We start from the raw sequence: 113,236 nt of genomic DNA, 5'->3' as shown, positions 1-113,236 counted from the left end.
GTTTCATCGCCTCTTCCGAGGCATACAGACAGCAGGCCGCCGCATCCTGCCGGGTCACGGTGCCCCGGTCGCAGGCGCGCGCCACCTCGTAGACATAGGCGCGGGCCGAGTTCATCGCGGTGTACATGTCGGCGATCTTTCCCTGCATGAGCTGGAAGTTCCCGATGCTCTGACCGAACTGCTTTCTCTCGACCATATAGGGCATGATCTCGTCGAGACAGGCCGCCATGATGCCAAGGCCGATTCCCGCCAGCACCACCCGCTCGTAGTCCAGCCCCGACATCAGGACGCGCACGCCCTTGCCCTCTTCGCCGAGGATGTTCTCGAAGGGCACCTCGACATTCTCGAAGATCAGTTCGGCGGTGTTGGACCCGCGCATCCCCAGCTTGTCGAAGTGCGGCGAGGTCGAGAAACCCGCCATCTCCTTCTCGATCAGGAAGGCGGTGATGCCCTTGGCCCCCGCTTCCGGGTCGGTCTTGGCATAGACCACCAGCGTGTCGGCGTCGGGGCCGTTGGTGATCCAGTACTTGTTGCCGTTCAGCACGTAGCGGTCGTTGCGCTTCTCGGCCCGCAGCTTCATCGAGACGACGTCGGACCCCGCCCCCGGTTCGGACATGGCCAGCGCGCCCACATGCGCGCCCGAGATCAGACGCGGCAGGTATTTCGCGCGCTGTGCGTCGTTGCCGTTCAGACGGATCTGGTTGACGCAGAGGTTGGAATGCGCGCCGTAGGACAGCGAGACAGAGGCCGAGGCCCGCGCCACCTCTTCCACCGCGACTGTATGGGCGAGATAGCCAAGCCCCGCGCCGCCGTATTCCTCGGGGACCGTGACGCCCAGCAGGCCCAGCGCCCCCATCTCCTGCCACAGCTCGGGCGGAAAGACGTTGTCGCGGTCGATGTCGGCGGCCATCGGCTTCACCCGCTCCTGCGCCCATTTGTGGACCATCTCGCGAAGCGCGTTCACGTCTTCGCCAAGGTCGAACTCCATGCTGGCCAGAAACATCGCGCCCTCCCCGCGCTTATTGAACACTTGTTCATTTATGCACGCCGCGCGGCTTTCGTCAATCGCCGCAAGCGTGGGGCGATGGTGCATCCGCGCAACAGGTCGGCGCAAGCCCGCAGTACGCCCGGCGGAAAACCTTACTTTTCCTGTCGGATTTGGCGACACTGCCGCATCCCTCGACGACTGCGCCCCACCCATACGGCAGGCCCCGCAGGCATCCCTCATGCCAGACAGGACCAACCGACATGCGCAAACTCGCCCTTCTGCTGGGCTCGACCATGATCGCCGGAAGCGCCGCCGCACAGGATGGAATGAGCCTCGGCACGCTCTTGCTTGAAACCGTCTTCCGCGATTCCCGCCCGATGACAGAGGCCCCGGTGGCCGCGACCGCGCTGGATGCCGAAGACCTCGCCCGCGTGCAGGCCACCGATTTCGAATCGCTGATCGGCGACATTCCCGGCGTGAACATCTTCGGCGGCCCGCGCGGCATGTCGCAGACGCCCTCGATCCGGGGTTTCGACGACGACCAGATCGTGCTGCGGCTGGACGGCGGGCGGCTGAACTTCGGACAGGCGCACCGCGGGCGCTTCTTCATCGACCCCGAGCTAGTGCAGCGGGTCGAGGTGATCCGCGGCGGCGGCTCTACCCTTTACGGCTCGGGCGCCCTTGGCGGTGTCATCTCGATCGAAACCCGCGACGCGGGCGACCTGCTGAAGGAGGGCCAGACGGTCGGCGGGCGCACCGCGCTCAGCTATTCGTCGAACGGCGAGACCATCGGGCGCAGCCTTGCCGCCTATGGCGACTGGGGCGCCGTCGACGCCATGTTCTTCCTTGCCGACCGCCGGATGGGCGACGACCTGACGGACGGCGGTGGCAATGCCATCGGGCGCTCTGCCGTCGACCTGCAGAACGGGCTGGTGAAGCTGGGCTTCGAGCCGAACGCCGACCAGCGCTTCGAACTGAGCTATTCGAAATACACCGACGACGGCCTTCTGCCGCCCAATGCCTCAAGTGCCTCTGATCCGCTGACGGATGTCAACCGCGCGGTCGACCACGACGCCCTGCGCCTGAGCTGGGACTTCAACCCCGGCAATTCCGAACTGCTGGACCTCTCGGTCCTGCTGTATTCGAACAGGCTGGAGATCACCGAAGAGCAGGTCAGCGGCGGGCGTCTGGACACCACCAAATACACCACCACCGGCGTCGAGGTGGTGAACCGCTCGCAGGTCGAGCTGGGTGTGCCGGTCGAACTGGTCTACGGCTTCGAGGCCTTCCGCGACGAGCAGGAGGGCGACCGCGACGGCGCCCTGCGCTCGACCTACCCCAATGCCAGCGCGGAAACGCTGGGTGTCTTCGCCGAGGCGACGCTGGGGCTGAGCGACCGGATGGACCTGATCCTTGGCCTGCGCCACGACCGCTACCACCGCGACCCGGACGACAGCGCGCTCGACACGGTGGACCGCAGCTTCACCTCGCCGCGCATCGGGTTCAGCTATCGCCCGACCGAGAACTGGCAGGTCTTCGGCAATGTCTCGCGGTCCTTCCGCGCGCCCTCGCTGTCCGAGATCTACAACGACGGCGTGCACTTCGCCTTCACCACGCCCTTCGGGCCGGGCACCACCGGCTCTTTCGTGAACCGCTTCGTGCCGAACCCCGACCTGAAGCCCGAAACCTCGACGCAGGTCGAACTGGGCACGCGCTACGCCGGCACGGATGTCTTCCGCGCGGGCGACCGGCTGGGCTTCAGCGCCAACATCTACAATGCCAGCGTGAAGGATTACGTCGATCAGGTGGTGGGCGATTTCAGCACCGTGTCGCCGGTCTTCGTACCGCCGGGCACGCTGCTGTTCACCGACTACACGACCACGACGAACACCGACGCCCGGCTCTGGGGGCTTGAGGCCGAACTGGACTACGACGCGCAGGACTGGTTCGTGAAGGCCGGGCTGACCGTCAACCGGGGCGAGCGTGACGGCGGCGGCAACCTCGGGTCCATCCCGCAGGACCGGCTGACGGCGACCGTGGGCCTGCGGCCCCGGGCAGACTGGGAGATGGGCGTGAAGGGCACCTTCGCCGCCGAACAGACCCGCCTGCCCGAGGGCGCCACCGGCGGCGACGCCTGGCAGACGGCGGATCTGTTCGCCACTTGGCAGCCTGGCCGGGGCGCGCTGGAGGGGGCGACCGTGCGTCTGAGCGTCGATAACCTCTTCGACACGGAATACACGATCTACCCCAACGCCCTGCCCCAGCCGGGCCGGACCTTCAAGATCAGCACCAGCTTCACCTTCTGAGGCCCCGCGCCGGGCCGGTTCCCTCCGGCCCGGTCCTTTGCCCGCGTTTGCGCGCAGCCAAAGGCGCGCCGGAACCCGGTCCGGCCCCCGCGTGTTTCTCCTGCAACGACACAGCTTGCAGGAGATCACCATGACAGCCCTCATCGACACCTTCTGGGACCGCATCGACGACGTCCGCGCCGGGCTGCTTGCCCCCGAGGGTGAGCGCCCCGTGCCGATGGCACCGCAGCCCGACCGCAAGGCCAACGCGCTGTGGTTCATCACCGCCGAAGGCACCGCCGCGCACGACGGCGCCGAGGGCGGCGGCAAGGCCAGCTTCGAGGTGGCCGACCCCAAGGCCAACCTCTACGCCACGATCGAAGGCACGCTGACCGAGGTCCACGACGACCGGAAGCTGGACGAGATGTGGAACGTCTTCGCCGCGGCATGGTTCGAGAACGAGCCGCGAGGACAGCAAGGTGCGCCTCGTCAAGTTCACCCCGCTTCACGCCGAGGTCTGGGCGACGGAGAAGACCGTCGGCTACCTCTACGAGATCGCCAAGGCGAACCTGACCGACGACACGCCCGATGGCGGCGAACACGGCCACGTCACCTTTGCCGCAGCCGCCTGACCTGCGGCGACAGTCCGGCGATGAAAGCCCCCCGGCCCCTGCGCCGCGGGGGCTTTTTCATGGCGCGGCCCCGGGGGCGGGACAGCAACGCCCGGCCACCCGGCACCGCCACGGCAGAAAGCGGCCCGGGCAAGACCGCTCCGCCCGGCAGTTGGTCCCCCGGTTCAATGTGCGTTGACCCTCTCGGCCAGATTGATCCGGGTACGCCGCCCCTTGCGCCGCTCGCTTTCAGAGTCCCACCGGCACGGCGCGCTCCCGGTCCACCCTCCCGGTCTTCGGCAGATGGGCCGCCGCTCCCTGTCCCGGGACAGGTCCTGTTGGGCCATGACAACGCGACCGGGCCACCGGAAGATCACCCAGCACCGCTTCCCCTCAAACCCCAGCGGCGCGGCGCCATCCCGGCTCCCGGCACAGGCACCACCCCGACCGGCCCCCTCTCTGAAGGCTTTGGCGACGAAGGGGACCGGACCACTGGCACGGGCGATCCGCAGGCCTCCAGCCTCCGCCCCCACCCAGCGCCACCAGTCAGAGGGGATCTCTTGACCACCTGCCCCGACCGGTACGACAAACGGTCTGACGCGAAACGGAGGATGTCATGCTGTCGGGACTGCATCATGCCGCGATCATCTGTTCGGACTACGCCCGCGCGCGCGCCTTCTACGTCGATATTCTTGGCCTGACCGTCGTGGCAGAGAACCACCGCGCGGAGCGGGACTCTTGGAAGCTGGACCTCGCCTTGCCGGACGGCACGCAGGTGGAGCTCTTTTCCTTTCCCGCGCCACCGCCCCGCCCCTCGCATCCCGAAGCGCAGGGCCTGCGGCACCTGGCCTTCACCGTTCAGGACGTGGCCGCCGTGAAGGCAAGGCTGGAATCCGCGGGCGTTGCGGTGGAACCGATCCGAACCGATCCCTATACCGGACGCGCCTTCACCTTCTTCAAGGACCCCGACGACCTGCCGCTGGAACTCTACGAGGCCGGATAAGCGGCCCGCGCGGGCAGACGGCTCAGTGCCGCAACCGCCTTCCCGGATGTCCGCAGACAGGCGCGCGACCAAGCCCGGCATGAAAAAGGCCCCCGCCGCGAGGCAGGGGCCGGTAACTTCCGGGGTGAACCGCGTGGCTTAGCGCACGATGTAGACGATCTCGCCGGTTGCCGGGTCCACCACGGCGGTGGTGTTGTTGACCGCGACATAGCCGTATTCGCTTTCCGGGATCGGCGTCACCACGGCGGTGTCCGAAAGCTTGGCGCCCACGACGACCTCACCGGTGGCATAGACGGGGTCGACCGGGTTGTTGCGGATGTAGGTCACGGTGGTCTCGTCCACGTCGACCGCCGCACCGACGCCGCCGCCGATCAGCATGCCGCCGAGGATGGCCAGCGGTCCGCCCAGGGCCGCTGCGGCAACCGCGCCGCCGCCGATGGCGCCAACCGCCGCGCCGCCGTTGTCGCCGGGCTCTTCATAGGTCACGGTCGAAACCTCGACCTGGCTTTCCGGCGAGTAGACCGGAACCGGGGTTTCCAGCGAATGCGCGAGGTACTCGCCCGAGGCCCAGCCCGCCTGACCGTCATAGGTGACCTGGCACCAGTTGGCTTCGGCGAGGCATCCCTCGACCATGGTCTCGGTGCTGCCGTCGATGACGCCGATAATCTCGTACTGCGGGCCGGGGCCGGACCGCAGGTTCAGGTCGGTGGTGGCAAAGGCAGAGGTTGCCGCGGCGGCACCACCGGCAAGCAGGGCAGAGGTGGCGGTAGCGGCGATAAGGATGCGCGTTTTCATGATGTTATCTCCTGTTGATCAGTCTGGAGCAAGAACATCCCGGCGCCGCAATTCGTTCCCCCGGAAGATTGGCTGCCTGCGCGGCAGGCCGCCGAACCTGTAACACGGTGAAACGAAGGCAGGCCCGGTCCAGCGCGCCGAAGACGGCAGAGGACGCAGCGCGCCGGACGCCCACCACGCGCGACGCGGGTCGCGCCGCGATACGCCTGTCGGACACGCACAAGCCCCGCGCCTGCCCCAAGGCCCGGTCCATGCATCCGCCATGCCGGACTGCCCTTCGCAAGATGGCTGAGAGAGATGCGCCGGACGCACCCAACCTTCAACGCGGGTCACCGCCGCGATACCACTGCCGGACATACACAAACCCTGCGTCTGCCCCAAGGCCCGGTCCATGCCCTGCCCCTGCTCGCAAGACGGCAGGCGGAACCGACGGCGACGCGCCGCACGCGTTCCACCTCTGACGCGGTGCATGTCGCGTTACGACCACGGCAAAGACGCCGGGCCCTGGCTGTCGGAGATCTAGGCCCCGGCGCGCCCCGAGGCCTGCCAGACCGCGCCGACCTCGGCGCGGATGATCCGGGCGATCAGGGCGCAGTCCTCCTCCGAGAAGGTCAGCGGCAGGCGCATGTCGAGGATGCCGCGCAGGATGCGGTCGCTGGCGGGCATGGGTTCGGAGGGCGCGTAGCGCCAGCTGTCGTAGCGCGAGGTGAACCCGGCAGGCTCGGCGCCGCCGAACCACTTCAGCTCGACCCCGCGCGCGGCACAGCGGCGCAGCACCTCGGGGATCGCACCCTCGGGCCAGTCCAGAAGCAGCATCTGGATCGACGAGCCGACAAAACCGCCGCGCGGATCGCGGTCGATCACCGTCAGGCCGGGGGTGCCGCGCAGCCCCTCTTCGACCACGCGGTACCGCGCGTTCCAGCGCGCCACCTGTCCGGCCAGCGCGCGCGAGCTGCGGGCGCAGGATCGCGGCGCGCAGGTTGTCCATGCGCCCCGAGACATTGGGCGTGTCGTATTTCACCCGCTCGAAGACCTCGGGCGCCGGGGCCGCGCGATGGCGGTCGTACAGCATGTAGGAGCCGGACAGCATCACCGCCCGCGCCGCAAGCTCCTCGTCATCGGTGACGAGAAAGCCGCCCTCGCCCGAATTCGCGTGTTTGTAGGTCTGGGTGGAATAGCAGCCGATGACGCCATGGCGGCCCGAGGGCAGGCCTTCCCAGGTGGCGCCCATGGTATGCGCACAGTCCTCGACCACGCGGATACCGGCGGCATCGCAGATCTCCAGCAGGCGGGCCATGTCGCAGAGATGCCCGCGCATGTGGCTGAGCATCAGCACGCCCGCCTCACCCGCCTTGGCGGCCAGATCGTCGAGGTCGATGGTCAGCGCCTCGGTCACGGCGACGAAGACCGGCACCGCCCCGAGGCTGGCAATGGCGCCGGGCACCGGCGCCAGCGTAAAGGCATTGGTCAGCACCCGGTCGCCGGGCTGCACGCCAAGCGCGCGCAGGGCGCAGGCCAGCGCATAGCCGCCCGAGGCCACCGCCAGCGCGTAGCGCGCGCCGGTGAGCGCGGCGAGTTCCTCTTCCAGAAGCGCCGTCTCGGCGATCTCTCCGGGGGCGGTGTTGTAGCGGTGCAGCCGCCCGTGGCGCAGGACGGAAAGCGCGGCCTCGATGCCCTCTTCGGGGATCGGTTCCTGCTGGGTGAAACTGCCGGTGAAACGCTCTGTCATGGCGCCGGTTGTGGCCCGCCCGCGCGGGGCGGTCAATCCGTCCTTCACGGGCGGGCAGCCGAAATCTTGCAAAGATTTCGGGCCGGTTTCTTTGAAAGAAACCGCCCGGCTCACATCAGCAGGCGATCCACCTCGGGGTGCAGCTCTTCGAAGCGGTCGATGACGCCCTCGGGTTCCAGCGCGTGCACCGCCTGCCCGCCCGGCGCGAAGGTCACCAGCACGCAGGGCCGCCCCGCCGCCCGCGCGGTGTTGCGGTCGGTGTCGCTGTCGCCGACCAGCAGCGAGGCCCCCCGCGCACCGCCCGCCCGCTCGACCGCGGCCCAGTAGGGCGCCACGTCCGGCTTGCGCGTGTGCAGCGTATCGGCCCCCACCAGCGCGCCGAAAAGATCGCGCACCCCAAGCGCGCGCAGCAGCGCCTCTGCCAGCGCCTCGGGCTTGTTGGTACAGACCGAGACCGCGTGGTCCGCGCTGCGCAGCGCCTCGACCGCCTCGACGGCGCCGTCATACATCCGCGTATGGACGCAGAGCGCATCGCCGTAAAAGCGCAGCAGATGCGGATACCACTCGGTCAGCAGATCCTCAGTCAGGGCGCCCTCGCGCTCCAGCCCCAGCCGCAGCATGGCCTTGCCGCCCAGAAGCCCCACGCCCGCATCCGCCACCGGGTCGAGCCGCACGGCCCGGCCCATGCCCTCGAAACAGGCATTCGCCGCCGCGATCAGGTCGCCGCTGGTGTCCGCCAGCGTCCCGTCGAGGTCGAAAACCACGCATTTCCGCATCACAGATGCCCCCTGTCACAACCCGCAATCAAGCGTGAGAGCCATGCCCTTGTCTCACGCCCGCAACCGGATAGAACGGGGCCAACGAAAAGACAAACGGATGGCGACATGAGCATGGCCCTGATCGTCCTTGCAGCGGGCAAGGGCACGCGGATGAAATCGGACAGCCCCAAGGTGCTGCACCGCATCGCGCAGGCGCCGATGCTGTGGCACGCGCTGCGCGCCGGGCAGGCGCTGGAACCGGCCCGCACCGTCGTCGTCGCCGGTCACGGCGCCGAGGCGGTCGAGGCCTCGGCGCTGGACTACGATCCCGAGATCCGCGTGGTGATCCAGTCCGAGCAGCTGGGCACCGGCCATGCGGTGCGGCAGGCGGAACCGGCGCTGCAGGGCTTCGAGGGCGATGCCATCGTGCTTTACGGCGACACGCCCTTCCTGTCGGAAGAGACGCTTGCCGCCATGCAGGCGGCGCGGCAGACCCACGACGTGGTCGTGCTGGGTTTCGAGGCCGCCGATCCGGGCCGCTACGGACGGCTGAAGATGGCGGGCGACCAGCTGGATGCCATCGTCGAGTTCAAGGACGCCTCTGACGAAGAACGCGCGATCACGCTCTGCAACTCGGGCGTCATGGCGATGGACGCGGGCCGGATGATGGCCCTGCTGGCCAAGGTCTCGAACGACAACGCGGCGGGGGAATACTACCTCACCGATCTCGTGGGCCTTGCCCGTGCCGAGGGGCTGACCGCAACGGCGGTGGTCTGCGACGAGGCCGAGACCATGGGCATCAACTCGCGCCCCGAACTGGCGGCGGCAGAGCAGGCCTTTCAGGCCCGCGCCCGCGCCGCCCTTCTGGAGAACGGCGTCGCCCTGCCCGCCCCCGAGACCGTGCATCTGGCACTGGGACACCGTCATCGGGCGCGATACCGAGATCGAGCCCAACGTGGTCTTCGGCCCCGGCGTGACGGTTGAATCCGGCGCCCGCATCCGCGCCTTCAGCCATCTGGAGGGCTGCCACGTCAGCCGAGGCGCCGTCGTCGGCCCCTATGCCCGGTTGCGCCCCGGCGCGGAACTGGCCGAGGACGTGCATGTCGGCAATTTCGTCGAGATCAAGAACGCCGTCCTGCATGAGGGCGCCAAGGCCAACCACCTGACCTATATCGGCGACGCCGAGGTGGGCGAGAAGACCAACATCGGCGCGGGCACCATCACCTGCAACTACGACGGCGTGTTCAAGCACCGCTCGGTGATCGGCAGGAACGCCTTCATCGGCTCGAACACCATGCTGGTGGCGCCGGTCTCGGTGGGCGACGGGGCGATGACCGCCTCGGGCTCTGTCGTGACAGAGGATGTGCCGCCCGGCGCCCTGGCCGTCGCGCGGGCGCGGCAGGTCAACAAGGACGGGCTGGCGACAAAGCTGTTCCGCATGTTGCGGGCACGCAAGGACAAAGAGGCCGGCAAGGCCTGAGACACCAAGGCCGCCAAGGGCCAGAGCAGAAAAGGACAGTCGCATGTGTGGAATCGTCGGCGTGCTGGGGCAGCACGAAGTCGCCCCGACCATCGTCGAGGCGCTGCGGCGCCTGGAATACCGGGGTTATGACAGCGCGGGCATCGCCACCGTGCATCGGGGCAAGCTGGATCGCCGCCGCGCGGTCGGCAAGCTGGTGAACCTGTCGGACCTGCTGGTGCACGAACCGCTGGCGGGCCGGTCGGGCATCGGACATACCCGCTGGGCCACCCACGGGGCGCCCACCGCCGACAACGCGCACCCGCATCGCTCGGGGCCGGTGGCGGTGGTGCACAACGGCATCATCGAAAACTACAAGGAGCTGCGCGCGGATCTGGCGGAACACGGGCTGACGCCGCAGACCCAGACCGACACGGAAACCATCTCGATGCTGGCCAAGCACCTGCTGGACAGCGGCCTGTCACCCGTCGAGGCCGCGATGCAATGCATCGACCGGCTGGAGGGGGCCTTTGCGCTGGCCTTCCTCTTCGACGGCGAAGAGGACCTGATGGTCGTCGCCCGAAAGGGCAGCCCGCTGGCCCTGGGCCATGGCGACAACGAGATGTACGTGGGCTCCGACGCCATCGCGCTGGCGCCGCTGACCAACCGCATCACCTACCTGGAGGAAGGCGACCGCGCGGTGCTGACCCGCGCGGGGGCAACCATCACCGACGCCGAGGGCCGCCGCGTGATCCGCGACATGCGCACCGTCCAGATGGACCAGACGCGCATCGACAAGGCCGGGCACAAGCACTTCATGGCCAAGGAGATCGCCGAGCAGCCGGTGGTGCTGTCGGACGCCCTTGCCGCCTACCTGACCGGCGACGGCATCGCCCTGCCCGACCCGGGTGTGGACTTCAGCCGGATCGACCGGCTGACCATGGTCGCCTGCGGCACCGCCTTCTACGCCTGTTTCACCGCGAAATACTGGTTCGAGCAACTGGCCGGCCTGCCGGTCGAGGTCGATATCGCGTCCGAGTTCCGCTACCGCGAGCCGCCGGTGCTGCCCGGCACCACCGCGCTCTTCGTCAGCCAGTCGGGCGAGACCGCCGACACGCTGGCCGCCCTGCGCTACTGCAAGAACAAGGCCGACCGCATCCTGTCGGTGGTCAATGTGGCCGAAAGCTCGATCGCGCGGGAAAGCGACCTTGCCCTGCCGATCCACGCCGGCGTCGAGGTCGGCGTCGCCTCGACCAAGGCCTTCACCTGCCAGCTGAACGTGCTGCTGCTGCTGGCGATCAAGGCCGCCGAGGATCGCGGGCGGCTGTCCGCCGAGGACCGCGACGCAATGCTGGCCGCGCTGCGCACCCTGCCCGGCGTGATGAACGCCGCGCTGGCGCGGGACAATGCCTTCGAACACATCGCCCGGCAACTGTCCGAGGCGCGCGACATCCTCTTCCTCGGGCGCGGGCTGATGTATCCGCTGGCGCTGGAAGGCGCGCTGAAGCTGAAGGAGATCAGCTATATCCACGCCGAGGCCTATGCCTCTGGCGAACTGAAGCACGGCCCCATCGCGCTGATCGACAAGACGGTGCCGGTGGTGGTCATGGCGCCGCGCGACCGGCTGTTCGAAAAGACCGTGTCGAACATGCAGGAGGTCATGGCGCGCGGCGGCAAGGTGGTGCTGATCACCGATGCCAAGGGCGCCGAGATCGCCGGACAGGATGTCTGGCACGTCATCCAGATGCCCGAGGTGCCCGAGATCCTGACGCCGCTCCTTTATGCCCTGCCCGCGCAGCTGCTGGCCTATCACACGGCGATCGCCAAGGGCACCGACGTGGACCAGCCGCGCAACCTGGCCAAATCCGTGACGGTGGAATAGGTGGCAAAGCAGTTCCCCGCCCTGACAGAGGATCACCGCAGCTTCATCGCAGCGCAGCCGCTGTTCTTCGTGGGCAGCGCCGCCGAAACGGGCCGGGTCAACGTCTCGCCCAAGGGCATGGATTCGCTGCGCGTCATGGGACCGAACCGCATCCTCTGGCGCAACCTCACCGGGTCCGGCAACGAGACCGCCGGGCATCTGGCGCGGGTCAACCGGATCACGCTGATGTGGTGTTCCTTCGAGACCCGGCCGCTGATCCTGCGCGCCTATGGCACCGCGACGGTGCTGCACGCGAAGGAACCGGGCTTTGCCGAACAGGACGCGCTGTTTCCGCCCGACCCCGGCGCGCGGCAGGTCTATGACGTGGCGGTCGACCGGGTGCAGACCTCCTGCGGCTATGCCGTGCCCTTCATGGATTTCGTCGAGGATCGCCGCGTGCTGGAAGGCTGGGCCGAGAAGAAGGGCCCCGAGGGCGTCCGCACCTATTGGGCGGAAAAGAATACCGCGACCATCGACGGCTTCGACACCGGCCTGCCCGCCGATGCGGATTGACGCGGCCCTCGGCGCGCTGCGTGCCGCCGCCGACCCCGCCGTGGCGCCGGAGATGGCCGCCTATCACAAGGCAAAGCGGGTCTATCTCGGGACGCCCAATCCGGCGATCAACGACCTGACCCGCGACTGGCGCGCGGCCCTGTCGCTGGAAGAGCGCGTCGCGCTGGCGGATGGGCTGTGGCAAAGCGACATCCACGAGGCGCGCATCGCGGCGGCCAAGCTGCTGACCCAGGCACGCATCCGCCCCGATGCGGCGGTCTGGGCGCTGATCGCGGGCTGGGTGCCGCAGTTCGACGGCTGGGCGGTGGCGGACCAGGCCTGCTCTGCCGGGGCGCGGCGGGTCATGGCGGACCTGTCGCGGATGGACCGGGTCGAGGAATGGACCGTATCGCCGGACCTCTGGGTGCGACGCGCGGCGCTGGTGATGACGCTGCCGCTGGCGAAGCTGTCCTTCCCGAAACCCGCCGAGCGGGAGGCGCGCGAGCGGGTGCTGGGCTGGGCGGCGGGCTATGTGCCGGACCGGGACTGGTTCATCCAGAAAGCGGTGGCCTGGTGGCTGCGGGACCTGTCGAAGCATGACCCGGACCGGGTCCGGGCCTTTCTGGACGCGCATGGCGCGGGGATGAAGGGCTTTGCCCGCAAGGAGGCCACGCGGCTCCTGTAGGCCAAGCGCGGGTCCCACCGGCGCGGGCACTGCGGTTTCAGTGGGGTCGCCTGCCCTGCGGGACAGGCGACCGGTGGGGGCTCTGCCCCCGCTCGCTACGCTCGCCCCCCGAGGTATTTTCAAGACCGAAGAAGCGGGGGACGCCGTCCCTTTGCGGCTTGGGTCCCTGCGCACGCGAGGGCTGCCGCATTCGCGGGGGCCTTCGTCTTCGGAGGTCATGGCCAGCATATCCCGCGCGGCTTTTGGCATCCCGCCGCGCGCGGGGGCTTGGGTTCTGCGAAGGATTTGCCGAGGAGGACTCGTGCGGCGGCGGTCAGAGCACCGCGTCCAGCGCCTCTATCAGCTTGGTCACTTCCGCCTCTGAGGTGTAATGGGTGAAGGACAGGCGCAGCACGCCTTCTTCGGGGTCGAGGCCCGGGGCGCGCAGCGGGCGTACCGCGTAGAAGTGGCCGCCGCCCGCCATGATGCCCTGTTCGGCCAGCGCGGCGGCCACCGGGGCGGCGGGACGTCCCAGCGCCAGCGCCAGCGTAGGCGCCCGCCGCGCCGCCTCGGCCGGGCCGATCAGGCGCACCCGGTTGCGGCCCTTGAGCGCGTCCAGCAGCGGTTGCAGCAGCCGCTCTTCCTGCGCGCGCATCAGGTCGTGGACCGCCCCGGGCGCGCAGCCGTGATGGGCTGCCAGCGTCTCGATGTAATCCGCCATGCCGGCGCAGGCCGCGACCTGCGCGTGATCCGGCCCGGCGGGGATGAAGCGTTTGTAGAGGACATCTGCGTTGAAGAAATGCGCCTGGTTCGGCAGCACCTCGGCCAGCGCGCGGCGCACCACCATCAGCCCCTGATGGGGCCCATAGGTCTTGTAGGCCGAGAAGAGGTAGATGTCGGCCCCCAGCGCGCCCACGTCCGGAAAGCCATGCGGCGCGTAGGACACGCCGTCGACGCAGGTAAAGGCCCCCGCCGCGTGGGCCATGGCGGTGATTTCGGCAACCGGATTGATCTCTGCGACGATGTTCGAGCAATGCGGGAAGCAGACCAGCCGGACCTTTTCGTCCAGCAATTCCGCCAGGTCTTCGGGGTCGAGATGGCCGGTTTCGGGATCGATGCGCCATTCGCGCACCTCGATGCCCGCCTCGGCCAGCCGCCGCCACGGGCCGGAGTTGGCCTCGTGGTCCTGATTGGTGACGATCACCGCTTCTCCGGGCTGCATGAACTGCCGGAAGGCCTGCGCCAGCACATAGGTGTTCTGGGTGGTGGAGGGGCCGAAGCTGAGTTCCCCGGTCTCGACCCCCAGGAGCGCGGCCATGCGGCGGCGCGCCTCGTCCATTTCCTCGCCTGCGAGGCGGCTGGCGGCATAGGGGCCGTAGGGCTGCACCTTGCGCTGGCGGTAGTAGCGCTCGAGCCGGTCGATGACCGGCTGACAGGTATAGGAGCCACCGGCGTTCTCGAAGAAGGCCTGCCCCTCCAGCGACGGCTCTGCGAAAGCGGGAAACTGCGCCCGCACGAAATCACTGTCCAGCATGTCCACCTCGTCCTGCCTGCCTCTGGGCGCGACAAGACCGCCCGGCGCCGCGAAGGTCAAGCCACCGCCGCCCGGTCCCCGGGCCGGGCCCGCGGGCGACCGGCCGTCGCAGGCAAAAAGGCCCCGGCGAGAACCGGGGCCTTTCGCTGCCCTGTCAGGGCGATGTCAGGGCGATGTCAGCGCAGGGCGCGCTCGGCCGAGGAGGCCCTTCCAGATCGCGTAGCACATCAGCAGCAACACGACGGTAAAGGGCAGACCGGTCGAGATGACCATGGCCTGCAGGGCCGCAAGCCCCCCGCCCAGCAGCAGCACGATGGCCACCGCGCCTTCGAAGATGCACCAGAAGACCCGCTGCGGCACCGGCGCGTCGACCTTGCCGCCCGCGGTGATCGTGTCGATCACCAGAGAGCCGGAGTCCGACGAGGTCACGAAGAAGACGATCACCAGCACGATGGCCAGCACCGAGGTGATCGAGGCCAGCGGCAGGCCTTCCAGCATCGCAAACAGCGACAGTTCCGGGCTGTAGGCGTCGATCACATTGGCCTTGACCGCCGAGGTCTCGGGGTTGGCGACCATGTCGTTGATCGCGGCGCCGCCGAAGACCGACATCCACAGCAGGCAGACCGCGCTGGGGATCAGCAGCACGCAGATCACGAACTCGCGCACCGACCGCCCGCGCGACACCCGCGCGATGAACATGCCGACGAAGGGCGACCAGCTGATCCACCAGGCCCAGTAGAAGGCCGTCCAGCCCTGACGGAAGCCGTCATCCTCGCGCCCGAAGGGGTTCGACAGCGGCACGACCTCTTGCACGTAGGCCACGAGACCCTTGCCGAAGTCGGTCAGGATGCCGACCACGCCCGCCGCGAAGAGCACGAAGAGCAGCAGCAGCATGGCGAGGCCCATGTTGATCTCGGACAGCACCTTCACGCCGCCGTCGAGGCCGCGCAGGACCGAAACCAGCGCCACGGCGGTGATGAGCGAGATCAGGATAACCTGAACGGTGGTGTTGTTGGGCAGGCCGAAGACCTTTTCCAGCCCCGCGTTCGCCTGTGTCGCGCCGAAGCCCAGCGAGGTCGCCAGACCGAAGAGCGTTGCAAAGACGGCGGTGACGTCGATGACATGTCCCCACCAGCCCCAGACGCGCTCTCCGAGGATCGGGTAGAAGGCCGAGCGGATCGTCAGCGGCAGGCCCTTGTTGTAGCTGAAGAGCGCCAGCGCCAGGGCCACGACGGCGTAGATCGCCCAGGGGTGCAGCGCCCAGTGGTAGGAGGTCGCGGCCAGCGCCATGCGGCGGGCGGCTTCGACGTTCTCGGGGATCAGCGCGCCGTCCTCGGTGAAGGGCCGGACCGTGCCCAGCGGCTCGTCGCCCCGGGGGGTGCCGAAGTAATAGGCCGGTTCCAGCACGCCGAAGAACATCAGGCCGATGCCCATGCCGGCGGCGAAGAGCATCGCGAACCAGCCGAGGTAGGTGTAATCCGGCGTGGCATCGGCCCCGCCAAGGCGCACGCTGCCCACCGGCAGCACGATCAGCGCAAGGCAGAAGAGCACAAAGACGTTCGCCGCGCTCATGAAGAACCAGTCGAAGGTCGAGGTCAGCGCGGGCCGCAGCCAGCCGAAGAAGCTGGCCGCCTGCTCGGGCAGGGCCAGCGCGTAGAACACGAAGGCCACGACCGCCGCCGCCGAGATGGCGAAGACCGGGTTGTGAATGTCCAGCCCGAAGGGGCCGATCTGGGTTTCGATATTGTCCTGACCGATCTCGTAATCGGTTTCGATGATGTCGGACTGGCCTTCCGGTTCCGGAATGCCCTGTCCAGAGGTGGAATCTGACATGTAGATGTCCCCTGTCCTGTTTCTCGTTCTGTCTCGCCGGTGCCGCAGGCCGCCGGTCTTGTCCGGTCCCGAAGGCCCGGCTGTCCTTCGGTTCAGCGTACCAGCATGACCGAAATCTTGGCGTGTGCGGCGATGGTGCCGCCGTTCGAGGCCCAAATGTAGTCGGTGACGTTCGGAACATGGCTGGCCATGACCACCAGATCCGACCCGGTGTCCGCGATGGCCTTCAGCAGGGTCGCGTCAAGATCGGTCGCGGGGTCGTGGCTGGTGAGCGCGTGGGCCTGTGCCGTGATGCCGCGCGCCGTGGCCTGCGCATCCGCGAAATCCTTCAGCTTCTGCGCATATTCCTGTGGGTTGTGGGCGATCGCGCTGGGAGAGGCACTGGCCACGCCCACGTAGACCACCTCGGCTCCGTATTGTTTTGCCATGTCGTACCGCACAGCCAAGCGCCTTCTCGAGACGATCCGCATGCGTCAAGTCAACCGGCACCATGATCCGTTTGAACACAGTCCACTCCTTGTCTTGTCGTGCAGCGACCCACCCGAAGCATTCGGGCCGCGGCTTTTTGCCGACGAAGGGTCCCTCTGGTCGGAGGCCCCCTTGACAGGACGCCTCTGAAGACAGGGTAACGCGAAAAGGACAGGTACTTCAAACCGTCACGACCCTTCGCCCGCCGAAAGCGACGCGCAGGGGGCCTGATGGCGTCCGGTTGCCGTAGCGTCCGCCGGGGCGCGGAGCGGCAGGCCGCCGCCATGGCCGGGGGCGCGGCGCCTTGTCGCGGGCGCCCCCTGCCCCTGCGTCAGGCGTTCACATCGACGACGACGCGGCCCTTGACCTGGCCTTTCAGGATCTCGGCGCCGAGGCGCGGCAGGTCCGACAGCGTGGCGGGCTGGACCATGGCCTCGAGCCGGTCCATCGGCAGGTCCGACGCGATCCGCGCCCAGGCCCGCAGGCGCGCGTCATAGGGCTGCATGACGCTGTCGATCCCCAGAAGGTTCACGCCGCGCAGGATGAAGGGCGTGATCAGCGCGCCCTCGATGGCCGCCCCGCCCGCAAGGCCGATGGCCGCGACCGAGCCGCCGTATTTGACCTGTTTCAGGACACGGCCCAGCATCGCGCCCGCCACCGCATCGACGCAGCCCGCCCATTGCTCGCCTTCCAGCGGCTTGCGCGTGACCTCGGTCAGCTCGGCCCGGGGCACGATCTGCGTGGCGCCGAGGTCGCGCAGGTAGCCTTCCTGCTCGGGGCGGCCGGTCACGGCGGCGACCTCGAAGCCGAGGTTCGACAGGATCGCCACGGCGACCGACCCCACGCCACCGGCGGCACCGGTCACCAGAACCGGCCCCTTGTCCGGCGTCAGGCCGTGGTCCTGCAGGGCCATCACCGCCAGCATCGCCGTCAGACCCGCCGTGCCCACCGCCATGGCGGCGCGGGTGTCCAGCCCGTCGGGCAGCGGCACCAGCCAGTCGGCCCTGACCCGCGCCTTCTGCGCATAGCCGCCCCAATGCGCCTCTCCGACGCGCCAGCCGGTCAGCACGACCTTGTCGCCGGGCTTGTAGCGGGCGTCATCCGAGGCCTCGACCGTGCCGGCAAAATCGATGCCCGGCACATGGGGGTAGCGCCGCACCAACCCGCCGCCCGGCCCGATGCAGAGCCCGTCCTTGTAGTTCACCGTGGAATACTCGACCGCGACGGTCACCTCGGCATCCGGCAGGTCGGTCTCTGCCAGCGCCTGAACGGCGGCGGTGGTCTTGCCGCTGTCGGCGTCCTTCTCGACCACGAGCGCGTTGAAAGTCATGTCTCTCTCCCTTTGAGTGTCGTCTAAAGCCAGGGCCCGCCGTCCGGCATGAAGGCCAGATCGGTCACCGCCCCCTTGGCCCCCGCCGCCGTCAGCATGGCGTGGATCTGTCCGCGATGGTGGGTCTGGTGGTTGAACATATGCACGATGCACAGGGTCACGGGCTTGGCGAGGGTTGCCACTGGTCAGCCCCGAGTACCACGTCCAGCTCGCCCGCCAGATCCACCGCGCGCAGGCGCTCGGCCCACAGCAGGATCTCTGCGTCGGTGCGGTAGCGGGCCATCTCCCAATCCGCCGGGGTGGCGCAGAAGGTGGTGCTTTCGCTGCCGGGCACCGTCGGCCCCTTGGTGCCGGTCAGCCGCGACAGCCACATCCGGTCGCCCCAGAGCAGGTGGTTGGCCGTGGCCAGAAGCGACCCGAAGAAGGCGCCGCGCTCGGCCCGCAGGGCCTCCTCGTCCAGCCCGGCGAAGGCGGCGATCACCTGCCGGTTCTGCCAGGCGTTGTAGCGCGCCATGGTCACGCAATACTCCGGCGTCACGATCATGCAGCAGCCCCCGCATTGCCTGCCCCTCCGGCAATTCACTATGCAGAGCGACCGGTCGAGGGCAAACGCTTTCCCTTCGGCTACCGGCAGCGCGCTGCATGACGGCCAGACCCGCAGCGCAGCATCCCGGAAAACCTTGGCGCCACGCGATGCCAGACCCGCGTACAAAGGGGGGCCGCCGCTCCCCTGCCGCAACACGGGGGCAGCGCGGCCTCTCGATGACGCTGAGCGACGCCGCCCCGTGCATGGCACGGCGGCGCACCGCGACCAGCGCCCCGGATCACGGCAGGCAGGCCGGTCCGGGCGCCGCCCCTGCCCGGCTTCAACAAGGCGAGACATGTCCCCCGATACACCGCCGCCCCGAACGGCGTCAGAGATCGGGCACGGGCCCCTCTTCGGGGAAGGCCATGTTCGGGGAAGACCGTGGGGCCAAAAGCAAAAGCCCCGCGAAACCGCGGGGCTTTCAGCTTCAAGTTGGTGCGGTCGAGAAGACTCGAACTTCCACGGGAGTTACCCCACAGCGACCTCAACGCTGCGCGTCTACCAATTCCGCCACGACCGCACTGTCCTGACTTGGTGAAGCGCCTCTTAACGAAGCCCAAAGGGGATGTGAAGAGGAAAATTGACCCCGGGCCGCATTGTGCCCCGCCGCCGCAGCGCGTACCCCGGAAACAGGTCCCTTGCAGGAGGCTCTCATGGTAGAGTGGAAGATCAGCGACGGCCTCGTTCCCTACGAAGAGGCTGTCTCGTTCATGGAAGACCGCGCCGCCGCCATCGCCGCGGGCGCGGCGGAGGAATGCGTCTGGCTGCTGGAGCATCCACCGCTTTACACCGCAGGCACCAGCGCGCGGCGCGAGGACCTGACGGACCCGGACCGCTTTCCCGTCCACCAGACCAAGCGGGGCGGTCAGTTCACCTACCACGGCCCCGGGCAACGGGTGGTCTACGTCATGCTGGACGTCGGCAAACGCGGCCGGGACGTGCGCTGTTTCGTGCAGGATCTGGAACGCTGGGTCATTGCCACGCTTGGTGAATTCGGCCTGACCGGTCACATCCGCGAGGGGCGCGTCGGCGTCTGGATCGAGCGCCCGGACCGGCCCCGCACCGCCTCGGGCGCCATGGCAGAGGACAAGATCGCCGCCATCGGCATCCGCCTGCGCAAATGGGTCAGCTTCCACGGCATCTCGATCAACGTCGAGCCCGAGCTGGACCATTTCGACGGCATCGTGCCCTGCGGCATCACCGAATACGGGGTGACCAGCCTCGTGGACCTCGGGCTGCCGGTGACGATGGACGACCTCGACGTGGCGCTGCGCCACCAGTTCGGCGAGGTCATGGAACGGAAAACGCCGCGTGCCTGCCCGGTCTGACAGGCACGCGGCGTCTGGAGATGCGGGTGCGGGCGCCGGGGAGATCGCCCGGCGCGCTCAGGCTGCGGGACGCATCAACGCATGGTCGCGCGGTTGGCGAAGACGTGCAGCAGGATATCCTCGCGGCTGAGGCCCATCGAGGCCAGCTCGGCGTCGGACTTGGCGCGCAGCTTGGCGATCTGCTCGGTGCGCTGGCGATAGCGGCGGTCGAAGGGCGTCTCGAACATGCGCTCGATGCGCTGGCGCAGGGTGGAGCGGTTCGAAACGAAGCTGTGGTCGAAATAGGCCATTGTCAGGTTCCCCGGTCTGTCTGGCGCCGCGCCGTCGCGGCAGTTGCTGGGATAACGTTAAACCCGCAGCCGGGTTCCCCGACAGTCCGGCATTCCCCACCCCGCGCGCCCCGTCCATCGCGCGGCAGCCGAAATCTTTGAAAGATTTCGGACCGCTTTCCGGGTCGGAAAGCGCCCCTGCCGCAACCGGGTGCGACAAAATTGTTTGATCTGCGTCAAAAGCCTCCATTGCCCGCAGGTTGGTCACATCCTAAAAAGCCGCAGAGTTTCGGCGTGGGCGGATTCCCTCTCGCGCCTCTGACGCAGGCACCAGCAGGAGGCACCAAATGGCAGACGCCGCCATTCACGGCCATGAGCACGAGGACAACCGTGGGTTCTTCACCCGCTGGTTCATGTCCACGAACCACAAGGATATCGGTATCCTTTACCTGATCACCGCGGCCATCGCAGGCCTGATCTCGGTGATCTTTACCGTCTACATGCGCATGGAGCTGATGAACCCCGGGGTTCAATACATGTGCATGGAGGGCATGCGCCTGTTCCCGACCGCGGTCGAGAACTGCACGCCCAACGGCCACCTCTGGAACGTGCTGATCACCGGCCACGGCATCCTGATGATGTTCTTCGTGGTCATTCCCGCGCTGTTCGGCGGCTTCGGCAACTACTTCATGCCGCTGCAGATCGGCGCGCCGGACATGGCCTTCCCGCGGATGAACAACCTGTCCTACTGGCTTTATGTCGCCGGCACCACGCTGGCGGTCTGCTCGGTCTTCGCGCCGGGCGGCAACGGTCAGCTTGGGTCTGGTGTGGGCTGGGTCCTCTATCCGCCGCTCTCGACCAACGAGGCCGGCCTCTCCATGGACCTTGCGATCTTCGCGGTCCACGTCTCGGGCGCCTCGTCGATCCTGGGTGCGATCAACATGATCACCACCTTCCTGAACATGCGCGCCCCGGGCATGACGCTCTTCAAGGTTCCGCTGTTCTCGTGGTCGATCTTCGTCACCTCGTGGCTGATCCTGCTGTCGCTGCCGGTTCTGGCGGGCGCCATCACCATGCTGCTGACCGACCGCAACTTCGGCACCACCTTCTTCCAGCCCTCGGGCGGCGGTGACCCGATCCTGTACCAGCACATCCTGTGGTTCTTCGGCCACCCGGAAGTGTACATCGTGATCCTGCCCGGCTTCGGCATCATCAGCCACGTCATCGCGACCTTCGCGCGCAAGCCGATCTTCGGCTACCTGCCGATGGTCTGGGCGATCATCGCCATCGGTGCTCTGGGCTTCGTCGTCTGGGCGCACCACATGTACACGGTCGGCATGTCCCTGACCCAGCAGAGCTACTTCATGCTGGCGACCATGGTCATCGCGGTTCCGACGGGGGTGAAGATCTTCTCGTGGATCGCCACCATGTGGGGCGGCTCGATCGAGTTCAAGACGCCGATGCTCTGGGCCTTCGGCTTCCTGTTCCTCTTCACCGTGGGCGGCGTCACCGGCGTCGTGCTGAGCCAGGCCGGCGTCGACCGCGCCTATCACGACACCTACTACGTCGTGGCGCACTTCCACTACGTGATGAGCCTCGGCGCGGTCTTCGCCATCTTCGCGGGCATCTACTTCTACTTCCCCAAGATGACCGAGCCGCATGTACAGCGAGGCGATGGGCAAGATCCACTTCTGGACCTTCTTCATCGGCGCCAACCTGACCTTCTTCCCCCAGCACTTCCTGGGCCGTCAGGGCATGCCCCGCCGCTACATCGACTACCCCGAGGCCTTTGCCTTCTGGAACTACATCTCGTCCTGGGGTGCGCTGCTGTCCTTCGCGTCGTTCCTGTTCTTCTTCTACATCGTGTTCCACGCCCTGACGCGCGGCGCCAAGTCGACCGAGAACAACCCCTGGAACGAATATGCCGACACGCTGGAGTGGACCCTGCCCTCTCCGCCGCCGGAGCATACCTTCGAAATCCTCCCCAAGCGTGAGGACTGGGACAAGTCGCCCGCCCACCACTAAGCGGCGCGGCCAAACAAACCGAAAGGCCCCGACACGTGCGGGGCCTTTCCTGTTGAAGGGTGACGCCAATGGCCGCCCCGGACCACTGCAAGGAAGCCTTGGCCATGCAGGATTTCACCTCGATGACCGCGGACGACACGCTGGCGCGCCTGAACGCGATGCCGCGCCGGGCCGCGCGCCGGGCCATGCAGCGCCTGATCTACCGCAAGTCCAGCCGCCCCGCGGATCTGGCGCAGCAGATGGCGCTGCTGCGGGCGCTGGCGCGGGCCGAGCCGCTGGACCGCTTCGAGCCGGACCTATGCGCTAATCGCCTGCGCCCACAAGGCCAGCGAGACGGTGGATACCGATATGCTCGACAGCATCGACGCCGAGCTGCACGAGACACTGGACTGGGCGCGCGCCCTGCCCCAGCGCAACATCCTGCGCCGGGACGGCTTCCATCTGCGCTACTCGGTGCTGAACGTGCTGATCGGCAGCGCGCTTCTGCGCGACGCCGGGGATCTGCCCGCGCTGGCCGCCACGGCGCTGAGCGAGCTTGACCGCCTGTCGCCGCGCCGCGCCTCGTCCTACCTGTTCAATTCCAGCAGCAACGTGGTGAAGACCGTCTGCCTTGCGGTGACGCTGGCGCCCGGCAATGCAGCGCATGTGCACCAGCAGCTGCGCCGCCTGATCGACCTCAGCCTCGGCCTTGTGCACATCCACCAGATGCTCGAACCGCTGACCCGGCGCTTCGGGCCACGGCGGCTGGAGGCGGTCTCTCCCTCCTCCGCCTACGCCGAGTTCGAAGCCACGCAGAAACGGCTCTTCCTGCTGGAGGATCTCTGCCGGAACCCCGGGGATGCGGCCCTGCGGCGCCGCCTTGCCATGGCCTCGGTCGGGCGCAAGACCGAGGCCCAAACAGCCGCCATGATGGCGGCGCTGGACCGGCACCTGTAGACATCGCGAAACGGAAAACCAGCCCCCGAAGGCAGCGGACAGACCCATGCCCTACCACTGGACAGACACAGGCCCCGACGCGCCGCGCAGGCTGAGGCTCTGGCCGCATAATTCGCTTTCAGCGCGCGGCTTTGCCATCATGGTGCTGGGCTTCTTCCTCTTCGCCTCGATCCCGCTCTACGGCTTGCTCGGCACGGTCCTTCTGTGGGGGCTGCTGCCCTTCATGCTTGCCGCCACGGCGGGGCTTTACTATGCGCTCCGGCGCAATGCCTTCGACCGGCGGATCATCGAAGAGCTGACCATCACCCCCGACCGGACGACCCTGATCCACACCGATCCGCGCGGCGCGGAGCAGCGCTGGGACGCCAATACCTACTGGGTCAGCGTGACGATGCACGAGACGGAGGGCCCGGTGCCCTATTACGTGACGCTCAAGGGCGCCGGGCGCGAGGTCGAGGTCGGCGCCTTCCTCTCCGAGGAAGAGCGCATCGCCCTCTATGACGAGCTGCTGCGGGCCTTTGCCGGGATCACCGCGCCCGAAGGGTCGGCACCGGCCCCCTGAACCCGCCCATCCCCTTGATATTTCGGCGCTTCACCGGAAAGGCGCAGGATTACCCTTGCATGCGCCCCGGCCTTCCGGCACCACCTCTGTGTCAACCGGGCCCCGCGCCTCTTCCGTCCACCCCCGATCAGGACCCCGTGAAACCATGGCGCAGGCCCCCGCAACCGCCAAGACCCACCGCGCCGCGCTGATGCTGGCCGCCGCGCTCGGGCGCGCGGACTGGGCGCATTGGCTGAAGCCGGTGCCCAGCGAAGCGGCGGCGCTGGAGCTGCGCGGCGCGCTCTCGACCCGGGTGCCGCCGCTGCGCAAGCAGGTGGTCTTCCTGATCCCGCTGGTCGGCCCCGATCAGGTCGGCGACTGGCAGGCGGTGACCGACCGGCTTCAGGCAACGCTGCACTGCATGCGCACGCAGGACGATCCGCACTGGCAGGCCGTGATCTGCTGTCAGGAACGGCCGCCGCTGCCCGACGATCCGCGCATCCGCTTCCTGCCCTTCGACGATCCCGAGCCCGGCAACGACAAGTGGCGCAAGCTGGCGGCCCTGACCGGCCACCTTGACCAGATCGCCCCCGCCCCCTGCTACGTCATGAGCTTCGACGCCGACGACCTGCTGCGGCAGGGAACGGTGCGCGAGATGCTGCGGCGGCAGGCGCCGGGCGGCTACCTGGTGCAGGCGGGCTACGTGATGGACGATGCAACCGGGGTGATCGCCCTGGCCGATGCGCCGGACCTGAAACAGCCGATGCGCAAGCCGTTCTGGAAGCTCTGCGGGTCCTGCGCCGCGGTGGCCCATGACCCCGACCTGCCGCAAAGCGCCGCCTTCCTGCAGGCGATGACGCAGCACGAGCACCGGATGTTCCCCTACCTCGGCGCGCTGGCCGGACGTCCGCTTGCGCCGCTGTCGCAGCCTTCCGTGCTTTACGTGCTGAACCATGGCGAGAATTTCGGCGCGCGGCGCGGGCGGGTCGGCTTCAAGACCCGCTTCGTCGAGCGCTTCCGCATCGACGATCCCGATGCGCTTGCAGAAGTCGCCGAGGGTTTCCCCGTTCCCTAGACCGGGTCTGCGCCCCAGAGCACCGGCGGCAACTCCGCGCTTCAGGGGGGCCATCCGATGGATGGGGCAGCCCCCGATTTTGTCACCGCCGATATTGTCACCGCAGACCTTCGCGGCGGGCGGGCACCGGGCCGTCAGCCCGCGGCGAGGCGGTCCTTCACCCGGGCACCGACGGCGCCAAAGTCCATCTGGCCGGTGTACTTGGTCTTCAACACGCCCATCACGCGGCCCATGTCGCGGATCGACTCGGCGCCGACCTCGGCCACCGCCGCCTTCACCGCCGCGTCGATTTCCGCCTCGTTCAGGGCGCGCGGCAGGAATTCCTCGATCACCTCGATCTCGGCCAGTTCCTGTTCGGCAAGATCCAGTCGGTCGCTTTCCTCGTAGGTCTTGGCGCTTTCGCGGCGCTGTTTGACCATCTTGCCTAGGATGCCCAGCACCTCGGTGTCGTCGACGCCGGTCTCGTGACCCTCGGCCCGGACCGCGATATCGCGATCCTTGATGGCGGCGTTGATCAGGCGCAGGGTCGACAGGCGCCCCGCCTCGCGGTCCTTCATCGCCTGCTTGACCGCCGCGTTCACACGCTCTCGCAATTCCATGAGCCTTATCCCCAGTCTCATATCACAAGATTGGCACCCTATACCGAAACCCGCCCCCGCGCAACCAAACCCAAAAGCGTCAAGTTCTTGAATTTTCTCAATTTATCATTTCAGCCACCCCCTTGACCCCTGCCCCGCGCCGCCTTAGGTTCCGCGCGATTTGCCCCCAGCCCCGGAGTCCTCCCATGCCCACGCCAGCGCCGACCGCCTGTCTTGCCCTTGCCGACGGCACCCTCTTCTATGGTCAGGGGTTCGGGGCCACCGGACAGACCACAGCAGAGCTGTGCTTTAACACCGCCATGTCCGGCTATCAGGAAATCATGACGGACCCGTCCTATGCGGGCCAGATCGTGACCTTCACCTTTCCGCATGTCGGCAATGTCGGCGTGAACCCGGAAGACGATGAAACGCAGGATCCGGTGGCCGCGGGCATGGTGGTCAAATGGATGCCCACGCAGTCCTCGAACTGGCGCGCCGCGCAGGAACTGGGCGACTGGCTGGCCGCGCGCGGGCGCATTGCCATCGGCGGCGTCGACACCCGGCGCCTGACCCGGGCGATCCGCCAGTCCGGCGCGCCGCATGTGGCGCTGGCCCACAGCCCCGACGGCAACTTCGATATCGCCGCGCTGGTCGCCGCCGCGCGCGGCTTCCCGGGTCTGACCGGGCTCGACCTCGCCAAAACCGTGACCTGCGCGCAAAGCTACCGCTGGGACGAGATGCGGTGGGCCCGGCCCGAGGGTCACCAGCGCCAGACCGAGGCGCGCCACAAGGTCGTGGCCATCGACTATGGCGCCAAGCGCAACATCCTGCGCTGCCTCGCCTCTGCCGGCTGCGAGGTCACGGTGCTGCCCGCCTCGGCGACCTATGACGATGTCATGGCCCATGATCCGGCGGGCATCTTCCTGTCCAACGGCCCCGGCGACCCGGCGGCCACCGGCGAATATGCCGTGCCGATGATTCGCGACCTGCTGGACAAGACGCAGCTTCCGCTCTTCGGCATCTGCCTCGGTCACCAGATGCTGGGGCTGGCCCTTGGCGCGCGCACCATCAAGATGAACCACGGCCACCACGGCGCCAACCACCCGGTGAAGGACATCGAGACCGGCAAGGTCGAGATTACCTCGATGAACCATGGCTTTGCCGTGGACAGCCAGAGCCTGCCCTCCGGCGTGGTCGAGACCCATGTCTCTCTTTTCGACGGCTCGAACTGCGGGATCCGCATGGCCGACCGCCCGGTCTTTTCCGTCCAGCACCACCCCGAGGCAAGCCCCGGGCCGCAGGACAGTTTCTACCTCTTCGAACGCTTTGCCGCGTCGATGGATGCCGCCTGAGCAGAGCGATCCGCGTCAGGTCTTGCCAAAGGGTTAACGGCGGGCAGATTTCTCCCGCCGTTAACCTTTTGATATTAGGAAAAAATTAAGAAAACGCCCGCCATAACACCGGTATCCGCAATCATGGGGTACTGGTGATGACACAGCACCGCCTCCTTTCGGCAGAGGCAAGGCGCGCACAGGCCGCCGATCAGCGCGGTCAGCCCCTCAGTCATATCCTCATCGACGATGGCGCTGTCGCCGCGTCGGACATGCTGCGCGCCTTGGCAAAGGCGCAGCGGTTCGACCAGCCGGTGTCGCACATCGTCGCCGCCGAATCGCTGGCCACGCCCGACCAGGTGCTTTCGGCGCAGGCGCGCAGCTACGGCGCCCTTGCCCTGCGCCGCGATGTGACGCCGCCCGATGCGGCGCTCGACGGGCTTCTGGCACCGGATTTCTGCCTGCGGCACGGCATGCTGCCCTGGATCCGGCTGGGCGATACGCTGGTGCTGGCCACCGCCCGCCCGGCAGAGTTTCCGGCCCTCCTGCCAAGGCTACCTTCGGACATCGGCCCGGTGATGATGGCGCTGGCGACCGAGGCCGATATCCATGCCGAGATCGCCGCACGCCACGGCGCCGCCATGGCGGTCGAGGCCGCGCACCGCGTGGCCCCGGACGAAAGCTGCCGCGACCTGAACCAGTCCAGCCCGCAGCGGCAGGCGGCAGCCATCCTTGCCGGGGCGGCCTTCATCGCCCTGCTGATCTGGCAGCCCACGGCGCTTTTTGCCGGGGCGCTCCTGCTGGCCCTGGGCTCTCTGATCCTGTCGCAGGGGCTGAAGCTGGCGGCGCTGCTTGCCGTGCCCCGACGCACCGCCGTTGGACAGGCGGACCTGCCCGAGGTGCTGCCGACGGTGACGATCCTCGTGCCGCTCTTCGACGAGAAAGAGATCGCCGCGACGCTGGTCCGGCGCCTGTCGCGGCTGACCTACCCCAAAGCGCTGCTGGAGGTGGTGCTGGTGCTGGAAGCCGAGGACGCGATGACCCGTGCCACGCTGGCCCGCACCACCCTGCCGCCCTGGATGCGCTGCGTCTTCGTGCCGCCGGGCGAGGTGACGACCAAGCCGCGCGCCCTGAACTACGCGCTGCGCTTCACCCGGGGCGAGATCGTCGGGATCTACGATGCCGAGGACGCGCCCGCCCCCGACCAGATCGAGCGGATGGTGGCGGCCTTCGCGCAGGCTGCCCCGGATGTCGGCTGTCTGCAGGGCATCCTCGATTACTACAACCCGCGCGCCAACTGGCTGTCGCGCTGTTTCACCATCGAATACGCCAGCTGGTTCCGGGTCATGCTGCCCGGCCTCGCGCGGATGGGCTTTGCCGTGCCCCTGGGCGGCACATCGGTCTTTCTCAAGCGGGCCGTGCTGGACCAGGTCGGCGGCTGGGACGCCCATAATGTGACCGAGGACGCGGATCTGGGCTTGCGCCTTGCCCGCTACGGGTATCGCACGGAACTGTTCGCCTCGGTCACCCGCGAAGAGGCCAACAACCGCCTGTGGCCCTGGATCAAGCAACGCTCACGCTGGCTGAAGGGCTACGGCATCACCTGGTGGGTGCACACGCGCCGCCCCGTCAGGCTTTGGCGCGCGCTTGGGCCAAAGCGCTTCCTCGGGGTGCAGCTGCTGTTTCTGTGCACGCTGGTGCAATTCGCCCTCGCGCCGGTGCTCTGGTCCTTCTGGATGATCCTTCTCGGCCTGCCGCACCCGCTGGACGGGCATCTCACGCCCGAGGCGGTGTTCTGGCTGACCGGGGTCTTCCTCAGCGCCGAAGGCATCTCGATCCTTCTGGGGATCGCGGCACTGGCCCGCAGCCCGCACGCCGGGCTGATGGGCTGGGTGCCGACGCTCTTCGCCTATTTTCCGCTGGGCACGCTGGCGCTTTACAAGGCGCTCTGGGAAACGCTGCGCAGCCCCTTCTACTGGGACAAGACCATGCATGGCCGCTCGGCGCCCGACGGCCCCGGCGCCGACCTGCCAACCGACAGCTCGTTGTGAGCCGGGCGCTTCGGGCCAGGCCCGCGCCATCCCGCGGCCGGCGACGGGCCGGGCACCGATCAGGCCTCGGCGGCATCCTGCTTCAGCCGCGTGACGAAGGCGACAGAGATGTGATCCCTCAGCGCGCTGTTCGCGGTACCGCCTCGTCGCGGCAGGCGATCGCCTCGACAATGGCAAGATGTTCGGCCAGCGCGATCTCTCCGCGCCCCTGCGCCGCCAGCGAGGTGGTCGCCATCAGCGCCATGGAGCGGTAGACGAGATCCAGCTGCTGGACGAGAAACCGGTTGTGCGAGGCAAGGTGGATCTGCTTGTGAAACCGCCGGTTGGCCCGCGCCAGCGCGGCCGGATCGTGCAACAGCGCCCGGTCGTCGGCGACCATGTCGCGCAGCACCCTGACCTCTTCCTCCGTGGCATGGCGGGCGGCCAGCCGCGCCGCCAGCCCCTCCAGCTCTGTGCGCACGGCGTAAAGCTCGGCCATCTGGTTGTGATCCAGCGAGGCCACGATCAGCGACCGCCCGTCCCGCGCCAGCAGCGATTGCGTTTCCAGCCGCTGAAGCGCCTCGCGGATCGGCGTGCGCGAGACCCCGAAGCGGTCGGCCAACTCGCTTTCCACCAGCCGGTCGCCGGGCCGGTAGACGCCGGAATCGATGGCGTCGAGGATCAGCGTATAGGCATCCTTTTGCGGCGTTCTGCCCTGTGTCATGACCCTCTCCCCTGTCGTTGCGACACGATACCCGTCTCGCGCGACCATGTTCAAGCCGAAGCCAGCCCCCGGCCATCCAACCGGGCCCGCCGCGACATTTCGCCCCTCGCAGCCAGCGGCCCGAGTGATAGCTCCTTGAAGGGGAACCGACGCATGTCGGCACGACTCGGGCAGGAGAAGGACCATGGACTGCGATATCCTCGTGTCTGGCGGTGGCATCGCCGGACTGACAGCCGCCGCCGCCTTTGCCGGGGCGGGTTTCCGGGTGGTCTGCGTCGACCCTGCGCCGCCGGTGACCGACGCCACGGCAGAGACCGCCGACCTGCGCACCACCGCCTTCCTGCAACCGGCCCGCGCCTTTCTGGACGCCGCCGGGCTCTGGAACAGGCTGGCACCCTTTGCCATGCCGCTGGAGGTCATGCGCATCGTCGACGCGGGCGGGCCAGAGGCGGAGCCGCGCGTGATGCGCGATTTCGCCGCCTCCGACCTCTCCGATGCGCCCTTTGGCTGGAACCTGCCCAACTGGCTTCTGAAGCGCGAGTTGTCGCAACGCCTGTCCGAACTTGCCGGCGTCGACTTTCGTCCCGGCACCGGCACGGTCTCGCTGTTCACCCGCGAGGGCGAGGCCCGCGTCGGCCTGAGCGACGGCAGCCGCCTGCGCTGCCGGCTGGTGGTGGCGGCGGACGGGCGTGGCTCTCCGATGCGGCAGGCGGCGGGGATCGGTGTGCGGACCACGCGCTTTGGCCAGAAGGCGCTGGCCTTCGCGGTCACCCATCCGATTCCGCATTGCAACGTCTCGACAGAGATCCACCGGACCGGCGGCCCCTTCACGCTGGTGCCGCTGCCCGACCGCGACGGCCACCCCTCTTCCGCGGTCATCTGGATGGAGGACGGGCCCAAGGCGCAGGCGCTTCATGCCCTCAAGGTGCCCGCCTTCGAGGCGGCGATGTCGGAACGCTCGTGCCATCTTTTCGGCCCGCTGACGCTGGCCACGCGCCGGACGCTCTGGCCGATCATCGCGCAGGAAGCCGAGCGGCTGTCGGGTCAGCGCCTTGCGCTGGTGGCCGAGGCCGCCCATGTCGTTCCCCCGATCGGCGCCCGGGGCCTAAACATGAGCCTGCGCGACCTTGCCTGCCTGCTGGATCTGGCCACCGCCGCACCCGGGCGGCTGGGCGATGCGGCGATGCTGGAGGCCTATGACCGCGCCCGCAGCGCCGACGTGCGGGCGCGGGTCGCGGGGATCACCGCGCTCAACCGGATCAGCCAGGTCTCGGCCCCGGCGATGCAGGATCTGCGGGCGGCCGGCCTCGGATGTGCTCTACGGGGCGAAACCGGTCAGGACGGCGCTGATGCGGCTGGGGCTTGGTACCGGCAGCTGAGCGCGAAGGGGGCCAAGCGCGAAGGGGCTCTGCCCCCCGGCCTTCGGCCTTCCCCCCGAGGGTATTTGCGGGACCAGAGAAGCAGCGGGCCAGTATCCTGCGGCCCGGTACCTCGCGGCACAGTGCCAGCACGGACCAACCGGCCCGCGGACCCCGGGCGCCCGCCCCGTGCAGGGCGGGCGCCCGGACCTGAGATCAGAGCACCGCGTCGACCGTGGCGCGCAGGCGTTCGACGGTGGCATCCACGTCGTAGAGCTTGTCGAGGCCGAAGAGGCCAATGCGGAAGGTCGAGAACCCCGCCGGCTCGTCAACCGCCAGCGGCACCCCGGCGGCGATCTGCATGCCCTTGGCGGCAAAGGCCTTTCCGGTCTTCACATCGGCATCGCCGGTATAGCTGACCACCACGCCCGGGGCGCCGAAGCCCTCGGCGGCGACCGATGCGATACCCTTCCCGGCGAACATTGCGCGGACCTTGTCGCCAAGCGCCCATTGCGCGTCCTTCAGCCGGTCGAAACCGTAGTCCCGGGTTTCCGCCATTGTGTCGCGGAACATCTTCAGCCCGTCGGTGGGCAGGGTGGCGTGATAGGCGTGGCCGCCGTCCTCGTAGGCCTTCATGATCTCGCGCCATTTCTTCAGGTCGGCGGCGAAGCTGTTCGAGGTGGTGTCCTGCATCCGCCGGGCGGCGCGCTCGGACAGCATGACCAGCCCGGCGCAGGGCGTCGAGGACCAGCCCTTCTGCGGCGCCGAGATCAGCACGTCGACGCCGGTTGCCTGCATATCGACCCAGACGCAGCCAGAGGCGATGCAGTCCAGCACCATCAGCGCGCCCGCGTCATGCGCGGCCTTCGCCATGCGGGTGATGTAGTCATCGGGCAGGATGATCCCTACCGCGGTTTCCACATGCGGGGCGAAGACCAGATCCGGCTGCGCCTCGGCGATGGCGGCCTCGACCTCTTCGATCGGCGGCGGAGCAAAGGGCGCGGTGGCGCTGTTGCTGGTCTGACGGGCCTTCAGCACCGTGGTCTCTCCGGCGAATCCGCCGGCCTCGAAGATCTGCGACCAGCGGTAGGAGAACCAGCCGTTGCGGACCACCAGCACCCGGGCCTCCTGTCCGAACTGGCGGGCGACCGCTTCCATCCCGAAGGTGCCGCCGCCGGGCACCAGCGCCACCTCCGCCGCGCCGTAGACCTCGCGCAGCATGGAGGAAATGTCGCGCATGACCTCCTGAAACTGTGCCGACATGTGATTCAGCGAGCGGTCGGTGAAGACCACCGAGAATTCGTCCAGACCCGAGGGGTCAACCCTGTCCAAAAGCGCCATGGCTCTCTCCATCCTGTTCCGGCCAAGACGTAGCGGCTGGTGCACGGATTGGCAAAACCCGAATTGCCGCAGCGCCGCCTGCCTGCCACTCCAAAGCCCCCGCCCCGGCGTCCCCCAAGCGCGCCGGGCGTGTCCACCCGCAGGGGCACGCCCCCGGGAGTGGGCCCGACCTCCATCACCGGCGGCATGCGCCGCCCCGGCTACAGCGGCCCCGGGCGGCGCTCTTCCGAGAGCATGACATTGGCGTCCAGATTGCCCACCCCCGGCAGCGCCATGATCCGCCGTCGCAGCACCCGCTCGAAATCGGAGAGGTCGCGCGCCACGACCCGCAGGCGGTAGTCATAGGCGCCCAGCACATGCTCGACCGTCTGCACCTCGGGGATCGCGCTGACGACACGCTCGAAGTCTTCCAGGCTGACGCGCCCCTTGGTGGCCAGCTTGACACCCAGAAAGACCGTCACGCCAAAACCCATGGCCTCGGCGTTCACGTCCAGCCGCGCGCCGCGAAAGACCCCCGCCTCGCGCAGACGCTTTATGCGGCGCCAGCAGGCGGGCTGCGACAGACCATGCGCGCGCCCCAGCGCCCCGGCGCTTTGCGTCATGTCTCTGGCCAACGCCCGGATCAGCGCGCGGTCGATGTCGTCAAGCACGATCACAGCGGCAGGGCCTCGTTCTCGAAGACACGGGCGACATGCATCAGCGCCTCTATGTCGGTGATATGCGGCAGGGTCAGCAGGTGTTCACGGTACAGTCTCTGGTAATGCGCCATATCCCGCGCCACGATCAGCAGGCGCACGTCCACCTGCCCCAGAAACGTCTGTATCTCAAGCACTTCCGGGACATCCCTCGGCGCCCTGGATGAACTCGTCAAAGGCCCTCGGCTGGGTCTTGTCAAGGGTCACGCGCAGGCTGACCTCGACCTCGTAGCCAAGCGCCTTCCAGTCCACCACGGCCTGCACCGTTCCAATCAGCCCGCGCCTGCGCAGCCGGTCCAGCCGCCGGGTCAGGGTCGATCCGGTGACCCCCGCCCGCTCTGCGAGATCCGACAGTGCCATGCCCGGGTCCGCCATAAGGTAGCGCAGAATGCGCCGATCCGTATCGTCGAGCATGAATTCTCCACCATTCCCCAACAAGACGCATGATTATGTTTCTTCTTGGCCCAAATACCTGAAAAACGCAAACACACTCACCACGGTCCGGCTAAAGTGCGCCCCATAGAACAAGAACCCGGAAGGATGTATCCCCATGCGCGTTTACTATGACCGCGACTGCGACGTGAACCTGATCAAGGACAAGAAAGTCGCGATCCTCGGCTACGGCAGCCGTGGCCATGCCCACGCCCTGAACCTGCGCGACTCCGGCGCCAAGAACGTCGCCATCGCCCTGCGCGAAGGCTCGGCCTCGGCCAAGAAATGCGAAGCCGAAGGCCTGCAGGTCATGGGCATCTCCGAAGCCGCGGCCTGGTGCGACGTGATCATGTTCACCATGCCCGACGAGCTTCAGGCCGAGACCTACAAGAAATACGTGCATGACCACCTGAAGGAAGGCTCGGCCATCGCCTTCGCCCACGGTCTGAACGTGCACTTCGGCCTGATCGAGCCCAAGCCCGGCGTCGACGTCATCATGATGGCGCCCAAGGGCCCCGGCCACACCGTGCGCGGCGAATACACCAAGGGCGGCGGCGTGCCCTGCCTCGTGGCCGTGCATCAGGACGCAACCGGCAAGGCGCTGGAAGTGGGCCTGTCCTACTGCTCGGCCATCGGCGGCGGGCGTTCCGGCATCATCGAGACCAACTTCCGCGAAGAGTGCGAAACCGACCTCTTCGGCGAGCAGGTCGTGCTCTGCGGTGGCCTTGTGGAGCTGATCCGCATGGGCTTCGAGACGCTGGTCGAGGCGGGCTATGCCCCCGAGATGGCCTACTTCGAGTGCCTGCACGAGGTGAAGCTGATCGTCGACCTGATCTACGAAGGCGGCATCGCGAACATGAACTACTCGATCTCGAACACCGCCGAATACGGCGAGTATGTCTCGGGTCCGCGCATCCTGCCCTACGAAGAGACCAAGGCCCGCATGAAAGAGGTCCTGACGGACATCCAGCGCGGCAAGTTCGTGCGCGACTTCATGGCCGAGAACCAGGTCGGTCAGCCCTACTTCAAGGCGACCCGTCGCATCAACGACGAGCACCAGATCGAAGCGGTGGGCGAGAAGCTGCGCGGCATGATGCCGTGGATCTCCGCCGGCAAGATGGTCGACAAGGCCAAGAACTGATCCCCGTTCACGGATCGGATCGAAAGGGGGCCCCTGCGGCCCCCTTTCTCTTTGGGGCACAGGGTATTCCGGGGCGTGCCCGGGTCATCCGGCCCCTTGTGCCGCGTCGTTTGACCGGGCCTGCGGCCCCCTGTCTGGCCGGATGGATTGGCCCCGCCGGTCCCGACGCCCCGCGCACAGCCCTTGACGGAAGACAGCACTCAGGCACTGAAAAGGGTGCGCGGCGGCAGCACCTCTGTGCGTCCATGCGTATTGTTATGATATAACGCAATCCCGATTTGGGTGTCATGACTTACGACATCACCCAACGCGAGGGGCTTCCGCCCGAAATGCGGACCCTCTATCGGGACCTGCCACGCGACGGCTGGCCGGATCACCCGGGCTTTCACAAGGCCACCCGCCAATGGATGGGGGCACATCTGGGCTTTCGCCAGATCGGCGCGCTGCTGCAGACAGAGACAGAGCGGTTTCTGGACGGGGAGACGCCAGAGGACCTTTACGCGGAACGGCTGGGCGCCTTCGGCGGGCGGCTGGTGGGCAACCTGCACGGGCACCACGCCCGGGAGGACCGGCGCTTCTTCCCGGAACTCGAAGCCGCCGATGCCCGCTTTGCCCGCGGGCTGGAGATGCTGGAGGCGGACCATGTGGTTCTGGACGAACGGCTCGACCGGCTTACCCGGCAGGCCAACCGGGTGATCACGCTGGAAACGCTGGACCCCGCCGGCATGGCCGAAGAGGCGAAGCCGCTGCGCGACACGCTGGAGGGGCTGAACGGCTTTCTCGACCGGCACCTGACCGACGAGGAGGACCTCGTCGTGCCCATCGTGCTGCATCACCGCCTGCGGGGGTAAACGGGGCGGCGGGGCGAAGGCCCTGCCGCCTTGAACATGTGCAAATCCCGGGGCCGCCTTGCCGCGGCGCCGGGTGGTGTACCGCAATCCCCCTCTGGCGCGTGCCCCCTGTCAAACCGGCAAAGCCCGTCAGCGGCCCTGCGCGCATGAAAAAGCCCCCGCGAGGTCCTCTCGCGGGGGCGTCTCTTGCGCTGTCGGTGGCGGCCTTACCAGCAGCCCACCAGCACCGTCATGTCGGTCGCCAGCGCGGTCAGGTCTTCGGGCGCCATCGGGCCCATTCCGCCGCGCGCGACCGGCTGGATGCCATTGTCGCGCAGGAAGTCGAGGATCATCTCGCCCTTGGCGGCAAAGCTCACCTCGTCCGGCAGCCGCCGCCCCTCTTCGTCGCCGCGCGGCAGCAGCATGCCCAGCACGGTGCCGCCCGCGTCGAAGACCGGGCCGCCCACGTCGCCGGGCAGCGCCGCAAGGGCAAGGCGCTTCATCTCTTCCTCGCCGCCGAGGCCGCGCAGGTCCTCAAGCGTGCCGAAGGTCAGCGTAGGCGCCGCCAGCACCCCACCGAAGGAGAAGCCCGCAACCGCGACCTCGGATTGCAGGCGGGGATCACCGGCGCGGAACTGCGCGACACGGCGCGGCGCCAGCCGGTCTTCAGGCATCAGCACGGCAACACCCAGCGCCGGATCGGACGCCAGAACCCGCGCCGTGTAGACGCCGTTCAGGGTGATCCGCTCGCAAGAGGCAACCATGTCCGACGAGGTCAGCACCGTGCCGCGCGTCTCGATGAAGAAGCCCGAGCCCGTGGCCTTGGCTGTGCGCACCTTGAGACCGGACACCAGATCGACGGACTGGCCGTCGTCGCTGACCTCGGCGGCGCTGAGAACGCCCTCGGTACGCTCGAAGCTGGCGCGCATCAGGCCCAGCACGCGGGTCCGGCGTTCCTCGTCGCCCGCGGGCCAGATCAGCGTGAAGCCCTTGATCTGGCCGTTGCGCAGCGAGACCTCGGTATGGCTGACGATGCGATCGTTGGCCCCCTCGATGACAAAGCCGCCGTTGTCGCGGCTGCGCTCACCCTCCAGCGGGACGATCTCCAGCGTCTGCATGACCTCGTAAAGGCCATTCATTGCCGACAGGTCTCCGGGCTGCGAGATCAGCAGCGCGCGGGCCTGAAGATCGCCCGAGGGGCGGAAGATCGCGAAGGGCGCCTCGTAGCGGTCGAATTCCAGCACGCCCATGGGCAGGTCCATGGCGATCCCGGCGCGCGGATCGGCGTAGCGGGCCAGCTCCATGCCTTCGAGCACGGCGTAATATTGCCCCAGAAGCTGGTCACGCTGGCGGGTGGTCAGGATGCCGGTGGCGTCGTGGCCGTTCTCGGCCTGCCATGCGGCCATGGAACGCCGGGTGCCGCCACCAAAGGCGCCGTCGATGCGGCCCTGGTAGAAACCGGCCCATTCCAGGGCGATCTGCAACTCGTCGCGCTCTGCCCGGGTCAGTTGCGCCTCCGAGGCACGGGCCTCGCGCGGGGTTTCCTCGGGGACCGGTGCGGGCTGCACCGGCGCGGCCTCGGGCGCGGCCTGCACCGGCTCGACCACCGGCGCGGTCTGCGCCTGTTGCACCGGCTCGGGCTGTGGCGCGGGGGCTGCGGTATGCGCTGCGCGTTGGCACCGACGGGCCAGAACTGGCGGCCGTAGGCATCGGCGGTTTCGATGTAGCTGTCGAGCGGAATCGCGCGACGCGCCCGCAGGTCCTGCAACTGGCGCTCTGCCTCGGCGCGGGTGAAGGGGCCGATGGCGATGCCGTACCAACCGCCACCCAGCGCAAAGCCGCTGACGTCCTGAAGCCGGTCGGCGTAGGTCCGCACGCTGGCCTGCGCACTGTTCAGCGAGGTCCGGGCCTCAAGCTGGATAAAGACGCTGTCATCCGGAGACTGCGCGGAGGCGGATTGTACGGCGATGAAGGCCGCAGCGGCCAGTGGCGAGAAACGTTTTCGTCATGGTCAATCGGGCCTCTGTCGGCCCCGGGCTCCCTCGTGAACAGTTCCCCAATGTCTTAAGGGCAGCCCCGGCGGGTTGCACGCAAAATCAAGGGCGTTCGCGGCCACGTAAAGCAGATGTGACGGGGGCGGCACATCGCGGCGGCCCACCCTTGCCGATGCGTGGACACGGCGCGGCGCCGCGACAACAGCGGTCAGGACGCACAGGCCCGAGCTCGGAACCCTGCGGCGGCGCCCCGGCTGTTCCGGGCGCCAAAGGCCCCCGGCACCGGGCGGAGCCTGCCGTGATGACCCGCCAGCGCGGCGCCCATGCCGCAAAGCGCCCCGCCCCGTAGGGCGCCCACCGCGATGGCCTGCCCACCGCCCTGCCCGGGCACCCCCGGCGGCATCGCGCCGCCACAGCCGCTGCGATCATGCGTCCCGCCGCGCGGTCCCGTTGGTCATTGAAGCCCGGCGCGAAATGCGGCAATCAGGCGCCAACCTGCCGGAAGGAGCCCACGGACCATGGTTCAGACCGTCCCCACCCAGACGAAACCCGCCTGTTTCCGAGGAGATCATCCTGGCGCTTCAGACCTACTGGGCCTCCAAGGGCTGCGCCATCCTGCAACCCTACGACATGGAAGTGGGCGCCGGCACCTTCCACCCGGCCACCACCCTGCGCGCGCTGGGGTCCAAACCCTGGGCCGCCGCCTATGTGCAGCCCTCGCGCCGCCCCACCGACGGGCGCTATGGCGAGAACCCCAACCGGTTGCAGCACTACTACCAGTATCAGGTGCTGATCAAACCCAGCCCGCCGGACCTTCAGGCGCTGTACCTGGGCTCGCTCGAGGCCATCGGCATCGACATGGGCCAGCACGACGTGCGCTTCGTCGAGGACGACTGGGAAAGCCCGACGCTGGGCGCCTGGGGGCTGGGCTGGGAGGTCTGGTGCGACGGCATGGAAGTCAGCCAGTTCACCTATTTCCAGCAGGTCGGCGGCCACGACTGCACCCCGGTCTCGGGCGAGCTGACCTATGGGCTGGAGCGTCTGGCCATGTATGTGCTGGGCATCGACCACGTCATGGAGATGCCCTTCAACAACCCGCAAAGCCCGCAGCCGCTGACCTATGGCGACATCTTCCGCCAGACCGAAGAGGAATACTCGCGCTGGAACTTCGACGTGGCGGACACCGAGGTGCTGCTGCGCCATTTCGAAGAGGCCGAGGCCGAATGCGCCCGCATCCTGTCGCAGCCGCACGAGGACCCGAAGACCGGCAAGCGCATCGTCATGGCGCATCCCGCCTATGACCAGACCATCAAGGCCAGCCATATCTTCAACCTCCTGGACGCGCGCGGCGTGATCTCGGTCACCGAGCGGCAGGCCTATATCGGTCGCGTCCGGGCACTGGCCAAGATGTGCGCCGATGCCTTCGTCCAGACAGAAGCCGGAGGGTTCGCGGCGTGAGGATGGGCCAGTTCCTTGCCGGGCTGACGGTCTTCTGCGCCCTGGCTGCGGGCTTCGGCGTCTGGTACACCAACGTCTACGCCTTCTACGACACCGTCGAGCCGACCGGCGAGGACGTCCAGCTGACGACGCTGGCGGGCACGCCCGAGGTCATCCCCGTCGAGGCCTTCGAAGGCATCGACGCCGACAGCTCTCCGATCCGCTACCGCGCCTGCTTCACCACGGCGCTGTCGCTGCCCGAGCTGACCGCGACCTACGCCCCCTACGAGGGCGCGGAACCCAAGATCACGCCCGCGTGGTTCGACTGCTTCGACGCCGAGGCGCTGGGGACAGAGATCGCGGCGGGCCGCGCGCAGGTCTTCACCGGAGTGCGCAACATCGAATGGGGCATCGACCGGGTCGTGGCGATCACCGAGCAGGGCCGCGGCTACGTCTGGCACGAGATCAACGACTGCGGCGCCAAGGCCTATGACGGCACGCCGCTGGGCGAGGACTGCCCGCCGCGCGACTGACAGCACGGGCCGCCCGGCGCCGGCGGCCCCGCCTTGTCCCGCCCGCTGGCGGCGCAGCTGTCCAGCCGAACGGATCCTTCGCCGCTGTTGCCCATGCCAGCGCCCTGTTTCCGGACAATCCGGGAACCCGATCGCCCCTCAGGCGCTTCTCTCGCAACCGAGAGGAGCAAGACAATGTCCGACAAAGCCCCCGCCTGGGTGGTGCCCGTGATGCGCGCCGGCTACGGCGCCCGCGCCGCCACCTATACCGTCGTGGGGGGCCTGGCCGTCCTCGCCGCATGGCAGGGGGGCAGGCGCAGGGCACCACCGATGCGCTGGCCGACCTCAAGGGCCAGACCTCGGGGCTGATCGCGCTCTGGGCCATCGGGCTGGGGCTGATCGCCTATGCCCTCTGGCGCGTCATCGCCGCCTGGATGGATCTGGAATGCCGGGGCACCGATGCCGGGGGCCTCTTCGCCCGCGCCGGGCTTCTGGTCACCGGGGCCATTCACGCCGGTCTGGGTGTCTCTGTTCTGACCACCGCGCTGCGCGGCGGCGGCGGTGAGGGCGGCGGCACCCAAAGCCTGACCGCGCAAGTGATGGCCCTGCCCTACGGGCCGCTGATCGTCGGCGCCATCGGTCTCGGCACCATCGGCGCCGGGGGCTACTACGTCTACAAGGGCCATGCCGAGACCTACAAGGACCACATCCGCGTCACCCCCACGACCCGCAGTCTCGACCCGGCGATGAAGGCCGGATGCGTGGCGCAGGGCGTGGTGATCGCGGCGATCGGCGCGCTGATCCTCTACGCCGCCCTGACCGCCGACCCCGGCGAGGCAGGCGGCGTCGGCGAGGCGCTGCACATGATCCGCTCGCAGCCCTTCGGGCGCCTGCTGCTGGGCGCCATCGGCCTCGGCCTGATCGGATTCGCCATCGAGAACCTCGTCGAAGCGCTCTACCGCGTCGTGCCCGCGCACTCCGGCGAGGACGTCATGACCTTCGCCCGCCGCGCCGGGCTGAAGGCCGAGGGCAAGCTGGCCGAGGCCACCGCCTGACAAGCCGTGGGCGGGGCCTGCGAAGGGCCCCGCCCCTCTCCACTGCCGCCAAGACTCTGCATTCCCCCGCGCTGCCGCCAGCCCCGGCGCAGAGACAGGTTCCCTAAATCGAACCGACGCACCCGCACCCTGCCCCTTCTTTGGTCCGGCAAATACCTCGGGGAGCCCGAGGGGCAGCGCCCCTCGGTCCACTGGCCCCCACGAGTCCCGCCATATCCGCTTGCCGCCCCTGCCCCGGCCCGGTAATCACCCCCGACCACGATGCCGCAGGGAAAAGACGTCATGCCCGACCTTCTGATCGAACTCTTCTCCGAGGAAATCCCGGCACGGATGCAGGCCCGCGCCGCCTCCGACCTGCAGAAGATGGTGACCGACGGTCTGGTCGAGGCCGGTCTGACCTATGCCGCCGCCCGGGCCTTTCATACGCCCCGCCGCCTCGCGCTGGCGATCGAGGGGCTGACCGCCAACTCTCCCACCCTGCGCGAAGAGCGCCGCGGCCCCAAGGTCGGCGCGCCCGACAAGGCGATCGAGGGCTTCCTGCGCGGCGCCGGTGTCACCCGCGACCAGCTGGAAGAGCGCGAAGAGAAGAAGGGCGCCTTCTATTACGCCACCGTCATGACCGAGGGCCGCCCCGCGCAGGCCATCGTCGCCGAGGTGCTGGAAAAGACCATTCGGACCTTCCCCGGCCCAAGTCGATGCGCTGGGGCGCGGGCACGCTGCGCTGGGTCCGCCCGCTGCACCGCATCCTCTGCCTGCTCTCGGACGAGGGCGGCGCCGAGGTCGTGCCGCTCGACATCGACGGCATCAAGGCGGGCGCCGAGACCGAGGGCCACCGCTTTCTCGCCCCCGCCGCCTTCACGGTCAGTGGCTTCGACGACTACGCGGCCAAGCTCAAGCGCGCCTTCGTGGTGCTGGACGCCGGCGAGCGCGCCGAGACCATCCGCAACGACGCCGCCAGCGCGGCCTTCGCGCAGGGGCTTGAGGTGGTCGACGACGAGGGCCTGCTGGCCGAGGTCGGGGGGCTGGTCGAATGGCCCGTGGTGCTGATGGGCGAGATCGACGAGGCCTTCCTCGGCCTGCCGCCCGAGGTGCTGCAGACCTCGATGAAGGAACACCAGAAGTTCTTCTCGGTGAAAAACCCCGGGACGGGCCGGATCGAGAAATTCGTGACCGTGGCGAATGTCGAGACGGCGGACAACGGCGCCACCATTCTCGCGGGCAACCAGAAGGTGCTTGCGGCGCGCCTGTCGGATGCGAAGTTTTTCTGGGACAACGACCTGCGCGTGGCGAAGGACGCGGGCCTGAGCGCCTGGACCGACCGCCTGTCCAACGTGACCTTCCACAACAAGCTCGGGTCGCAGAAGGACCGCATCGACCGCATCGCGGCGCTTGCCCGCGACCTCGCCCCGCTGGTCGGCGCCGAGGCGGATCAGGCCGAACAGGCCGCGCAGGTCGCAAAGGCCGACCTCTCGTCGGAAATGGTCTACGAATTCCCCGAATTGCAGGGCCTCATGGGCCGCTACTACGCCGAGGCCGCGGGCCTGCCCGAGGCCGTCGCGGCGGCGGCACAGGAACACTACTCGCCGCTCGGCCCCTCCGACGCCGTGCCCACGGCGCCGGTCTCGGTCGCCGTGGCGCTGGCCGACAAGATCGACACGCTGACCGGCTTCTGGGCCATCGACGAAAAGCCCACCGGGTCGAAAGACCCCTACGCCCTCCGCCGCGCCGCCCTGGGGGTGATCCGGCTGGTGCTGGCAAATGGCTTGCGGTTTGAGTTGGCAGAACTACTCAAAGTCGCAATCACGCGCGCCCATGGGTCTGCCTTCGGAAAGACAATCGTTGCCAAGATCGATGAGTCCGGGGGCCTACACGATCCCAAACCTCACGATCTTGACCCAGCCATTTCCTCCGACCTCCTCGCCTTCATCCACGACCGGCTCAAGGTCCACCTGCGCGCCGAGGGCATCCCGCATGACGTCATCGACGCCTGCCTCGCCATGCCCCGAGCCGACGACCTCACCCTGCTGGTGAAGCGCGCCGAGGCCATGGCCACCGTCCTGAAGACCGAAGACGGCAAGAACCTCGTGCAGGGCTTCAAGCGCGCCAACAACATCCTCACGCAGGCCGAGGAAAAGGACGGCGTCGAATATTCCTACGGCGCCGACCCCAAGTTCGCCGAGACCGACGAGGAACGCGCGCTCTTCACGTCCCTCGACGCGCGTCGACACCCGCATCAAACCCGCGATGGAAGCCGAGGACTTCGCCACCGCGATGGAGGCCATGGCCACGCTCCGCGCCCCCATCGACGCCTTCTTCGAGGCGGTGCAGGTCAACAGCGACAATTCGGTGGTGCGCCGCAACCGGCTCAACCTGCTCAGCCGCATCCGCCAGACCTGCCTGCAGGTCGCCGACCTGACGCGGATCGAGGGCTGACCACCCGACGGCGGCCCCCAAAGGGCCGCCGCCCGCCGAACATACGGCCAGCCCCGCCGAAGCACCCGATCCGCGCCCCCGGCACCGCGATCTGCCGCGACAGAACCCCGCTGCCGCCTTCTCTATCTGAAGACCCGCCCAAATCCCCCCGCGCACCGCCACAACCGGCCCCCACAAGAACGCGCCCCGCCCTTCTTCTGTCCAAAAATATCCCCGCCGGAGGCATCCGACGCAGCCTCTCGTGACACCCGCGCGTGGGATCCGCCGCCGCGCCGCCGTCACCCGCGACGCTTGCCCATCTTGCCAGACGGCGCCGCAGCCGTATTCTGCGCCCAAAGAAAAGGTGCCGCAGTGCAGAAACCAAGCGACGACAATCCCCACGTGACGCTGATCACGCCGACCTCCCCGATGTCCCCGCCGACCCATGGCAGCCGGGCGAAATGCCTGCAAAGGCTGGTGCGCCTCAGCCTGCCGGTGCCGCGCACCGTCGCGCTGTCCTTCGACTCGGTCCATGCCATCGCGCAGGGCAACCTGCCCGACATGGCGGCGCTGACCGCCGCCTTCGACCCCGATGCGCTGCTCTGCGTCCGCCCCTCCTCGCAGGAAACCGACTGGGGCGGCCCCGGCGCGATCCTCAACATCGGCATGAACGACGCCCGCCTCGCCTCTCTCGCCGAGAACATCGGCGCCGAGGCCGCCGCCGGCCTCTACCTGCGCTTCGTCGAGGCCTATGCCGTCCATGTCGCCCGGCTCGACCCGGATCTCTTCGACGAGATCGACGGAAGCGACGAGGAAGGCCTTGCCCGCGCGCTCGCCGCCTATGAGGAAGAGGCCGAAGAGCCCTTTCCGCAGGACCCGCAGCGCCAGCTGGCCGAGGTCCTGCGCTCCATGGCCCGCGCCTGGGAGGGCACGACCGCCCGCCTGCTGCGGCAGGCCCGGGGCGCGCCCGTCGACGCCGGGCTGGGACTGGTGGTGCAGGAAATGGCACCGGGGCTGGGCCGTGGCGAATGCGGCTCGGGCGTACTGCAACTGGTCGACAGCCAGACCGGCCTGCCCCAGATCACCGGGCGCTACCTCAGCCAGAGCCAGTGGCCGCGAGGCGCTGACCGGCGGGGCCGACAGCCTCTATCTGGAACGCGACCCGCGCGGGCGCTCCCTCGGAAGAGGCCGCGCCCGAGGCCTTTGCCCTGCTCAAGGACTACGCGGGCGTCATGCGCCGCCGCCTGCGCGCCGAGATGCAGATCGAATTCACCATCCAGAACGGCACGCTGCATATCCTCGACGGGGTGCTGGTGCCGCGCAGCACCCGCGCCGCCCTGCGCATCGCCGTGCGGCTGGCAGAGGATGGCATCATCACCCCCGAAGAGGCGGTCATGCGGATCGAGCCGCGCGCCGTCTCGGAACTGCTGCACCGCCAGATCGCCCCCGGCGCCGCCCGCAGCGTCATCGGGCGCGGCATTGCCGCCTCTCCGGGCGCGGCCACGGGGCGAATCGTCTTCTCCGCCGCCGAGGCGCTGGCCAGCACCGCCCGCAACGAGCCCTGCATCCTTGTCCGGCGCGAGACCTCGCCCGAGGATGTGCGCGGCATGCATGCCGCCGTCGGCGTGCTGACCGAGCGCGGCGGCATGACCAGCCACGCCGCCGTGATCGGGCGCGGCCTCGGCCTGCCCTGCGTGGTGGGCGCGGCGCGGCTGCGGTTCAACCTGCAGCGCAAGACCCTGACCTCCGAGCGCGGGCAGGTTTTCCGCGAGGGTGACGTGATCACCATCGACGGCACCAGCGGCGACGTGCTGGAGGGCAGCCCCGCGACCGTCGAGGCGGCGCTGGACGAGGCCTTCCACGTGCTGATGGGCTGGGCCGATGCGGCGCGCGATATCGACATTCGCGCCAATGCCGACACGCCCAAGGATGCCGCCACCGCGCGCAACTTTGCCGCGCAGGGTATCGGGCTGTGCCGGACCGAACACATGTTCTTCGAGGCCGACCGCCTGACGCCCATGCGCGAGATGATCTTTGCCGATACCCCGCAGGACCGGCAGGCGGCGCTGGCGATCCTTTTGCCGATGCAACGCAAGGATTTCACAGAGCTTTTCCGCATCATGGAAGGCATGCCGGTCTGCATCCGCCTGTTCGATCCGCCGCTGCACGAATTCCTGCCCACCGACCGCCACGGCCTGCGCGATCTGGCCGAGGCGCTGGACCTGCCGGTGTCGGACGTTACCCGGCGCGTGCAATCTCTGGGCGAGTACAACCCCATGCTGGGCCTGCGCGGCGTGCGTCTGGGAATCACCGTGCCCGAGATCTACGACATGCAGGCCCGCGCGATCTTCGAGGCGACGCTGGACGCCAGCCACGAGGGCGCGCCGCCCGTGGTGCCGGAAATCATGCTGCCTCTGGTCAGTGCCAAACGCGAGGTCGAACTGCTGCGCGACCGGATCGAAGCGGTCGCCACCGCCGTGCGCACCGAACGCGACCGCGATTTCACCTTCCGGCTGGGCGTCATGGCCGAAACCCCGCGCGCCTGCCTGCGCGCCGCCGAGATTGCGCCCTTCGCGCATTTCCTGTCCTTCGGCACCAACGACCTGACGCAGATGACCTACGGGCTGTCACGCGACGACGCGGGGCGCTTCATGTCCGACTACGTCAGTCAGGGCGTGTTCAACGAAGACCCCTTCCATGTGCTCGACACCGACGGCGTCGGCGAATTGCTGGCGGTCGGCGCAGAGCGCAGCCGCGCCGCGAATCCCGGCATCACCCTGTCGATCTGCGGCGAACATGGCGGCAACCCCGATTCCATCGCCTTCTGCCGCGATGTGGGCATGGACTACGTCAGTTGCTCGTCCTTCCGGGTGCCGGTTGCGCGACTTGCCGCCGCCCAGCTGGCGCTGCGGGCCAAGGGGTGAAGCTGCCGCCCAAGCTCTGACCCGGCGGGGGTTTTCCGCTCTGCCCTGCGGCAGCGGGCCGCATACATAAGATGCCCGAAAGAAAGGCATCTGGCGCCCCGATCGGCACGAATCCGCCCAAAATCCTCGCGCGGTTTACGGAAATGGCGAAATTCCGTATCAGGCTCCGGTCCCGGATGTCGCTGCCAAGGCGTCGGGGCATCCCGAAGCTGAACGAGACGCCCGATGATGAATGCCCTTCGCTGTGCCGTTGCCCTTGTGGCAGCGCTTGCCGCTATGCCCGCCGCCGCCGATCCCGCCCGCACCGCGGCCCAATTCGTTTCGCTGGAAAAGCGCGCGCTTGCCCGTGTCGACGACGGCCACCTCAAGGCGCTGGTGACGCCGGTGGCCTCTGTTCAGGGCGCCGGCGGCATTCGCTACACCACCGACTGGCTGTCCCGTCAGCCCAAGCCCTCGGGCGGCGCGGAATGGCGCTGCCTTGCAGAGGCGCTGTACTTCGAGGCGCGCGGCGAGACGGTGAAGGGGCAGTTCGCCGTGGCCGAGGTCATCATGAACCGTGTCGCCTCGTCCCGCTTCCCGCAGTCGGTCTGCGGCGTGATCCATCAGGGCACCGGGCGCAAGTTCGGCTGCCAGTTCACCTATACCTGCGACGGCCACCCCGAAGCGATCCGCGAGCCCGGCGCCCGGGAGCGTGTGGGCAAGGTCGCCCGCGCGGTGCTGGATGGCGCCCCGCGCGCCCTGACCGAAGGCGCGACGCATTACCACACGACCGCCGTGCGCCCCAACTGGTCGTCCAAGTACCGCCGGACCGCGCGCATCGGCGTGCATGTCTTCTACCGGCACACCTATCAGGGCTGAGGCCCCGATCCCGGCCCATGCAACCTTTTGCACCGCCGCGCGTTGTCGAAACAGCTGACATTCGACAATAAAGATGGAGGTTCAAATGCTTGGCTGGGCACTGACATTCCTTGTTGTGGCGATCATCGCCGGGATCCTCGGGCTTCGGCGGCGTGGCCGCGGCCTCTGCCGGGATCGCCAAGATCCTCTTCGTGATCTTCCTCGTCCTCTTCGTGGTCATGATGATCGCACGCGCCGTCAGAGGCAAATCCGTGGTATAACCGCGTTACGGTATTGACGAGTGACATGGGGCTGCCCTGCCGGGCCGCCCCTTTTTTCATGCCCCGGCCTGTCGCGGTACGCCGGGCAGGCAGGCGTCGGCGGGCCTTTCTCCGCTGACATTGTCGCGCTCGAACGTCCGCGCGGCCCGTGTCCCCTACCCCGGGCGCCGCAGGCAGACCGGGACGCCACCCAGCCCCTGCCGCGGAAAGTGACCCTGCGAAAATCCGATTTGCGTTGCCGCTAGCGATTGACCCCGGCGGCGCCAGTCGGCAGAACCGCCCCCAAGGTACTCGGGGAAGACATATGGACGGCGACGAGGACACTCACGGCCACTGGAGCCCATTCGGCAGGCCCCTGTTCAACGACCCGGAGGCCCGCGCCCTGTCGCGCGTCGGGGTGGTCGACATCGGCTCCAACTCGGTGCGGATGGTGGTCTTCGACGGCGCCGCGCGCAGCCCGGCCTACTTCTTCAACGAAAAGGTGCTCTGCGGTCTGGGCGCCGGGATGAACGAAACCGGACATCTGAACCCGGAAGGGCGCGACCGCGCGCTGAAGGCCATGCGCCGCTTCGGCAAGCTGGCGGAGGGCATGGGGCTGGAAGACCTGACCGTGGTGGCCACCGCCGCCATGCGCGATGCACAGGACGGGCCGGAGTTCCGCCGCCAGCTGGAAAGCGAGACCGGCCTGAAGGTCTGGGTCATCGACGGCACCGAAGAGGCCCGGCTGTCGGCGCAGGGCGTGCTGCTGGGCTGGCCCGGCTCCTACGGGCTGGTCTGCGACATCGGCGGCTCGTCGATGGAACTGGCAGAGATCTCGGGCGGGTCGGTGGGGCGCCGCATCACCTCGGCGCTGGGGCCGCTGAAGCTGAAGGACATCGACGGCGGGCGCAAGGCGCGCGAGAAACACATTCGCGCCGAGATCGACCGGCTGGTCGCCCATATGGGCACGCAGCGCGACCGGCTTTTCCTGGTCGGCGGCAGCTGGCGCTCGATCGCCAAGATCGACATGGAACGGCGTGGCTACCCGCTGCATGTGCTGCACGAGTACCGCATGGATGCTGAAAGCGTGCGCGAGACGCTGGCCTTTCTCGAAGGACAGGACCCGGACGCGCTGCGCAAGCGCTGCGGCATTTCCTCGACCCGGATGGCGCTGGTGCCCTACGCCGCCGAGGTCCTGGCACAGGTGGTCGAGGCCTTTCAGCCGCAGGACATCGCGGTGTCCTCCTACGGCATCCGCGAGGGGCTTTTGTACGAACAGATGCCGCAGGTGCTGCGCGACCGCGATCCGCTGGTCGAGGCCTGCCGCTTTGCCGAGGCCAAGGACGCCCGCAACCCCGGGTTCGGGCGCGACCTCTACGATTTCGTGCTGCCGCTGTTCCCCGACAGCGGCCCGGCGCGGCGGCGGCTGATCAAGGCGGCCTGCCTGCTGCACGACGTCAGCTGGCGCGCCCACCCGGACTACCGGGCCGAGATCTGCTTCGACAATGCCACCCGGGCCAACCTTGGCGGGCTGAAGCACTGGGAGCGCGTCTGGCTGGGCATGGCGCTGATGCATCGCTACCGCAACAAGCGCGAGGGCACGCGGTTCGAAGACCTCTTCGCCATGCTCGACGCGGCGCACCAGCAAGAGGCCGAGGTGCTGGGCAAGGCGATGCGCTTCGGGGCCATGCTCTGGACCCTGCGGGACGTCGACGGGCGGGCACGGCTGGACTGGCAGCCGGAACAGGCCACGCTGACGCTTCACCTGGGGTCCGAGAGCCATGTGCTTTACAACGAAGTGGCCGAGTCCCGGTTCAAATCGCTGGCCGACTCGCTGAAGGCCGATAGCTGGAAGATCGCTGCGGAGGCCTGACAGACGACCCCCCGCGTCCGGCACGTCTGTCGCGCCGCGACCGCTGGCAGCCCCGCGCCGCACCCGCCGCCCCGGCATCACCGCCTGCGGCGACGGAAACGGCCTCGGGCCCGCCCCCTCGCACGCCGTGGCGATCACCGGCAGTGGCACCCTGCCAAGATGCCTGCCCGGCCCTTACCCGCAAGGGCGGACCACCGGCAACATCACGACACGGGGGATTACAGATCGACGGGGCCTTCCTCCGGGGCCTCGGGCGCCTCATCATCGGGCGTCAGCGGAACCTTGCGCCGCAGGATGATGTCACCGTTGGGCAGGATCTCGGGCGCACGATAGGCCGACCAGTCGTCGACCTCTTCCAGCAGCCTGCGGAAGGCCGGCCCCATCTCTGCCCGCAACTCGCGCAGCAGGGGCAGCATGTCGTCAGCCATCCCCTCCAGTTCCTCGAGCGCCGGATCCATCTCGGACATCAGCCCCCGGAAGAACAGGCGCGCCCCCTCTTCCATCAGGCTCAGGCCCTCATCGGCCTCCTGCGCGGCAGCCGGAGCGGTCAGAACAGCAAGGCAAAAGACGGCGGCAATCGGTTTCATGGCGGCGATTATAGCGCGTCGCCGCGTCGGAAAAAAGGGGCGCATCCGGCGACAGGGCGGACCCGGTCGCAGCGCCCTGACTTCCCTGGTTTTTCAAACACCCTCGGACAGGGCGCCAGTGTCGCGCCGCCGGTCCGGACGACACGGCTGACCGCCCCACGACAGGCCGCCTACCCCCACCGTTCCATTGCTCAGAACGCGATATCCAGCGTCACCGGGAAATGATCCGACGCGTCCAGAAGCGCCCGGCGCAGGGATGCGTCCGCCCAGCACTGGGGGTCGTCGAAGGGGTGCCAGATGCGCCAGCGGGGCGCCAGCGCGCACAGGTCCGGCGAAATCATAACGTAGTCGAGCAGCGCCTGCAGGTAGCGCCCGCGATCCTTCAGGAAGAAGCGCGCGGTCGAGGGCTGGGCGCCAAGCCGGCTGGCCAGCGCCTCGGAGGCATGCGGATCGTAGAGCACCGGCCCCGGCGGCGTCCCAAGCACGATCTCGACCGAAGAGCGCCCGAAGAGATCCTCGTATTCGTCAAGCCCCGGCCCGTCGTTGAGATCGCCCATCACGATCAGGCTCTCGCCGGCGGCCAGATGCGTCTCGATGCGGCGGCGCAGCCAGATCGCCTGCGCCAGTTGCTTGCGCCGGTTGGCGATGGACAGGCGCATGACCGCATCGCGGCTGCGCGCCCCATGCGGCGCCTTGGACTTCAGATGCGCGCCGATCAGGCGCAGCACCCTGCCCCCGGCCCCCTGAACCGCCAGTTCCAGCGGCGGCTTGGAGAAGGTCACGCGATCCTCGGTCGCGTCCACGTCGAGGTCGATGCCGAATACGCCGTCGAAGCGCGGTGCCCCGGCGCCCTCTTGCGGATCATGGCGTGCCACCAGCACCTGCGGGTCGTAAAGCAGCGCGATTTCCTGCTGGGTCTCGTTGGCAAAGCCGGTGGCCACCGCATCCGTGCGCAGGCCGTAGATCTCGGCAAAGGCCCCAAGGGCGCGGATGGTGGAGCGGCGGCTGCCGGTGTCCGGGGCCTCGATCACCATGACCGCATCGGCATCCATGGCGCGGAAGACCCGCCCCAGCGCCTCGGCCTGCATGCCCCGGGTGACGTCAGGGCGTTTCGTCGGTCCATCGTCCCGCAGCAGCCGCCCGTCGTCGTCGAAGAGCGCGTCGAACCATTCCACATTGTAGGTCGCAAGGCGCACGGCGGTTCAGGCGGTTTCGCGGGCCGAGATCTCTTCCCAGTGCGCGGTTGATGGCGATCATCTTGCGCTCGGACATCTTCACCGCCTCTTCGGGAACGCCGCGGGCGATCATCCGGTCGGGGTGGCTGTCGCGCACCAGCTTGCGCCACTCGGCCCGGATCTCCTTCAGCGGCATGTCCGGGCTGACGCCCAGCACCGTGTAGGGATCGGGCACCGCGTCCGGCACGAAACGGGCGCGGATCGCGCGAAAGCGGGTCTCGGACAGGCCGAACAGCTCTGCCACCCGGGTCAGGAAGGCATCCTCTGCCGGGTGGTAGGTGCCATCCGCCATGGCGATATGGAACAGCCCCTCGAGCAGGTCGCACAGGGTGCTCTTGTCGCGCTCGAACATGGCGGCGATGCGGCGGGCGTAATCCTCGAACCCCGCCACGTCCTGCCGGGCCAGGTTGAAGACACGGGCGGCGTTGGGCTCTTCCTCCGGCGGGATCGAAAAGACCTCGCGGAAGGCGGTGACCTCGGCGCGGGTCACAAGCCCGTCGGCCTTGGCCATCTTCGCCGACAGGGCAATGACCGCGATGGTAAAGGCCACCGACCGCTCGGGCGGTGTGCGCAGCCGTTCGAAGACGGTGCCAAGACCCTCGCCCGAGGCAAGGGCCTGAAGGGCCTGCGATATGCGCGTCCAGATCGACATGGGGTCATCTTACGCGGAAGCGCCCCGACTGTCAGGGCGGGAATCACGGGATTTTTCTGCATGAGCGAAAAACTGTGCGGCAGTGCAAAAACCCCGCCTGATGCATCCGGCGACGGGCCTTTGGCAGCGGCGCCCTGCGCTCAGGTCAGCGTGACGATCTCGTCGGGCCGTTTCACCTGCGCCGCCAGACCCGCCCGCGCGCCCCTGGCAAAGCGCACCAGCGGCGCATCCAGATGCGGCGCCAGCAGCGCCTCCAGGGCCTCGATCTCGGGATGGGTCACGGTCAGCCGCTCCAGCGTCAGGCCCGAGGCGGTCAGGGCCTTGCCCGGCGGCACCGGGCTTTGCCACTGGATCAGCGCCGGAAAGACCCCGTCGAAGGGCAGCGCACCGTCCTCGGGCACCGCAATGCGCCAGCGCAGCGCCCCGCGTTCCGGGGACACCGGGCGCCCGGCCATCGGGAAAACCGCCAGCGCCGCATCCAGGTCCGCGACCCGGCAGATCCACTTGTCCAGCCGCGCCGGCCCGGAAAAACTGTCCAGCCCGAACCACCGCGCGTCCTGCGGATCCGGCGCCGAAGGATCCACCGCGATCGCTTCGAGGTACAGATCCGGGGCCAGCGCGATCAACTGGTTGTGGGTGCCAAAGCGGGCATGTGTCCCGCCGGGCGACAGCGGCTGCCCCAGCGTGCGCTCGGCATGAGAGGTCGCCTCTGCCAGAGAGGCAGCAAGAACAGCGATGTGATCGAGTACCAGCTTTTCCATGGACCCTGCCGTGTGACCGTGCGGATGCAGAAAGTTAGTTCGGTCGGAAGGCGCAAGAAAGCACTAAATGTGCATTTCGGACGTTGATTTGGAACGATTCAGCCCCACGTGAAAAACCATCATTCCAAACGGGGGACTCTTAATGCTTTTACGCGCCATCGACCGCTTCTTTTCGCACGAAGCCTCAGGGGGCATCCTGCTGATCGTCGCGGCCCTGGCGGCCATGATCGTGGCCAATTCGGCGCTTTCCGGCGTCTACGAGGGCGTGCTGGGCGCCTATCTGGCCGTCACCATCAGCGGTGAGGGGCTGGAAAAACCCCTGATCCTGTGGATCAACGACGGCCTCATGGCGATCTTCTTCTTCCTCATCGGGCTGGAACTGAAGCGCGAATTGCTGGAAGGCAAACTCAAGAACCCCTCGGACGTGGTGCTGCCCGGCATGGCGGCGGTGGGCGGCATGGTGCTGCCGGCGCTGTTCTTCCCGGCCTTCAACTGGGGCAACCCGGTGACGGTCGGCGGCTGGGCGATCCCGGCGGCGACCGATATCGCCTTCGCGCTGGGGGTTCTGGCGCTGGTGGGCGACCGCGTGCCCTCGTCGCTGAAGATCTTCCTGCTGACGCTGGCGATCCTCGACGACATGGGCGCGATCCTGATCATCGCCTTGTTCTATACCGCCGAGCTGAAGGTCGATTACCTCTTCCTCGCGCTGATCCCGGCGGTGCTGATGTTCTGGATGAACATGCGGCGCTGGCACCGCGTGGCACCGATCCTGCTGCTTGGCGTGGTGATGTGGTTCTTCGTGCTGAAATCCGGGGTCCATGCGACGCTGGCCGGCGTGCTGACCGCCTTCTTCATCCCGCTCAAGGACAAATGGGGCAAGTCGCCTCTGCATTCGATCGAGCATGGGCTTGCGCCCTACGTGCTCTTCGGCATCATCCCGATCTTCGCCTTCGCCAATGCCGGCGTGGTGCTGACCGGCATCAGCTTTGCCGATCTTCTCGCGCCGCTGCCGCTTGGCATCGCCTCGGGGCTGGTGCTGGGCAAGATGGTCGGCGTTTTCGGCATCACCTACCTGATGGTGCGCCCGGGCCTCGCCCGCAAACCGCATGGCGCGAACTGGGCGCAGATCTTCGGCGTCGCCTGTCTTGCGGGGATCGGCTTTACCATGTCGCTGTTCATCGGCTCTCTCAGCTTCGACGATCAGGAACTGATGAACGGCGTGCGGCTGGGCGTGCTCTGCGGGTCGCTGATCTCGGGCGTCACGGGCTTCGTCGCCCTGCGCCTGTCCAGCACGGAACCCGCCCCGGCAGAGGTGCAGGCGGCACAATAGGCCAGCGCCAACCGGCAGAAACACAGCGAGCCGCGGAGCGATCCGCGTACGCTTTGCCTTGTGCAGGCGGCCCATGGATCAGACAGTCCACACCCGGCCCCGCTCCCCGGCCCCGGATATTCTTGACTAAAATAATAGGTTATGAAAAACAGGTGCTGAAAAGGCGACTCGATCCGTCACCTTTGCAAGAAACAGGCGCGACGCCGCGCCCGTCCCAGCCACCGCCAAGGAAGCCCGGATGTCGGACAAGAGGAACGACAATGACCCAAAGGACGCAGGACCGGGCGCCCCGCACTCCCGACTGGAAGACGCTGATCGAGACCGGCGCCGATGCATCGGCCATCGGTGACCTCGCGCTCGAGGCGCTGATCGACCGCAAGACCCGCGGCGGGGAAGAGGCACGATGACCTTCATGAGCCGCGCTCCCGAACCCGTCACCGCCGCCGCCCAGGGTGCCACGCCGGTCTACGACGCCCACGACCTGATCACCGATGGCGTGAAGGCCGAAATCGTGCTGGACGGCCAGACCTACATCCTGCGCATCACCCGCGCCGGAAAACTGATCCTGACGAAATAGGCGCGCACCGCTCGCGCCCCCCTGCGGACCCCGGCGCCTCCGGCCCCGGGGCGCGCGCGCGTCTCATGCCGGCCCTGCCCTTCTTCGGTCTTGCAAGTACCTCGGGGGGTCCGGGGGCTGGCCCCCGGCCGGTCGCCCCGCGCAAGCGGGGCGAAACACCGTCTCAGGCCGCTTCCGAGCGTGCCGCCCGGATCAGCTTCAGGATATCCAGCGCCGCCTCGGGAATATTGGTCCCCGGGCCGAAGATCGCCTTGACCCCGGCCTTGTAGAGGAACTCGTAGTCCTGCTGCGGGATCACCCCGCCGCAGATCACGATGATATCGCCCGCGCCCTCGGCCTGCAGCGCCTTGACCAGTTGCGGCGCCAGCGTCTTGTGGCCCGCCGCCTGCGACGAGATGCCGATGACATGCACGTCGTTGTCGATGGCGTCCTGCGCCGCCTCGGCCGGCGTCTGGAACAGCGGGCCCACGTCGACGTCAAAGCCGATGTCGGCAAAGGCCGTGGCGATCACCTTGGCGCCGCGGTCGTGGCCGTCCTGCCCCATCTTCACCACCAGCATCCGCGGGCGCCGGCCCTCGTCCTCGGCGAAGGCCTCCACCGACTTCTGGATCGCGGCAAAGCCCTCGTCGCCCTCGTATGCGGCGCCATAGACACCCGCCAGCGTCTTCACCTCGGCGCGGTGCCGTCCGAATTCCTTTTCCATTGCCATGCTGATCTCTCCGACCGTGGCCCGTGCGCGGGCGGCCTCTACCGCGGCTTCCAGCAGGTTGCCGCCCTCCCGCGCGCGCCGTTCCAGCTCGGCCAGCGCCGCGTCGCAGGCGGCCTGGTCGCGCGTCGCGCGGATCTTCTCCAGCCGCGCCACCTGCGCGGCGCGGACCTTGGCGTTGTCGATATCGAGGATGTCGAGGTCATCCTCCTTTTCCAGCCGGTACTTGTTGACGCCCACGATCACGTCGGTGCCCCGGTCGATATCGGCCTGCCGCTTCGCCGCGGCCTCCTCGATCCGCAGCTTGGGCATGCCGCTCTCGACGGCGCGGGTCATGCCACCCATCTCGTCGACCTCTTCGATCAGCTTCCACGCGGCCTCGGCCAGATCGTGGGTCAGCTTCTCGACGTAATAGGACCCGGCCAGCGGATCGACGACCTTGGTCACACCGGTCTCTTCCTGCAGGATCAGCTGGGTGTTGCGCGCGATCCGGGCCGAGAAATCCGTGGGCAGCGCAATCGCCTCGTCCAGCGCGTTGGTGTGCAGCGACTGCGTCCCGCCCAGCACCGCGCTCATCGCCTCATACGCCGTGCGGATGACGTTGTTGTACGGGTCCTGCTCGGCCAGCGACACGCCCGAGGTCTGGCAATGCGTCCGCAGCATCTTCGAGCGCGGGTTCTGCGCGCCGAGATCGGTCATGATGCGGTGCCACAGCATCCGCGCCGCGCGCAGCTTGGCCGCCTCCATGAAGAAGTTCTTGCCGATGGCGAAGAAGAACGACAACCGCCCCGCGAACTTGTCGATATCCATGCCCGCCTCGGTCGCGGTCTTCACGTATTCCTTGCCGTCCGCCAGCGTGAAGGCCAGCTCCTGCACAAGGTTCGCGCCCGCCTCCTGCATGTGGTAGCCCGAGATCGAGATCGAATTGAACTTCGGCATCTCGTTCGAGGTATACTCGATGATGTCCGAGATGATCCGCATCGAGGGCGCCGGCGGGTAGATGTAGGTGTTGCGGACCATGAACTCCTTCAGGATGTCGTTCTGGATGGTCCCCGACAGCACCGCGCGCGAATGGCCCTGTTCCTCGCCGGTGACGATGAAGCTCGCCAGCACCGGGATCACCGCGCCGTTCATGGTCATCGAGACGCTGACCTGATCCAGCGGGATGCCGTCGAAGAGGATCTTCATGTCCTCGACGGAATCGATGGCCACACCCGCCTTGCCGACATCGCCCTCGACCCGGGGGTGGTCGCTGTCATAGCCGCGGTGGGTGGCCAGGTCGAAGGCCACGGACACGCCCTGCTGCCCCGCCGCCAGCCCGCGCCGGTAGAAGGCATTGGATTCCTCCGCCGTCGAGAACCCCGCGTATTGCCGGATCGTCCGGGGACGGCCCGCGTACATCGTCGCCTTGACGCCCCGGGTGAAGGGCTCCGCCCCCGGCAGGCTGCCCATGTGCGGCAGCCCCTCGGTGTCGGCGGCGGTATAGAGCGGCTTGACCTCGATCCCCTCGAGGGTCTTCCACGTCAGGTCCTCAAGCGCCTTGCCGCGCAGTTCCTTCTCGGCGATGCGGCGCCAGTCTTCGGGCAGATCGGTCATGTCCTTGTCCTTTGTCTTTCAGGCCCGCCGCCGGATGTATTCCCGGTCTTGCGGGCGCTTCCTCTTGTCTCAGGCTCGCCAGCCCGTCCGCCCCCGACATCAGCCAGAAGAGGTCGTCGGCATAGCGTTCGCGCAGCTCCGCCACCTGTGCGGCGTCGAAAGGTTGCCAGCGCGGGCCATCCGCCCGCAGGGCTCCGCCGTCCTGCCCGCGCCCGGCAAGGCAGGCGCGCAGGGTCGCAAGGTCGGGGCGCCGGTTGGCCCAGAAGGTCCCGGCGCGCAGCGGCATCCGGTCGGTCCGGCCGGTCATGGCCGCAAGCAGCCGGTCGGGCCGGTTGCCGTATGTCTCGAAGGCGGTCACGACGATCTCGGAGCCCGGGCAGGCGCAGGCGATATCGGTCACCACATGGCGCCAGCTGCGTGCGCTGCCCGCGATGCGCGCGACATGCTCCGGCGCCGGAACCGCCTCGCCGCGCGGGATCAGCCAGGCCATGCCGGAGGCCCACCAGGCGTCCAGCGACCGGATCTGAAGCACGATGCGCCGGGGCTGGCAAAAGGCCTGCGACAGCCGCGCCAGACGTTCCCCCGCGTCGTGGTACAGCACGCCCCGCCGCAGGCAGCGCCGGGGGGTGCCAAGCATGTTCTCGTCCGAGACCACAAGCGCGCCAAGGCCGTGCCGCTTCGCGCGGGCAAGGTTCAGCCCCAGCCGCCCGGCGCGGCGCGCCGCCGCCTGCGCGCTCTGGCGCGGGTCCGCGATGCCGTTCAGCAGGCCCGACCGCGTGCGCCACGGCCCCCAGAACCCGATACCCGCCGCCTGCAGCCCGGCGCGATGCGCGCGCAGCCAGTGCTGAAAGCTGGTGGAGCCGGTGCGATGCGCGCCGAGATGCAGAATGACGTCCATGCTCTTCGATCCTTTCGCCGCGGCGACCGGCGCCGCCGTGCCGCGAGTGTCGGGGATCGGGGTGAGCGGGCGGTTAAAGATAAAATTTTCGCGCGGGCGGGCGGTGGCGGACTGTGCAGAACGCCGGGGGCGGCTTATATCTTGCCGTATGAACAAGCATTTCCGACTATTCGCGGTGGTGACACTGGGCCTCTGGGCCGGGATCGGCGCCGCGCAGGGGGCCGAGCAGGACGTCACCGTCCCGGAGCCGTTCGAGATGATCCGCTCCGCAGCCGAGACCACGCTGGACGACTGGATCTGGCTGCGGCGCCCCATCGTGGTCTTCGCGGACAATGCCGCCGACCCCCGGTTCGTGCAGCAGATGGCCTTGCTGACAGAACGGCTGGATGCGCTGGAAGAGCGCGACGTGGTGGTGATCACCGACACCGACCCGGCGGCGCGCACCGCGGTGCGGCAAAAGCTGCGGCCACGCGGCTTCGCCCTGACGATCATCGCCAAGGACGGCACGATCATCGCCCGCAAGCCCTCGCCCTGGTCGGTGCGCGAGATCACCCGCTCGATCGACAAGCAGCCGCTGCGCCAGCAGGAGGTCCGCGAGCGCCGCGACGCGCTGCGGTAAAGCCCGCTCAGACGGTGCCGCGCAGGAAGAAGGCGATGGGCAAAGGCCGGTACAGCAGCAGCGCCGCATCGCGTCCGGGGTCGTAGACCAGCACCGTGTCGGGCGAGGCGAGAACCATCGCGACATCCATCCTGAAGACCTCTGACATGCAGCCGCGCGCCGGGCCGACCACCGCCGAGACAAGGCCCAGACCGGTCGGCAGGGACAGCGACATCAACGCCTCGGAAATCGCATTGGGCGAGGCCCCGGGGATTTCGAAGGCCACCGCCTGCCCCTTCTGCAAGCGCGGCAGCGCATCGCGCACCGAGGACACCCGGACCGGCCCGCCGGTGGTGCGCAACTGGTCCGAAATCACCTCGAACGAGGCGGCGGTGCAGGTCGCGGTCGATCTGAAATCGCGCGTCTGGGCCAGGAAGACGAAGCGACCGACCTCCCTGCGCACCGCCTCTTCCCGGTCCAGCGGCAGGCAGCCCGCCAGCAGCGCAAGGCCACAGGCCCCCGCCAGCCAGTCGGCGCCCAGCCCGCGGCCCGCGCGGAAGGCCCTTGCCGGAACCGGCCCGCACCGCAACAGCGCCTTGCCAAGGGCCTTCGCCCCCGCCCGCCAGCAGGCCGCCCATTGCATCAAGACGCGTCGCAAGGCCCTTCCCCCCGTGGTTGTCCACGAGGGAAAGGCTAGCGCAAGGGCCTTGCCAAAGGGTTTCCGGCAGCGGGCTCATTCCTCCCATTCCTCGGGTCGAAACGACAGCCAGAGGCCACCGGCGAGGAAGAGAAGCAGGTAGATCAGGACGCTGCCCTCGGTCGGTGTGGCCACCTCCCAGTAGATCAGCGCGAAATAGCCCAGCATCGTGGCGATCAGCAGCCCCGGCCCGATCAGCTTCAGCACCGGCCCGGCCGCCATGTCCAGCAGCAGGCAGACCAGCGCCGCCCAGACCAGGTAGCCCAGCGTCAGCCCCGCCGCGGCGACGGCAATCACCGCCGGTGCCCCGCCCGGCGCCAGCACCATCAGCCCCGAGGCCACCACCGCCGACACGATCATGCCGGCCAGAAAGGCCAACCCGTGAAAGAGCCAGATGCGGAGGCCGCGGAGCATGATGTCACTCGAACTCCATGATGACGTCGTCCACCGCAAGGCTGTCGCCCGCCCCGGCGTTGATCTTCGACACCACGCCCCGGCGTTCGGCGCGCAGGATGTTCTCCATCTTCATCGCCTCGACGGTGCAGAGCGCCTGCCCCTCCTGCACCTCGTCGCCCTCGGCGACATTGACCTTCACGATCAGCCCCGGCATCGGGCAGAGCAGCAGCTTCGAGGTGTCGGGCGGCAGCTTCTCGGGCATCAGCTTCGCCAGTTCCGCCTGGCGCGGAGAGCGCACGTGGACCTTCATGTCGGCCCCGCGGGTGCGAAGGCGGAAGCCCTGCACGATCTTATCGACCTTCAGCACCAGCGCCGCGCCGTCGACGGTCATATGCGCAAGGCTGTCGCCCGGCGTCCACGCCCCCTCGACCCGATGCGTGGTGCCGTCCTCGAAGCGGACGGTGGAGCCGCCCTGATCGGCCTCGACCGTCACCGCGAAGTCCTGCCCCTGAAGCCCCACGACCCAGTCCGAGCCGACCCGGCGTTCGTGGTTGTCGAGACGGCCCGAGACCCGCGTGCGCCGGATCTCGGCGACGCGGTTCATCGCCGCCGCCGCCGCCGCGACGGGCTTCAGCTGGCTGTCGTCCAGCGTCACGCCCTCGAAGCCCTCGGGGTATTCCTCGGCGATAAAGGCGGTGGTCATGTCGCCCGAGATGAACTTGGGGTGATCCATCACGGCGGCGACGAAGGGCAGGTTGTGACCGATGCCCTCGACCTCGAAACTGTCGAGCGCGCGGCGCATGGTCTCGATCGCCTGCGCGCGCGTGGGCGCCCATGTGCAAAGCTTGGCGATCATCGGGTCGTAGTACATCGAGATCTCGCCGCCCTCGTAGACGCCGGTGTCGTTGCGCACGACGCCCTCGCCCAGATCGCCCTCGGCGGGCGGACGGTAGCGGGCCAGCCGCCCGATGGAAGGCAGGAAGTTGCGATAGGGGTCTTCGGCGTAAAGCCGGTTCTCGATGGCCCAGCCGTCGATCTTCACGTCGTCCTGGGTGATCGACAGGGCCTCGCCATTGGCGATGCGGATCATCTGTTCCACGAGGTCGACGCCGGTGATCAGTTCCGTCACCGGGTGTTCCACCTGAAGACGGGTGTTCATCTCGAGGAAGTAGAAGTTCCGCTCGCCATCGACGATGAATTCCACGGTGCCCGCGCTGGCGTAGTCCACCGCCTTGGCCAGCGCCACCGCCTGCTCGCCCATGGCCTTGCGCGTGGCCTCGTCGAGGAAGGGGCTGGGCGCCTCTTCGACGACCTTCTGGTTGCGGCGCTGGATCGAGCATTCCCGCTCGTTCAGGTAGATGCCGTTGCCATGGCTGTCGCACAGCACCTCGATCTCGATGTGGCGCGGCTGGGTGACGAACTTCTCGATGAAGATCTCGGTCGTCGCCAAAGCTGCTGGCCGCCTCGTTCTTGGACGATTGGAAGCCCTCACGCGCCTCCTCGTCGTTCCAGGCGATGCGCATGCCCTTGCCGCCACCACCGGCGGAGGCCTTGATCATCACCGGATAGCCGATCTCGCCGCTGATCTTCACCGCCTCGTCGGCGTCCTCGATCAGGCCCATGTAGCCGGGCACCGTCGAGACGCCCGCCTCCTTGGCGATCTTCTTCGAGGTGATCTTGTCGCCCATCTTCTCGATGGCGCCGACCGGCGGGCCGACGAAGGCGACGCCAGCGGCCTCCAGCGCCTGCGCGAACCCGGCGTTCTCGGACAGGAAGCCATAACCCGGATGCACCGCCTGCGCGCCCGAGGTCTTGATCGCCTCCATGATCTTGTCGATCACGATATAGGACTGGTTGGCGGGCGGCGGGCCGATGTGCACCGCCTCGTCCGCCATTTCGACATGCAGGGCGTTGCGGTCGGCGTCCGAATAGACGGCGACCGTCTTGATGCCCATCTTGCGGGCCGTCTTGATGACGCGGCAGGCGATTTCGCCCCGGTTCGCGATCAGGATCTTGTCGAACATGTCAGTCCCTTCGTCTTCCGCGCCTTGGGGCGCTGTTGTGCAACGACAAACGCCGCCCGAAGCCTGTGCTTCGGACGGCGTTGCATGGATATGGGGCGAGACGCCGTCAGCGACGGCGCACCCTCTGTTCCGGCGCGCGGGCCGGCTGTCAGGTCAGCGGCAGAGCTGCGGCGTGACGTCGTCGCAGACCACCCCGGCGAGGCCGCCAACCGCAGCGGCGCCCGCCACGTTGCCGCCGGTCGCCATGGCCGCGCCACCCGCGATGCCGGCACCCAGCGCGCCGCGCTCGAGGTCGGTGCCTTCGCAGGCAGCAAGGGCGGTGCAGGCCGTAAGGGCGATGATAAGGGTACGCATTGTCTCGACTCCGTGTCAGTTTCTTGGCCACTCTCCTGCGGCATCTGCCATGGCAACGCCAGCGCATTGTAAACCGTTCCATGGCTTTCCGCCGGGTCAGGCGGACATTGGCCGATGGGACAGGGAGAGAGGTGGGGCGGCTGGTTCGGGGAAACGTCCAGCCGCCCCGATGGGGAGTGGGCACGAAGGGAACAAGGGGCCGAAAACGCGCCCCAAACCGTACCCGGGACAAGGTTTACCCTGCGTCCCCGTGCAGCAAAGCGATTTGTGCAACCATAGGCAGCACCCTGCCCAAGGCTTCGCGGGATTGGCAAGAACACGCTTATTGCGCCTACCATTCCTCTGCCTCCTCGAAGGCCTCGGGGAAGGAGACCCGGGCCACCGCCTCGTCGATGATCAGAAGCGAGTCGTAGCTGGCGGGGTCGAAGGGATCGTCATAGGGTTTGACCTCGCGGCCAAAGAGCCACGACAGCCTGCCCGCATCCGGGTTCCCGCGCTCGAAGGGCTCGGTCCCGAAATGCTGCCAGAGCGCCTGCATGAAGGCGGCATCGGCGCGCTTGTCCGCCGGACGGCGATCGCGATACCGCTCCAGCTGCTTCAGCGCAGTGACGCCCTTGGGATTGGCGCGACGGATGACAAAGTGGAAATCGGTGCCGGACAGGCGTCCGGGAAAGCCGCGGTGCTTCAGCATCCCCTGCCCTCCTGTGTTTCGAGGGCCCGCGAGGGGAGGAAAATCGGGACGGGCGCGAACGTCCGTCCCGATAGGTTCTTACTTGTACTTGCCGGTGTAGACGGGTTCGACCGTGATCGGCTCGGGGTCGACCACGACGTACTCTTCTTCCTGCTGTGCGCATGCGGCAACGCCGGCTGCGACTGCAAAAAGGGCAAGAAGCTTGATGCTCTTGGACATCTCTTACTCCTGTCAGTTTCTGCGAAACCTGCAAAGCGCGTGCGCCCTGCCTGTCCCCATTTCGAGGTAACGATTGCTTGGGTGCAATCGACGCTCAAACTACCTTGGCCTTTTGGAAAAAGATATGCAAGCCGATGCAAGTCCTGAAGCTGTGACTCGAAAGCCTCATATGGTTTTCCACATGAAAGACGCCCCTCAAGATATTGTGCAAGCATCAGAATACCTCCCAGATGCAGAGGTTATCCTCGACGCGATAACTCTCGAAGAACTGACGGACCTCTGGCGACATCACGCCGAAGTCCAGTTTTTCGGACATCAGCGAGACGATGATACGCTCGGGTGACCGTCCGTCATGCTGCAGTTGCGGCAGGGCATGGGTGGCGCAGAGCACCTCCATGTCCTGCGCGACAGCGGTGAAATCGACGGATTCCTCATCCAGCGCGGGCGCGATGTAGCGGTATCGCCAGGTCGGTGATTCGTCGATGCGATCCAGATAGTTGACGACCAGCCCCGAGGGCAGGGAAACGTACTGCCGCTTCCTGCGCGGAAAGATCCGGCGCGGGCAGGCAAAGCGTCACTGCAATCAGGGCAAGTTTGGCGCAGCCCCGACACCCGAAGGCTCCTCCCGTCGGGGCTGCTGAACCCGCGGGCGCGCCCGGGGTGGTGTTCCGTGCTGCCGTCATCGAGGACAGCGGAATTGAGGCACGCCGGTTCATGACGTGCGCTCCCGCGCCCAGGACAGCCATCGTTCCCGATTGGCGGGATTGTCCAAAAGCGCTGAAATCCTGGACCCAAGGGTCGATGGTGCGTACCGCGTTCAACCGCCCACCTGCGACCAGACTAAGACCTTGGTCGCACTGCGAGACTTCTATCACGGGTGAAAAACCACGCAAGTGCTTTAATTCTCTCCACAGATCTTGACGCACCTGCAAGGCGATCCGCCTGCGATCTCGCAATCGGCAGACGTGTTTCCGCGCAGATATCGAAGCGCGGCGGCCAGTGCCGGGCAAGGACATAGCGCCCCGCCGCGGCGGATCTGTACCAGCCGTTGCGGCGGCCCGGGCGGGCGGTCGGCGCACCCTGCCCCGCGATGCTGTCGGCCTCAGCCACCATGGTCGATCCTCAGAGCGGAATGTTGTCGTGCTTCTTCCAGCGGATCTGTCAGCTGCTTGTTGCGCAGCATGGCGAAGGCCTTGGAGACACGGCGACGGGTGGACTTGGGCTGGATCACCTCGTCGATGAAGCCACGCTCGGCGGCGACGAAGGGATTGGCGAAGCGATCCTCGTATTCCGCCGTATGGGCGGCAATCTTCTCGGCGTCACCCAGATCGGCGCGATGGATGATCTCGGTCGCGCCCTTGGCGCCCATCACCGCGATTTCCGCCGTGGGCCAGGCATAGTTGACGTCGCCGCGCAGGTGCTTGGACGCCATCACGTCATAGGCACCGCCATAGGCCTTGCGGGTGATCACCGTCACCTTGGGCACCGTCGCCTCGCCGTAGGCGAACAGCAGCTTCGCCCCGTGCTTGATGACGCCGCCGTATTCCTGCGACGTCCCGGGCAGGAAGCCGGGCACATCCACGAAGGTCAGGATCGGGATCTCGAAACAGTCGCAAAACCGCACGAAGCGCGCGGCCTTGCGCGACGAGTCGATGTCCAGACAGCCCGCCAGAACCATCGGCTGGTTCGCCACGATACCAACGGTCTGGCCTTCCAGCCGGATGAAGCCGGTCACCATGTTCTTGGCGAATTCTTCCTCGGATCTCGTAGAAATCGCCCTCGTCCGCGACCTTGGTGATCAACTCCTTCATGTCGTAGGGCATGTTGGGGTTGTCGGGGATCAGCGTATCGAGGCTGGTCTCGATCCGGTCCACGTCGTCGAAGAAGGGCCGCACCGGGGGCTTCTCGCGGTTGTTGAGCGGCAGGAAATCCACCAGCCTGCGCACCTCGGCCAGTGGCCTCGACGTCGTTCTCGAAGGCGCCATCGGCAACGGAAGACTTCTTTGTATGGGTCGAGGCGCCGCCCAGTTCCTCGGCGGTGACGACCTCGTTGGTCACGGTCTTCACCACGTCGGGGCCGGTGACGAACATGTAGGACGAATCCTTCACCATGAAGATGAAGTCGGTCATCGCCGGGCTGTAGACCGCCCCGCCCGCGCAGGGGCCCATGATCACGGAGATCTGCGGCACCACGCCCGAGGCCATGATATTGCGCTGAAAGATCTCGGCATAACCCGCCAGCGCGTCCACGCCTTCCTGGATGCGGGCGCCGCCCGAATCGTTCAGCCCGATCACCGGGGCGCCGTTCTGCACCGCCATATCCATGATCTTGCAGATCTTCTGCGCATGGGTGGCCGAAACCGAACCGCCCAGCACGGTGAAATCCTGGCTGAAGACATAGACCATGCGCTCGTTGATGGTGCCCCAGCCGGTCACCACGCCATCGCCGTAGGGCCGGTTCTTCTCCATGCCGAAGTCGGTGCAGCGGTGGGCGACGAAGGTGTCGTATTCCTCGAAGCTGTCCTCGTCGAGCAGAAGCTCGATCCGCTCGCGCGCGGTCAGCTTGCCCTTGGCGTGCTGCGCGTCGATCCGCTTTTGCCCGCCGCCAAGGCGGGCGTTCTCGCGGCGGTCCTGCAATTCGTGGAGAATGTCTTTCATCTGGCGCCCCTTTCGGTTTGGCTGGAAAATACAGGGGAATGCAGCGGCCTCAAGAACTATCCGGCAAATTTGCAAATCCGGCGAAGTTGGCGCTGTGGAAATTGCAAAGCAGCAAAATGATGCGCAGGGCATGTTTTTCCGCCGCTAAGGTTGGACAAAACAGCGGAATGCTCTTACCGCTGAACACATGAGTTCACCAAGCCCCGTGCGGTTCCTGGACCGCTCTACCCCGCCCCATATCTCGACGCTTGTCCTTCTGGCAGGCATGTCGGCGCTGACGATGAGCATCTTCCTCCCCAGCCTGCCGGACATGGCGGCCTGGTACGAGGCGGATTACAGTCTCTTGCAGCTTTCGGTGACGGTGTATCTTGCGGCCAACGCGCTGCTGCAGATTGTCGTTGGGCCGATTTCCGACAAGATCGGGCGGCGCCCGGTGATCCTTGCGGGGCTGGCGCTGTTCTGTCTGGCCACGCTGGGCTGCCTGCTTGCGACGAATGTCTACGTCTTCCTGCTGTTCCGCATGCTTCAGGCGGTGGTCACCGTCGCCATGGTTCTCAGCCGCGCCGTCGTGCGCGACATGGTCCCCGCCAACGAAGCCGCCTCGATGATCGGCTATGTCACCATGGGCATGGCGGTGATTCCCATGGTCAGCCCGGCCATCGGCGGCTACCTCGGCGACGTCTTCGGCTGGAAGGCCAGCTTCTGGCTGATGCTGGGCCTCGGGCTTTTCATGATCTGGCTGGTCCGGAGCGACCTCGGAGAGACCGCGGCCAAAAGCGGCCTGACCCTGTCGCAGCAATTCTCGCAATACCCCGAACTCTTCCGCTCGCAGCGGTTCTGGGGCTATGCGCTGGCCTGCGCCTTTTCCTCCGGGGCCTTCTTTTCCTTCCTCGGCGGCGCCCCCTACGTGGGGTCCGAGGTCTATGGCCTGCCCTCGACCGTGATCGGCTACTATTTCGGCGCGCCCGCCATTGGCTACATGCTCGGAAACTACCTGTCCGGGCGCTATTCGGCCCGCGTCGGGATCAACCGCATGGTGCTGATCGGCGCGGTGGTCGTGTCGGGCGGCATGACGGTCACCATGGTGCTGTTTGCCATCGGCGGCGGCTCTGCCCTGATCTTCTTCGGCTCCATGACGCTGGTGGGCCTCGGCAACGGGCTGACCATCCCCAATGCCACCGCGGGCTCGCTGTCGGTGCGCCCGCATCTGGCGGGCTCGGCCTCGGGGCTGGGCGGGGCGATCATGATCGGCGGCGGCGCGGCGCTTTCGGCGCTGGCAGGCGCGATGCTGCAACCGGGCAGCGGCGCATGGCCGCTGCTGTGGCTGATGTTCGCCTGCGGCGTGGCCTCGGTTCTGGCGATCGCGCATGTCATGGCACGCGAGAAGCAGCTCGGGGGGCTGGACGCCGCCTGAGCGACATTGCAAAGTCGCCCCGAAGGCTTCGCAAAGATGCAAAGGGACGGATATGCCGCCGCAAAAGCTTTACGCGGGCGCCAAGCTGCGCGACATCCGCGGCCGCCTTGGCCTGACACAGAAGGACTTCGCCGCGAAGCTGGGCATCTCGCTGCCCTACCTGAACCAGATGGAGAACAACAACCGCCCCGTTTCAACGACGGTGGTGCTGGCGCTGGCGCAGGAATTCGGCTTCGACGTCACCGAACTGGGGCAGGGCGATGCAGAACGGCTGGTCAGCGACATGCGCGAGGCGCTGGCCGACCCGGTCTTCGGCGAAAGCACGCCGCAGCTGGCGGACCTGCGGCTGACCGCCTCGAACGCGCCGGTTCTGGCGCGGGCCTTCCTGGCCCTGCATCGTGCCTACCGACAGACCCACGAAAGGCTCGCCTCGCTGGACGAGGCGCTGGGGCGCGAGGGCACGCAGCTGCAACCCAGCCCCCGGGAAGAGGTGCGCGACTTCTTCCACTACTGCGACAACTACATCGATGCGGTGGATCGCGCGGCAGAGCATTTCGCCCGGCTGAGCGAGGGGGAAAGCGACATCCGCAGCGCCGCGCTGGAGCGGCTGGCGGCACGCGGGATCACCACGCGGCTGGTGCGCGCGACGCCCCTGCGGGTCTACGACAGCGAAAAGCAGGAGATCACGCTCTCGGCGCTGGCGACCAAGGAAACGCAGACCTTCCAGCTTCTGGTGCAGGTCGCGCTCCTGCGGCAGAACCAGCTGCTTGACGCGACGCTGGACCTTGCGCGCTTCCAGTCCGAAGAGGCGCGCGCCATCGCCAAGCTGGGATTGGCCAACTACTTCGCCGGGGCCGCGATGATGCCCTACAAGGCCTTTCTCGCCGCCGCGCAGGAAACGCGCCACGATCTGGAGCTTCTGGCGGCGCGCTTCGGCGCCTCGATCGAACAGGTTGCCCACCGGCTTTCCACCCTGCAGCGGCCCGGCGGCAAGGGCGTGCCCTTCTTCTTCGTGCGCGTCGATCAGGCCGGCACCATCACCAAGCGCCACTCTGCCACGCGGCTGCAATTCGCGCGCTTCGGCGGCGCCTGCCCGCTGTGGAACGTCCACCGCGCCTTCGAGACGCCCGAGCCGCTTCCTGCGGCAACTGGCCGAGACGCCGGACGGGGTGCGTTACATCCTGCTGGCGCGGGACGTGTCCAAGACCGGCGGCCATTTCGGCGCGCCGGTGCGGCGCTACGCCATTGCGCTGGGATGCGAGGTGCGCCACGCCGCCGGCCTCGTCTATGCCGATGACATGGACTTCACTCGCGCCGCATCCTTCGAACCCATCGGCATCTCCTGCCGGATCTGCGAACGCACCCATTGCCACCAGCGCTCGGTGCCGCCGCTTGAAAAACACCTCTCCATCGACCCGGACCGACGCGACACCCTGCCCTACCGGCTGGAATAGCGCGCCCGGCTCCCGCAGGCGGCCAAGAGTTTTCGAAAACTCTTGGCAAATTTCCTCGAAGAAATTTGGTCCCGCGCCTCAGCGGGCGGGCCAGCGCGCGGCGAGGTCGGCGGCAAGCGCCCGGTCCCTGTCCTCCAGCGCGCCCCTGGCCATGGGCCGGAACCGCAGGCGGAAGGCGCACAACACTTCCTCTGCCCCGGCCTGCGCGCTGTCATAGCCGAACCGCGCGCAATCGCGCAGAAAGTCCCCGGGGCTGGCGGGTGTCGGCCAGACCGAAAGCCCCCGCCGCGCCAGCCTGTGCCAGTCGAAGCGCGGGCCCGGGTCGATCTTGCGCGCGATGGCGGTGTCGGAATGGCCGACGACCCGCTCCGGCGGGATCGACCAGCGCGCCAGCATCGGAGCCAGCAGGCCTTCCAGCGCGCGCATCTGCGGTTCGGGAAAGGGATGATCGCCTCGGTTCGCCAGTTCGATCCCGATGCTGTGGGAATTCACGTCCCGGACCGCGCCCCAGGCCCCGGCCCCGGCATGCCGGGCCCGGCGCTCTTCCTCGACCATCTGCCAGGTCCGGCCGTCTTCGGCGATCAGGTAATGCGCCGAGACCTCGACCTCGGGCGCGCAGAGCCGCGCCCGCGCCGCCTCTGCCGACTGCATGGCGGTGTAGTGCAGCACGACCATGTCGGGGGCGGTGACCCCGCGGCGCTCGCCGTGGTTCGGCGAGGGATGCCGGGGAACCCCGGTGCCCGGCACGCGGTTCAGCCGCCGCGCACCGCGCGGAAGGGGGCCGGGTTCCAGCTGCAGGCAAAACCGTCACCGTCCGGGTCCATGCCCTTCCGGTCCTTTTCCGGGCCGCCGCTGGCGAGGAAGTCTTCCTGGGCAAGATCGGACGAGGCGTAAGAGGCGCAGGCGCGTTGGTACTTGGCCTCGGCATTGAAGCCGCCGCGCTTGTACAGCGCGGTGCCGACCGGGTTGGTCGTCTGCAGGGCGAAGGCCACGATGTTCGGACGGTTCGAACCCTCGCGGGTCGGCAGCGCCTCGGGGGCGACCACCTGGTACTGCGCGCGATTCTCCGCGATCAGGCGGGCGTCGTCGTCGATATCGCGCTGTGCGGCGACCGCGTCGAAGTCGTTCTCGCCCGAGATGCCGCGCGCATTTTCCACGATCGCCGGCGCCGCGTTGGACGGCGAGGCATTCAGCGGCGCCACACCGGAATTGGCCGCCGCCGCCGCGATACGCGCGTTGGAGTCGGCCACCGAGTCGGCCTCGCTCAGGGCACCGCCGCTGACCGCGGGGGGCGCGGCGATGGTGGTGGCGGACGCGGTGCCGTTCAGCCGCGCCTCACGCTCCTTATGGTAGGACTGGTAGCTGTCGTAATCCGAAAAGCCGACGCCCTGCCCGCGCTCCGCGACCCCCGCACCGCTGTCGGGCATCGAGGGGTCGCACGCCATGAGGGCCAGGCTGGCCACGCCGCAGATCAAGTAACGCATGAGGGTTCCTGCCAGAATGTTAACGGGCGCCTTACCACCATTTCGCCGGTTTGGAAACAAATCCAGCCGCGCGTTCGAGGGCATAGGCGGTATTCAGCAGGTCGCCTTCCTCCCACGGATCGGCTCGATCAGTTGCAGCCCCAGCGGCAGCCCCTGCTTGTCCAGACCGGTGGGCACGGCAATGCCCGGCAGACCGGCAAGGTTGACCGTCACGGTGAAGACGTCGTTGAGGTACATCTTGACCGGATCGGCATCCTGCATCTCGCCCAGGCCGAAGGCGGCGGAGGGCGTGGCAGGCGTCAGGATCGCGTCGACGCCACGGGCAAAGACATCCTCGAAGTCCTTCTTGATCAGCGTCCGCACCTTGCGCGCGCGGTTGTAATAGGCGTCGTAGAAGCCCGCTGACAGCACGTAGGTGCCCACCATCACGCGGCGCTGGACCTCTTCGCCGAAGCCCTCGGCGCGGGTCTTTTCATACATCTCGGTGATGCCGTCCCCCTGCCCCAGCTTGGCGCGGTGGCCGTAGCGCACCCCGTCGTAGCGGGCGAGGTTCGACGAGGCCTCTGCCGGGGCGATCACGTAATAGGCGGGCAGCGCGTATTTCGTGTGCGGCAGCGAGATATCGACGATCTTGGCGCCCGCATCCTGCAGCATGGCGCGGCCCTCGGCCCAGAGCGCCTCGATCTCGGCGGGCATGCCGTCCATGTGGTATTCCTTGGGAATCCCGATGGTCTTGCCCTTGATGTCGCCGGTCAGCGCGGCCTCGAAATCCGGCACCGCGAGGTCGACAGAGGTGCTGTCCTTGGGGTCGTGCCCGCACATGGCGCGCAGCATGATCGCCGCGTCGCGCACGTCCTTGGTCATCGGCCCGGCCTGATCCAGCGACGAGGCAAAGGCCACGATGCCCCAGCGCGAGCAGCGCCCGTAGGTCGGCTTGATGCCGGTGATGCCGGTGAAGGCGGCGGGCTGGCGGATCGAGCCGCCGGTGTCGGTGCCCGTCGCGCCAAGGCAGAGGTCGGCGGCCACGGCAGCGGCAGAGCCGCCCGACGATCCGCCCGGCGTCAGCTGCCGGTCGTCCGTCTTCCACGGGTTCACGGCATTGCCGTAGACGCTCGTCTCGTTGCTGCTGCCCATGGCGAACTCGTCCATGTTCAGCTTGCCCAGCATGACCGCGCCCGCGTCGAAAAGCTGGCTGGTGACGGTGGACTCGTACTCGGGCCTGAAGCCTTCGAGGATCCCCGAGGCCGCCTGAGAGGCCACGCCCTTGGTGCAGAACAGGTCCTTGATGCCCAGCGGGATGCCGCAGAGGTCGGGCGCCTCGCCCGCCTTCAGCCGCGCGTCGGCCTGTGCGGCCATCTCGCGCGCGATCTCGGGCGTCTTGTGCACGAAGGCGTTCAGCGCATCGGCGCCCTCGATGGCGCCAAGGCAGGCCTCTGTCAGCTCGGCGCTTGTCACGTCACCCTTGCGCAGCGCGTCGCGCGCCTCGGCGATTTTCAGTTTCGTCAGTTCGCTCATCACTCGACCACCTTCGGAACCGCGAAAAAGCCCTCGCGCGCGTCGGGCGCGTTGGACAGCACCTTGGCCTGCTGGTTGCCGTCGGTGACGCCGTCCTGCCGCCGCTTCAGCCGCATCGGGGTGACCGAAACCATGGGCTCGACGCCCTCGACGTCGACTTCGTTCAACTGCTCGATGAAGCCGAGGATGTCGTTGAAGGCAATCGCCAGCTCGGGCAGCTGGTCCTCTTCCACCTTGATGCGGGCGAGTTTCGCCACGCGCGCGGCGGTCTCGATGTCGATCGACATGGGGGCCTCTTTCGCTGAATGTCGGTTGCGGCTTTACCGCCCCGCGTCGCGGGTCGCAAGCCTGTGGCGGGTCCAGACGTGGATCATCCAGCCCAGCATCGCCGCATTGAGCAGGTGCCACAGGAAATGCGTGCCCAGCGGCCAGAGCGCGCAGAGCGGTTCGTCAAGGATGCGCGCGGTCAGCGAGACCAGCAGGATACCGGCCCCGAGGGCAAGGCCCCGCGCGGTCTGCGGGGCGCGCCCGGCCAGCAGCGCGGCGTAGATCAGGATGAGCAGCGGCACCGGCATGTAAAGGGCAGAGCCGCCGATGCCGGGGATCATGCGGAACAAGGGCGCGGTGGCGGCGGCGAAGGGGAAGAAGAGCAGCGTCAGACCGGCGGCGGGCCGGGTCCCCAGCCGCCAGAAGTCCCGGTTCGCGGCGAAGATATACAGCAGCACGAAGACCAGGATCGGCAGCGTGTCCGCCAGCCCCGCCCAAGGCTGCGCAAGGGTGTGGAAGAGGAACGACCCCACACCGATGATGAAGAGCACCGCCGCCAGCACCCGGCCCAGACCGAAGGTCCGGCCCCACATGAACAGCGCCACCAACAGGAAGGCGGCGTTGGTCGCGGCATTCACCGGCTCCGCCCAGAAGGCGGCGTCCAGCCTTTCGCAATACCCGTCGACGGGGCGTGTCCAGTCCATCCGTCCCTCGTCGCAGGCGATCGGCTCGATTGCCCGTGAGGTAGGCCCGCCTGTCGGACCAGACAAGACGCAGGCTTCCCGGCACGGCACCCCGCCGTTGACGAACGGCGCGGCGGTCCGGTGGTGTCCCGCTCGTCCGGTGTTCTCGCAACTGCCCGGACGCGCCGGTTGTGCGACGGTCACCGGGACGCGGGCGGGCCGTCCCGGCGGGACCGGGGATGCGGGGGCGCGCCCCCTCCTCTCCCGAATGCGCCGCCGCGGCGGCTGCGGGCATCGCGGAACCGGCGCCCCGGGCCTTCACCCGACGCGATTGCCTGACGGCACTGGCCAATCCGCGCCCCGCCGCTACCCTTCGGCCAGACAACACGGGAGTCCCACAATGAACATCCTCTGGCTTGGCCACGGCAGCTTTCGCATCGAAATCGGCGGAGAGGTCCTGCTCATCGACCCATGGATCGACGGCAACCCGATGATGGAAGGGCAGGATACCGAGGCCGCCCTGAAGGGCGCCACGCAGATCCTCGTGACCCACGGGCACGGCGATCACACCGGCGGCGTCGCCGATCTGTCGAAGCGGACCGGTGTGCCGGTGAACGCCATCGTCGAACTGGCCGGTGCCCTCACGGCGCAGGGCGCAGTCGAGGGCCACGCCTTCAACAAGGGCGGCACGGTCCGGTTCGGAGAGGTCGCGGTCACCATGGTGCCCGCCTCGCATTCCTCCTCGATGCCGGTCGACGGCACGGCGCGCTACATGGGGATGGAGACCGGGTTCATCATCTCCGGCGAGGGCCACACGATCTACTTCTCAGGCGACACGACGATCATGGCCGACATGGACTGGATCGGCGCCTACCACAAACCCGACATCGGCATCCTGTCGGCGGGCGGCTACTACACCATGGACATGAAGGCGGCAGCACTGGGCTGCGAAGCGGTACTTCGACTTCAAGACCGTGATCCCCTGCCACTACCGCACCTTCCCGGCGCTGGAGCAATCGGCAGAGGCCCTGACGCGCGGCCTGCCCGGCGTCGACGTGATCGAACCGCAGGTGATGCAGGCGATCACGCTGTAGGGGGACGCGCGGCATAGGCGCACCCGCGCGGCCCATGCGGATCGGTTGCCCCGTCGCGGTGCGGCGGGGCTTGCACCGCACCCACCCGGCAAGGGGCACCGGGTGATGGCAAGGGATCCGCTGTGTCACCAGGCGACGGTGCGCTTCACTGGCTGAGGAGTGGCTGCTGCCGCAGCCTTACCTCGCTGACCCGCGAGACGGGCAACCACCCCGCAGGTCGGTGGCGCGACCGCCCGCGCTTCACTGGCTGCCGAGTGGCTGCTGACCTTCTGCTGCGCAGAAGGCAGCCTTGCCACGCTGACCCGCGAGACGGGGCTCGCGGGTCAGGGAATCATCGCACCCTGGCGGTTGAAGGTCGCCCGCTCCACCGTCAGGTCATCAAAGATCAGCTCGACCGTCACCGTCTCGATGGACCCCAGCGGGTAGCCGCGATAGGGCAACCCGTCGTCCGGCAGCATGGCATTGGGCACGTTGGTCTCTTCGTGGCAGTCCGGCAGCGGCCAGGGCTCGGGCGCGGCGCCGTTCACGCCGTAGTGCAGCGCCACCAGCCCGCAGCGCCACGACCAGATATGCGTGACATAGACCAGATCCTGCCCGTTGAACTCCCGCACCGCGATCCAGTTGGCCCGCGTGGCCGCCATGATCGGCTTGACCTCGACGGCGGTGGTGAAGCGCCCCGTGGCGACCTGCTGTTCCGCCTCGTAGGGCAAGGGCGCGTCCGCCTCGGCCACCGGCGGCTCGTAGCCCGGCGGCGCCTCTTCCCCGCCTGTCACCGGCGCCTTCTCCTCGACCCCGGCGACACGCGGCTTCGCCACCTCTGTCGGGATCGGCGCGCCACCGTCCATTGCCTCCAGCCGTGCGCCGCCAGTCGCCAAGGCAATCACCACCAAGAGAAAATCGAGCATGCCGCTCTCCTTCATAAAAATCCCCGCAGGCCCGCGCGCGGCAAGGCTTTCAGCCCTGCGCCGTCCCGCCTATAGTGCCCGGCAAAAGCCCCGAGCAGCACCATGATGGCACGCGACAACCCCGCCCCTCAAACCGTAAATCTGATGATCGTCGGGCAGAACGGGCGGCTGGCCTACGAGGCGCTGCTCTTCGCCGCCTCGCTGCGCGCCCGCACCACCGGCCCGCGTTTTCGCCTGTTTGTCGCCGAGCCGCAGCCCGGTGATATCTGGGACAATGACCCGCGCATCCGCGACGCCGACCTGCGCGCGCTGCTGCAAGAGATGGGCGCCACGCTGCTGCCCTTCGAAAGCCGCCACTTCGGCCAGTCCTACCCCTACGGCAACAAGATAGAGGCGCTCTTGGCCCTGCCCGAGGGCGAAGCCTTCGTCTTCTTCGACACCGACACGCTGGTGACCGGCGACCTCTCCGACGTGCCCTTCGACTTCGACCGGCCCACCGCCTCACTGCGGCGCGAAGGCACCTGGCCGCAGCCAGAGCTTTACGGGCCGGGCTATACCGAGACCTGGAAGGCCCTCTACGACCGCTTCGGTCTGGACTTCGACAGCTCGCTCGACCTGACGCAGCCCGACGAATACTGGCGCCGCTACCTCTACTTCAACGCGGGCTTCTTCTTCTATCGCTGCCCCCGCGCCTTCGGCCAGCGCTTCCTCGACTACGCCCTGTCGATCCGCGACGACACGCCCGAGGCGTTGGTCTGCCAGAGCCTCGACCCCTGGCTCGACCAGGTCGCCCTGCCGCTGGTGATCCACAGCTTCGGCGGCGGGCGCGACAGCCTGCCCGAGGGCCTGCTGGACTACCGGGTCACCTGCCACTATCGCACCCTGCCGCTGCTCTACGCCCGCGAGACCGACACCGTGGTGGCCCTGCTCGAAGAGATCGCCGCCCCCAACCGCCTGAAGAAGGTGCTGAAGCAATACGAACCCGCCAAGCGCATGATCTACCAGGGCCGGGGTGCCAAGGTTCGCGCGCTCTTCGACCGGGACGACCTGCCGCGCCGCGAACAGGCGATCCGCAACCGCATCAAGCGCGAAGGCTTCTGGATGCGCTGAGCCCCCGACCCCACCTTCACCCCGGGCCCTCGGCCAAAGGGACCCCACCAAACCCCACCGCCACAGACACTGCACAGGGCCCCTGCTTCTTCTTGGCCCAAATACCTCTTCCGCCGCCGCCCCCCGCGCCACGTCGCCCCCAAAGCGACCCCGGGGACGGCGAAGGGCGCCGGCCCACGCGCCCGACCCCGTGCCGCGCCATTCCCCGCGCATTCCCGAACAATCCCCACCGCCGACAGGCAAACCCGTGCTAGGCTCGCCCTGAAACAGGGAACCATGCCATGTCGCAGCACACGACCGTTCTGGCGGGCACCACCAAGGGCCTCTTCCTCCTCACCTCCGACGACCGCGTCACCTGGTCCGTCTCCGGTCCGCATTGCGGCGGCTGGGGCATCAACCACGCCATCGGCGATCCCGTCAGCGGCAGCCTCTGGGCCTGCGGCGGCGGCGACTTCTTCGGCGCGGGCGTCTGGCGCTCCACCGACCGGGGCGCCACATGGACCCTGACCAAGCTCGCGGACGGGCAGATGGACGACTGGGCGCGCAATGACCCCGAGGCGGCGAAGGCCTTCGGCGTGACCCCCGCCGATCCCGCGCCCTTCTCGGGCCGGATCGAGAACCTCTGGTCGCTCGCCCGCGCGGGCCATCGCCTCTACGCCGGTGCCAAGCCCGCGTCGCTCTTCACCTCCACCGACGAAGGCGAGACATGGGCGGCGGTCGACAGCCTCACCGACCACCCCTCGGCGGACACCTGGCAGCCCGGCGGCGCGGGGCTGACCCTGCACAGCATCGTCACTGCGCCCGACGCACCCGACCGGATGTGGCTGGGCATCTCGGCGGCGGGCATCTTTGCCACCGAGGACGGCGGCGCAAGCTGGCAGCGCCGCAATCGCCTGTCCAACGCAGAGGCCTGCGCCCAGCACAGCCACCCCGCCGGCCCCTCGGGCGGCGAAACCGGCCATTGCGTGCACAATATCGCGCGCGGCGGCGACCTGCTTTACCAGCAGAACCACTGCGGCGTCTTCCGCTCGCGCGACGGCGGGCGCAGCTGGGACGAGATCACCGCGGGCCTGCCCTCGACCTTCGGCTTCCCGGTGGCGGTCCATCCGGGGAGGCCAGAGACCCTCTGGACCCTGCCGCTGAACGGCGACATGCAGGGCCGCTTCCCGCCCGACGCCGCCGCCGCCGTCTGGCGCTCGCGCGATGCGGGCGACACCTGGCAGGCCTGCCGCAGGGGCCTGCCGCAGGACAACTGCTATTTCACCGTGCTGCGTCAGGCCATGGCCACCGATACCGCCGCGACGCCCGGTCTCTACTTCGGCACCAACAGCGGCTCGGTCTTTGCCTCCACGGACGAGGGCGACAGCTGGGCCGAGATCGCCCGGCACCTGCCCACGGTGCTCTGCATCGAGACGCTCTCGCAATAATCGCGCCCGCGTCTTCTCTGGTCCCTCAAATACCCTCGGGGGAGCGCAGCGGGGGCAGAGCCCCCTGCAACACCAGCGTCAGCACGCCCCGCTCTCCAATCACCATAAAACAATTACTCAACTTATTTCAATCACCTAACGACAATTTCTCATGCAAAACACGAAGCCCATCCACAGCCGCGACCCAGACCACCCGCACGGACCGAAGCAGATCCCGGACGCTCAGGACCCGGCGCAACGGCGGCCCTACCGGGTGTTGAAGAGTTTCAACAGAACGCTCGGCGGGATCGACCGCATTAGCCCGTTTCGGAACCGCGCCATGACCGGGTGCTGCCACTGCCGCATCCGCCCCATGCGCCGCGAGCGCGCCACCAGCGAGGCCGTCCGCTCCTGTCCCTGCCGCTCGTAGGCGCGCAGGGCCTGCGGCACCGTTGCCGCCGCGACGACGCATTCCGCAAGGCACAGGGCGTCCTCGATGGCCTGACAGGCACCCTGCCCAAGATCCGGCGTCATGGGATGCGCCGCGTCTCCCAGCAGCACCGAGCGCCCGTCGCTCCACCGCGCCAGCGGTTGCGTGTCGTAGACCCCGCTGCGCACAAGATCCTCGGCCCGGGTGGTCTCAATGACGCTCCGCACCGGATCGGGCCACCCGGCGAAGGCACACAGGGCCTCGGCACGATGGGCCGGACCGACCGGACCGCCCGCCTCCGCCGGGCCATTGCGGCTGCCCGACCAGTACACGAGGTCGCTCCCGATCGCGAAGATCCCAAAGCGGCTGCCACGCCCGAAGAACTCGCGGTAAAGCCCTTCGGGAAAGCTGCCCCCGGGCAGGCGCGCCACCCCGCGCCATGTCATCCATCCGAGGTATTGCAGCGGATCGGTCTCCAGCATCTGTCCGCGCAGGCGCGACCGCATGCCGTCGGCGGCCACCAGCATGTCACCCTCAACCACCCCCCGGCTGGTCTGCGCGACCACGCGGTCCGGATGGTTTTCATAGGAAAAACAAGTGATTCCGGCGCAAACCTCAACTTCCCCAAGGGCATCCAGAAGCACCCTGCAAAGATCCGCCTCGCGCAGGCAGATCAGGGGGTGTCCGGTCCGCGCCTCGATCGACGACAGGTCGACCTCGGCCAGCGGCTTGCCAGACTGGTCGAAGACCTCGCCCTTCAGCAAGGGCCGTGCATGGGCGACGATCTCCTCTTGCAGACCCAGCCGCTCCAGTTGCCGCAGCGCATTGGGCCAAAGCGTCAGCCCGGTTCCGCCCGTCCCCGGCCTGTCGTTGCACTCAAGCAGGCAAATCCTCATCCCCAGTGCGCCGCAGCGCGAGGGCCGCGGTCAGCCCGCCGATGCCGCCGCCGACGATGATCGCCCCGGCCATGGCGCAGCCCCCCGTTTCAGGCGCCCCGGACCACGGCCCGGCGCTTGCGGAAGGCCATGAGATCCGGCGCCGACACGCGGTCGAACCACGCCCCGGCCCCGGCGGTCGGGCGCAGGATGGCGCGGACATCCGAACGCATGCCCCCGGCCTCGCAGCCCTTCGCCCCACCACGACAGGGCGCTCGGGTGCGGGCACAGAGGGTTTTACGGGCGGCACGGTCCATCGCCTGTGTCACGGTCATGAGGTCTTCCCCGGACTCACTTTTTGACTGAATCGCTGTTCAATAAATCTACTTTCACGGGAAATTGTAACCGTGGCGCCCACGCCGTAACAAGGTCGGGATTTCCGTAATTCGGGAATTGGCCGCCTGAGCGCCGGATTCGGCTGCAATTTGATCATGGCTTGCCGGATCGCGATGCGGCCCGAACCGGCACGATGCCCGGCAGCCCCCGAACCGCGCGATTCCGCGTCCTTTCCATGACTCGCGGTGCACCGGCCCTTACCGTGTCGCGGCCCGCCCCCGGTGGCGACACTGGACCGTTCTGGCCCGCAAGGGCCCGGCCAAGCGGCTCTTTCGCTGCCTCTGCACGGTGCGGCAACGGTTTTTGGCGATGTCATGGGGGAGAAGAATGGTACCACCTCCCCGGCTCGAACGGGGGACCTCCTGATCCACAATCAGGCGCTCTAACCAACTGAGCTAAGGCGGCACCGGAACCCGAACAGTACACCCATTCGGATCGTGCGGCTAGTTAGCAAAGCAGAACCGGGGACGCAAGAGCTTCTGAACGCTCTTTTGATCTCGACATCTGCCGGCGGGCTACGGGCACTGATGGCCCCGCGTCCAGGGCTCGGCGCCCATGGTGTCGACGAAGATGCGATGCACGCTGGTGGTCGAGGTGATGAACAGCCGCTGCCCGTCCGAGCCGCCGAAACAGAGGTTCGACACGACCTCGGGCACGAGGATCTTGCCCAGCAGCGTGCCATCGGGCGCAAAGCAATGCACCCCGTCGGCGGCAGAGGACCAGAGGTTGCCCAAGACGTCGCAGCGCATCCCGTCCGGCAGGCCCTTGTCGATGGCGGCAAAGACCCCGCGATCCACCAGCCGCCCGCCGTCCACGCCGAAGACGCGGATATGCGAAGGCACCGTGTCGTCGTGGCTCGACCCGCTTTCGGCGATGTAGAGCAGGCTCTCGTCGGGCGAGAAGCACAGCCCGTTGGGTTGGTTGAAATCGCTGACGACCGCCGTCAGGTCGCCTGCGGGCGACAGGCGGTAGACGTTGTGGGCGGCCTGCTCGGGGTCCGCCCGGTAGCCCTCGAAGTTCGACAGGATGCCGTAGGTCGGATCGGTGAACCAGACCGCGCCGTCCGAAGACACCACCACGTCATTCGGCGAGTTCAGCCGCCTGCCCTCAAAGTGATCCGCCAGAACCGTCAGCCTGCCGTCATGTTCTGTCCGCACCACGTCGCGCGCGCCATGGCGGCAGCCCAGCAGCCGCCCCTGCCGGTCACGCGTGTTGCCGTTGTTGAAGCCGCTCTCGGCCCGGTAGGTGGACAGGCCCTCGCTCTCGGACCAGCGCAGGATGCGGCGCGAGGGGATGTCCGAAAACAGCAGGCAGTCGCGATCCCCGAACCAGACCGGGCCCTCGGTCCATGTGAAGCCCTCGGCGATCTTTTCCAGCTTGGCCATGGGGTGGACCAGCTCCAGAAAGCGCGGGTCGTGCACCTGAAGGTGCGGCGGAAAGGTGATCATGGGCGGGACCTCCGGGTGCTGGCGGCGATGACGATGGCGATGATGATGGCGCCGGTGAGGATGTTGCGGACGCCCGCGCCCGCGCCGTAGCTGTTGAGCATCGAGACCACGAGGAACATGAAGAGCGCGGCGCCCCAGATGCCCGGCACGTTGGAGTTGCCCCCGGCGATGGAGCAGCCCCCGATGACGACCACGGCGATGGACATCAGCAGGTATTCCGCCCCCATGTTCAGCGCCGCGCCGCCGGAAAAGCTGGCCAGCAGGTAGCCCGCGAGCGCGGCACACAGGGCGACGGTGACATAGGCCACGGCGCGCACCGCCTGCACGGGGAGGCCCGCCAGCCGCGCGGCGCGCAGGTTCTGCCCCGTGGCCAGCAGCCAGCGCCCGGCGACCGAGCGTTCCAGCACCACCCATGTGGCCGGGGCCAGCACGAGGCCCACCCATGCCACGTTGGGCAGGCCGAGGAAGCGCCCGGTGGCGAAATCCGCCAGCCCCTCGGGCGGCTTGATGCGCAGGCCCCGATTCGACCAAATCGCAAGCGACTGGTAGATCAGCGAGGCGGCGAGCGTGGCGATGATCGGCGGCAGGCGCAGCAGGTAGATCAGCGCGAAATTCGCCAGCCCCACGCCCAGCCCGGCGGCCAGCGCCACCGCAAGGCCCAGCAGGGCGGTGCCGGGGTCCGAGCCCATGACCTTCAGCGCCAGCGTGGCCGACAGCGTCATGGTCGCCGGGATCGAGAGGTCGACATTGCCCGGCCCCAGCGTGATCACCAGCATCTGCCCCATGCCGACGATGGCGGCGAAGGCGCCGAAGCTGAGCGCGGCATAGGCCAGCTCTCCGGCGCCCCGCCCCGAGGTCAGGCCCAGCGTCGCGGCAAAGGCCAGCCCGGCGGCAACCCAGGCCCAGAGCCAGGGGCGCGCGAGGGCGGCAAGCGGGGTCGCACGCGTCATCATGCTGCCGCTCCTTTCCGGGCGAACAGCAGCCGCGCGGTCAGCACGAGGATCAGGATCGCCCCCTGCGCGCCGATCTGCCAGTCGGGTGAAAGCCGCATGAAGGAGAGGAAGGAGGCCGCCAGCGTCAGCGTCAGCGCCCCGATTACCGCCCCCACGGGGGAGACCTTGCCGCCGATGAACTCTCCGCCGCCGAGGATCACCCCCGCGATGCTGAGCAGGGTGTAGCGCAGCGCGATATTGGCATCCGCCGAGGTGGTCAGCCCGACCAGCGCCATGCCCGCAAGCACGCCGAAAAGGCCCGCCAGCCCGTAGGCCAGCGCCTTGAGGTAGATCACGTTCCACCCCGCCCGCTGGACCGAGCGCATGTTGCCGCCGACCCCGCGCAGGACCGTGCCAAGGCCCGAGCGGATGAACATGACATGCGTCACCGCCGCGATCAGCACCGCCGCCACCACGGCCATGGGCGCGAGCGGCGGTTTCACCGTCATCAGCGTGCGAATCCAGCCCGGCGCCGCGCCACCCGGCGTCGGCAGGATGAACAGCGCCAGCCCGCCCCAGACGAAGGACATGCCCAGCGTGACGACGATGGCGGGCAGGTCCAGCCCGTGGATCACCGCGCCCATGACCGCGTAGGACAGGATCAGCGCCAGGAGGATCAGCACCCCCAGCATGGGCGTATCGTTCAGGAAAGTCGCGGTGACGCAGGCCACGAGGCTGACGAAGGCGCCGATCGAGAGGTCGATGTCGTTGACCATGATCACGCACATCTGCGCGATGGTCGCCAGCGCGATGGGCACCGCGAGGTTGAACAGCAGGTTCAGGCCGAAATAGCTCATGGCGCGGGGCTGCATCCAGAAGGTCAGCGCCAGCAGGACGGCAAGGGACACGACCGGCAGGATGATCCGGTGGCGGGCTAGGAAATTCACGAGGCCTCCTGCATCTCGAAGGAGGCTTCGAGGATCTTCTCTTCGGTGATGTCGGCGCCGGTCAGCTTTGCGCTGATGGCGTGGTTGCGGAAGACGAAGACGCGGTCGCACTGGCAGACCTCTTCTGTCTCTGTCGAGTACCACAGGAAGGTGCGGCCCCGGGCGGCCTCGGCGCGGATCATCGCGTAGACGTCCTGCTTGGTGCCCACGTCGACGCCGCGCATGGGGTCGTCCATGACCACGATGGGCGCGTCAGAGGCCAGCGCGCGGGCAAAGAGCACCTTCTGCTGGTTGCCCCCCGAGAGCGAGAGGATCGGGTTGTCGAGGCTCCCGGTCCGAATGCCGATGCGGCGCTTCCAGTCCTCGGCGATGCGCTGTTCCGCCTCACGGTTCACCATCCCGCGCCGCGCGTCGCGGCCCAGAACGGAGACCGAGATATTGCGCAGGATGGACCAGAGCGGCAGCACCCCGTCGCGCGGCCGGTCGCCGGCGACGAAGACCGCGCGCGCGGTCTTTCCCGCGCGCCAGTCCGAGGTCTGCGCAAGATAAAGCCGCGCCAGAGCGGCGGCCTGCCCATGGCCCGCGAGGCCCGAAAGGCCCACGACCTCGCCGCGCCGGGCCTCCAGCCCCTCGGCTTGCAGGATGACCGCGCCCAGCGGCGGGCGGGCCTCGGCGGCGCGGGCGGTTTCCTCGGTGGCGACATGGCCCATGGCATCCACCAGCCCCTGCCGGGTGAAGCCCTCGGCGGGCCGCTCGGCCACCACCCTGCCGTCCTTCAGCACGACGATGCGGCTGGCGACGGCGAAGATCTCTCCCAGCATGTGCGAGATGAAGATGACCGCCCCGCCCCCGGCGCAGAAGCGGCGGATATGCGCCAGCAGTTGCTCGGCGATGCCCGCATCCAGCGAGGAGGTCGGCTCGTCGAGGATCACCAGCCGCGCGGCCCCGCCCCGGGGGCGAAGCCGATGGCGATCTCGACCATCTGGCGTTCGGCGATGGACAGCGTGTCGACCTCGGCATCGGCGTCGATGCCATGGCCGGGAAAGACCGCGTCCAGCGCCGCGCGGATCTCGGCCCGCGCGGGGCGGCGCCAGCCCGGCCCCTTCAGTGCGGGATGCGAGATGCGCAGGTTCTCGGCCACGGTCAGGTTCGGACAGAGCGAGAGCTCCTGAAAGACGCTGCGCAGCCCCTGTGGCCCGCCGGGGAAGTCCACCGTGCCGCCCGAGGGCGGCAGAGAGCCGTTCACGATATTCACCAGCGTGGATTTGCCCGCGCCGTTGTGGCCGACAAGGCCAAGGCAGTCGCCGGGCCGGACCGTCAGGTCCACGCCATCCAGCGCCCGCACCGGGCCGAAATGCTTCGCCGCCCCCGTCAATGTGACGATGGGCAGGCCCTCTGTCGCTGTCATGGTCTTCGCTCGTCCCAAGGGCTGTCGCGTGCCCCCCGCGCGTCGCGCGCGAGGGGCGGTGTCAAAAGGTGTGGACACCTTTTGCAAATTTCATCGATGAAATTTTCCGGTCCGGCTCACTTTGCCTCCGCGATGACCTGCTGCGCGTCTTCCAGCGCATAGGACACATTGGCGACCGAACCCTCGGGCGTCGTTTCCAGCGCCTCGTCCAGCGTGTCCTGCGTGATCTTCAGGAAGGGCACGGTCAGGTCCTTCGGCACCTCTTCACCCGCGAGGATCTGCTGCGACACCCAGAAGGCCAGCGAGGCCACGCCCGGCGCAATCGACAGCGACAACGTCTCGTAGCCGTTGGCGTCGCGCTGCTCGGCCCACCATTTCAGCTCGTCCTGACGGTTGCCCAGCACGATCAGCGGCGTGTCGCGGCCCGCGGCGGCAAAGGCCTGCGCCGCGCCGTAGCCGTCACCGCCCTGCGTCACCACACCCACGACCTCGGGCAGCGAGGGCAGGATGCCCGCCACGGCCTTCTGCGCCACATCCTGCGCCCAGTCGCCATGCACCGAGCCGACGATCTCGAACTGGTCATGCTCGGCCACGCCCGCGTGGATGCCCTTGGAGATCTCGTCGTCCACGAAAACCCCCGCAAGACCGCGGATCTCCAGCAGGTTGCCGCCCTCCGGCAGACGGCCCGCGAGATAGTCCACCTCTTCCTTGCCCATGGCGGCGAAATCCACCGCGATGCGCCAGGCGCAGGGCTCTGTCACGATGCCGTCGAAGCTGACAACCACCAGCCCGGCGTCGCAGGCTTCCTTGACCGCGCCGTTCAGAGCGGTCGGAGAGGCGGCGTTCAGCACGATGGCGTCATAGCCCTGCAGGATCATGTTCTGGATCTGCGCGGCCTGCTCGGTCGCCTGGTTTTCCGAGGTGGTATAGGGGTCGGCGGCGGCCACGACACCCTCCGCGACGGCCTGATCGGCGGTTTCCTGGAAGGTCGACAGCATCGCCTGCCGCCACGAGTTGCCCGCGTAGTTGTTCGACAGCGCGATGCGCTTGCCGCTGGTGTCCGCGTCCTGCGCCGAGACGGCGCCCGCCATCAGGGCCAGCGTCGCCGCGCCCAGAAAGAGCCTTTTCATGTCAGTCCTCCCTTGCGCGTGTCTCCGCGCATCATGTGCACCGCGCCTCTCCCGCGCGGCATAGCGATTGCGCGTCTCCGCGCAGAATGCCGACCGCGCGCTGCCGCGCGGCCTTCGGACGAGCGCAGCGCGCACACCCGTATCCTACGGCGCCTGTGCCGCGCCTCCTCCTGTTTCGTCAGGCGACCGGCTTCACGGCAGGCCCCTGCGACGCGGCAATCGTGAAGCGCCCGGGCCCCGACTGTAAAGGCAGCGACCCGCAGAACGCTTGCGGGTTCCCGCAAGAGGCTTGCGGGTTCGGCTGTTCCCTTTCCGCCATTCGGGGGGCAAGGTTGCAGGGACGCGCAACCCGACCCCCGCGACCCGCCCGGAGGAGACATGGCCGAAAACACCCTGACCCTGCCGCAGGACGGCCTTTGCGCGCGCATCGACAGGGCGCTGGACCGGCGCAGCAGCATCACCCAGTGCGCTCGACTCGGTTGCGGCAGAGATCGCCTCGGCAATCCCCTTCACCCATGCGGACATCTGCCTGCTCGACCGTCCCGGCTGGGTCGTCAGCTACGAGACCGGCATCCGCACCCGCTGGTCGCGCGCCTCGGGCCGGGTCGATCACGCGCCGATCCGCGACATCCTGACCGGCGCCTGCGATGTCATGCTTGCCGAGGACGCCACCACGGACCCGCGCTACACCTACCCGTGCGCCTCCTGCGAACCCATCCTGAACCACGCCCTGCGCGCCCGGGTGAACGTGCCGATGCGCATACAGGGGCGGCTGATCGGAACGCTGAACCTGTCGCACTCGACGCAGGGGCTCTACGACGCGGGAACCGTGGCCCGCGCCCGGGACATCGCGGACACGCTGGCGCCGCATGTGCACGCCCTGCATCAGGCCGAACGCATCCGGCGCGGCGCCCGCAGCATCGAGCTGGCGCGCGCCAGCGACGAGGGCCTGCGGCAGGGCGCGCTGGAACTCACCCAGCGGCTGGAGCAGGAGCGGCAGCGCGTCGGCATGGACCTGCACGACCAGACGCTCGCCGATCTCTCGCGGCTCTTGCGCGAGGCGACCGGCGACCGGCCCCTGCCCGCCTCCGAGCTTGCGGCGCGGCTGCGCGACACCATCGACGACCTGCGGCGGATCATCGACACCGCCGTGCCGACGCTGCTGGACCTCTTCGGCTTTGCCCATGCGGTCCGGGTCCACCTCGAACGCGCCGCCTCGGGCCGGGCGCGGACCACAGTGGACGACGGCACCGATGGCGCGCCCGACCGGCTCGCCCCCACCGTGCGCACCGCGCTCTTCCGCATCGTGCAGGAGGCGGTCAACAACGCCACCCGGCACGCCGGCGCCGCGCAGATCCGCGTCACCGTGGCCCGCCCCGCCCCCGGCGCGCTTGCGGTGACGATCCGCGACGACGGCTGCGGCATCCCGCCAACGCCCGCCCGGCAGTCGGGCCTGTCCCATATGCGCACGCGGGCGCGGCTGATCTCGGCCAGGCTCGAGATCACCGGCGACGGCGGGACAACCGTCACGGTCACGCTGGAGGCGCCGCAATGAAGGTCCTGCTTGTCGAGGACGACCAGTTCCACGCCTCCTACATGGAGGATACACTGGCCGAGGCCCTGCCCGAGGTGACAGAGATCTACCACGCGCTGCACGGCGAAGAGGCCGAAAAAGAGGCGCGGACCATCGGCATAGAGGCGGTGGTCATGGACCTGCGCATGGCCCGCCGCAACGGCATCGAGGCGGCGCGCACGCTCTGGCAGGAGCGCCCCGAGACCCGCATCCTGTTCTGGTCGAACTACGCGGACGAGGCCTACCTGCGCGGCATCGCCGCCATCGTGCCCGAGGACAGCGCCTATGGCTACGTGCTCAAGACCGCGCCGCGCGACCGGCTGAAACTGGCGCTGCGCGCGGTGCTGATCGAGGGCCAGATCATGGTGGACCGAGAGATCCACCGCCTGCAACGCCGCGCCGCCACCCCGCGCAATGCGCTCGACGACAGCGAATACGCGGTGCTGCTGGACCTCTCGATCGGCTTGCAGGACAAGCTCATCGCCGAGCGGCGCGGCATGTCCCTGCGCACCGTCCAGAACCGGCTTCTGGCGCTCTACGACAAGCTGGGCGTGGACGACGACTGCGAGACCGACCGCCCGCTGAACAAACGCGTGCGCGCCCTGAACCGCGCGCTGGTGACGCGAACGCTGAACATCGAGACCCTCGGAAGCCGCGCAAAGAGACTTCGAACGCTGGCGATCGTCGCGCAGCTAGGTCCTACGCACCGCATCCGCCCCAGGGGTGACCGGGGGAACGAGGGGCTCCGCCCCTCGCACTCCCCGAGGTATTTTCGGACCAAAGAAGACGGAGGGACCGCGCCCCATCCTTCTTTGGTCCAGCAAATACCTTGGGGGTCCGGGGGCAAAGCCCCTACCGGTCGCCGCGCGCAAGCGAGGCGAAACCGGTTCCCAAACCGTCACTTTCGATCCCCGATCAGCGCCATCATCATGCCGCGCTCTTCCTCGGTCAGGTCGGTCAGCGGCCTGCGCACCGGCCCGGTGTCGAAGCCGCGCAGGCTGACACCCGCCTTGATGGCCGAGACGGCGTAGCCGGTCTTGCGGTCACGGATCTTGGCAAACGGATAGTAGAAATCGCGCAGCATCTGCTCGCATTTGGCATCGTCATGCGCCTTGAAGGCGGCGTGGAATTCCAGCGCGGTCTCGGGGACAAAGTTGAACACTGCCGAGGAATAGGTGTCCACGCCCGCGCCGCGCACCGCCTGTGCGAAGAGCTCATGCGTGGGCATGCCGCCGATATAGGCCAGCCGCTCGCCCAGGGTCACGGTGATGCGCTTGACCGTGTCGATGTCGCCGGTGCCGTCCTTGAAGCCGATCAGGTTCGGGCAATCCTCGACCAGCCGCGCCAGCGTGTCGGCGGAACAGACCGACTGGCCGCGGTTGTAGACGATCACCCCCATGTCGGTGGATTTGCAGACCGCGCGGATATGCGCCTCGATCCCGTCCTGCGGCGCGCCGATCAGGTAGTGCGGCAGCAACAGGATGCCGTCGCCGCCCGCCGCTTCGATGGCGCGGGCCATGTCACAGGCCATCTTCGTGCCATAGCCGCAGCCGGCAAGCACCGGCTGGCCGGGCTGTGCGGCGCGGGCGGTCCTGACCACCTCGACCACCTCGGCGGGCGACAGCGAGAACAGCTCTCCGGTGCCGCCGGCAACGATCAGCCCCGCGATCTTGTGCGGGCTCAGCCATTCCAGATGGGCCGAGAAGGCGGTGGGGTTGAAATTGTCGTCAGCGTCGAAGGGCGTGACGGGGAAGGACAGCAGGCCGGATCGGATGATGTCGCGCAGCTCGGTCGGGGCAATCATGGGTCGTATCTTCCTTGAATCGTTCGGTTTGAGGAATGGGTCAGTCTTCGTGAATGCCGTCGGCGCAGAAGCCGCCACCCTGGTAGAGGGCGTTCGCATCGTCGCCCTTCGGCGGGTCCATCTCGGCGTCGATCTTGGCGCGGAAGGGCTCGGAACTGTCCTGCGGGGTCCAGCCCGGGTAGGCCACCTCGCGGTTGTCCCACCAGGACGCCGCATTGGCCGAGGCGCCGTAGATGATCGGGCAGCCGAGGCGCGGCGTGATGAAGATCCGCTCGATCAGGCGCACGAAATCTTCGTGGCTCATCCATGTGGACAGCATCCGGTGGTTCTTGGGCTCGGGGAAACACGATCCGATGCGCACGCTGGCCGTCTCGATCCCGAACTTGTCGTGATACATGCTGGCGATGGCCTCGCCAAAGACCTTGGACACGCCATAGAGCCCGTCGGGCCGGGTGACGGACTCGGCGTCCAGCCGTTCCGTCTGCTTGTGAAAGCCGATGGCGTGGTTGGACGAGGCGAAGATGATGCGCGGCGTAACGCGCGATTTCCGGGCGCCCTCGTAGAGGTTGAACATGCCGTCGAGGTTGGCGTTGCGGATCACCTCCAGTGGCGCCTCGACCGATTGCCCGCCAAGGTGGAGGATACCGTCGCAGCCCTCGACCAGCTCTTCCACGGCCTGCTTGTCGCCCAGATCGCAGGGCATCAGCTCTTCATGCGCCTGCGCCGCGCCAAGGTCGCCCCGGTCGGACAGGCGGATGGTCTTAGCCAGATGCGTCAGGCGCGTACGCATCTCGCGCCCCAGATTGCCGTTGGCCCCGGTGATCAGAAGTCGGTTCAGCATGGTTCCTCCCATTGATTTCACTCCTGCCCGATGGTCCGGGACAGGAAATCCAGCACCCTGCGGCGCATGTCCGGTGTCTCTTCGTGACCCGCGCCGGGCGCGGTGAACAGCTCCAGCGCCTCGGACCCGCCATAGGCTGCGCGCAGGCGCGTCAGAGCATGGCCGCGCGCCGGTTCCGGCGTCAGGGCGTCTAGCCGCGCCGTGACAGACAAGCTGCGGGCGCGGCGCGACCAGCCCGGCCACGTCACCCATTTCGGCATGGCGCAGGAACCCCGGCACGGTCATGTAGTGGTTGTGTTTGTCGAAGGACCCGTCGCGGATCATCGGGCCGATATCGGCCAGCACGCAAAGCTGCGCCACGGCGGCGACGCGCGGTTCCAGAGCGGCCAGCCAATAGGCGTGGGTGCCGCCCATGGACAGGCCCAGCGTGGCGATCCTGCCCGCGTCCACCTTCGGATGCGCCGCCAGCCAGTCGAAGCCCGCCTGCAATTCGCCCAGCATCCGGCCCATCAGCGTGCGCCCCTGCCAGAGCGCCGCCTTGGCCAGCGCGCCCTCGTTGCCCTCGCCCTGCCGCGCGCCGAAACCGGGCATGTCGATACAAAGCACCGCGTAGCCCGCCGCCAGAAGGTCCGGCGCATAGGGGCCTTGCAGGCAGCGCCAGCCCTCGGTCAACTCGCGCCGCCCGAGGTGGTAGTGCCCGCCGTGCAGATGCGCATAGAGCACCGCCGGAAAGGGGCCCTCGCCTTCGGGCACCAGAAAGCTGTGCTCGGGCGGCAGGGCCTCGGGCTCCAGCGCCAGCAGGCGGCGCAGGGTCGCGCGCAGGGCAGCGGCCTCGGTCATGTGTAGCCCGTCGATCCGTCGGGGCGGATGGGCAGTTTGCGTTCCCAGTGGATGTAGCGGTCGGTCTTCAGGTAGTCCTCGTCGATCTCGACACCCCATCCGGGCCGGTCGGGGCGGAATTCGAGGTAGCCATCCACCGGCAGGTAGGGATCCTTGACGTAGCCCGCCGCCTCGTCCACCTGCGCCAGATCCCGGCCAAGGAAGGCCGCGGTGCCGGGCAGCCGGTATTCGAGGATCTTGAAGTTCGGACAGGCGGCGGCGAAATGCAGGTTCACCGCTGTCGCCAGCGGCCCCATCGGGTTATGCGGCGCGACCGGCACGTAGAAGGCCTCTGCCATCGTGGCGATCTTGCGCATCTCCAAGAGGCCGCCGACGGCGCAGATGTCGGGCTGGATGATGTCGGCGCCCGCGCATTGCAAAAGCCGGAGGAACTCGAACCCGGAGTACAGGCTTTCGCCCGTGGCCAGCGGCACCGTCAGCTGCGATTTCAGCCGCCCCCATGCCTCGATGTTTTCGGGGCGGATGGGTTCCTCGAAGAAGAGCGGGTGAAAGGGCGCCAGCGCATTGCCCAGTTGCTGCGCCTGCCAGGGCTCGAAGATGCGGGCGTGCGCGTCGAAGGCGAATTCCCAGTCGGGGCAGAGGTCTGCGACCTCTTCGACCCAGTCCACCGTCTGCGTGATCACCTTGCCCCATGGCTCGGCATGGATGTCGGCGCGATAGGGCGAGAGCTTGAAGGCATTCAGCCCGTAGGCCTGATGCGCCGCCGCGCAATGGTCGCGCAGCTGTTCCGCACCGGGCGCCGAGTAGACGCCGAGGTAGACACGCACCCGGTCGCGCACCGTGCCGCCCAGCAATTGGTAAACCGGCACGCCCAGTGCCTTGGCCGAAATGTCCCAGAGCGCATGGTCGATGGCGGACATGGCCGCCAGCCCCAGCGCGCCGGGGGAAAGCGCGTGTGCTGGTAGAGCTTCAGCATGATCCGCTCGATCCGGCGCGGGTCCTCGCCCTCGATCTGCCCGAAGAGGTAATCCAGCAGCGGCGGCAGCGCCCGGTCGGGGCCATGGTTGTAACACTCGCCCCAGCCGGTGATGCCTGCGTCGGTATCCAGTGCCACGATCATCCGGGGGCGGTTGCCGTCGCGGGCCATGAAGCTGCGCAGACCGGTGATCTTCATGGGCCGTTACCCTGCGAAGCGGGTCTGCGGCACGCCGCGCATGCCCAGCCCCTCGACCGAGAACAGCGATCCGGCCTCGGGCTGCTTCGGGTCGTCCGGCACGCCCAGCGAGGTCACGTAAAGCACATCCAGCTTTTCGCCGCCGAACATCGGCTTCGAGGGCTTCTCGATGGGCATGTCGACGGTCAGGATCACCGCGCCCTCGGGCGAATAGCGGTACAACTGCCAGCCCTCGATGCCCGCCTGCCAATAGCAGCCCTCGGCATCCACCGTGCCGCCATCCGGGCGCCCGGGCAGGCCGTTGGTGTCGCGAAAGACCTGCACGGCCCCCGGCGTGCCGGTTTCCCTGTCGTAGTCGCAGGCGTAGATCGTGCGCACCCGGGCGTTGCTGTCGGAGTGGTACATGGTCTTGCCGTCGGGGCTGAAGGCCAGCCCGTTCGTCGTCCAGATGCCGCCGCGCCATGCCGTCACCGTCAGGTCCGGGTCTAGCCGGTAGAAGGTGCCGCGCGCCTGCGGGTCGCCGCCGTCTTTCATGGTCCCGGCCCAGAACCGACCCTGCCCGTCCGTGGTGCCGTCGTTGAAGCGGTTTTCCGGCAGATGCGCCTCGGGGTCGTGGATCGCGGTCTTCGCGCCGGTCTCCGGGTCCCAGAACCAGAAGCCCGACTTCGTCGCCAGCACCATGCCCCCCGCCTCGCGCAGGGCCGGGCAGCCGACCGGTTCGCCCACCTGATGCGCGCGGTTCTCGCCGGTCGCGGGATCGTAGCGGTAGACGATGCCCGCCGGGATATCGACCCACCACAGCACGTTCTCGCGGTCGTCCCAGACGGCGCCCTCGCCGACCGTGCTGCGCGTCGGCGCGACACAGGTGATCTTCGGATCCATGCTCATTCTCCCTTGAAGACGCGCCGCTGCGACCTGTCGATATGCGCGACCATCGCCGCCCGCGCGGCCGCTGCATCGCCGGCTTCCAGCGCCCGCACGATGTCTTCGTGCTCATCCGACATCGCCGCCTTGCCACGCGCGTAGCCGGTGCTGCCCAGCGACCGCACGAAACGCCCGATGAAGACCATGTGAGGCCGGAGCATCGCGATACTGTCAACCAGGAACCGGTTGTCCGACAACTCGGCGATTTTCTGGTGAAACAGCAGGTCCGGCTCGATGGTCGCGGTGCCGACCTCGACAAGCGCCGCCATGTCCGCCATGTGACCGCGCAGCTCGGCCAGATCCGCCGGCGTCGCGCGCAGGGCCGCAAGGGCCACGGCCTCGGCCTCCAGCAGCCTGCGGTAAGCGAAATAGGCGGCGATGTCGTCGACCGAGTCGAGCGGCCCGAAGCCCTCGCCCGAGGCCTGCAGCCCACTGCTGACGAAAGACCCGGCGCCCTGCCGGGAGACGATCAGCCCCTCTTCGCGCAGCCGCGACAGGGCGCCGCGCAGCACCGGGCGCGACACGCCGTATTCCTGCGCCAGCTCCATCTCCGAGGGCAGCCTGTCGCCAAGGCTGTAGGTGCCAGAGCGAATTGCCTCGCGCAGCTTGCCGAAGACGCGATCCTCCAGCCGCCCGCCAGCGCGCTCCCTGCCCTTCTCGGCCCCCGGTCCGTTTGTTGCGATCCCTGTCATGGCATCCTCGATAGCACCCAGGACGACCTTACAACATGCCATAATATGTTTGACAAGCCGTCATTCAGATGCAGGACTACCGAGGTCGAGGCGCAAAGCCCGGCATCCAGGGAGGAGAGAAACCGATGAAGACATGGAGAACCACCGCGCTTGCGGGGGTGGCCGTGACGGCGCTCTGCGCGCCCCTCGCGGCGCTGGCCTACGAAGAGGCCCCGATGCTGGCGGACCGCGTCGAGGCGGGCGACCTGCCCCCGGTCGACGACCGCCTGCCTGCCAGCCCCGAGGTCATCACGCCGCTGGACAGCATCGGCAGCTACGGCGGCACCATCCGCCGCTTCCTGTCCGGGTCGAACGACCACAACTCGATCCTGCGCTTCGTCTCGCCGCAGGGTCTGACGCGCTGGTCGCCCGACTTCTCCGAGGTGATCCCCAATGTCGCCGAAAGCTGGGAGGTCAACGAGGACAGCAGCGCCTTCACCTTCCACCTGCGCGAAGGCATGAAATGGTCGGACGGTGCACCCTTCACCGCCGACGACATCGTCTTCTTCGTCAACGACCTGCTGAACAACAAGGAATTCTATCCCAACGCCCCGGCCCGCTTCGTCATCGACGGGCAGCCGATGCAGGCCGAGAAGATCGACGACACCACCGTCGTGCTGAGCTTCGCGGCGCCCTACGGCACCTTCCTGACCGAACTGGCGACGCCGCTGGCGCAGGAACCGGTGATCTGGGCCAAGCACTACTGCCAGCAGTTCCATCCCGCCTACAACGACGAGGTGCAGGCCATGGTGGACGAAACCGAGGCCGTCGAGGACTGGCCCGCGCTCTTCCGCCTGCGCTGCGGCGAGGTCGAGGCGCCCAACCGCTGGGGCAATGCCGAGCGTCCGACGCTGGACCCGTGGGTTGTGACGGGGGACGGCTACACCGCCGGGTCCACGCAGGTCATCATGGAGCGCAATCCCTACTTCTGGCAGGTCGACACCGAGGGCAACCAGTTGCCCTATGTCGACACGCTGCAATGGGGCGTCTCGGGCGATGCGCAGGCCATCCTGCTCGAGGCCATCGCGGGCAATGTCGACATGCAGGCCCGGCGACTGACCAACCTTCAGAACGTGCCGGTGCTGTTCGAGAACCAGGAAAAGGGCGGCTACAAGCTCTATGAGCGCACCAGCGCGGATGCCAACGACATGGCGATCCACTTCAACCACACCCACAAGGACCCGGTGATGCGCGAAGTGATCCGCAACAAGAACGTGCGCATCGCCCTGTCGCTGGGGATCGACCGGGACGAGATCATCGACATCGTCTATCAGGGCCAGTCCGAGCCCTACCAGATCGGTCCGCTGCCGCAGCATCCGCTGTACAACGAGCAGCTGGGCAAGCAACACACCGAGTACGACCCCGACCGCGCGAACGAGATGCTGGACGCCGAGGGCTTTACCGAGCGGGACGACGAGGGCTTTCGCCTGCTGCCGGATGGCCGCCGGTTCGAGTTCAACGTCAGCTATACCGGCGTCGAGGTCCCGGCATGGGGCGACAACCTCGAGATCATCCGCGAGCAGTGGGAAGAGATCGGCGTCGGCCTGACGGCGAATTCGGTGGAACGGTCGATCTACTACTCGCGCGGCGAGGCCAACGAGCATGACTTCATGGTCTGGGGCGCGCCGGGCGGTCTGGACCCGACGCTGTCGCCCCGCGACGTGCTGTCGATCCACCCGCAGGCCTCGTGGTTCGCCATTCCATGGGCGCGCTGGTACCTGACCGGCGGCTCCGACGGGGAAGAACCCTCGGCAAGCATGAAGGAACGGCTGGCGCTCTACGACCGGTTCAAGGGCGAGGCCGATCCGGAGAAGGCGCAGGAGATCTTCCGCCAGATCCACCAGATCGCCGCGGACGAATTCGAGATTATCGGCGTGGCGACGCGGCCCTCGACCTACGGCGTGGTGAACGCCGTGCTGCGCAACGTGCCGGGGGCGCTGCCGGGATCGTGGATGTACCCCGACCCGGGCCCGACCCTGCCGCAGACCTACTACTACGCGGAGTAGGGGCGCAGGTGCGTCGATAGCGCCGCCCGGACCGCGCCCCTCGCCCCTTGCGGGCGGGGGAGTGCCGGCCCGGCCCCGCGCTCTGCAATCGTCCGGGCCAGAGGCTTCGGCCCGCCGCCGCGACCCCGCAGGCCGGCCTGCGGCCCGACACCGCCCCCAACCGCGGCACAAGGCCCTGCCCCGCTGCCGCATTGCCCAAAGGTTCCCCGCATGATCTGGCGCTTCATCCTCAAACGCCTTCTCTGGATGGTTCCCTTCCTCTTCGCGGTCTCCATCGTGGCCTTCCTGCTGATCCAGGCGCCGCCGGGGGACTACCTGACCACCTATATCGCCAAGCTGGGGGAATCGAACGAGGTGCTGGATCAGGCCTCGATCCAGAACCTGCGGGCGCGCTTCGGATTGGATCAGCCGCTCTACGTGCAGTATTTCAAATGGGTCGGAAACCTGTTGCAGGGCGACTTCGGCATGTCCTTCGAATGGCGCCAGCCGGTCTCTGACCTCGTCTGGGGCCGCATGGCGCTGACGGTGCTGCTGTCCTTCTCGACGCTTCTGTTCACCTGGGCCGTGGCCTTTCCCATCGGCGTCTATTCCGCGGTGCGCAAGTACTCCGTCGGCGACTACATCGCCACCACCATCGGCTTCATCGGGCTGGCGACGCCGAACTTCCTGCTGGCGCTGATCCTGATGTATGTGGGCGTCGTCCATTTCGGCACCGACGTCGGCGGCCTCTTCAGCCCCGAATACCAGAACGCGCCATGGTCATGGGCCAAGTTCTTGAACCTCGTCGAGCACCTCTGGCTGCCGATCGTCGTGCTGGGCACCTCGGCCACCGCCTCGCTGATCCGCGTGATGCGCGCCAACCTCCTGGACGAGCTGAACAAGCCCTATGTCGACACCGCCCGCGCCAAGGGCATGTCGGAATTCGCGCTGATCATGAAATACCCGGTGCGCGTGGCGCTGAACCCCTTCGTCTCGACCATCGGCTGGGTGCTGCCGAACCTCGTATCGGGCGCCGTGGTCACCGCCATCGTGCTGTCGCTGCCCACCGCCGGGCCGCTGATGCTACAGGCGCTCCTGTCTCAGGACATGTACCTCGCCGGAGCCTTCGTGCTGCTGCTGTCCTCGCTGACCGTCATCGGGATGCTGATCTCGGACATCCTTCTCGTCCTTCTCGACCCGAGGGTCCGCTATGAGTAACAGCGCGAAGGATCCCGCGCTCGACGCGCCCCACGGCACGGCGCTGCCCGCCGACACCCCGGTCCACGACGCCCCCGCCATCGCGGCAGAGCGCGACATGGACCGCGTCGCCATCGCCTCGCAGGCGCAGCTGACCTGGTGGGCCTTCAGGCGGCACAAGCTGGCCATGGCGGGCCTCTGGGTGATCGGGCTCTTGTACCTGCTGTCGCTCTTTGCCGAGTTCGTCGCGCCCGCCGATCCGACCAGGCAGAACCGGCGCGCGATCTACCATCCGCCGCAGATGATCCATTTCATCGACAGCACCGAAGACGGCACCCGCATCCGCCCCTACGTCTGGAAGATGGACCGCCAGCGCGACCCGCAGTCTCTGAAGATCACCTACGTGCAGACCGAGGAAAAGATCTACCTGACGCTCTTCGGCAAGGGCGAAGACTACAAGTTCTGGGGCCTCTGGGACGCCCAGCGCCACCTCTTCGCCACCGTCGAGCCGCGCGAGAAGTTCTTTCTCTTCGGGGCGGACCGGCTGGGCCGCGACATGTTCAGCCGGGTGATCTACGGCACCCGGATTTCCATGTCGATCGGGCTGGTGGGGGTGGCGATCTCGCTGGTCCTCGGCATCGCGCTGGGGGGCCTCTCGGGCTATTACGGGGGGCGCGTGGACATGGTGATCCAAAGGCTGATCGAGTTCGTGCTGTCTCTGCCGACGATCCCCATCTGGCTGGCGCTGGCCGCCGCCCTGCCGCCGTCATGGCCGATTTACCAGCAGTATTTCGTGATCACGCTGATCGTGTCTCTGGTCGGCTGGACAGAACTGGGCCGCGTGGTGCGGGGCCGCTTCCTTGCCATGAAGAACGACGATTTCGTCATCGCCGCACGGCTGGACGGCGCGTCCGAGCGGCGGATCATCTTCCGCCACATGCTGCCCTCGCTGACCTCGCACATCATCGCCTCGCTGACGCTGGCGATCCCGCTGATGATCCTCGCCGAAACCGGGCTGTCCTTCCTCGGCCTCGGGTTGCAGCCGCCCGCGATATCCTGGGGCGTGCTGCTGAAGGAGGCGCAGAACATCGTCTCGATTTCGCAGGCGCCCTGGCTCTTCATCCCCGGCGGCTTCGTGGTCATCGCGGTGCTGGCCTTCAACTTCCTCGGAGACGGCATGCGCGATGCCGCCGACCCCTATGCGCAGTGAGGGTGTGATGTCAGTTCGCAAACAGGGTCGGACAGCCCCGGCAGGCAGACCTTCGAGCGCTGGAGTCCGACACAAGACACGACCCGTGACACCGTTTGAAACAAGGCAGGTATATGCCATGCCCGACCCTTTTGCGGTTCGCATTGCGCGGCGCCAGCGAAGTGACTACGGCATCGAGCCGGCGGGGTGTCGAACCTCCGAACCCCCGCGCAACACGGCGCGCATGCGCCATGCCCGACCTCCCCGTCGCCCCAAAGGGGCGCCGATCGAGGTCGGCACGCCTATGGCGTGTCGGGAGGGCATATGTCCCACAGAGGTCACGCTCGGCAAGCCCGGTGGTCTGCGCCCGTATCGGTTCGCCCCGCGCAACGGCCCTCACGAGGTCGGGCATGGCGCATGCGCTGGCGTGGCACCCGGCATCCGATCAGGACTGCGCGTCGTTCACCCCATCGGAGGCCCGCCCATGACCGCCCCCATCATCCAGGTTCAGGACCTCAACGTCGGCTTTTCCAGCCGCAGGGGCGTGGTGGACGTGCTGCACGGCGTGTCCTTCGACCTGCATCGCGGCAAGACCACCTGCATCGTCGGTGAAAGCGGGTCCGGCAAGTCTGTCACCGCGCGCACGATCCTCAACATGGTGCCCCGCCCCGGTGTCATCAACGGCGGCCGGGTGCTGTTCTCGCCCGACGGGACGGAGCCCATGGACCTGACCGCCATGGACCCGCGCGGGCGCGAGATCCGCCGTATCCGGGGCGGACGCATCGGGATGATCTTTCAGGAACCCATGTCCTCCCTCTCGCCGGTCCACACCATCGGCAACCAGATCGTCGAGGCGATCCGCCTGCACCGCGACGTCGACAAGAAGACCGCGCGGCGGATGGCGGTGGACGCGCTGGCGCAGGTGGAGATCCCCAAGCCCGAGAAGGCCGTGGACCGCTACGCCTTCGAGTACTCCGGCGGGATGCGGCAGCGCGCCATGATCGCCATGGCACTGGCCTGCCGCCCGGACGTGCTGATCGCGGACGAACCGACCACGGCGCTGGACGTGACGACACAGGCGGAAATCCTCGACCTGATGCGCGACCTCCAGCGCGACCTGGGTATGGCGATCATGTTCATCACCCACGACATGGGCGTGGTGGCCGAAATCGCCGACGAGGTGGTGGTCATGGAAAAGGGCCACGTCGTCGAGCAGGGAGAGACCTTCCGCCTGTTTGCCGCGCCGCAGCACCCCTATACGCAGCGCCTGCTGGGCGCCGTGCGCCGGCTGGAGGAACCCGCCACCGCCAAGGTCCGCCCCGCCCCGGACGCGCGGCCGATCCTGACGGTCGACGACCTGCACCTGCATTTCGAGAAGAAGGAAGGCTTCTTCCAGCGCGTGACCGATGTGACCCGCGCGGTGGACGGCGTGTCCTTCACCCTGCGCGAGGGCGAGGCGCTGGGGATCGTCGGCGAAAGCGGTTCCGGCAAGACCACCGTGGGGCGCTGCATCGCGCGGGTCTACGACCCCAAGGGGCAGATCGACTACGCGGGCCAGAACCTTGTCACCGCCGAGGGGCGCGCGCTTCGGGATGCCCGGCGCCAGATCCGCATGATCTTTCAGGACCCCTTTGCCAGCCTCAACCCCCGCATGACGGTCAAGCAGATCGTGGCCGAGCCGCTGGTGGTGAACGGCCTCGCCGAGGGGCAGGAACTGGAGGACCGTGTCGCGAAGCTGCTGTCGGATGTCGGCCTCGACCCGGGCATGATGGAACGCTATCCGCATGCCTTCAGCGGCGGTCAGCGGCAGCGCATCGTCGTGGCCCGCGCCATTGCGCTGGACCCGAAGCTGGTGATCGCGGACGAGCCGACCTCGGCGCTGGATGTCTCGATCCGCACGCAGGTGCTGGACCTCCTATTGCGGCTGCAGGCCGAGATGGGGCTGTCCTTCCTCTTCATCAGCCACGACATGGCGGTGATCCGCTACTTCTGCGACCGGGTGGCGGTGATGTATCGTGGCCAGATCGTCGAGATCGGCGAGAGCGAGCAGATCATCACCGACCCGCAGCACCCCTATACCCGGGCGCTGCTGTCCTCCGTTCCGATCCCCGACCCCACCCTGCGCGGCACCCGCCAGCGCCACCGCTACACGGAGTCCGCCCGATGAACCTTGCCCAAGGCATTGCCGAAGCCCTTCAGAAAGAAGCCACCCTCACCCCCGAAGAGGCCGGGGTCTACTGGTCGCAGGGCGGCGCAGATGTGCCCTCGGAAGAGCTTTCCTACCCCGGCGGCGCGGGCCAGCCGCAGCGGCTGCGCCTCTACCGGGGCGGCGCGGAGGGCGCGCCGGTGCTGCTTTACATCCACGGCGGCGGCTGGGTCGGCGGCTCCATCGAGCTGCACGACTACTCGGCACGCGGTCTGGCCGCCGGGGCCCGCGCCAACGTGGTCTCGATCAGCTACCGCTTCGCGCCCGCGCATCCCTTCCCGGCGGGACTGGAGGATTGCCTCGCCGCCGCCCGCTGGATCGAGAGTGAGGGCGCGGCGCTTGGCCTGACCGGGCCGCTGGTCATCGGCGGCGCCTCGGCGGGCGGCAACCTTGCCGCCGCCGCCGCGCTGAGGTCCGACCCGGGGCGCTTCGCGGGGCTGCTGATCTTCTACGGCGTGCTGGGCTGCGACTTCGACAGCGACAGCTACACCCGCTACCGCGACGGCCCCGGCCTGACCCGCGCCCGCATGATGGAGCTTTTCGGCCACTACGACCCCGAGCGCCACGCCGCGTCAGAGCCGCTGATCACGCCGGTCCTGTCGGATGACCTGGGCCGCCTGCCGGACACGGCGATCATCGCTGCCGAACACGACGTGCTGCTCGACGACAACCGCGCCTTTGCCGAGGCCCTGCGCGCCGAGGGCGTGCGCACAGACTACCACGTCGAACCCGGCGTGACCCACGGCTTCATCAATCGCGGTCGCCTCGTGCCCGCCACCGATGCCGCCATCGCCCGGGCCTGCGCCTTCCTTGCAGGGATCGGGACCAAGGAGACGACCGCATGAAGATCACCGCCATCACCGCCCGGACCTTCCGGCACAGCACCAACACCGTGCGCGACAGCGATGGCCACGGCCACCCCGGCCCGGTCTCGCAGACCACCAGCGCCATCCTGTCGATCGAGACCGACGAAGGCCTCACCGGCCATATCGTCACCCGCACGGCGGATGTGTCCGAGGCGCTGCTGGACCGCTTCGTGCGGCCCAACCTGATCGGGCAGGACCCGCTTTGCACCGAAGCGCTCTGGTACAGGGTCTACAAGTGGCAGCGCCTTGGCGCCGGGCTGCTGACCGACCGCGTGCTGGCGGCGGTGGACCTCGCGCTGTGGGACCTGAAGGGCAAGGCCGCCGGGATGCCGGTCTGGAAGCTGCTGGGCGGGGCGCGACCCAAGATCCTCGCCTATGGCTCGACCATGTGCGGCGACGATCTGGAAAACGGCCTTGCCACGCCCGAGGACTACGCCCGCTTCGCCGACTGGCTGGTGAACACGCGCGGCTACAAGGCGGTCAAGCTGCACGGCTGGATGCCCCCGTCCCCGGCGCGCCGGACGTCAGGAAGGACTACAGCGCCTGCGCCGCCGTGCGCGAGGCGCTGGGGCCGGACGTGCCGCTGATGCTGGACCCGCACCACTTCTACACCCGGACAGAGGTCCTGTGGCTGGCCGACAAGCTGGCGAAACTGGACTTCGCCTGGATGGAAGAGCCGATGGAAGAGGCCTCGATGTCCTCGTTCAAGTGGCTGACCGCGAAGACGAAACTGAACATCCTCGGCCCCGAGACCATGACCGGCAAGCACTGGACCCGCGCCGAATGGGTCCGCCACGAGGCCTGCGACATCGTCCGCGCCGGGGTCTGGGACATGGGCGGCATCACCCCCGCGATGAAATGCGCGAACATGGCCGAGAGCTTTCACATGAGTTGCGAGATGCACGGCACCGGCGCCGCCAACCTCTCGGTCGCGCTGGCGATCCACAACACCAGCTACTACGAGCGCGGGCTGCTGCACCCCTTCATCGACTACGACGAGCCCAAGGCATACCAGAACCGCATCGACGACGAGATGGATGCCGAGGGCTACGTGCATGGCCGCGAAGACCCGGGGCTGGGGCAGGATCTGAACTGGGATTACATCGAGGGCAACCTTGTCTGACCCCTGCCGCGCCACCCCGCCCGGACCGACCGCTGTCGCACCGGGCTGCCTGAACCCTTTCTCCACCGAATCGCTTCAGGATGAAGGGCGGTAGGGAGAGGGACACTCCGAAACACCCGTTAACCGACCGTTCGCCCTGATTGACCAGCGGAAAACCTGTATGCCCGACACCCGTATCGCCGACGTCCGCGTCACCCCCATCGCCTTTGCCGACCCGCCCTTGCTGAACAATGCAGGCTGTCACCAACCCTTTGCCCTGCGCTCGATCATCGAGGTCGAGACCGGGGATGGCACGGTGGGTCTTGGCGAAAGCTACGGCTCCCAACCGGTGCTGAAGGCGCTGGCCCGCGTCACGCCGCATCTCACCGGCCTCGACGTCACCGATCTGAACGGCCTCGCCGCGCGCTGCCGCACCCATGTCACGGGTGCAATGGACGCCTACACCGGCGGCGAGCGGCTGTTGCCCCGCGTCATCGCCGCAATCGAGGTGGCCTGCTGGGATGCCTACGGCAAGGCCACGGGGCGCCGGGTCTGCGACCTGCTGGGCGGGCAGGTACGGCAGACAGTGCCCTTTTCGGCCTATCTCTTCTACAAGTTCGGCCAGCACGCCGATGGCACGCCCCCCGACGACTGGGGCGAAGCGCTGACGCCCGAGGGGCTGGTCGAACAGGCCGCCCGGATGAAGGCGCTTCACGGCTTCGACGCGATCAAGCTGAAGGCCGGCGTCTTCGAGCCCGAGGAAGAGATCGAGGGCCTGCGCGCCCTGCGCGACACCTTCCCCGAGGCGCCGCTGCGCATCGACCCGAACGGCGGCTGGAGCGTCGAGACCACGCTGAAGCTCTCGCCGCAGCTCGACGGTTTGGTCGAGTACCTCGAAGATCCGACCGTGGGCATCGAGGGCAACGCCCGGGTGCAGGCCGCAACGGATACGCCGCTGGCCACGAATATGTATGTCGTCCACGAAAGCCACCTGCCGCCCAATATGGCGCGGGATGCCTTTCGCGTGATCCTGTCGGACCACCATTACTGGGGCGGGCTGAGGGCCAGCCGCGAGCTTGCCCGGATCTGCGAGATCTGGGGGCTGGGGCTGTCGATGCACTCGAACTCTCATCTGGGGATCTCGCTGGCGGCGATGACCCATCTGGCCGCGGCCACGCCGAACCTGACCTACGACTGCGATACCCACTACCCATGGCAGAGCGACGAAGTGATCGAGGGCGGCAAGCTTGCCTTCACCGGTGGCTGCCTCGCCGTGCCGGAGGGGCCGGGCCTTGGTGTCACGCTCGACCGGGCAGAGCTGGCCCGGTTGCACCGCCAGTACCTTGCCTGCGGCATCACGCTGCGCGACGACGCAACCGAGATGAAGAAGCACCGGCCCGACTGGAGCTTCGCGCGCCCGAAGTTCTGAGCGGCCTGCCGCGCCCGGACCGCGCCCCGGGGAAAAGGCCGGGCGCCAAATCATGCATAAGGCGCCGGCGCCCTTCGCCCTCGCACCGAAGACCCGAGGCGCCGGTCCCGGCCAACCGGACGCCGGTTTCTTGCAAAGAAACCGACCCGAAGTCTTTGCAAGGCTTCGGTGCCTCCGCCGCTTGCGAATCCGCTGCGGCTCCGCTCTCCTGCGCGGGCCCCCTTGCAGGAGACCGCCATGCCCGCTTCGAATATTGCCATGTGGTCCGGCCCGCGCAACCTGTCGACGGCCATGATGTACGCCTTCGGCGCGCGGTCCGATTGCGCGGTCTGGGACGAGCCCTTCTACGCCGCCTACCTGCGGCTTACCGGCCTCGACCACCCGATGCGCGAGGCCATCATCGCCGCCGGAGAGCCCGACCCCGCCCGCGTCGCCAGCCGCTGCGCCGCGCCTGCGGACAGGCCGCTCTTCTACCAGAAGCACATGACCCACCACATGGTGCCGGGTGTGCCCCGCGACTGGTTCGGCTCGGTCGCGCATGTCTTCCTGATCCGCCATCCGGCCCGCGTTCTTGCCAGCTATGACCGCAAGCGCGAACGCGCGACGCTGGACGACATCGGCTTTCGCCAGCAGGCCGAGATCTTCGATGCGATCCGCGCGCAGGGCCTGCCCGTGACCGTGATCGACAGCGCCGAGATCCGCGCCGCGCCAGAGCCGATGCTGCGCAGGCTCTGCACGGCGCTGGCGATCCCCTACGACCCGGCGATGACCCACTGGCCCGCAGGCGGCCACAAGGACGACGGCGTCTGGGCCGCGCATTGGTACGATGCCGTGCACCGCTCTACCGGTTTCGCCGGGGCCGAAGGCCCGCTGCCGGTGCTCGACGGCCCGCTGGCCGGGGTCTGCGCCGAGGCCCTGCCCTATTACGAGAAGATGCGCGCGGAGGCGCTGGAGACCATGATCGACCCCACCGACCGCACCACCCATGACGCCGAGCACGACCCGCGCAACGACGCGCTGCTGATCCACGTCAACGGCGCTCTGGTGCCGAAGGACGAGGCGGTGGTCTCTGTCTACGACTCTGGCTTCATGCTGGGCGACGGCATGTGGGAGGGGATGCGACTTTACGACGGCGAATGGGCCTTCTTCGATGCGCATATGGACAGGCTGTTCGACAGCTGCAAGGCGGTGAGCCTCGACATCGGCAAGAGCCGCGACCAGATCCGCGCCCTGCTGGACGAGACCGCCGCCGCCAACGGCATGACCGGCGACGCCCATTGCCGCCTGATGGTGACGCGCGGGCGCAAGGCCAAGCCCTTCCAGCACCCGTCCCTCTCGCGCTGGGGGCCAACCATCGTCGCCATCGTCGAGCATTCCAAACCCGCCGCCGGGCTGGCCGGGGGCATCCGTCTGGCCAGCGTGCCGCAGGTGCGCGGCCTGCCCCACAGCCAGGACGCCAAGTTCAACAGCCATTCGAAGCTGAACTGTGTGATCGCCTGCCTTCAGGCCGAGGCGGCGGGCGCCGACGAGGCGCTGATGCTGGACCCGCATGGCTTCGTGAACACCACCAACGCCTGCAACCTCTTCGTGGTGCGCCGGGGCGAAGTCTGGACCTCGACGGGCGACTACTGCATGAACGGCGTCACCCGCGCCAATGTCATCGCGCTGTGTCGCGAGAACGGTATCCCGGTCTTCGAGAAGAACTTTTCCCTCTACGAGGCATACGGCGCGGAAGAAGTCTTTCTGACCGGCACCTTCGGGGCGCAGACCCGGGTGGCCAGCATCGACGGCAAGCCGGTGGGCGACGGGTCAATGCCCGTCACAGAACGCCTCCGAACGCTCTACAAGGGTCTCGTGACGCGCACCGTGGCGGCGCAGAAGGCCGCGCGGGCATAGACGCGGGGGGGACCTATGCGGCGCGAATGTCTACCGGGCTGGCCATTGATGCGCGGCGGTCATTCAGGCGCGCCAAGGCAGAACAGGCGGGCGCGCTGGCCGGGCAAGACTGCCTGGGCGCAGGCGCTGAGCAGGCAAGGCAGCCTGCGCTGACGGGGTGTCGCCTTTCCCCGGCGCGGCGGGGGCGCAGGGCACCGGCCCCGCGCCCGCCGTCACGGATCAGGTGTTGAAGAGGAAGTGCAGGACGTCGCCGTCCTTGACCTCGTAGCCCTTCCCCTCGGCGCGCATCTTGCCCGCCTCCTTGGCGCCCGCCTCGCCCCCGGCGGCGACGTAGTCGTCAAAGGCCACGGTCTCGGCGCGGATGAAGCCGCGCTCGAAATCGCCGTGGATCACGCCCGCCGCCTGCGGCGCCAGCGTGCCCTTGCGGATCGTCCGTGCGCGGGCCTCTTTCGGGCCGACGGTGAAATAGGTCTGAAGGCCCAGCAGCTCGTAGCCCGCCTTGATGAGACGGTCGAGACCGGCCTCTTCAAGGCCCAGCTCGTCGAGAAACTCGCGCGCCTCTTCGGCGTCGAGCTGGCTGATCTCTTCCTCGATCTTGGCGCTGATGACGACGTGGGAATTGCCCTGCGCCGCAGCCATTTCCGCCACGCTGGCCGACAGCGCGTTGCCCTCTGCGGCCTCGCCTTCATCGACGTTGCAGACGTAGAGCACCGGCTTCGCGCTAAGCAATTGCAGCATCCGCCAAGCCTTCTGGTCGTCCTCGGCCACCTCGACCAGACGCGCGGGCTTGCCCTCTTCCAGCACCGCCAGCGCGGCCTTCATCAGGCGTTCCTGCTGGACCGCCTCCTTGTCGCCGCCGCGCACCTTGCGGACGATGTTCTGAAGCCGCTTTTCCAGCGATTCCATGTCGGCGATGATCAGCTCGGTCTCGATGGTCTCGGCATCGGCCACCGGGTCGACGCGGCTCGTCGACATGGGTCACGTCGTCGTCTTCAAAGCAGCGCAACACATGCGCGATGGCATCGGTCTCGCGGATATTGGCGAGGAACTGGTTGCCGAGGCCCTCCCCTTCGAGGCGCCCTTCACCAGACCGGCGATGTCCACGAAGGTCATGCGCGTGGGAATGATGTTCTGCGACTTGGCGATCCCGGCCAGCGTATCCAGACGCGGGTCCGGCACGCCGACGTCGCCCACGTTGGGCTCGATCGTGCAGAAGGGAAAGTTCGCGGCCTGCGCGGCGGCGGTTTTGGTCAGAGCGTTGAAGAGGGTCGACTTGCCGACGTTCGGCAGACCCACGATGCCCATGCGAAATCCCATGTCGCGTTCCCTTTCTGGCGGTTCCGGCGCCTTCTAGGCAGAGCATGGCCAAAGCGCAAGCACGCCGCTTGACGCGGGCGCCCCGGGGTGGATAGGTTGATATCAACGCAACTTGGAGAACGCGCGATGCAAATCATCCCCTACCTCTTCTTCCCCGGCACCTGCCGAGAGGCCATGACCCGCTATGCCGAGATCCTTGGCGTCGAGGCGCCCGAGATCATGGCCTTTGCCGACCTGCCGGAGGAAGACAAGGCGCATATGCCGGGCGTTGCCGACGACGCGGTCATGAATGCCTCGCTGAATATCGGGTCGGGTACGCTGATGGGTTCGGACGAGGTCGGGCCGGACTTCACGCCCATGGCCGGGTCTTCGGTCAATATCGTGCTGCCGACAGCGGAGGAGGCGCAACGTGTCTTCGACGCCCTGAGCGAGGGCGGAGAGGTTCGGATGCCCATGATGCCGATGTTCTGGACACCGGCCTTCGGCACGCTGTCCGACAAATGGGGCACCCGCTGGATGGTCATGGCCGAAGAATACGAGGGCTGACACCAAAAAGGGGCGGCGCGATCCGCTCGCGCCGCCCCCTTTCCTTCAAGCGGCAGAGATCAGCCGTACTGGTTCTGTGCCGGGTCGGGCTTCTTGGCGAACCAGACGATCAGGATGATGAAGCCGATCAGCGGGATCAGGCCGATCAGCAACCACCATCCGCTTTTGCCGATATCATGCAGGCGGCGGGCGCCGATGGCGAGGCTGGGAACCAGCGTCACCAGCGAGAAGATCATGCCCAGGAAGGGAACGCCGCCCGCGCCGGTGAGGATGGTGTCGACCACCCCGACCACGATGTTGATCACGATCAGCAGCAGGACGGCCTTCCAGTATTCGCCCCGGTTCGAGCGGCCCTCGAACTTGATGTAATTGGCGAAAAACAGCTTCAGCGCCTCGCCGTAGCCGACCTCGCGGCTGTAGGCCGAACCGCCGGTGTATCCGCCGTTACCCATCGTGCTTTCCATGGTCATGTCCCTTTGCAAATCTCATGTGTCTTGTATTGCCCCGGGCCTGTCGCCCTTGGGTTCCGGGCAGAGTAAACCACTTCACCCGGGCTTGGGACAATGCTGGTTTTCCCCACTCTGCGCGGGGCATTTCAAGGCCGAAACCGCGTGGCGCACGCGGTCTGGCTGCTCGCCTTTCCGGATTTTGCCGTCAGGCCGCCGAAACCTGCGCCTCTGCCAGTGCCGCGCCGCGTGTCCAGAACCGCCAGATCAGCAGCGCCGCCGCCACCGCCAGCCCAAGGGTCAGCCCCAGCCAGACGCCGATCCCGCCCAGCCCGAGCGGGAAGGCAAACAGCAGCGTCGAGGGCAGGCCGATCCCCCAATAGGCCACCGAGGCCATGATCATCGGCACCCGCGTGTCCTGAAGGCCGCGCAGCAGCCCGAGGTGCAGAACCTGTGCCGCATCCGCCAGCTGGAACAGCGCGGCGAAGAACAGGAAGCGTTTGCCGGTGGCGATGATTTCGTCCCGCGCCGGATCCTCCGGGTCGACGAAGGCCCCGACCAGCGTTTCCGGCAGCAGCAGGAACAGGGCCATCGACAGGGCCACGCCCACCGCGCCCAGCACCACGACGACCCGCGCGCCCGCCAGCAGATGCCCGAGGTCGCGCCGCCCCAGCGCATTGCCGACCCGCACCGTGGCCGCGTTCGACAGGCCGACCTGCATCATGAAGGTGGCCGAGGTGATCTGAAGCGCGACCCCATGCGCCGCCAGCGGCACATTGCCCAGCCAGCCCATCGGCAACGCGGCGGCGGCGAACATCGCCACCTCGGCCAGCGTGGTCAGCCCGATCGGCAGGCCCAGCCGGAAGACCCGGCTGAACATCTCGCCATCCGCCCGCCAGAAACGCACGAACAGCTGGTGCTCGGGGCGCTTGCGCAGCGCGTAGGCCACTACCAGCAACAGGGACACGGTTTGCACCAGCACCGAGGCGACCGCCGCCCCGGCGATCCCCATCTCCGGCGCGCCCCAGTTGCCGAAGACCAGCGCGTAGTTCGCCGGCACGTTCAGCGCCGCCGCCGCCAGCGTGATGACCATGGCGACGCGGGTATCCTCGAGCCCGGCGAGGTAGTTCTTCAGAACCATGACCCCCAGCGCGGGCAGCATGCCCAGCGAGGCGATGCGCAGGTAGGTCTGCGCCAGCGCCGCGATTTCCGGGCTTTGACCAAGGCCGCGCAGGATCGGCGCTGACAACCACAGGACCGGCAGGACCGCGGCAAAATACAGCCCCGACAGCCACAGCGCCATCCGCGTCGAGCGGCGCACGGACACGTCATCCCCCTGCGCCGCGAAGGTCGCGACCATGGGCATCACCGCCCGGGCAAAACCCGAACCGAACAGGAACAGCGTGAAGAACAGCGACGAGGCCAGTGTCAGGGCCGCCAGTTCCGGCACCCCGTACCAGCCCATCATCAGCGTATCGGTGAACCCGATGGCGAATTGCGCAAGGTGCCCGCCGATCAGCGGCAGACCCAGCGCCAGCGTGGCCCGGGCATGTGCCCGAAAATTCATCACATCCTGTCCCATGCTTCGCGCTTACGCCCGGTCCCGCGAAAGGGCAAGCCATGGCGGCACCGGGCGCCGCCGAGGACGTCCGCATGTGGCATGCCAGCCGGGCCGTTCTGTGCTAGAATTGCACCGACCCCACCCGGCGCGGAGGCACCCATGGCCGATCCCATCGCCCTGTCAGGCTTCTTCGCGGACAGCCGCGCCTTTCTGAAGGCCCTGTCCGAAAACAACGACCGCGGCTGGTTCAACGCCAACAAGGCGCAATACGACAGCGCGCTGAAACGCCCCTCGGAAAAGCTGCTGACAGAGATCGCCGCCTGGTTCTCGCAAGAGCTGAACCTGCACCCGCGCACGAAACTCTTCCGCCCGCACCGCGACGTGCGCTTCTCCGAGGACAAGACGCCCTTTCACACGCATCTTCACATGATGTGGTTCCTGCCCGACGGGCGCAGCTGGATGCTGGGGATCGCGCCCGACTACGCGACGACCGGCGCGGGCATCATGCGCTTCGAAAGGGATCAGCAGCTTCGCTGGCGCGAGGCCGTGGCCTCTGACGCCGGGGCAGAGCTGGAGGCGATCCTTGGCGCAGGCGGCTGGCGCATCGACGACCCTGAAATGAGGCGGATGCCGCACCCCTACCCGGCGGACCACCCCCGCGCGGCGCTGCTGCGCCAGCGCGGGCTGATCGCATGGGCCGACGGGCTGGAACAGGCGCTGACCGCCGACCCGGAACAGACGCTGAAGGATCGCTTCGCGGCGTTCCGTACCGCTGATGGACTGGCTGACGCAGGTGACCTGACCGGTCAGCTTTCCGGGTCCGCCCCGGGACGCAGCACGCCGCCCAGGATATGATCGGAACGGTGGATGACATGCTGCGCCCCGCCGACGATCAGCGGATCCGGTGCCCGGGCCACCCCGGGATCCTTGCCGGGATAGTCGAGCGTCGACAGGAAGTGCTTCATGCAGTTCAGCCTTGCGCGTTTCTTGTCGTTCGACTTCACCACGGTCCAGGGCGCATCCGCCGTATCGGTGTAGAAGAACATCGCCTCCTTCGCCTCGGTGTAGTCGTCCCAGCGCCCGAGAGAGGCCTTGTCGATCGGCGACAGCTTCCATTGCTTCAGCGGATCGGTCTCGCGGCTGACGAAACGGGCGGCCTGTTCGTCGCGCGTGACAGAAAACCAGTACTTGTAAAGCCGGATGCCGGACCGCACCAGCATGCGTTCCAGTTCGGGCGTCTGGCGCATGAACTCGAGGTACCTCGGCCGGCTCGCAAAAGCCCATGACCCGCTCGACCCCCGCCCGGTTGTACCACGAGCGGTCGTAGAGCACGATCTCTCCGGCGGTGGGCAGCTGCGCGACGTAGCGCTGGAAATACCATTGCCCGCGCTCTTCCTCGGTCGGCTTGTTCAGGGCGACAACGCGGGCATGGCGCGGATTCAGATGTTCGGTGAAGCGCTTGATGGTGCCACCCTTGCCCGCCGCATCGCGGCCCTCGAACAGCAGCACGAACTTCTGCCCGGTCTCCAGCGCCCAAAGCTGGACCTTCAGAAGCTCCGCCTGCAGCTGCGCCTTCTCGCGCTCGTAGCTGCGGCGCGAGAGCTTCACGTCATAGGGGTAGGTGCCGCTCTCGAAAGCGTGGCGGATCTCGGCAGGCGTGGGCTGGCGCCGGGTCGGCGCCCGGGGTGCGACAGGGGTCTGCGCCGCCGCCCCCGGGGCAGCCGTTGCAATCTCGACGGGGGGCTCTTCCCGGGGCGTGCCGCTGGCGTCCTGCATCGTCTCTCCCTCCTCGACCGTCACGGGTCTACTCGGCATCTTCTCTGGCCGCCACCGGCCTGTCAAATCCCACCCCGCCGCACCCTGCCCCGCGATCCTGCGCCGCCATGGCACCACGCGTGGGGCGACCTGAGCCCCCCGGGCGCGCTTTCCCTCCGCCATTGCTTTTCCCGCGCGCATCCGGCAACACGGCAAGGCCCCTGCCGAAGGAAGGACCAATATGACTCGCATCGACGCCACCTTTGCCCGCCTCCGCTCCGAGGGGAAAAAGGCCTTCGTTTCCTACATCATGGCCGGAGACCCGGACGTCGACGCCTCGCTTGCGGTCATGAAGGGCCTGCCGGGCGCCGGGGTGGACATCATCGAGCTGGGTCTGCCCTTCACCGATCCCATGGCCGACGGCTCGACGATCCAGCTGGCCGGTCAGCGCGCCCTGGAACAGGGCATGACGCTGGACCGCACCCTGCAGATGGTTCGCGACTTCCGCGTCGGGAACGACAGCACCCCCATCGTGCTGATGGGCTATTACAACCCGATCTACTCGCGTGGCGTCGACACCTTCCTGGCCCAGGCGAAAGAGGCCGGGATCGACGGGCTGATCATCGTCGACCTGCCCCCCGAAGAGGACGAAGAGCTTTGCCTGCCCGCACAGGCCGCCGGGCTGAACTTCATCCGCCTCGCCACGCCCACCACCGATGATGCCCGCCTGCCGCGCGTGCTGCAGAACACCAGCGGCTTCGTCTACTACGTCTCGATCACCGGCATCACCGGCGCCGCCGCCGCGCAGGCCGTGGACGTCGGCCCCGAGGTTGCCCGCATCAAGGCCGGCACCGACCTGCCCGTGATCGTGGGCTTCGGCATCCGCACCCCCGAAACCGCGCGCGAGATCGCATCGGTCGCGGACGGCTGCGTGGTCGGCTCCGCCATCGTCGGCGAGATCGCCAAGGGCCGCCCGACCGCAGAGATCCTTGCCTTCGTCGAGGGCCTTGCAAGCGGCGCCCACAGCGCCTGAGCCGCATCGCCGCCCCGGGGCGGCGCCCGGCAGCATCGCCCGCCGCTGCCGGGCCGAGGCACAGGATTGGCCCGGTCGCGGCCCCCGCGCCGCGCCCGGGGGCCGCGTCCACAGGTCATTGCCCCTGCCCGCCCGGCCCCTGCGGCCCGGTGCTCCGGTCATACAACAGCCGGGCCATGGCTTCGCAAAGGTCTTCGCGGCGGACCGGCTTGGCCACATGCGCATCGATGCCCTGCCGCAGGTACTCTGCCACCTGATGCGTCATGGCGTTGGCGGTCAGGGCGACGATCGGCACCCGCCTCAGCCCCAGCGCCGCCTCGCTCTGGCGGATCATGGCCGCCGCCTCCAGCCCGTTCAGAACCGGCATGTTCACATCCATCAGGATCAGGTCGAAAGGGTCGTGGCAATGCACCTCGACCGCCTGCGCCCCGTTGCCGACATACTCGATATCCAGTTCGAAATTGCGCAGCAGCAGCCGCAGGACCTTCTGGTTCGTCAGGCTGTCCTCGGCCACCAGAATGCGCCATGACCGCGACCTCAGGACACTGTCGGCGCTGCGCGGATTGCGGGCCTGCCGGTCTGCCGCGCCGCCGGCCCGTTCGACCCGCAGGGTGGCGACGAAGCAGCTTCCGCCCCCGGGCACCGCGCGATAGACCAGATCGCCGCCCATCAACCGACAGATCTGGCGCGAGATCGCAAGGCCAAGACCGGTGCCGCCAAAGCGCCGGGTGATCGTCTCGTCGGTCTGCGAAAAGGCCTCGAACAGCCGGTCGCGGCGCTCTTCGGGCACCCCCGGGCCGCTGTCACGCACCCGCAACTGCAGCTCTGACCCGGTCTGGCGCACATGGACCTGAACGCCCCCTTCCGGCGTGAACTTGATCGCGTTGGAGACGAGGTTGCCCAGAACCTGCCGCACCCGGGTCGGATCGACGCGCACCCAGCGCCGGGCACTGCCGTTGACCTCGACCGCGAAACTCAGTCCCTTGCGCTCTGCCCGGTCGCGGTACAGCTTGAGCGTCTCGTTGCACAACAGGCGCAGATCCACGTCCTGCGCCTCCAGCTCCATCTTGCGGGCCTCGATCTTGCTCAGGTCCAGCACGTCGTTGAGCAGCGACAGCAGCGATTGCCCGGACTGCAGGATGGTCTGCGCCATCTCCATCTGTTCGGCGCTCAGCTCGGTTTCCGCCAGCACCGTCGCCATGCCCAGAACCCCGTTCAGGGGCGTCCGGATCTCGTGGCTGATCATGGCGAGAAAGCCGCTTTTGGCGGCATTGGCGCTTTCGGCGGCGACCATGGCGGCCTTCAGCTGTTCCGTGCGCGCGTCAAAGGCCTTTTCCAGCGACTCCGCGTGGGTGGCCAGCCTTTGCTGCGACTCGAAAAGCGCGCGGGCTTTCTCTTCCAACAGGTGCTCTGCCGCGATCCGGGCCAGCCGCTCGCGCTCGTAGCGGCGGCGCGAGACACCGTCCGGCGGCGCCCCCTGACCGGTACCGCGCGCCCTGCCATCCGCTACCGCTCCAGCCGGATATCGAAGACCGCGCCGTCGGGCGGGCGCGGGGTGCAACGGACCTCGACCGCCATGCCGTAATGCGCGACGCAGGCCTCTATCAGGCCGTGGCAGAAGGCGGTCAGGGGCCGCGCCGAGGTATAGATCATCTGCAACTCCCCGGCGCCCCTGCGCGCGGTCCGGAACCGCGGCAGTTCGGCATCCGGGTACAGCTTGCGCACCTCGACGTGGATTTCGCCGTCGACCGACTCCAGCATCTCCAGCGGGCCGGGCTTGCCGGCGAAGACCCCCGGGTAGTGGGCCACGAAATACCGCAGCATCCAGCCGCCGAACGCCCGTTGCAGAGCCTCCACGCTCATGCCCGTATGCGGACACAGCCCGCCGACGATGGCCATGAGATCGGAGCAGGGATAAGAGCCCACCGCCGTGAAGACCCCGCCAGAGCTCAGCTCTGCCTCGTCGAGAACCGCATCGACGACCGCTTCGCCCACGGCCTGCTCTGCCATGGCCAGCAATTCGGTGAACACGATGCCCTTCACGGGAACCCTCCTGCAACAACTGCCGCAGACTAAACCCGGGGGCATGAACGGCGCCTTAATCGCGCATTGCGCCAGCCGCGCTAAATTGGTAATCGATCCTTACCAATTTGCACAAAGCGAGTCCGCCATGCCCGTCATTACCAATATCGACGACCTCAAGCGCATCCACCGCCGCCGCGTGCCCAAGATGTTCTACGACTATTGCGAAAGCGGATCGTGGTCGGAACAGACCTTCCGCGAGAACACCTCGGATTTCGACAAGATCTACCTGCGCCAGCGCGTCGCCATCGACATGGCCAACCGTTCGACCAAATCGCAGCTCATCGGGCAGGACGTGGCGATGCCCGTGGCCCTCGCCCCCGTCGGCCTGACCGGCATGCAGAGCGCGGACGGCGAGATCAAGGCCGCCCGCGCCGCCGAGAAGTTCGGCGTGCCCTATTGCCTCTCGACCATGTCGATCTGCTCGATAGAGGACGTGGCCGAGAACACGACGAAACCCTTCTGGATGCAGGTCTACACGCTGAAGGACGACGACTACATGACGCGGCTGTTTGACCGCGCCAAGGCGGCCAAATGCTCTGCCGCGGTGATCACCGTCGACCTGCAACTGCTGGGCCAGCGCCACAAGGACCTCAAGAACGGCCTCTCCGCCCCGCCGAAGTTCACCGCCAAGTCCATCGCCGACATGATGACCAAGGTGACCTGGGGCCTGGAGATGCTTCAGACCAAGCGGCGCTTCTTCGGCAATATCGTCGGCCACGCGCATGGCGTCACCGACCCCTCCTCGCTTGGCAACTGGACCAACGAGAGCTTCGACCAGTCGCTGAACTGGGACCGCATCCGCGAGTTCCGCAAGATGTGGGACGGCCCGCTGATCATCAAGGGCATCATCGACCCCCGCGACGCGCTGGAGGCCTGCAACGTGGGCGCCGACGCCATCGTCGTGTCCAACCACGGCGGCCGCCAGCTGGACGGCGCGCTGTCCTCGATCCGCGCGCTGGAGCCGATCATGGACGCGGTCGGCGACAAGATCGAGGTGCACCTCGATTCCGGCATTCGCTCGGGTCAGGACGTTCTGAAGGCCCTGGCGCTCGGCGCCAAGGGCTGCTGGATCGGCCGCGCCTATGTCTACGGCCTTGGCGCCATGGGAGAGGCGGGCGTCACCAAGGCGCTGGAGGTCATCCACAAGGAGCTGGACATGAGCATGGCGCTCTGCGGCCACCGCGACGTGCGCGGCGTGGACCGCGATATCCTCATGGTGCCCAAGGGGTTTTCGGGGGATTGGGAGTGATAGGGGGGCCTGACGCAGCCGGTTGAAGGAAAGTGTAGGGCGGGAAGCGGAAGTTCGCTGCATACTTAATAAACTCCCGGTGTGCGGACCTTTTCGGACTCCGCTGCGGTGTCGCACGCAGTTGCTAATCCAAGCCTTGTGGCCTCTCCATCGAGACCATCTCAGTCGCAGTGCCGCCGTGCACGGGCAGGACGGCACGGTTGCGAGCGGCATTTG

90 protein-coding genes, 2 tRNA genes and 20 pseudogenes (1 of these 112 cut by a window edge) are annotated in these 113,236 nt (G+C 67.9%); 52 read left to right on the top strand and 60 right to left on the bottom strand.

Going from position 1 to position 113,236, the window contains the following annotated elements; translation table 11 throughout:
* Positions 1-1,003, bottom strand: partial view of an isovaleryl-CoA dehydrogenase gene (locus ABFB10_RS17140; RefSeq protein ID WP_347167424.1) — the 5' portion only. The gene continues 161 nt to the left of window position 1, outside the view; the window shows 1,003 of its 1,164 coding nt (coding positions 1-1,003); it begins with the start codon at positions 1,001-1,003; its stop codon lies beyond the left edge, outside the window.
* Positions 1,004-1,248: 245 nt separating this feature from the next.
* On the opposite strand from ABFB10_RS17140, the gene ABFB10_RS17135 reads away from it, so the two are divergent.
* From ABFB10_RS17135 to gloA2, 4 genes and pseudogenes are all read left to right on the top strand, one after another.
* Positions 1,249-3,294 (top strand): TonB-dependent hemoglobin/transferrin/lactoferrin family receptor, encoded by a 2,046-nt coding sequence (locus ABFB10_RS17135; protein ID WP_347167423.1) that lies wholly within the window; start codon positions 1,249-1,251, stop codon positions 3,292-3,294.
* A 130-nt stretch (positions 3,295-3,424) separates the two neighbouring features.
* Positions 3,425-3,673 (top strand): annotated as a pseudogene (locus tag ABFB10_RS17130) (pyridoxamine 5'-phosphate oxidase family protein); the annotation flags it as partial.
* A 79-nt stretch (positions 3,674-3,752) separates the two neighbouring features.
* A complete protein-coding gene (locus ABFB10_RS17125; RefSeq protein WP_347167422.1) occupies positions 3,753-3,905 on the top strand; it encodes a pyridoxamine 5'-phosphate oxidase family protein in 153 nt (50 codons plus the stop codon).
* Between the two features lie 595 nt (positions 3,906-4,500).
* Complete coding sequence (gloA2, locus tag ABFB10_RS17120) at positions 4,501-4,887, top strand: SMU1112c/YaeR family gloxylase I-like metalloprotein (RefSeq protein WP_206564841.1); 387 nt, start codon at positions 4,501-4,503, stop codon at positions 4,885-4,887.
* Positions 4,888-5,025: 138 nt separating this feature from the next.
* On the opposite strand, the gene ABFB10_RS17115 is transcribed toward gloA2, so the two are convergent.
* The 3 genes and pseudogenes from ABFB10_RS17115 to ABFB10_RS17105 form a co-directional block, all read right to left on the bottom strand.
* The gene (locus ABFB10_RS17115) at positions 5,026-5,682 is read right to left on the bottom strand and encodes an SH3 domain-containing protein (RefSeq protein ID WP_347167421.1); all 657 of its coding nucleotides are present in this window, start codon (positions 5,680-5,682) and stop codon (positions 5,026-5,028) included.
* 519 nt (positions 5,683-6,201) lie between these two features.
* Positions 6,202-7,411, bottom strand: a pseudogene (locus ABFB10_RS17110) (DegT/DnrJ/EryC1/StrS family aminotransferase).
* A 110-nt stretch (positions 7,412-7,521) separates the two neighbouring features.
* Positions 7,522-8,187, bottom strand: coding sequence for an HAD hydrolase-like protein (locus tag ABFB10_RS17105; protein ID WP_347167420.1), 666 nt, complete (start codon positions 8,185-8,187; stop codon positions 7,522-7,524).
* 108 nt (positions 8,188-8,295) lie between these two features.
* Between ABFB10_RS17105 and glmU the strand changes: the two are divergent.
* The 4 genes and pseudogenes from glmU to ABFB10_RS17080 all read left to right on the top strand — a co-directional run bounded on the left by glmU (position 8,296) and on the right by ABFB10_RS17080 (position 12,726).
* Positions 8,296-9,649 (top strand): annotated as a pseudogene (gene glmU / locus ABFB10_RS24240) (bifunctional UDP-N-acetylglucosamine diphosphorylase/glucosamine-1-phosphate N-acetyltransferase GlmU).
* A gap of 43 nt (positions 9,650-9,692) precedes the next feature.
* Positions 9,693-11,510, top strand: coding sequence for a glutamine--fructose-6-phosphate transaminase (isomerizing) (glmS, locus tag ABFB10_RS17090; RefSeq protein WP_347167417.1), 1,818 nt, complete (start codon positions 9,693-9,695; stop codon positions 11,508-11,510).
* The gene (locus tag ABFB10_RS17085) at positions 11,511-12,062 is read left to right on the top strand and encodes a pyridoxamine 5'-phosphate oxidase family protein (protein ID WP_347167416.1); all 552 of its coding nucleotides are present in this window, start codon (positions 11,511-11,513) and stop codon (positions 12,060-12,062) included. It begins immediately after the preceding gene.
* Positions 12,052-12,726 carry a DNA alkylation repair protein gene (locus ABFB10_RS17080; RefSeq protein ID WP_347167415.1) on the top strand — a complete coding sequence of 225 codons (675 nt, stop codon included), beginning with the start codon at positions 12,052-12,054 and terminating at the stop codon, positions 12,724-12,726. Before ABFB10_RS17085 ends, ABFB10_RS17080 begins: the two co-directional genes overlap by 11 nt.
* A 313-nt stretch (positions 12,727-13,039) precedes the next feature.
* Here the strand turns inward: ABFB10_RS17080 and ABFB10_RS17075 are convergent, their stop codons facing one another.
* The 7 genes from ABFB10_RS17075 to ABFB10_RS17045 form a co-directional block, all read right to left on the bottom strand.
* Positions 13,040-14,239: an aminotransferase class V-fold PLP-dependent enzyme gene (locus ABFB10_RS17075; protein ID WP_347167414.1), complete on the bottom strand. Its 1,200-nt coding sequence runs from the start codon at positions 14,237-14,239 to the stop codon at positions 13,040-13,042.
* 165 nt (positions 14,240-14,404) lie between these two features.
* Positions 14,405-16,072: a BCCT family transporter gene (locus ABFB10_RS17070; RefSeq protein WP_347167413.1), complete on the bottom strand. Its 1,668-nt coding sequence runs from the start codon at positions 16,070-16,072 to the stop codon at positions 14,405-14,407.
* 92 nt (positions 16,073-16,164) lie between these two features.
* Complete coding sequence (locus tag ABFB10_RS17065) at positions 16,165-16,500, bottom strand: universal stress protein (RefSeq protein WP_347167412.1); 336 nt, start codon at positions 16,498-16,500, stop codon at positions 16,165-16,167.
* A gap of 371 nt (positions 16,501-16,871) precedes the next feature.
* Positions 16,872-17,870 carry an acryloyl-CoA reductase gene (gene acuI / locus ABFB10_RS17060; RefSeq protein ID WP_347167411.1) on the bottom strand — a complete coding sequence of 333 codons (999 nt, stop codon included), beginning with the start codon at positions 17,868-17,870 and terminating at the stop codon, positions 16,872-16,874.
* A gap of 23 nt (positions 17,871-17,893) precedes the next feature.
* Positions 17,894-18,052: a DinB family protein gene (locus ABFB10_RS17055; protein ID WP_347167410.1), complete on the bottom strand. Its 159-nt coding sequence runs from the start codon at positions 18,050-18,052 to the stop codon at positions 17,894-17,896.
* Positions 18,028-18,414: a DinB family protein gene (locus ABFB10_RS17050; protein ID WP_347167409.1), complete on the bottom strand. Its 387-nt coding sequence runs from the start codon at positions 18,412-18,414 to the stop codon at positions 18,028-18,030. The genes ABFB10_RS17055 and ABFB10_RS17050 overlap by 25 nt, the downstream gene beginning before the upstream one ends.
* Positions 18,415-18,889: 475 nt before the next feature.
* Positions 18,890-18,976, bottom strand: a tRNA-Leu gene (locus tag ABFB10_RS17045).
* A gap of 133 nt (positions 18,977-19,109) precedes the next feature.
* On the opposite strand from ABFB10_RS17045, the gene lipB reads away from it, so the two are divergent.
* Positions 19,110-19,784 (top strand): lipoyl(octanoyl) transferase LipB, encoded by a 675-nt coding sequence (gene lipB, locus ABFB10_RS17040; protein WP_347167408.1) that lies wholly within the window; start codon positions 19,110-19,112, stop codon positions 19,782-19,784.
* Positions 19,785-19,858: 74 nt separating this feature from the next.
* Here the strand turns inward: lipB and ABFB10_RS17035 are convergent, their stop codons facing one another.
* Positions 19,859-20,074, bottom strand: a complete 216-nt coding sequence (locus ABFB10_RS17035; protein WP_206564912.1) for a hypothetical protein — start codon at positions 20,072-20,074, stop codon at positions 19,859-19,861.
* A gap of 326 nt (positions 20,075-20,400) precedes the next feature.
* Here ABFB10_RS17035 and ctaD point away from each other — a divergent pair.
* From ctaD to ABFB10_RS17015, 4 genes and pseudogenes are all read left to right on the top strand, one after another.
* Positions 20,401-22,078, top strand: a pseudogene (gene ctaD, locus ABFB10_RS17030) (cytochrome c oxidase subunit I).
* 348 nt (positions 22,079-22,426) lie between these two features.
* Entirely contained in the window at positions 22,427-23,014 is a 588-nt protein-coding gene (locus tag ABFB10_RS17025; RefSeq protein WP_347167407.1) for a hypothetical protein, read from the top strand.
* A gap of 46 nt (positions 23,015-23,060) precedes the next feature.
* Entirely contained in the window at positions 23,061-23,576 is a 516-nt protein-coding gene (locus ABFB10_RS17020; protein WP_347167406.1) for a DUF2244 domain-containing protein, read from the top strand.
* A 145-nt stretch (positions 23,577-23,721) separates the two neighbouring features.
* The gene (locus ABFB10_RS17015; RefSeq protein ID WP_347167405.1) at positions 23,722-24,630 is read left to right on the top strand and encodes a hypothetical protein; all 909 of its coding nucleotides are present in this window, start codon (positions 23,722-23,724) and stop codon (positions 24,628-24,630) included.
* A gap of 134 nt (positions 24,631-24,764) precedes the next feature.
* Here ABFB10_RS17015 and ABFB10_RS17010 read toward each other — a convergent pair whose 3' ends face one another.
* A complete protein-coding gene (locus ABFB10_RS17010) occupies positions 24,765-25,229 on the bottom strand; it encodes a GatB/YqeY domain-containing protein (RefSeq protein WP_347167404.1) in 465 nt (154 codons plus the stop codon).
* A 185-nt stretch (positions 25,230-25,414) separates the two neighbouring features.
* On the opposite strand from ABFB10_RS17010, the gene carA reads away from it, so the two are divergent.
* Together carA and ABFB10_RS17000 are read left to right on the top strand one after the other, a co-directional pair.
* Positions 25,415-26,560: a glutamine-hydrolyzing carbamoyl-phosphate synthase small subunit gene (carA, locus tag ABFB10_RS17005; RefSeq protein WP_347167403.1), complete on the top strand. Its 1,146-nt coding sequence runs from the start codon at positions 25,415-25,417 to the stop codon at positions 26,558-26,560.
* Positions 26,561-26,697: 137 nt separating this feature from the next.
* Positions 26,698-28,590, top strand: coding sequence for a glycosyltransferase family 2 protein (locus ABFB10_RS17000; protein ID WP_347167402.1), 1,893 nt, complete (start codon positions 26,698-26,700; stop codon positions 28,588-28,590).
* A gap of 59 nt (positions 28,591-28,649) precedes the next feature.
* On the opposite strand, the pseudogene ABFB10_RS16995 reads toward ABFB10_RS17000, so the two are convergent.
* Positions 28,650-29,293 (bottom strand): annotated as a pseudogene (locus tag ABFB10_RS16995) (GntR family transcriptional regulator).
* Positions 29,294-29,477: 184 nt separating this feature from the next.
* Here ABFB10_RS16995 and ABFB10_RS16990 point away from each other — a divergent pair.
* Positions 29,478-30,672 (top strand): annotated as a pseudogene (locus ABFB10_RS16990) (UbiH/UbiF family hydroxylase).
* Between the two features lie 195 nt (positions 30,673-30,867).
* Here the strand turns inward: ABFB10_RS16990 and ABFB10_RS16985 are convergent.
* The 3 genes and pseudogenes from ABFB10_RS16985 to ABFB10_RS16975 form a co-directional block, all read right to left on the bottom strand.
* Positions 30,868-31,992, bottom strand: a complete 1,125-nt coding sequence (locus ABFB10_RS16985) for an aminotransferase class V-fold PLP-dependent enzyme (RefSeq protein ID WP_347167401.1) — start codon at positions 31,990-31,992, stop codon at positions 30,868-30,870.
* 200 nt (positions 31,993-32,192) lie between these two features.
* On the bottom strand, positions 32,193-32,648 hold the full coding sequence (locus ABFB10_RS16980) for an Lrp/AsnC family transcriptional regulator (RefSeq protein ID WP_347167400.1): 456 nt from the start codon (positions 32,646-32,648) through the stop codon (positions 32,193-32,195).
* A pseudogene (locus ABFB10_RS16975) lies at positions 32,645-33,101 on the bottom strand (Lrp/AsnC family transcriptional regulator). The gene ABFB10_RS16980 and the pseudogene ABFB10_RS16975 overlap by 4 nt, the downstream one beginning before the upstream one ends.
* A gap of 136 nt (positions 33,102-33,237) precedes the next feature.
* On the opposite strand from ABFB10_RS16975, the gene ilvC reads away from it, so the two are divergent.
* Together ilvC and ABFB10_RS16965 are read left to right on the top strand one after the other, a co-directional pair.
* Positions 33,238-34,260, top strand: a complete 1,023-nt coding sequence (ilvC, locus tag ABFB10_RS16970) for a ketol-acid reductoisomerase (RefSeq protein ID WP_347167399.1) — start codon at positions 33,238-33,240, stop codon at positions 34,258-34,260.
* 287 nt (positions 34,261-34,547) lie between these two features.
* Positions 34,548-35,111: a hemerythrin domain-containing protein gene (locus tag ABFB10_RS16965; RefSeq protein WP_347167398.1), complete on the top strand. Its 564-nt coding sequence runs from the start codon at positions 34,548-34,550 to the stop codon at positions 35,109-35,111.
* Between the two features lie 206 nt (positions 35,112-35,317).
* Here ABFB10_RS16965 and ABFB10_RS16960 read toward each other — a convergent pair whose 3' ends face one another.
* Complete coding sequence (locus tag ABFB10_RS16960) at positions 35,318-36,721, bottom strand: serine protease (RefSeq protein ID WP_347167397.1); 1,404 nt, start codon at positions 36,719-36,721, stop codon at positions 35,318-35,320.
* 837 nt (positions 36,722-37,558) lie between these two features.
* Here ABFB10_RS16960 and ABFB10_RS16955 point away from each other — a divergent pair.
* The 4 genes and pseudogenes from ABFB10_RS16955 to glyS all read left to right on the top strand — a co-directional run bounded on the left by ABFB10_RS16955 (position 37,559) and on the right by glyS (position 42,521).
* Complete coding sequence (locus ABFB10_RS16955) at positions 37,559-38,542, top strand: glycine--tRNA ligase subunit alpha (protein WP_347167396.1); 984 nt, start codon at positions 37,559-37,561, stop codon at positions 38,540-38,542.
* A gap of 2 nt (positions 38,543-38,544) precedes the next feature.
* Positions 38,545-39,054 carry a DUF6446 family protein gene (locus ABFB10_RS16950; RefSeq protein WP_347168050.1) on the top strand — a complete coding sequence of 170 codons (510 nt, stop codon included), beginning with the start codon at positions 38,545-38,547 and terminating at the stop codon, positions 39,052-39,054.
* A 278-nt stretch (positions 39,055-39,332) separates the two neighbouring features.
* Positions 39,333-40,088: a DUF1206 domain-containing protein gene (locus ABFB10_RS16945; protein ID WP_347167395.1), complete on the top strand. Its 756-nt coding sequence runs from the start codon at positions 39,333-39,335 to the stop codon at positions 40,086-40,088.
* A 282-nt stretch (positions 40,089-40,370) separates the two neighbouring features.
* A pseudogene (gene glyS, locus ABFB10_RS16940) lies at positions 40,371-42,521 on the top strand (glycine--tRNA ligase subunit beta).
* Positions 42,522-42,799: 278 nt separating this feature from the next.
* Here glyS and ABFB10_RS16935 read toward each other — a convergent pair.
* Positions 42,800-43,039, bottom strand: a complete 240-nt coding sequence (locus ABFB10_RS16935) for a hypothetical protein (protein WP_347168085.1) — start codon at positions 43,037-43,039, stop codon at positions 42,800-42,802.
* Here ABFB10_RS16935 and ABFB10_RS16930 point away from each other — a divergent pair.
* The 4 genes and pseudogenes from ABFB10_RS16930 to ABFB10_RS16915 all read left to right on the top strand — a co-directional run bounded on the left by ABFB10_RS16930 (position 42,930) and on the right by ABFB10_RS16915 (position 48,394).
* Positions 42,930-45,424, top strand: a pseudogene (locus ABFB10_RS16930) (putative PEP-binding protein). The gene ABFB10_RS16935 and the pseudogene ABFB10_RS16930 overlap by 110 nt on opposite strands.
* A 225-nt stretch (positions 45,425-45,649) precedes the next feature.
* Positions 45,650-46,282: a cell wall hydrolase gene (locus ABFB10_RS16925; RefSeq protein WP_347167394.1), complete on the top strand. Its 633-nt coding sequence runs from the start codon at positions 45,650-45,652 to the stop codon at positions 46,280-46,282.
* 85 nt (positions 46,283-46,367) lie between these two features.
* A pseudogene (locus tag ABFB10_RS16920) lies at positions 46,368-46,542 on the top strand (DUF1328 domain-containing protein).
* A 304-nt stretch (positions 46,543-46,846) separates the two neighbouring features.
* On the top strand, positions 46,847-48,394 hold the full coding sequence (locus tag ABFB10_RS16915; RefSeq protein WP_347167393.1) for a Ppx/GppA family phosphatase: 1,548 nt from the start codon (positions 46,847-46,849) through the stop codon (positions 48,392-48,394).
* Positions 48,395-48,612: 218 nt separating this feature from the next.
* On the opposite strand, the gene ABFB10_RS16910 is transcribed toward ABFB10_RS16915, so the two are convergent.
* The 4 genes and pseudogenes from ABFB10_RS16910 to ABFB10_RS16895 form a co-directional block, all read right to left on the bottom strand.
* Complete coding sequence (locus tag ABFB10_RS16910) at positions 48,613-48,981, bottom strand: hypothetical protein (protein ID WP_347167392.1); 369 nt, start codon at positions 48,979-48,981, stop codon at positions 48,613-48,615.
* Positions 48,982-49,172: 191 nt separating this feature from the next.
* Positions 49,173-50,177, bottom strand: coding sequence for an endonuclease/exonuclease/phosphatase family protein (locus ABFB10_RS16905; protein WP_347167391.1), 1,005 nt, complete (start codon positions 50,175-50,177; stop codon positions 49,173-49,175).
* 6 nt (positions 50,178-50,183) lie between these two features.
* Positions 50,184-50,868 (bottom strand): annotated as a pseudogene (locus ABFB10_RS16900) (TerB family tellurite resistance protein).
* A 140-nt stretch (positions 50,869-51,008) separates the two neighbouring features.
* On the bottom strand, positions 51,009-51,629 hold the full coding sequence (locus ABFB10_RS16895) for a VOC family protein (RefSeq protein WP_347167390.1): 621 nt from the start codon (positions 51,627-51,629) through the stop codon (positions 51,009-51,011).
* 142 nt (positions 51,630-51,771) lie between these two features.
* Between ABFB10_RS16895 and nhaA the strand changes: the two genes are divergently transcribed.
* The 3 genes from nhaA (at position 51,772) to hemP (ending at position 53,536) form a co-directional block, all read left to right on the top strand.
* Positions 51,772-52,959 (top strand): Na+/H+ antiporter NhaA, encoded by a 1,188-nt coding sequence (gene nhaA / locus ABFB10_RS16890; protein ID WP_347167389.1) that lies wholly within the window; start codon positions 51,772-51,774, stop codon positions 52,957-52,959.
* Positions 52,960-53,219: 260 nt separating this feature from the next.
* The gene (locus tag ABFB10_RS16885) at positions 53,220-53,366 is read left to right on the top strand and encodes a hypothetical protein (protein ID WP_347167388.1); all 147 of its coding nucleotides are present in this window, start codon (positions 53,220-53,222) and stop codon (positions 53,364-53,366) included.
* Positions 53,363-53,536: a hemin uptake protein HemP gene (gene hemP, locus ABFB10_RS16880; protein ID WP_347167387.1), complete on the top strand. Its 174-nt coding sequence runs from the start codon at positions 53,363-53,365 to the stop codon at positions 53,534-53,536. Before ABFB10_RS16885 ends, hemP begins: the two co-directional genes overlap by 4 nt.
* Before the next feature lie 163 nt (positions 53,537-53,699).
* On the opposite strand, the gene scpA is transcribed toward hemP, so the two are convergent.
* The gene (gene scpA / locus ABFB10_RS16875; protein WP_347167386.1) at positions 53,700-55,838 is read right to left on the bottom strand and encodes a methylmalonyl-CoA mutase; all 2,139 of its coding nucleotides are present in this window, start codon (positions 55,836-55,838) and stop codon (positions 53,700-53,702) included.
* Positions 55,774-56,736: a hypothetical protein gene (locus ABFB10_RS16870; RefSeq protein WP_347167385.1), complete on the bottom strand. Its 963-nt coding sequence runs from the start codon at positions 56,734-56,736 to the stop codon at positions 55,774-55,776. Before ABFB10_RS16870 ends, scpA begins: the two co-directional genes overlap by 65 nt.
* A gap of 148 nt (positions 56,737-56,884) precedes the next feature.
* Here ABFB10_RS16870 and ABFB10_RS16865 point away from each other — a divergent pair, with 148 nt between their 5' ends.
* Positions 56,885-57,355: a DUF4174 domain-containing protein gene (locus tag ABFB10_RS16865; RefSeq protein ID WP_347167384.1), complete on the top strand. Its 471-nt coding sequence runs from the start codon at positions 56,885-56,887 to the stop codon at positions 57,353-57,355.
* Positions 57,356-57,362: 7 nt separating this feature from the next.
* Here the strand turns inward: ABFB10_RS16865 and ABFB10_RS16860 are convergent, their stop codons facing one another.
* The 8 genes and pseudogenes from ABFB10_RS16860 to ABFB10_RS16825 form a co-directional block, all read right to left on the bottom strand.
* Complete coding sequence (locus tag ABFB10_RS16860; RefSeq protein WP_347167383.1) at positions 57,363-57,992, bottom strand: hypothetical protein; 630 nt, start codon at positions 57,990-57,992, stop codon at positions 57,363-57,365.
* A 75-nt stretch (positions 57,993-58,067) separates the two neighbouring features.
* Positions 58,068-58,445 carry a hypothetical protein gene (locus ABFB10_RS16855; RefSeq protein WP_347167382.1) on the bottom strand — a complete coding sequence of 126 codons (378 nt, stop codon included), beginning with the start codon at positions 58,443-58,445 and terminating at the stop codon, positions 58,068-58,070.
* Between the two features lie 4 nt (positions 58,446-58,449).
* Positions 58,450-60,451 (bottom strand): annotated as a pseudogene (locus ABFB10_RS16850) (acetyl-CoA carboxylase biotin carboxylase subunit).
* 153 nt (positions 60,452-60,604) lie between these two features.
* Positions 60,605-60,805, bottom strand: a complete 201-nt coding sequence (locus ABFB10_RS16845; RefSeq protein ID WP_347167381.1) for a hypothetical protein — start codon at positions 60,803-60,805, stop codon at positions 60,605-60,607.
* Positions 60,806-61,136: 331 nt separating this feature from the next.
* Positions 61,137-61,496, bottom strand: a complete 360-nt coding sequence (locus ABFB10_RS16840) for a hypothetical protein (protein ID WP_347167380.1) — start codon at positions 61,494-61,496, stop codon at positions 61,137-61,139.
* A gap of 78 nt (positions 61,497-61,574) precedes the next feature.
* Entirely contained in the window at positions 61,575-61,715 is a 141-nt protein-coding gene (locus ABFB10_RS16835) for a hypothetical protein (RefSeq protein WP_023849477.1), read from the bottom strand.
* Positions 61,716-61,929: 214 nt separating this feature from the next.
* Positions 61,930-62,235, bottom strand: coding sequence for a DUF6497 family protein (locus ABFB10_RS16830; protein WP_347168049.1), 306 nt, complete (start codon positions 62,233-62,235; stop codon positions 61,930-61,932).
* 602 nt (positions 62,236-62,837) lie between these two features.
* Positions 62,838-64,373: pseudogene (locus ABFB10_RS16825) on the bottom strand (acyl-CoA carboxylase subunit beta).
* A 187-nt stretch (positions 64,374-64,560) separates the two neighbouring features.
* On the opposite strand from ABFB10_RS16825, the gene ABFB10_RS16820 reads away from it, so the two are divergent.
* Genes ABFB10_RS16820 through ABFB10_RS24235 form a run of 3 tightly spaced genes read left to right on the top strand, consistent with a single transcriptional unit; the run spans position 64,561 to position 67,241 of the window.
* Complete coding sequence (locus ABFB10_RS16820) at positions 64,561-65,787, top strand: multidrug effflux MFS transporter (protein ID WP_347167379.1); 1,227 nt, start codon at positions 64,561-64,563, stop codon at positions 65,785-65,787.
* Between the two features lie 52 nt (positions 65,788-65,839).
* A complete protein-coding gene (locus ABFB10_RS16815; protein WP_430523028.1) occupies positions 65,840-67,084 on the top strand; it encodes a helix-turn-helix domain-containing protein in 1,245 nt (414 codons plus the stop codon).
* A complete protein-coding gene (locus tag ABFB10_RS24235; RefSeq protein WP_430523027.1) occupies positions 66,984-67,241 on the top strand; it encodes a short-chain fatty acyl-CoA regulator family protein in 258 nt (85 codons plus the stop codon). Before ABFB10_RS16815 ends, ABFB10_RS24235 begins: the two co-directional genes overlap by 101 nt.
* Positions 67,242-67,319: 78 nt before the next feature.
* Here ABFB10_RS24235 and ABFB10_RS16810 read toward each other — a convergent pair whose 3' ends face one another.
* The 5 genes and pseudogenes from ABFB10_RS16810 to ABFB10_RS16790 all read right to left on the bottom strand — a co-directional run bounded on the left by ABFB10_RS16810 (position 67,320) and on the right by ABFB10_RS16790 (position 71,211).
* Positions 67,320-67,916 (bottom strand): N-acetylmuramoyl-L-alanine amidase, encoded by a 597-nt coding sequence (locus ABFB10_RS16810; RefSeq protein WP_347168048.1) that lies wholly within the window; start codon positions 67,914-67,916, stop codon positions 67,320-67,322.
* Between the two features lie 77 nt (positions 67,917-67,993).
* On the bottom strand, positions 67,994-68,725 hold the full coding sequence (locus ABFB10_RS16805) for a hypothetical protein (RefSeq protein ID WP_347167378.1): 732 nt from the start codon (positions 68,723-68,725) through the stop codon (positions 67,994-67,996).
* Between the two features lie 31 nt (positions 68,726-68,756).
* A pseudogene (gene gatA, locus ABFB10_RS16800) lies at positions 68,757-70,240 on the bottom strand (Asp-tRNA(Asn)/Glu-tRNA(Gln) amidotransferase subunit GatA).
* Positions 70,240-70,527, bottom strand: coding sequence for an Asp-tRNA(Asn)/Glu-tRNA(Gln) amidotransferase subunit GatC (gene gatC, locus ABFB10_RS16795; protein ID WP_347167377.1), 288 nt, complete (start codon positions 70,525-70,527; stop codon positions 70,240-70,242). The pseudogene gatA and the gene gatC overlap by 1 nt, the downstream one beginning before the upstream one ends.
* A 33-nt stretch (positions 70,528-70,560) precedes the next feature.
* A complete protein-coding gene (locus ABFB10_RS16790) occupies positions 70,561-71,211 on the bottom strand; it encodes a ceramidase domain-containing protein (protein ID WP_347167376.1) in 651 nt (216 codons plus the stop codon).
* 379 nt (positions 71,212-71,590) lie between these two features.
* On the opposite strand from ABFB10_RS16790, the pseudogene ABFB10_RS16785 reads away from it, so the two are divergent.
* Positions 71,591-72,284 (top strand): annotated as a pseudogene (locus ABFB10_RS16785) (metal-dependent hydrolase).
* Positions 72,285-72,607: 323 nt separating this feature from the next.
* Here the strand turns inward: ABFB10_RS16785 and ABFB10_RS16780 are convergent.
* Complete coding sequence (locus ABFB10_RS16780; RefSeq protein ID WP_347167375.1) at positions 72,608-73,189, bottom strand: hypothetical protein; 582 nt, start codon at positions 73,187-73,189, stop codon at positions 72,608-72,610.
* Positions 73,190-73,294: 105 nt separating this feature from the next.
* On the opposite strand from ABFB10_RS16780, the gene ABFB10_RS16775 reads away from it, so the two are divergent.
* Positions 73,295-74,299, top strand: a complete 1,005-nt coding sequence (locus ABFB10_RS16775) for a hypothetical protein (protein ID WP_347168047.1) — start codon at positions 73,295-73,297, stop codon at positions 74,297-74,299.
* A gap of 281 nt (positions 74,300-74,580) precedes the next feature.
* Entirely contained in the window at positions 74,581-75,726 is a 1,146-nt protein-coding gene (locus ABFB10_RS16770; RefSeq protein WP_347167374.1) for a beta propeller repeat protein, read from the top strand.
* A gap of 246 nt (positions 75,727-75,972) precedes the next feature.
* Here ABFB10_RS16770 and ABFB10_RS16765 read toward each other — a convergent pair whose 3' ends face one another.
* The 9 genes from ABFB10_RS16765 to ABFB10_RS16725 all read right to left on the bottom strand — a co-directional run bounded on the left by ABFB10_RS16765 (position 75,973) and on the right by ABFB10_RS16725 (position 83,271).
* Complete coding sequence (locus ABFB10_RS16765; protein WP_347167373.1) at positions 75,973-77,031, bottom strand: FAD-dependent monooxygenase; 1,059 nt, start codon at positions 77,029-77,031, stop codon at positions 75,973-75,975.
* Positions 77,032-77,120: 89 nt separating this feature from the next.
* Entirely contained in the window at positions 77,121-77,345 is a 225-nt protein-coding gene (locus ABFB10_RS16760) for a hypothetical protein (RefSeq protein WP_347167372.1), read from the bottom strand.
* 389 nt (positions 77,346-77,734) lie between these two features.
* A tRNA-His gene (locus ABFB10_RS16755) sits at positions 77,735-77,811 on the bottom strand.
* A 110-nt stretch (positions 77,812-77,921) separates the two neighbouring features.
* Entirely contained in the window at positions 77,922-78,854 is a 933-nt protein-coding gene (locus ABFB10_RS16750; protein ID WP_347167371.1) for an SMP-30/gluconolactonase/LRE family protein, read from the bottom strand.
* Positions 78,851-79,807, bottom strand: coding sequence for an ABC transporter permease (locus tag ABFB10_RS16745; protein WP_347167370.1), 957 nt, complete (start codon positions 79,805-79,807; stop codon positions 78,851-78,853). The genes ABFB10_RS16750 and ABFB10_RS16745 overlap by 4 nt, the downstream gene beginning before the upstream one ends.
* A complete protein-coding gene (locus ABFB10_RS16740) occupies positions 79,804-80,733 on the bottom strand; it encodes an ABC transporter permease (protein WP_347167369.1) in 930 nt (309 codons plus the stop codon). The genes ABFB10_RS16745 and ABFB10_RS16740 overlap by 4 nt, the downstream gene beginning before the upstream one ends.
* Complete coding sequence (locus tag ABFB10_RS16735; RefSeq protein WP_347167368.1) at positions 80,730-81,665, bottom strand: ATP-binding cassette domain-containing protein; 936 nt, start codon at positions 81,663-81,665, stop codon at positions 80,730-80,732. Before ABFB10_RS16735 ends, ABFB10_RS16740 begins: the two co-directional genes overlap by 4 nt.
* Positions 81,662-82,141, bottom strand: a complete 480-nt coding sequence (locus ABFB10_RS16730; protein ID WP_347167367.1) for an ATP-binding cassette domain-containing protein — start codon at positions 82,139-82,141, stop codon at positions 81,662-81,664. The genes ABFB10_RS16735 and ABFB10_RS16730 overlap by 4 nt, the downstream gene beginning before the upstream one ends.
* Positions 82,142-82,257: 116 nt before the next feature.
* The gene (locus tag ABFB10_RS16725; RefSeq protein WP_347167366.1) at positions 82,258-83,271 is read right to left on the bottom strand and encodes a substrate-binding domain-containing protein; all 1,014 of its coding nucleotides are present in this window, start codon (positions 83,269-83,271) and stop codon (positions 82,258-82,260) included.
* A 490-nt stretch (positions 83,272-83,761) separates the two neighbouring features.
* Between ABFB10_RS16725 and ABFB10_RS16720 the strand changes: the two genes are divergently transcribed.
* Positions 83,762-84,826 carry a GAF domain-containing sensor histidine kinase gene (locus ABFB10_RS16720; RefSeq protein WP_347168046.1) on the top strand — a complete coding sequence of 355 codons (1,065 nt, stop codon included), beginning with the start codon at positions 83,762-83,764 and terminating at the stop codon, positions 84,824-84,826.
* A pseudogene (locus tag ABFB10_RS16715) lies at positions 84,823-85,119 on the top strand (response regulator transcription factor); the annotation flags it as partial. The gene ABFB10_RS16720 and the pseudogene ABFB10_RS16715, both read left to right, overlap by 4 nt.
* 623 nt (positions 85,120-85,742) lie before the next feature.
* Here the strand turns inward: ABFB10_RS16715 and ABFB10_RS16710 are convergent.
* The 6 genes and pseudogenes from ABFB10_RS16710 to ABFB10_RS16685 all read right to left on the bottom strand — a co-directional run bounded on the left by ABFB10_RS16710 (position 85,743) and on the right by ABFB10_RS16685 (position 91,119).
* Complete coding sequence (locus ABFB10_RS16710; RefSeq protein ID WP_347168045.1) at positions 85,743-86,645, bottom strand: 5-dehydro-4-deoxyglucarate dehydratase; 903 nt, start codon at positions 86,643-86,645, stop codon at positions 85,743-85,745.
* Positions 86,646-86,688: 43 nt separating this feature from the next.
* A complete protein-coding gene (locus ABFB10_RS16705; protein ID WP_347167365.1) occupies positions 86,689-88,329 on the bottom strand; it encodes an NAD-dependent epimerase/dehydratase family protein in 1,641 nt (546 codons plus the stop codon).
* Positions 88,326-89,249, bottom strand: a complete 924-nt coding sequence (locus tag ABFB10_RS16700) for a mandelate racemase/muconate lactonizing enzyme family protein (protein WP_347167364.1) — start codon at positions 89,247-89,249, stop codon at positions 88,326-88,328. The genes ABFB10_RS16705 and ABFB10_RS16700 overlap by 4 nt, the downstream gene beginning before the upstream one ends.
* A 47-nt stretch (positions 89,250-89,296) precedes the next feature.
* Positions 89,297-89,449: pseudogene (locus ABFB10_RS16695) on the bottom strand (mandelate racemase/muconate lactonizing enzyme family protein); the annotation flags it as partial.
* Between the two features lie 60 nt (positions 89,450-89,509).
* A complete protein-coding gene (locus ABFB10_RS16690) occupies positions 89,510-90,385 on the bottom strand; it encodes an SMP-30/gluconolactonase/LRE family protein (RefSeq protein ID WP_347167363.1) in 876 nt (291 codons plus the stop codon).
* Positions 90,386-90,387: 2 nt separating this feature from the next.
* Positions 90,388-91,119, bottom strand: a complete 732-nt coding sequence (locus tag ABFB10_RS16685; protein ID WP_347167362.1) for a FadR/GntR family transcriptional regulator — start codon at positions 91,117-91,119, stop codon at positions 90,388-90,390.
* A 125-nt stretch (positions 91,120-91,244) separates the two neighbouring features.
* On the opposite strand from ABFB10_RS16685, the gene ABFB10_RS16680 reads away from it, so the two are divergent.
* The 10 genes and pseudogenes from ABFB10_RS16680 (at position 91,245) to ABFB10_RS16635 (ending at position 103,028) form a co-directional block, all read left to right on the top strand.
* Positions 91,245-93,164, top strand: a complete 1,920-nt coding sequence (locus ABFB10_RS16680) for an ABC transporter substrate-binding protein (RefSeq protein ID WP_347167361.1) — start codon at positions 91,245-91,247, stop codon at positions 93,162-93,164.
* A 210-nt stretch (positions 93,165-93,374) separates the two neighbouring features.
* On the top strand, positions 93,375-94,361 hold the full coding sequence (locus ABFB10_RS16675) for an ABC transporter permease (protein WP_347167360.1): 987 nt from the start codon (positions 93,375-93,377) through the stop codon (positions 94,359-94,361).
* Complete coding sequence (locus ABFB10_RS16670; RefSeq protein WP_347167359.1) at positions 94,354-95,550, top strand: ABC transporter permease; 1,197 nt, start codon at positions 94,354-94,356, stop codon at positions 95,548-95,550. Before ABFB10_RS16675 ends, ABFB10_RS16670 begins: the two co-directional genes overlap by 8 nt.
* A 463-nt stretch (positions 95,551-96,013) precedes the next feature.
* Positions 96,014-97,696, top strand: a complete 1,683-nt coding sequence (locus ABFB10_RS16665) for an ABC transporter ATP-binding protein (protein ID WP_347167358.1) — start codon at positions 96,014-96,016, stop codon at positions 97,694-97,696.
* Positions 97,693-98,580 carry an alpha/beta hydrolase fold domain-containing protein gene (locus tag ABFB10_RS16660; RefSeq protein ID WP_347167357.1) on the top strand — a complete coding sequence of 296 codons (888 nt, stop codon included), beginning with the start codon at positions 97,693-97,695 and terminating at the stop codon, positions 98,578-98,580. Before ABFB10_RS16665 ends, ABFB10_RS16660 begins: the two co-directional genes overlap by 4 nt.
* Complete coding sequence (locus tag ABFB10_RS16655) at positions 98,577-99,188, top strand: enolase-like domain-containing protein (protein ID WP_347167356.1); 612 nt, start codon at positions 98,577-98,579, stop codon at positions 99,186-99,188. The genes ABFB10_RS16660 and ABFB10_RS16655 overlap by 4 nt, the downstream gene beginning before the upstream one ends.
* Positions 99,095-99,724, top strand: a complete 630-nt coding sequence (locus ABFB10_RS16650; RefSeq protein WP_347168044.1) for an enolase C-terminal domain-like protein — start codon at positions 99,095-99,097, stop codon at positions 99,722-99,724. Before ABFB10_RS16655 ends, ABFB10_RS16650 begins: the two co-directional genes overlap by 94 nt.
* Positions 99,725-99,884: 160 nt before the next feature.
* Positions 99,885-101,132, top strand: coding sequence for a glucarate dehydratase family protein (locus ABFB10_RS16645; protein ID WP_347167355.1), 1,248 nt, complete (start codon positions 99,885-99,887; stop codon positions 101,130-101,132).
* 237 nt (positions 101,133-101,369) lie between these two features.
* A pseudogene (locus tag ABFB10_RS16640) lies at positions 101,370-102,083 on the top strand (sulfotransferase-like domain-containing protein); the annotation flags it as partial.
* Positions 102,084-102,089: 6 nt separating this feature from the next.
* Entirely contained in the window at positions 102,090-103,028 is a 939-nt protein-coding gene (locus ABFB10_RS16635; protein ID WP_347168043.1) for an aminotransferase class IV, read from the top strand.
* A gap of 219 nt (positions 103,029-103,247) precedes the next feature.
* On the opposite strand, the pseudogene ychF reads toward ABFB10_RS16635, so the two are convergent.
* A pseudogene (ychF, locus tag ABFB10_RS16630) lies at positions 103,248-104,345 on the bottom strand (redox-regulated ATPase YchF).
* A gap of 126 nt (positions 104,346-104,471) precedes the next feature.
* Between ychF and ABFB10_RS16625 the strand changes: the two are divergent.
* Positions 104,472-104,891: a VOC family protein gene (locus ABFB10_RS16625; protein WP_347167354.1), complete on the top strand. Its 420-nt coding sequence runs from the start codon at positions 104,472-104,474 to the stop codon at positions 104,889-104,891.
* 59 nt (positions 104,892-104,950) lie between these two features.
* On the opposite strand, the gene ABFB10_RS16620 is transcribed toward ABFB10_RS16625, so the two are convergent.
* Both ABFB10_RS16620 and ABFB10_RS16615 read right to left on the bottom strand, forming a co-directional pair.
* Positions 104,951-105,343, bottom strand: coding sequence for a DUF805 domain-containing protein (locus ABFB10_RS16620; protein WP_347167353.1), 393 nt, complete (start codon positions 105,341-105,343; stop codon positions 104,951-104,953).
* 202 nt (positions 105,344-105,545) lie between these two features.
* Positions 105,546-106,904, bottom strand: coding sequence for an MATE family efflux transporter (locus tag ABFB10_RS16615; protein WP_347167352.1), 1,359 nt, complete (start codon positions 106,902-106,904; stop codon positions 105,546-105,548).
* A gap of 153 nt (positions 106,905-107,057) precedes the next feature.
* On the opposite strand from ABFB10_RS16615, the gene ABFB10_RS16610 reads away from it, so the two are divergent.
* On the top strand, positions 107,058-107,753 hold the full coding sequence (locus ABFB10_RS16610) for a TIGR02453 family protein (protein ID WP_347167351.1): 696 nt from the start codon (positions 107,058-107,060) through the stop codon (positions 107,751-107,753).
* On the opposite strand, the pseudogene ppk2 reads toward ABFB10_RS16610, so the two are convergent.
* Positions 107,705-108,674 (bottom strand): annotated as a pseudogene (gene ppk2, locus ABFB10_RS16605) (polyphosphate kinase 2). The gene ABFB10_RS16610 and the pseudogene ppk2 sit on opposite strands and share 49 nt — an antisense overlap.
* Before the next feature lie 220 nt (positions 108,675-108,894).
* Here ppk2 and trpA point away from each other — a divergent pair.
* Entirely contained in the window at positions 108,895-109,686 is a 792-nt protein-coding gene (trpA, locus tag ABFB10_RS16600; RefSeq protein ID WP_347167350.1) for a tryptophan synthase subunit alpha, read from the top strand.
* Between the two features lie 115 nt (positions 109,687-109,801).
* On the opposite strand, the gene ABFB10_RS16595 is transcribed toward trpA, so the two are convergent.
* Together ABFB10_RS16595 and ABFB10_RS16590 are read right to left on the bottom strand one after the other, a co-directional pair.
* Complete coding sequence (locus tag ABFB10_RS16595) at positions 109,802-111,088, bottom strand: ATP-binding protein (RefSeq protein ID WP_347167349.1); 1,287 nt, start codon at positions 111,086-111,088, stop codon at positions 109,802-109,804.
* Between the two features lie 104 nt (positions 111,089-111,192).
* Positions 111,193-111,729, bottom strand: a complete 537-nt coding sequence (locus ABFB10_RS16590) for a heme NO-binding domain-containing protein (RefSeq protein ID WP_347167348.1) — start codon at positions 111,727-111,729, stop codon at positions 111,193-111,195.
* Positions 111,730-111,856: 127 nt separating this feature from the next.
* Between ABFB10_RS16590 and ABFB10_RS16585 the strand changes: the two genes are divergently transcribed.
* On the top strand, positions 111,857-113,020 hold the full coding sequence (locus ABFB10_RS16585; RefSeq protein WP_347167347.1) for an alpha-hydroxy acid oxidase: 1,164 nt from the start codon (positions 111,857-111,859) through the stop codon (positions 113,018-113,020).
* Positions 113,021-113,236 lie beyond the last annotated feature (216 nt).

The sequence above is a fragment of the Ponticoccus litoralis genome (genome assembly GCF_039769985.1).
Classification (GTDB): Bacteria; Pseudomonadota; Alphaproteobacteria; order Rhodobacterales; family Rhodobacteraceae; genus Ponticoccus; species Ponticoccus litoralis.
The sequence above is the reverse complement of the archived record's forward strand: the minus strand, read 5'-3'. Positions and strand labels throughout refer to the sequence as shown.

Excerpts from the sequence above, each read along its gene's own strand:
- ABFB10_RS16750 (WP_347167371.1), bottom strand. The coding sequence starts at position 78,854 with ATGATCACCTTTCCGCCGCACCTTCAGGTGCACGACCCGCGCTTTCTG.
- ABFB10_RS16820 (WP_347167379.1), top strand. The coding sequence starts at position 64,561 with ATGAGTTCACCAAGCCCCGTGCGGTTCCTGGACCGCTCTACCCCGCCC.
- ABFB10_RS16895 (WP_347167390.1), bottom strand. The coding sequence starts at position 51,629 with ATGGAAAAGCTGGTACTCGATCACATCGCTGTTCTTGCTGCCTCTCTG.
- ABFB10_RS16725 (WP_347167366.1), bottom strand. The coding sequence starts at position 83,271 with ATGAAAAGGCTCTTTCTGGGCGCGGCGACGCTGGCCCTGATGGCGGGC.
- ABFB10_RS16730 (WP_347167367.1), bottom strand. The coding sequence starts at position 82,141 with ATGACAGCGACAGAGGGCCTGCCCATCGTCACATTGACGGGGGCGGCG.
- ABFB10_RS16680 (WP_347167361.1), top strand. The coding sequence starts at position 91,245 with ATGAAGACATGGAGAACCACCGCGCTTGCGGGGGTGGCCGTGACGGCG.
- ABFB10_RS16985 (WP_347167401.1), bottom strand. The coding sequence starts at position 31,992 with ATGGCGCTTTTGGACAGGGTTGACCCCTCGGGTCTGGACGAATTCTCG.
- gatC (WP_347167377.1), bottom strand. The coding sequence starts at position 70,527 with ATGTCGATCGACATCGAGACCGCCGCGCGCGTGGCGAAACTCGCCCGC.
- ABFB10_RS16885 (WP_347167388.1), top strand. The coding sequence starts at position 53,220 with ATGACCCAAAGGACGCAGGACCGGGCGCCCCGCACTCCCGACTGGAAG.
- ABFB10_RS16690 (WP_347167363.1), bottom strand. The coding sequence starts at position 90,385 with ATGGATCCGAAGATCACCTGTGTCGCGCCGACGCGCAGCACGGTCGGC.
- ABFB10_RS16840 (WP_347167380.1), bottom strand. The coding sequence starts at position 61,496 with ATGCTGAAGCACCGCGGCTTTCCCGGACGCCTGTCCGGCACCGATTTC.
- ABFB10_RS16765 (WP_347167373.1), bottom strand. The coding sequence starts at position 77,031 with ATGAGGATTTGCCTGCTTGAGTGCAACGACAGGCCGGGGACGGGCGGA.
- ABFB10_RS17080 (WP_347167415.1), top strand. The coding sequence starts at position 12,052 with ATGCGGATTGACGCGGCCCTCGGCGCGCTGCGTGCCGCCGCCGACCCC.
- ABFB10_RS17070 (WP_347167413.1), bottom strand. The coding sequence starts at position 16,072 with ATGTCAGATTCCACCTCTGGACAGGGCATTCCGGAACCGGAAGGCCAG.
- ABFB10_RS16910 (WP_347167392.1), bottom strand. The coding sequence starts at position 48,981 with ATGAAACCGATTGCCGCCGTCTTTTGCCTTGCTGTTCTGACCGCTCCG.
- ABFB10_RS16810 (WP_347168048.1), bottom strand. The coding sequence starts at position 67,916 with ATGGTCGTGCTGCACTACACCGCCATGCAGTCGGCAGAGGCGGCGCGG.
- ABFB10_RS17135 (WP_347167423.1), top strand. The coding sequence starts at position 1,249 with ATGCGCAAACTCGCCCTTCTGCTGGGCTCGACCATGATCGCCGGAAGC.
- ABFB10_RS16845 (WP_347167381.1), bottom strand. The coding sequence starts at position 60,805 with ATGCGTACCCTTATCATCGCCCTTACGGCCTGCACCGCCCTTGCTGCC.
- ABFB10_RS17025 (WP_347167407.1), top strand. The coding sequence starts at position 22,427 with ATGCTCGACAGCATCGACGCCGAGCTGCACGAGACACTGGACTGGGCG.
- ABFB10_RS16685 (WP_347167362.1), bottom strand. The coding sequence starts at position 91,119 with ATGACAGGGATCGCAACAAACGGACCGGGGGCCGAGAAGGGCAGGGAG.
- ABFB10_RS16835 (WP_023849477.1), bottom strand. The coding sequence starts at position 61,715 with ATGTCCAAGAGCATCAAGCTTCTTGCCCTTTTTGCAGTCGCAGCCGGC.
- trpA (WP_347167350.1), top strand. The coding sequence starts at position 108,895 with ATGACTCGCATCGACGCCACCTTTGCCCGCCTCCGCTCCGAGGGGAAA.
- ABFB10_RS16865 (WP_347167384.1), top strand. The coding sequence starts at position 56,885 with ATGAACAAGCATTTCCGACTATTCGCGGTGGTGACACTGGGCCTCTGG.
- ABFB10_RS17075 (WP_347167414.1), bottom strand. The coding sequence starts at position 14,239 with ATGCTGGACAGTGATTTCGTGCGGGCGCAGTTTCCCGCTTTCGCAGAG.
- ABFB10_RS16625 (WP_347167354.1), top strand. The coding sequence starts at position 104,472 with ATGCAAATCATCCCCTACCTCTTCTTCCCCGGCACCTGCCGAGAGGCC.
- ABFB10_RS16645 (WP_347167355.1), top strand. The coding sequence starts at position 99,885 with ATGCCCGACACCCGTATCGCCGACGTCCGCGTCACCCCCATCGCCTTT.
- ABFB10_RS17000 (WP_347167402.1), top strand. The coding sequence starts at position 26,698 with ATGACACAGCACCGCCTCCTTTCGGCAGAGGCAAGGCGCGCACAGGCC.
- ABFB10_RS16675 (WP_347167360.1), top strand. The coding sequence starts at position 93,375 with ATGATCTGGCGCTTCATCCTCAAACGCCTTCTCTGGATGGTTCCCTTC.
- ABFB10_RS17105 (WP_347167420.1), bottom strand. The coding sequence starts at position 8,187 with ATGCGGAAATGCGTGGTTTTCGACCTCGACGGGACGCTGGCGGACACC.
- ABFB10_RS16665 (WP_347167358.1), top strand. The coding sequence starts at position 96,014 with ATGACCGCCCCCATCATCCAGGTTCAGGACCTCAACGTCGGCTTTTCC.
- carA (WP_347167403.1), top strand. The coding sequence starts at position 25,415 with ATGCCCACGCCAGCGCCGACCGCCTGTCTTGCCCTTGCCGACGGCACC.
- glmS (WP_347167417.1), top strand. The coding sequence starts at position 9,693 with ATGTGTGGAATCGTCGGCGTGCTGGGGCAGCACGAAGTCGCCCCGACC.
- ABFB10_RS16815 (WP_430523028.1), top strand. The coding sequence starts at position 65,840 with ATGCCGCCGCAAAAGCTTTACGCGGGCGCCAAGCTGCGCGACATCCGC.
- acuI (WP_347167411.1), bottom strand. The coding sequence starts at position 17,870 with ATGACTTTCAACGCGCTCGTGGTCGAGAAGGACGCCGACAGCGGCAAG.
- lipB (WP_347167408.1), top strand. The coding sequence starts at position 19,110 with ATGGTAGAGTGGAAGATCAGCGACGGCCTCGTTCCCTACGAAGAGGCT.
- nhaA (WP_347167389.1), top strand. The coding sequence starts at position 51,772 with ATGCTTTTACGCGCCATCGACCGCTTCTTTTCGCACGAAGCCTCAGGG.
- ABFB10_RS16615 (WP_347167352.1), bottom strand. The coding sequence starts at position 106,904 with ATGAATTTTCGGGCACATGCCCGGGCCACGCTGGCGCTGGGTCTGCCG.
- ABFB10_RS17015 (WP_347167405.1), top strand. The coding sequence starts at position 23,722 with ATGGCGCAGGCCCCCGCAACCGCCAAGACCCACCGCGCCGCGCTGATG.
- ABFB10_RS16915 (WP_347167393.1), top strand. The coding sequence starts at position 46,847 with ATGGACGGCGACGAGGACACTCACGGCCACTGGAGCCCATTCGGCAGG.
- ABFB10_RS17115 (WP_347167421.1), bottom strand. The coding sequence starts at position 5,682 with ATGAAAACGCGCATCCTTATCGCCGCTACCGCCACCTCTGCCCTGCTT.
- ABFB10_RS17035 (WP_206564912.1), bottom strand. The coding sequence starts at position 20,074 with ATGGCCTATTTCGACCACAGCTTCGTTTCGAACCGCTCCACCCTGCGC.
- ABFB10_RS16870 (WP_347167385.1), bottom strand. The coding sequence starts at position 56,736 with ATGGACGTCATTCTGCATCTCGGCGCGCATCGCACCGGCTCCACCAGC.
- ABFB10_RS16955 (WP_347167396.1), top strand. The coding sequence starts at position 37,559 with ATGCGGCAATCAGGCGCCAACCTGCCGGAAGGAGCCCACGGACCATGG.
- ABFB10_RS16925 (WP_347167394.1), top strand. The coding sequence starts at position 45,650 with ATGATGAATGCCCTTCGCTGTGCCGTTGCCCTTGTGGCAGCGCTTGCC.
- ABFB10_RS16655 (WP_347167356.1), top strand. The coding sequence starts at position 98,577 with ATGAAGATCACCGCCATCACCGCCCGGACCTTCCGGCACAGCACCAAC.
- ABFB10_RS16620 (WP_347167353.1), bottom strand. The coding sequence starts at position 105,343 with ATGGGTAACGGCGGATACACCGGCGGTTCGGCCTACAGCCGCGAGGTC.
- ABFB10_RS16780 (WP_347167375.1), bottom strand. The coding sequence starts at position 73,189 with ATGCTCGATTTTCTCTTGGTGGTGATTGCCTTGGCGACTGGCGGCGCA.
- ABFB10_RS16805 (WP_347167378.1), bottom strand. The coding sequence starts at position 68,725 with ATGCGTTACTTGATCTGCGGCGTGGCCAGCCTGGCCCTCATGGCGTGC.
- ABFB10_RS16965 (WP_347167398.1), top strand. The coding sequence starts at position 34,548 with ATGACTTACGACATCACCCAACGCGAGGGGCTTCCGCCCGAAATGCGG.
- ABFB10_RS16585 (WP_347167347.1), top strand. The coding sequence starts at position 111,857 with ATGCCCGTCATTACCAATATCGACGACCTCAAGCGCATCCACCGCCGC.
- ilvC (WP_347167399.1), top strand. The coding sequence starts at position 33,238 with ATGCGCGTTTACTATGACCGCGACTGCGACGTGAACCTGATCAAGGAC.
- ABFB10_RS17050 (WP_347167409.1), bottom strand. The coding sequence starts at position 18,414 with ATGATCGTGACGCCGGAGTATTGCGTGACCATGGCGCGCTACAACGCC.
- ABFB10_RS16760 (WP_347167372.1), bottom strand. The coding sequence starts at position 77,345 with ATGACCGTGACACAGGCGATGGACCGTGCCGCCCGTAAAACCCTCTGT.
- scpA (WP_347167386.1), bottom strand. The coding sequence starts at position 55,838 with ATGACCGATCTGCCCGAAGACTGGCGCCGCATCGCCGAGAAGGAACTG.
- ABFB10_RS16935 (WP_347168085.1), bottom strand. The coding sequence starts at position 43,039 with ATGGCATGGACCGAGTCGAAGGACAGCGCGACGGTGCGCGGCACCGGC.
- ABFB10_RS17065 (WP_347167412.1), bottom strand. The coding sequence starts at position 16,500 with ATGGCAAAACAATACGGAGCCGAGGTGGTCTACGTGGGCGTGGCCAGT.
- ABFB10_RS16635 (WP_347168043.1), top strand. The coding sequence starts at position 102,090 with ATGATCGACCCCACCGACCGCACCACCCATGACGCCGAGCACGACCCG.
- ABFB10_RS16670 (WP_347167359.1), top strand. The coding sequence starts at position 94,354 with ATGAGTAACAGCGCGAAGGATCCCGCGCTCGACGCGCCCCACGGCACG.
- ABFB10_RS16700 (WP_347167364.1), bottom strand. The coding sequence starts at position 89,249 with ATGTCCGCCATCGACCATGCGCTCTGGGACATTTCGGCCAAGGCACTG.
- ABFB10_RS16775 (WP_347168047.1), top strand. The coding sequence starts at position 73,295 with ATGGCACGCGACAACCCCGCCCCTCAAACCGTAAATCTGATGATCGTC.
- ABFB10_RS16770 (WP_347167374.1), top strand. The coding sequence starts at position 74,581 with ATGTCGCAGCACACGACCGTTCTGGCGGGCACCACCAAGGGCCTCTTC.
- ABFB10_RS16705 (WP_347167365.1), bottom strand. The coding sequence starts at position 88,329 with ATGACCGAGGCCGCTGCCCTGCGCGCGACCCTGCGCCGCCTGCTGGCG.
- ABFB10_RS17020 (WP_347167406.1), top strand. The coding sequence starts at position 23,061 with ATGCCCTACCACTGGACAGACACAGGCCCCGACGCGCCGCGCAGGCTG.
- ABFB10_RS16790 (WP_347167376.1), bottom strand. The coding sequence starts at position 71,211 with ATGGACTGGACACGCCCCGTCGACGGGTATTGCGAAAGGCTGGACGCC.
- ABFB10_RS16945 (WP_347167395.1), top strand. The coding sequence starts at position 39,333 with ATGGCAGGGGGGCAGGCGCAGGGCACCACCGATGCGCTGGCCGACCTC.
- ABFB10_RS16745 (WP_347167370.1), bottom strand. The coding sequence starts at position 79,807 with ATGATGACGCGTGCGACCCCGCTTGCCGCCCTCGCGCGCCCCTGGCTC.
- ABFB10_RS16610 (WP_347167351.1), top strand. The coding sequence starts at position 107,058 with ATGGCCGATCCCATCGCCCTGTCAGGCTTCTTCGCGGACAGCCGCGCC.
- ABFB10_RS17010 (WP_347167404.1), bottom strand. The coding sequence starts at position 25,229 with ATGGAATTGCGAGAGCGTGTGAACGCGGCGGTCAAGCAGGCGATGAAG.
- hemP (WP_347167387.1), top strand. The coding sequence starts at position 53,363 with ATGACCTTCATGAGCCGCGCTCCCGAACCCGTCACCGCCGCCGCCCAG.
- ABFB10_RS16660 (WP_347167357.1), top strand. The coding sequence starts at position 97,693 with ATGAACCTTGCCCAAGGCATTGCCGAAGCCCTTCAGAAAGAAGCCACC.
- gloA2 (WP_206564841.1), top strand. The coding sequence starts at position 4,501 with ATGCTGTCGGGACTGCATCATGCCGCGATCATCTGTTCGGACTACGCC.
- ABFB10_RS16855 (WP_347167382.1), bottom strand. The coding sequence starts at position 58,445 with ATGCTCCGCGGCCTCCGCATCTGGCTCTTTCACGGGTTGGCCTTTCTG.
- ABFB10_RS16950 (WP_347168050.1), top strand. The coding sequence starts at position 38,545 with ATGGGCCAGTTCCTTGCCGGGCTGACGGTCTTCTGCGCCCTGGCTGCG.